We start from the raw sequence: 114,164 nt of genomic DNA, 5'->3' as shown, positions 1-114,164 counted from the left end.
TCGCAGATGTCCGGTGGCCAACAGCAGCGCGTGGCGATTGCCCGGGCGCTGGTGTACGAGCCACGCATCCTGCTGATGGACGAACCGCTCGGTGCGCTGGACAAGAAGCTGCGTGAAGACCTGCAGGACGAACTGCGCCAGCTGCATCGCCGGCTGGGCATCACCATCGTCTACGTGACCCATGACCAGGAAGAGGCGATGCGCCTGTCCCAGCGCATCGCCATCTTCAGCCATGGCAAGATCGTCGGCCTGGGTACCGGTTATGACCTTTATCAGAACCCGCCGAATGCCTTTGTCGCCTCGTTCCTGGGCAATTCCAACTTCCTGCGCATCAAGGCCAGCAGCAACGGTGCGGGCAGTTTCGAAGGCCAGCCGGTGGCGATCCGCCTGACCCCGGGCCTCAGCGCGCAGCAGGATGCATTGATCATGGTGCGGCCGGAGAAGGCCTTGGCCCTGACCGCCGAGCAGGCCGCCCGCGAGCCACTGCCTGCGGGCTGGAACGAGGTCAGTGCCAAGGTCGGTGAGGTGCTGTTCCTGGGTGAGAGCCAGACCTGCCATGTGCTGACCGCGGGCGGCACCGAACTGACGGTGAAGGCACTGTCTGCCGCCGGGATGCCGATGCAGCCGGGCGACACGGTAAACGTGCGCTGGGCGGTGGCGGATGCCTGTATCTATACCGAGTGGGCCGAGAGCGACCTGAGCAAGTCGGCCGGGGCGCATTGATCGGGCTGGCGGCCTGACCGTCACATTTTGGTCACGCCTCTGTCGTAATCTGCCGGGCAACGCTATGCCACAAGGTCGCCCGGCATGCTCCGCCTGCTGCTCCTGCTGCTTCCCCTGCTCCCGCTGACGGCCCTGGCCGAAGCGGGCCATCTGCGTGTGCAAGGTTCCAATACCATTGGCGCGGCACTGTTGCCTGCGCTGGTACAGGGGCAACTGTGGGCGCAACAGGCGACGCAGATACAGCAGTCGCCGGGCGCGGTGCCGAACGAGACCGTGATCACCGCACGCGATGCCCAGGGCCAGGCGCTGCGTATCGACATTGCTGCACATGGCTCCAGCACCGGCTTTGCCGCATTGGGCCAGGGCAATGCCGACCTGGCCGCGGCCTCGCGCCCCATCAGCGACGCCGAAGTGCGCCAACTCAAGGCCCTGGGCGATCTGCGCTCGGCCAGCGCCGAGCAGGTCATCGGCCTGGATGGCGTGGCCGTCATCGTCCACCCCGACAACCCGCTGCCGCAGCTGACCACCCAGCAACTGGCGCAGATCTTCTCCGGCAAGATCCAGCGCTGGGAGCAACTGGGCGTGGCCGGCGGCGCCATCCACCTGTATGCGCGGGATGATCGCTCCGGGACCTTTGAGACCTTCAAGGCGCTGGTCCTGGAGCCGCACCAGAGCGAACTGGGTCACCAGGCGCAGCGGTTCGAGTCCAGCGAAGCACTGGCCGAGCGGGTCGGTGCTGACCGCCAGGCCATCGGCTTCAGCAGCCTGGCAGCCGTGCACGGGGCCAAGGTACTGGCGGTGGCCGAGGGCGATGCCCCAGCCATGTTGCCCGAGCGCCAGCTGGTGGCCAGTGAAGACTACCCGTTGTCGCGCCGCCTGTTCTTTTACTTGCCAGCCAATGCCAAACCCCAGGCCCGAGCGCTGGCAGATTTCGCCCAGAGCCCGGCCGGCCAGGCCATCGTCGCCGAACAGGGCTTCGTCTCGCAGCAGGTCATCGCCCAGCCGGTAGCCGTGCAGGCCGGCATGCCGCCGCGCTACCGCAGCCTGGCCCAGCAAGCGCAGCGCTTGAGCGTCAACTTCCGCTTCCAGGAAGGCAGCGCCAGCCTCGACAACAAGGCCCTGCGCGATGTGCAGCGGGTCACCGACTACCTGCGCCAGGCCGGCAAGCTGCAAAGCAAGGCGGTGCTGGTGGGGTTCGGCGACCCCAAGGAAACGCCCGGCCGTGCCGCCCTGCTGTCACGCCTGCGCGCCCAGGCGGTACGCCGCGAACTGGCACGGGGTGGCGTCGAGGTGCTGGAGGTGACCGGCATGGGCGATGAGCTGCCGATCGCCGGTAACGACATGGAGCAAGGCCGCTTGCGTAACCGGCGGGTGGAAGTCTGGGTCTACTGACAGGCAAAGAAATGTAACAGCTCGCCATTCGGCTTCGCCGGGAAACGGGTCTAGGCTCAAACCCAAGTGATACCGGGCCCCTCTGACGGCTGCCGAGCCGTGATGTCGGATCACTGTTGCGATCTTCATCTGGCAACGTCGGCATTCAAGGAGGGGCTCATGACAGCTCTGCAAACATTCCTCAACTCCCCGTTTCTGGGTACCAGCACCTGGTTATGGCTGGTGTTCATGGCCATCGTCATCGCTTTGCTGGTGCTCGACCTGGGCGTGCTGCACCGCCAGGACCGCGAGATCGAAATGCGCGAGAGCCTGCTGTTGTATTCGGGCTATTTCAGCGTCGGTGTGCTGTTCGGGCTGTGGGTCTGGCATGAGCTGGGCGCGCAGTCGGCGCTGGAGTTCTACACCGGTTTCCTGGTCGAACAGTCGCTGTCGATGGACAACGTGTTCGTCATGGCGATGATCTTCGGCTTCTTCGCCATCCCCCGCCGTTACCAGCACCGGGTGCTGTTCTGGGGCATTCTCGGGGTGGTGTTGCTGCGGGCGATCATGATCGGCGTGGGCGCGGCGCTGGTGCAGAATTTTGCCTGGGTGCTCTACATCTTCGGCGCCTTCCTGCTGTTCACCGGGGTGAAGATGGCCCTGTCGAATGAGGACAGCCACCCGGACCTGGCCAACAATCCGATCCTGAGGTTCGTTCGGCGGCACATGCGGGTGACCGACCAGATTCATGGTTCGCACTTCTTCGTGCGCCTGACGCCGCCCGGCGAAAGCCAGGCCCTGCGTTACGCCACGCCGCTGTTCCTGGCCTTGGTGCTGATCGAGTTGGCCGACCTGGTATTTGCCGTCGACAGCGTGCCGGCGATCTTCGCCATCACCCAGGACCCGTTCATCGTCTACACCTCGAACATCTTCGCCATCCTCGGCTTGCGCTCGCTGTACTTCGCCCTGTCGGCGCTGATGCACCGGTTCGTCTACCTCAAGTATGCGCTGGCGCTGGTGCTGATCTTCATTGGCTGCAAGATCTTCTACCACGGCCTGGTCGGCAAGGTGCCGGCCTTGCTGTCGCTGGGGGTGACGTTCGGGTTGCTGCTGGGTGGGGTGGTGGTTTCGTTGGTCAAGACGCGGGCGCAGGCCCAGGCCCCGAGCGCCAGCGAACCTGAGGCGGCCAGCAAACAGGAGGAGAGCCACGGTTGAAAGTGCGAGGATTACCTGTACCGGCCCTTTCACGGCGGTTCGACGCCGCGAAGAGGCCGGTACAGGGTTACATCACCTTCCGCCGCGCAGCATCTCCACCGGCACATACTTGCCGATTTCGTACTTGCCAATCGCCGCCCGATGTACCTCATCCGGCCCGTCAGCCAGGCGCAGCGTCCGCTGCATGGCATACATGTAGGCCAGCGGGAAATCACCACTCACTCCGGCCCCGCCATGCATCTGGATCGCCCGGTCGATCACCTTCAACGCCACGTTAGGCGCCACCACCTTGATCTGCGCGATCTCGCTGCGTGCGACCTTGTTGCCGACGGTGTCCATCATGTACGCCGCCTTCAGCGTCAGCAGCCGCGCCATGTCGATCTCCATGCGCGAGTCAGCGATCTTGTCGACGTTGCCGCCCAGGCGCGCCAACGGCCGGCCAAAGGCCGTGCGCTCGACCGCGCGCTTGCACATCAGCTCCAGCGCGCGCTCGGCCATGCCGATCGAGCGCATGCAATGGTGAATGCGGCCGGGGCCGAGGCGGCCCTGGGCGATCTCGAAACCGCGCCCCTCGCCAAGGACCACGTTTTCATAAGGCACCCGCACATTCTCGAACAGCACTTCGGCATGGCCATGCGGTGCATCGTCATAGCCGAACACCGGCAACGGGCGGACGATCTTCACCCCCGGGGCATCGGTCGGCACCAGCACCATCGAATGCTGCTGGTGGCGCGGCCCATCAGGGTTGGACAAGCCCATGAAGATCATCACCTTGCAGCGCGGGTCGCAGGCCCCGGAGGTCCACCACTTGCGACCGTTGATCACCCACTCGTCGCCCTCACGCACTGCGGTAGCGGCCATGTTGGTCGCGTCCGAAGACGCCACGTCCGGTTCGGTCATGGCGAATGCCGAGCGAATCTCGCCGCGCAACAGCGGCTCCAGCCACTGGCGCTTCTGTGCCTCGCTGCCGTAGCGCACCAGTACCTCCATGTTGCCGGTGTCGGGTGCCGAGCAGTTGAACGGTTCCGGGCCCAGCAGCGAACGGCCCATGATCTCGGCCAGCGGTGCGTACTCCAGGTTGCTCAGCCCGGCGCCATATTCCGACTCCGGCAGGAACAGGTTCCACAAACCCTCGGCCCGGGCCCTGGCCTTGAGTTCTTCCATGATCGCGGTGGGTTGCCAGCGGTCGCCCTCGGCGACCTGGCGCTCGAACACCGGCTCGGCGGGATAGACATAAGCCTCCATGAAGGCGCTGACGCGCTCACGCAGTGCCTGGACCTTGGGCGAATAGGCGAAATCCATCGGGGTTACCTTCACGGTTCGAAAGACATGGGCAGAGCCTAGAGCAGCGGGCCTCGATCTACCTAGTCTATTTTCCGCGTGTATAAACATTCATAACCGATATATGATCAGCCCATAATTCCAACAAAGGGCGGCGCCATGAACCTCAGCAAGGTCGACCTCAACCTGTTCATCGTCTTCGACGCGATCTACACCGAAGCCAACCTGACCCGTGCCGGGCAAATCGTCGGCATCACCCAGCCGGCGGTGTCCAATGCCCTGTCACGGCTGCGTGAAACCTTCAACGATCCGCTGTTCGTGCGTACCGCCCAAGGCATGGTGCCAACGCCCATGGCGCAGAACATCATCGGCCCGGTGCGCAATGCCCTGGCGCTGCTGCGCACCTCGGTGCAGGAAAGCCGCATCTTCAACCCGCAGCAGGCGAACAAGACGTTCCGCATCAGCATGACCGACCTGACCGAGGCCGTGATCCTGCCGCCGCTGTTCCAGCGTCTGCGACGCCTGGCCCCGGCGGTGCTGATCGAAAGCTTCCTGTGCAAACGCCGCGAAACCACCAAGGAACTGGCCGCCGGTCGCCTGGACTTCGCGGTCGACGCGCCGCTGAACACCGACCCACAGGTGCGCCACGTCAAGCTGATGCAGGACCGTTATGTCTGCGCGCTGCGCCAGGGCCACCCGCTGGCCGATGCAAAGCTGACGCTCGACCACTACCTGGGCATGACCCATATCCATATCTCCAGCCGCCGCAACGGCCTGGGCTACGTCGACCTGGCACTGGGCAAGATGGGCGTGCAACGCAAGGTCGCGCTGCGCTCGCAGCATTACCTGATGGCTTCGCAGGTGCTGCAGCAGACCGACATGGTCATGACCGTGCCCGAGCGCTTTGCCCGCCGCCACCAGCTGCGTTTCCAGCCGCTGCCTGTGGAGGTACCACCGCTGGAGACCCACTTGTACTGGCACGAAAGTACTGACCAGGACCCGGCCAACCGCTGGATGCGTGAGCAGATCATCGAATTGTGCGAACGCGTGGTGGCCGAAGAAGAGCGTGCTCTGGAGCCTGCCTGAAGCGCTCCTGCCCGTACGGGCGCGATGGGCCCGCAGGCGAAAATGATTTCCCGATGATCTATGCATAGAGAAAAATATTCTCTGGATAGCGGCAGATTGGGCATGAAAGGCAAATTCATTTTCACTCCAGCGGGTAGGCTTGATGCAACGATTGCCGACACCACGGCAACACTGCACGGACCCGCACCATGCCTAGCACCCCGCTCTATTTCGACTACGCCGCCACCACTCCGGTCGATGACCGGGTCATCGAAACCATGCTCACCTGCCTCGGTCGCCAGGTTAACTTCGGCAACCCTGCATCGAGTGGCCACGTCTACGGCCAGGCCGCACGCGAAGTGGTCGAGCAGGCCCGTCGGCAAGTGGCCGAAAGGGTCGGCGCCCGGGCCGAAGACATCGTCTGGACATCAGGCGCCACCGAGTCCAACAACCTGGCGCTCAAGGGCATCGCCCAGGGCATGGCCCAGCCGGGCCATCTGATCACCAGCCTGCTGGAACACAAGGCCGTGCTGGATACGGTCAAGGAATTGGAACGCCAGGGCTGGGCTGTTACGCGCCTGGCGCCGGACGCCAACGGCCTGATCCAGCCCTACGCCGTGCAGGCGGCCCTGCGTGCCGACACCCGCCTGGTGTCGCTGATGGCCGTGAACAATGAACTGGGTACCGTCACCGATTTTGCGGCCATTGGCGAACGGGTGCGCGCCCATGGCGCCCTGCTGCATGTGGATGCGGCCCAGGCTGTCGGCAAGCTGGCCATCGACCTGCAGGCGATGGCGGTGGACCTGATGTCGTTCTCGGCGCACAAGGTGTATGGGCCAAAAGGCATCGGCGCACTCTATGTCGGGCCACGCGCCCGAGCGTCGATGCGTGCGCAGATCCATGGTGGCGGCCATGAACGGGGGCTGCGCTCGGGTACCTTGCCGACGCACCAGATTGTCGGCATGGGCAGTGCCTTCGCCCTGGCCGGTGAGCCGGGTGACAATGAGCACCAGCGTATCGAGCAGTTGGGCAGGCGCCTGCGTGAAGGGTTGCTGGCCTTGCCGGGAGTGAGCCTCAATGGCTGCGCCCAGCAGCGGATTGCGCATACCCTCAATCTGTGCATCGAGGCCAACGGCTTCAACAGCATGGCCCTGGCCAGCGAGCTGGCGCTGTCGACCACCTCGGCATGCAACTCGGCAAGCAACGCGGCTTCGCATGTGCTGTTGGCGCTGGGGCTGGATGAAACGCGGGCACGCCAGAGTGTGCGGGTGAGTATCGGGCGGTTTACCAGCGAAGCCGAGGTGGACACGGCGATCGCGGTGTTCGGGCGGGTTTTGACGGCCGCTTCTGCGGCATTGTGGTAGGGCTTGGGGCATGCCTCAAGTTTTTCAGCGCCTGCGAGATCGAGTGCCGCGCGGGCGGCGCTCGATCTCGCAGGCGCTACAGAGATCACGGCGAACGCCCCAACGCCCCACCTCAAAGGAAGGTGAACACCGTCGAGGCGGGCAGGCGCGACTTGTTCAACCCGGCATTGAAGTCGGTTTCGCTGCGATACCCGAGGCTCAAGATCACCACGCTGCTATAACCCTGCTCTCGCAGCCCCAGCTCGGCATCCAGCACCTTGCTGTCGAACCCTTCGATCGGCGTGGCATCCAGGCCATGGGCCGCCGCACCAAGCAGCGCGGTGCCCAAAGCCAGATAGGTCTGCTTCTCCATCCAGTGCTGCAGGTCTTTCTGATCGAACCGGTGCAGGTCCACATAGCCACGACGGCTCTGGTTCTGCCCCGCCCGAGCCTGTTCGTCACGGAAGCGGCCATCGGCCTGCTCCTGCTCAAGCACGGCATTCAGGTGCGCCTCGGTCATGTCGGTGCGGGTGCAGAACACGATCACATGCGAAGCATCGAGAATCTTCGGCGAGTTGTAGGCAAACCGGCCGTCGGTGGCCTTGGCCAGGCGGGCTTTGCCTTCGGCGCTGTCGGCAACGATGAAATGCCAAGGCTGCGAGTTGACCGAGGACGGGCTGTGACGCAGCTGTTCAAGCAAGGCATCGACCGTGGCCTGGGGAATCTTGCGAGCCGCATCGTAGGCCTTGGTGGTGTAACGGCGCTTGGCCAGGGAGACGGTATCCATGCTGCAACTCCAGTTAATGAAAAAGGATTTGTCGCGCATCTTATCTTTCCTGCAAACCAGAAAAAGCGGCAGAATGCAGCAACACTTTCCCTTTTGGAGTGAAAATGCTCCGTTTCACCGACCTCGAACTGTTCGTGCGCAGCAGCGCCCTGGGCAGCTTCACCGCCGCCGCCCATGAGGCGGACCTGCTGCCTGGGCAAGTGGCTGCCGCGATCAAGCGCCTGGAGCGCGACCTCGACGTGCGCCTGTTCGCCCGCACCACCCGCAGCCTGCGGCTGACCGCCGAGGGCGAACTCTACCTGCCCACCGCCCAGCGCGTGCTCGACACCCTGCGCCAGGGCCATGAACAGCTGCACGGCAGCCACAGCACCTTGCGCGGGGTATTGCAGGTGTCCGCGCCTTCGGACATCGGCCGCAACCTGCTGCTGCCCTGGCTCAGTGCGTTTCGCCGCGAGCACCCGGCGTTGAGCCTGCGCTTCTTCCTTTCCGACCAGATGGCCGATTTCAGCCGTGACCCGGTGGACATCGCCATCCGCTATGGCCTCAACCAGGACGCCAACTACATCGCCCTGCCGCTGGCGCCCTGGAACCGTCGCGTGGTGGTGGCTTCCCCCGCCTACCTGGCCCGCCACGGCCGCCCCCGCACAGCCGAGGAGCTGCAGCAACATGACTGCCTGCTGTACCTGCAGCACAACCGCGTATACGACAAATGGCAGCTGGGCAACCGCACCGTGCAGGTGCGCGGGCCGTTGGTCAGCGACGATGCCGACGTGGTACGGCGCTGGGCGCTGGAAGGTGAAGGCATCGTCTACAAGTCGTGGCTGGACGTCAGTGCCAACATCGCCGCCGGCGAACTGGAACTCCTGTTGCCAGACCACCAGGGCGAAGCCACGCCCGTGACGCTGGTGTGCCCGCACCGTAAACAATTGTCGCCCGCGGTGACCCAACTGCACCTGTGGCTGCGCGAGCGCTTTGCCGCACTGCAGCCTGCACAATTGTTCTAAACCGCCGGGCGCACCTGCGCTAAGGTGAACTGCCCTCCCCGTCAGCAGCGCAGCGCCATGAGCAACTGGATCGACCTCAAGCAGGACGCCGACACCGGCATCGAGTCGGTCCGCGCGCATTTTGTCGGCCATGCCTACGACCCGCACTGGCACGACAGCTTTCTGGTCGGCTTCACCGAGCAGGGTGTGCAGCAGTTCAACTGCCGTCGGGTTCGCCACCAGAGCACTGCAGGCCAAGTCTTCCTGCTCGAACCCGGCGACCTCCACGACGGCCACGCCCCGACTGCCGAAGGTTTCACCTACTCGACCCTGTACCTTGAACCGAGTTGGCTGGACACCGAGCTGCGGGCGTTGTTCGAACAGGCCCCCGGCGACAGCCTGCCGCGTTTCGCCGACACCTTGTGCCACGACGAGCGCCTGGCCCACGCCACCGCCCTGGCGTTCCAGGCGGTGCATGGCCAGGAGTTGCGCATCGTGCGCCAGACGGCCATGGACACCCTGCTGGCCACCCTGACCAGCCACCTGCACTGGCGCAAGCGCCTCAACCCCGACCCGCGCTTGCCACTGACCGCACAGCGGGCGCGTGACTTCCTGCATGCCCATTTCGACCAGGACATCGGCCTGGAGCAGGTTGCCCAGGCCTGTGGGGTCGACCGTTTCCGCCTGACCCGCGCCTTCAAGGCCGCTTTCGGCCTGGCGCCCCATGCCTACCTGGTCCAGCTGCGGCTGGCCCGTGCCCGGCGCCTGCTTGCCCGCGGCCAGACACCTGCCGAGGTGGCCATGGCCCTGGGCTTTGCCGACCAGAGCCACCTGGGTCGCTGGTTCCGTCGTGCCTATCGGCTGACACCGGCCGACTACCGACGCCGCTGCTCAAACCTTCCAGACTGACAAGCCGTCAAGGGCGACCATGGGGCCCTGAGCATTCGGAGCCGTTCCCATGTCGCAATCGTTGTTACCTTTCATGCTTTTCGCGCTGGTCTCGAGCATCAGCCCGGGGCCGACCAACCTGCTGATCCTCGCCCACGGCGCCCGGCAAGGCCTGCGCGCAAGCCTGGCACCGATCCTGGCGGCCTGCGGTGCGGCGGCAACAATCGTGTTGCTGGTCGGCCTGGGGCTGGGTGAGGCGCTGGTGCGCCATCCAACAGCCCAGCAGGCGATGAGCTGGGCCGGGGTGCTGTGGTTGAGCTGGCTGGCCTGGCGCATGCTGCGCAGTGCCGGCGAGCCGCTGGATACGGCAGGCGGCAAGCCGTTCGGCGCAGTCAGCGCGGCATCGTTGCAGGTGATCAACCCGAAGGTGTGGATGATGGCGGTGGCCGTGATTGGCGTGTTTGCGGCGCCGACGCTGCCGGTGTGGCAATTGGCCCTGGTGTTTCTGTTGATAGCCGTGCCGTGCATGGCGGTGTGGGCCGTGTTGGGGGTGGGCAGTGCGCGCTGGTTGCAGGCCCCGGGGCGGTTGCTGTGGTTCAACCGCGGGTTGGCGGGGTTGCTGCTGGTTTGCGCCTGGGCTGCGGTGCTTGACTGAATGGAGTATTGCCTGTGCTGGCCCCTTCGCGGGTTTACCCGCGAAGGGGCCGGAGCAGGTTGTCAGTGGCTCAGGGCCTGACGGAATCGCCGGGTACTGGCCACCGCCAGCAGCAACCCGACCACCGCCACACTGCCGCCAACCATGCCGATGTCGGCCACGCCCATCTGGCTGCTGACGATACTGCCCAGCAACGCTCCGCCACCGATGCCGATGTTGTAGATGCCGGAGAACAGCGCCATGGCCACGTCGGTGGCATCGGACGCCAGCTTCAGGGTCTTGGATTGCAGCGCCAGGCTGAAGCTGAGAATCGCCACGCCCCAGAACATGCTCAACGCCGCGAACACATAGAAGTTGCCCGACAGCGGCAGCAGCAACAGCAGGCAAGCCGCCAGCACCCCGATCGAACCCACCAGGAAGCCATGCGGGTAACGGTCGCTGTAGCGGCTGAACAACAGCGAACCGAACACGCCAGCGCCACCGAACAACAGCAGCAACAGCGTGGTGCGCTCGCCACCGATCTGCGCCACATGCAAGGCAAAGGGCTCGATGTAGCTATAGGCGGTGAACTGCGCGGTGATCACCAGCGTCACCAGCAGGTAGGTAATCACCAGCGCCGGGCGCCTGAACAGGATCGGCAGGCTGCGCAGCGAACCGGAGTTCTGGCTCGGCAGCAATGGCAGCGACTTCATCAGGCACAGCATGGTCGCCAGCGCTACGCCGGCAATGCTGAGGAAGGTGATGCGCCAGCCCAGCGCCTCGCCCACCACGCGCCCCAACGGGATGCCCAGCACCATCGCCAGGGTCGTGCCTGTCGCCAGCAACCCCAGGGCCTTGGCCTGCTGGCCCGGCGGCGCCACGCGCACGGCCAGCGAGGCGGTGATGGCCCAGAACACGGCGTGGGCCAGGGCGATACCGATGCGGCTGACCAGCAGCATGGCAAAGCTCTGCGACAACCACGACAGCAGGTGGCTGATGATGAATACCAGGAACACCATCAGCAGCAGGCGCCGGCGCTCGATGTTGCGGGTAAGCAGCATCATCGGCAGCGAAGCCAGTGCCACCACCCAGGCATAGATGGTCAGCATCAGGCCGACCTGCGCGGTGGTCATGTCGAAGCTGCGGCCAATGTCGCTGAGCAGCGCTACCGGGACGAACTCGGTGGTATTGAAGATGAAGGCCGCCAGGGCCAGGGCAATCACGCTCAGCCAGCTGCCAGCACCCGCGGTCGGTGGCAGGTTGGTGGGGATGGGTCCGTTCATGGGCTGGAATCTGTTCTCCGCAGGCAAGGCGAAAGGACGCGCGTCAGGGGCCAAGTATCGGCCGCGCTGAGGCACGGGTTTGTTATTGGAAGGAATGCCCGCATGGTACGCGTCACGCCGGGGCCTCACAACCTTGGCAGCCGGGGGAGCCCCCTGGCGGCCGAGGCGCAAGGCCCTGCCCGTACCGGCGCAGGTGGCCGGCACAGGCCACCATCAGCCCTGCAGGGTGGCCATGTCGATGACGAAGCGGTACTTCACATCACCGGCGATCATGCGCTCATAGGCCTGGTTGATGTTGCGAATGTCGAGCATCTCGATATCGCAACGAATGTCGTGGGCGGCACAGAAATCCAGCACTTCCTGGGTTTCGGCGATACCGCCAATCAGCGAACCGGCCAGCACCCTGCGCTTCATCACAAGGTTGGCGGCATGCACGGCCGGGGCGATCGGTTCGATCAGGCCGACCAGGATGTGCACGCCATCGAACTTCAGGGTCTCCAGGTACGGATTGAGGTCGTGCTGCACGGGAATGGTGTCGAGCAGGAAGTCGAAACGGCCCGCCGCCGCGTGCATCTGTTCGGCATCGGTGGACACGATCACATGGTCGGCACCTTGGCGGCGGGCCTCCTCGGCCTTGGCCTGGGAGCGGGTGAACAGTGTCACTTCGGCGCCGAGGGCCTTGGCCAGCTTGATGCCCATATGGCCCAGGCCACCCATGCCGAGGATGCCGATCTTGTGGCCAGGACCGACGCCATGGTGCTTGAGCGGCGAGTAGGTGGTGATGCCTGCGCAGAGGATCGGCGCCGCGCTGGGCAGGTCCATGCCGGCCGGGATGCGCACCACGAAGTGCTCGCTGACCACGATGCTGCTGGAGTAGCCGCCCAGGGTGTTGCTGCCGTCGACCCGGTCCGGGGTGGCGTAGGTCATGGTCGGGCCTTCGAGGCAGTATTGCTCCAGGTCCTTGGCGCAGGCCTCGCAGTGGCGGCAGGAGTCGACCATGCAACCGACGCCGACCAGGTCGCCGACCTTGTGCGAAGTGACCTGATCACCCACCGCGGTGACCCGGCCAATGATCTCGTGGCCAGGCATCAGCGGGTACACGGCGATGCCCCATTCGTTGCGCGCCTGGTGGATGTCGGAATGGCAAACGCCACAGTAGAGGATCTCGATGGCGACGTCGTCCGGGCGCGGGGCGCGGCGCTCGAAGGTCATGGGGGCCAAGGGGCTGGTCGGGGTTTGGGCGGCGTAACCGACGGCGGTGTACATGCGGGACCTCACAGGGAAGTGAAACGATTCAGGCTGCGTATTCTGCTCGCCCTCGCCCTGCCCCGCACACGGCTGATCCTCCGGCATCCATGCCTGATTCTCCGAACCTGCCAGCGACCATCTGGCGCTGGCCTGCCGATCTGCGATGATGCCACTGTCTGATCCTCTGCCCTGGTTCCTCATGCAACTGACCCGCCACGTCGACGCCAACGCCCCGCTGTGCTCGCTGATCCGCAGCCTGGCCACCCGCCCGGGGTTCGTGCCCACGCACCTGCCCCAAGTACAGGTGCTGAGCTGGGACCACTATGTGGCCAGCAGCCCGCAGATCTACGAGCCGAGCCTGATGATCCTGGCCCAGGGCAGCAAGCTGGCGCGCCTCGGCCCGCGCACCCTGGAATACGGCGCCGGCCATTACCTGGTACAGGCGCTGTCGGTACCGTTCATGTGCGAAACCTTTGCCACCACCGACGAGCCGCTGCTGGGTGTGGCGGTGGACATCGACCGCGCTGTGCTGGGTGAACTGGTGCAGAGCATGGCCCTGGCACCTGACCCTGCAGTGCAGGCGCAAACCCCACAGTCGATGACCTCGGCGGCGCTCGATGCACCGATGCGTGAGTCGGTGGAGCGCCTGCTGCAATGCCTGCAGGACCCCGTGGACGCCAAGGTGCTGGGCCCGGCGAGAGTCCGCGAGGTGTTGTACACCGCGCTACGCGGCCCCCAGGCCGGGGTGCTGCGCGCACTGGTGGAGCAGCAGGGGCACTTCGCCCGGATCGGCGCAGCGCTCACGCACCTGCGCGAACATTACACCGAGCCGCTGAGTGTCGAGGCACTGGCCGCCTGCGCCAACATGAGCGTGTCGACCTTCCATGAGCACTTCAAACGCTGCACCGACATGGCGCCGATGCAGTACCTCAAGCGCCTGCGCCTGCTCAAGGCGCAGCAGATGCTGATCGGTGAGGGGCTCGGGGTGGCGCAGACGGCGCACCGCGTGGGGTACCAGAGCACCTCGCAGTTCAGCCGCGAGTACAAGCGCCAGTTTGCCCGCAGCCCTGGGGAGGAAATGCCTTACCAGAGCCTGCCGGTCTGACACCGGCGCGAATCACTGGCGCTCGACCATGGCAACGATGGCCGCCGCCAACTCGGCCTTGGCGTGCACCGCCTCAAGCTCCCCTGCCGCAGCCGCCTGCGACAAGGCCTCGGCCGCTCCCACCAGCAGGCGCATGCCCGCCGCAGCGATCGCACCACTGGGTGCAAACTCGGCCAGTGCCGCGCGGCACTTATCGAGAAACGGCTGTTCATAGGCGCGTTTCAAGGCTTCCAGTTCCGGCGACCCTGCAAGTGCTGCCGACACACCGGGCATTTCGCGCCCCTGGCTGATTACGCAATCCACATACGCAGCCGCAATCACCCCGGCACGCCCGGCCAAGGTCGCCTCGCCTCCTTCCAGCGCCTGCGCAAGCATCATCGACTGGCGCGCATCGTAATCCTGGAACAACGCCGCCAGCAGCCCGGTGCGGGTCTCGAAATGGTCATACACCACCGGCTTGGTGACCCCCGACTGCTCGGCCAGACGGCCAAGGCTGAGGGCTTCAGTGCCTTCCTCGCGTACCAGCTGCCAAGCCACATCGAGCAGTTGGCGCCGCCGCTCATCGCGGGAAAGGCGCTTGCGTGGCTGTGCCTTGTCATCGCTTGACATTGCTTACCTACCAAAAGTAACTTACCAATCGTAACTTACCTTGAGTATATAGCGCTCAAGGCAGCCGCGCACTTTCCCACTGGAGGCACCACCATGCAAGCGTTGATCGTTATTGGCCATCACGACCCGGACTCACTCACCCACGCCCTCGCCCGGCAAGTTGCCGAAGGCCTGGCCAGCGCCGGTCACAGCAGTGAAATCGCCGACCTGGCCAGCGAGGGCTTCGACCCACGCTTTGGTCCCGCTGACCACGCCGTGCATCGCGGCCTGGCAGAACCGCCGGCCGACGTGCTGCTGGAACAGGCCCGCATCGACCGCGCCGATGCCCTGGTGCTGGTCTACCCGATTTACTGGTGGTCGCTGCCAGCCCTGCTCAAAGGCTGGGTCGAGCGGGTGTTCAGCAATGGCTGGGCATTCGACTACCAGTCTGGAGCGTTGATCAAGAAGCTGCGTGGCATGAAGGTACACCTGATCGGCGTTGCCGGTGGAGATACCGCCCTGTTCGAGCGACATGGTTACGACGAGGCCATGCGCGTGCAGATAGAGCACGGCATCTTCGACTATTGCGGCGCCACGGTGCTTGGCTCGAGCTTGCTGGAAAACAGCGAAGGCCCGGATGCCGCACTGCACCTGCGTACCGCCCGCGCTCTGGGCGAGCAGCTGTTCATGCCCGCTCGCAGCCAGATCGCCTGACCGGCGCTAATCCGCCAGAGGCCACTGCGCCAGCGGCCAGTAACGGCCCTTGCGAGACTCGTACAAGGTGAAGTGCCGGGCGCTGAGATGAAACTCAGGCGCCACGGCCGCCTCCGGGGCCTGGCCGCGAAAGTCCCGGGACAGGGTCAGGTGCGGGCGGTAATCACGGGCCTGCTCTTCGAAGCCCATCGGCAACAACGCCTGCTGCAGGGCATAGGCCAGCTGGCGCAAGGCGATGGGTGTTTCCTGCGGCTCCAGCACCAGCACGTTGGCGCGCTGCCAGGTTGTCAGCTGGTTCAGCAGCAAGCGCAAGGGCGCGCCCGGCAGCGCCAGGCTGTCCACCGCCGCGCAGATGGCCGGCACCTGGGCCACAGCCACATCGCCAAGAAACAGCAAGGTCAGGTGAAAGTTTTCGCTGGGCACCGGCTTGCCGCTGCGCAGGTTCAGGCCGCGCCGCCACTGGCTGATCGCACGGCGTTGGGCGTCGCTGACGGGCAAGGCGAAGAACAACCGTTTGAAGGGGGTGCCACTCGGGCGAAGGTCCGGGACCATGTGCTCTCCATCACGTGAAACGTTTTTGCGCACTTCAGGCGCCTTACACCAATGTCGGGCCGCATCAACGTAACAATAAGTACAAACTACCCCCATGATTGTTTATGCTGGCGAGCTTATGCCATGGCGCATGGCCATTTTTCGACAAGTAACCGTCCATGAAAATTGCACTCGTACTGATCTTCGTTCTCTCGATCGCCTATGTTCACCTGCGCGGTCGGGTACGCCACAAGCTGACCCGTCAGTTGGGCGACCACTCCAGCTTCCTGGCGCCGGTCAACAGCTTCCTGTACCTGTTCTCCAAGCATCCGGCCAAGCCTTACCTGCCGGTCGAGGCGTTCCCCGAACTGCAGCCGCTCAAGGACCACTGGCAGGAAATCCGCGCCGAAGCCCAGCAACTGCTGCACGTGGGCGAGATCAAGAAGTCCGATAACTATGACGACGTCGGTTTCAATTCGTTCTTCAAGACCGGCTGGAAGCGCTTCTACCTGAAGTGGTACGGCGAAAGCCACCCTTCGGCGATGACCCTGTGCCCGCGCACCACCGAGCTGCTGCAAGGCATCGGCACGGTCAAGGCGGCAATGTTCGCCACCCTGCCACCGGGTGCCAAGCTGGTCCGTCACCGTGACCCGTATGCCGGCTCGTACCGCTTCCACCTCGGCCTGGACACGCCGAACGATGACGGTTGCTACATCGATGTGGACGGCGAGAAATACTCCTGGCGCGATGGCGAGGGCGTGGTTTTCGACGAAACGTACATCCACTACGCCGCCAATACCACCGAGCACAACCGCATCATCCTGTTCTGCGACATCGAGCGCCCGCTGAAATACCGCTGGGCCACCGCGTTCAACCGCTGGTTCAGCCGCAACGTCATGGCCGCCGCCGCTGCGCCCAACGACGCCGGCGACAAGACCGGTGGCATCAACCGCCTGTTCACCCGCATCTACAAGATCCGCGAGCGTGGCAAGGCGCTGAAGAAGCGCAACCGCATGCGCTACTACCTGGAGAAGTGGCTGGTGGTCGCGGCCCTGGTGCTGGTGTTCGTCTATATCTGACCGGCACGTTGGCCATTGCAGAAGCGGCCTTGTCTGGCCGCTTCAATCCTGGCCAGCACTAAAGTACAAGTCTCGCTTCCCAGGCTTCGACTAGCATGAAAGCTCCACTCGCAACCTTACCAAGGTGAAGACGATGAGCATGATGGACTGGGACGCCTACCGTAAGCAGTTGATGGCCGGCATCGGCGATCTCAAGCAATTGTCCCCCGACACCGTGGCCGGCTACATGACCGCCAGCGGCGCGGGCGCCAAGACCAACCACCTGGACGCCAAGACCCGCGAACTGATCTCCCTGGCCGTGGCCGTCACCACCCGCTGCGACGGCTGCATCGCCGTGCACTCGCAACAGGCCGTCAAGCACGGCGCCACCCGTGAGGAGATCGCCGAGGCGCTGGGTGTGGCCGTGGCGATGAACGCCGGGGCCGCGCTGGTCTACTCGGCCCGCGCCCTGGATGCGCTGGGCAAGGCCAACGGCTGAAGCCAAACGGCGTCGCCGCCCTTGCGCGACGGCGCCGCGCCACCCAGACTTGGCGGCCTAGCCATTGCAGGAACCGCCATGATCCACATTCGCCCCATGACGCCCGACGATTTCGAGCGTTTCTGGCCGACCTTCCAGGCCATCGTCCAGGCCCGCGAAACCTACGCCTTCGACCCCGAGCTGAACGTCGAGCAGGCCCGCCAGCTGTGGCTGCAACTGCCGCTGCACACGCTGGTGGCCGAAGAGGATGGCGAGCTGCTCGGTTCCTACTACCTCAAGGCCAACGCCGCCGGCCCCGGCGCCCATGTCGGCAACTGCGGCTACATGGTCTGCGACGCTGCACGTGGCCGTGGTGTGGCCCGGCTGATGTGCGAGCACTCGCAGAAGCTGGCACGCCAGGAGGGCTTCCTGGCGTTGCAGTTCAATTCGGTGGTGGCGAGCAACGAGGTGGCGGTGGCGCTGTGGACCCGGCTGGGCTTCGAGACCGTGGGCCGCCTGCCCAAGGCCTATCGCCACGCCCGCCTGGGGTTGGTCGACTGCCTGGTGATGTACAAGTGGCTGGCCGATGAGCCAGTGGTGGAGAAGCCTCCCCTGCTCATCGGGCGCAAGAACATCGAGGCACGGGTGTCACGCCGCCGCGGGCGCTGACACGCGCATTTGACGCGCTGACCATTCGATGGTCAGATGCGCGCCAGTTTCAGGTGTCCTGCGCCGCCGTGCGCAGGGTGAAACGGGAAGCCGGTGCGTCGTGGTTCACGACAAGTCCGGCGCTGCCCCCGCAACGGTAAGCGAGCGATGCCTTCGACACACCACTGTGCGCCAGCATGGGAAGGTGAAGGCCTCACGACCCTCGCAAGCCCGGAGACCGGCCTGAAGCTTCACTTGGCAACCCGCGGTGGGCGGGCGCAGGCCGGTATCCGCGTGCGCCTGCGTACGGGGTGCGCCTTTGCGTGTTTTCCACCGGGATCCATTCATTCCTGCAGCAGTGGAACGACATGTCCCGATTCTTCAAGCTTCACCCCCTGGCGGCCTGCCTGGCCGTTACCCTGCCGGCCCTGGCCGACGAACCTGTGCTGAGCCTCCCCTCCACGGCCATCACCGATACCCGTGACCCAAAGCACGTCGACCTGGCCACGCCGACCGAGGCCGGTTCACGGCTGCACCTCAGTGCCCTGGAAACGCCAGCCAGCACCAGCAGCATCACGGCCGAACAGATCGAGCAACGCAACAACCTCACCGTGCAGGACGCCGTGACCCGCTCCCCCGGCATCACCTTCATCGGCAACCCCGGCGATGGCGGCACCGGCCTGTCGGCGCGCGGCTTCACCGGCCATGGCTCGGTGATGACCCTGTTCGACGGTGCGCGCCTGTATACCGGGGCCGGCACCCAGACCTTCCCGGTAGACCCGTGGATGGTCGAGCAGGTCGACGTGATCCGCGGCCCGGCTTCGGTGCTGTATGGCGAAGGCGCGACCGGCGCGGTGATCAACGTGATCCCGAAAAAGCCGTTCACCGGCGACATCCACAACCGCCTGCGCCTGGGCTACGGCTCATGGGACCGCCAGCAGCTTGGCCTGGACACCGGCGGCAGCCTCAGCGAACGCCTGAGCTACCGCCTGACCCTGAACCAGCAGGCCGGCAACGGCTGGGTCGACCGCACCGATTCGCGCAGCCTGGCCCTCAGTGCCGCGCTGCGCTTCGATGCCAACGACGACCTGAGCTTCACCCTCGCCCACGAGCGTGGCGACGCCCAGCCGGCCAACTACTACGGCACGCCACTGATCGACGGCCATTACCGCAGCAGCCTGCGCAAGAAGAACTACAACGTCCAGAACGATGTGCAGCGCTACCACGACGAGTGGACCCGTTTCACCACCGACTGGGCGATCAACGACCAGCTCAGCGCCAGCAACCAGCTCTACTACATCAAGAGCCGCCGCCACTGGCGCAATGCCGAGAACTACCGCTGGGACACCGACCGCGAGCAGCTGGAGCGCCAGAGCTTCCTGCAGATCAGGCACAACCAGGAGCAGATAGGCGACCGCCAGACCTTCACCTTCGATCACAGCCTGTTCGGCCTGGCCAGCAAGACGCTGGTCGGTGTCGAGTACAACAAGGTGCGCTTCAACGTCGACAGCAACCGGCCGTACAACGACGTGGGCGGCGACTACATCGACCCGTGGCAGCCGACCCCGGGCGGGTTCCACAGCGACTCGCCAACCCGCCCGCAGACGCTGTCCACCACCCACACCTTCGCCCTGTTCGCCGAGAACCGTCTGCAGCTGACCGAGCGCCTGTCGCTGGTGACCGGCGTGCGCCGCGACCAGAACCACATTGATCGCGACAACCTGGTCGATGGCAGCCGTAGCGACCGCAGCCTGCAAGGCGGCAACTGGCGGGCCGGGCTGGTGTTTGCGCTCACCGACGAGCTGTCGCTTTATGGCCAGTTCTCCACCAGCGAGGATGGCGTGGATAACCTGGTCAGCCTCAGCCCGACGCAGATGGATTACGACCTGACCGAAGCGAAGCAGACTGAGTTGGGGCTCAAGCAACGCTTCTGGGAAGGCCGTGGCGAGTGGACGCTAGCCGCGTTCCACATCGTCAAGAAAAAGCTGCTGGTGGACGACCCGATCTCCCACGAGGCGCAGCAGGCCGGGCAGCAGACTTCCGATGGCCTGGAGGCATCGCTGGAGCTGGCCCTGGGGCAGCAGTGGCAGGTGTCGGCCAATGCCTCACTGGTTAGGGCGAAATACGATGATCTCGACGAGGTAGTCGATGGCCTGGCCCAGGACCGCGCCGGCAATCGTCCGGCCAATGTGCCGCGGCGTACCGCCAACCTGTGGTTGAGCAAGGGCTTTGGCCGGCGAGTGGAAGCCGGGATTGGCGCGCGATATGTGGATGAGCGTTATGCCGATTCGGCCAATAGCCAGAGTGCGCCGGGGTACACCGTGGTCGATGCCAACATCAGCTGGCAGGTGCTGCCCGATGTGCGCCTGGGGTTGCAGGTGAACAACTTGTTCGACCGTGAATATGTGGCGTCGGTGTTCAGTGGCGAGCAGTGGGTGATGGGGGCGCCGCGATCATATTTCGCTACCGTGGATTACACCTTCTGAGCTGATGGCCTCTTCGCGGGTGAACCCGCGAAGAGGCCGGTACAGGTAATACAAAAACCGCTTTCAGAAGCAAATAAAAAAGTTATAAGATAACGTTTCATTTGACATTCATTCCTGACTGCGACCCCTTTCCATGACCAGCGCCTCAGCCACCCCCACCCTGCTCACCCAGCGCCTGCAGAGCATCGATGCCCTGCGCGGCCTGGTGATCCTGTTCATGCTCCTCGACCACGTGCGTGAAACCTTTTTCCTGCACCGCCAGGTCATCGACCCGATGGCCATCGATGCCACCGACCCGTCGCTGTTCGCCAGCCGCACCCTGGCTCACCTGTGCGCGCCGGTGTTCGTCCTGCTCACCGGCCTGTCGGCCTGGCTGTATGGCGAGAAGTACCAGGGTCGTAGCGACGTCTCGGCGTTCCTGTTCAAGCGTGGGCTGTTCCTGGTGGTGCTGGAATTCACCCTGGTCAACTTCGCCTGGACCTTCCAGCTGCCGCCGAGCGTGGTCTACATGCAGGTGATCTGGGCGATCGGCGTGAGCATGATCGCCCTGTCGCTGCTGGTGTGGCTGCCGCGTCCGGCCCTGCTGGCCGTGGGCGCGCTGATCATCGCCGGCCACAACCTGCTCGATGGCCTGCACTTCGACGCGCAATCGGCCCTGCATGTGCCGTGGGCGATCCTGCATGACCGCGGCTGGCTGGAGGTCTCGGAGAACCTGCGCCTGCGCACCTCCTACCCGGTGCTGCCGTGGATCGGCGTGATCGCGCTGGGCTTCGGCCTCGGCCCGTGGTTCGCCCGTGGCAGCGACGCCGACGAGCGCCAGCACCGTCTGCTGATGGCCGGCGCCATCGCCCTGCTCGGCTTCATGGTGCTGCGCCTCTACAACGGCTACGGCGAGGCGCCGTGGAGCGGCTACCCGACCATCACCCAGACGCTGATGAGCTTCTTCAACATCACCAAATACCCGCCCTCGCTGCTGTTCCTGGCCTTGACCCTGGGTTGCGGCCTACTGTTGCTGCGCGCCTTCGAGCGCGCCGGGCTCGCCCGCTGGATCAGCGCCCTGGCGGTGTTCGGCGCAGCGCCGATGTTCTTCTACCTGCTGCACCTGTACGTGCTCAAGCTGCTGTACCTGGCCTGCGTGGCGCTGTTCGGCCTCAACCAGGGCGACTACTTCGGCTTCGACACCATCGGCGCGGTGTGGCTGGCCTCGCTGCTGCTGGCGGCGGCACTGTACCTGCCGGTGCGCTGGTTTGCCCGGCTCAAGGCGCGCCGGCGCGACATCCACTGGCTGAAGTACTTCTGATTTGGCGTTTCACCTGGCGGCCGGATGGTCTACCATGCCGCCCGCCGGTTTCCACCACGGAATTAATAGGGAATCCCGGGCCCGCCCAACCCGGCGTGCCAATCGGAACTGCCCCCGCAACTGTAGGTGCCGAGCCTGCTCCATCGATGCCACTGGACCTGATCCGGGAAGGCCGGAGCCAGGCGAGGACGCACCAGTCAGGAGACCTGCCGGCATACATTCACCAACCGGCGGGGTGTCCGGGATGGCCATCCGTGTTGCCCCTGCACGTGCAGGGCTGCGGCGATGCCTGTCCGTGCGTTCCTCACCAGAACTGTCCGACAGGAGATCGCCCAGCATGCTGCCCCGTATCGCCACCTTGCTCGCCGGCCTGAGCCTCACCGGCCTGGCTCAGGCCGCGGCCACCCTTTACCCGCTGACCGTCGACAACTGCGGCGCGCCGCAGACCTTCGCCCAGGCGCCTGAGCGTGCGGTCACCATCGGCCAGGCCGGCACCGAGATGTTTTACGCGCTGGGCCTGGGCGACAAGCTGGCCGGCACCTCTTTGTGGTTCAACAATGTGTTGCCCGAATACCAGGCACTGAACGACAAGGTGCCGCGCCTGGCCGACAACGAGCCCAGCTTCGAAGCTGTGGTCGGCAAGCGCCCGCAACTGGTGACGGTGCAGTTCGAGTGGATGGTCGGCGCCCAGGGCGCGGTCGCCACCCGTGAACAGTTCCGCGAACTGAACATCGCCACCTACCTGCTGCCCTCGGACTGTGAAGGCAAGGACAACCTGGTCGGCGCCGACGGCACCCGCCTGCAGGCATTCCAGGTCGACAGCCTCTACAAGAGCATCAGCCAGCTGGCCGAGATCTTCGATGTACAGGACCGCGGTGCCGCGCTCAATGCCGACCTCAAGGCACGCCTGGAGGGTGCCCGGCAGCAACTGGCCGGCAAGGACCTGTCGCAGACTTCGGCGCTGTTCTGGTTCTCCAGCGCCGACCTCGGCATCGACCCTTATGTTGCGGGCCGCCAGGGCGTAGCCGACTTCATGCTGCGCACCCTGGGCGTGCGCAACGTGGTCGAGTCGACCGAGGAATGGCCGACCGTAGGCTGGGAAACCCTGGCCAAGGCCAACCCGACCTGGCTGATCATCGCGCGCATGGACCGCCGCCGCTACCCCGCCGACGATTACCGGAAAAAGCTCGAATTCCTCCGCCACGACCCGGTGACGAAGCAGATGGATGCGGTAAAGAACAACCGCATCATCATCCTCGACGCCGACGCCATGCAGGCCGGCATCCGCCTGTTCCCCGGCCTGCAGACCTTGTCCGCAGCCTTCGCCAGCGGTAAAGCGGCACCATGATGAAAGCTCTGCCCTACAGCGCCCTGGCCCTGCTGGCCTTGCTCGCGGCCGTGCTGGCCGGTACGGCCATCGGCGAAACCAACCTGCCGCCACAGGTGGTCTACCAGGTGCTGGCCAACCACCTGTGGCAGGCCGGCTATCCGGTCGACCCGATCGACGCCGGCATCGTCTGGAACTACCGCCTGACCCGCGCCCTGGTCGCCGCCGCTTGCGGGGCGGGGCTGGCGACCTGTGGGGTGATCCTCCAGGCGCTGCTGCGCAACCCGCTGGCCGAGCCCTACCTGCTCGGGCTGTCGGCCGGCGCATCGACGGGTGCGGTGCTGGTTGGCCTGCTGGGCCTGGGCAGCGTCGCCCTGAGCATGTCCGGCGGCGCCTTCATTGGTGCCCTGGCGGCCTTTTTGCTGGTGCTGGTGCTGGCCCGTGCGGCCGGGCCGAGCAACAACCACACGCAGGTCATCCTCGCCGGTATCGCCGGCTCCCAGCTGTTCACCGCCCTTACCGCTTTGCTCATCACCAAGTCGGCCACCGCCGAACAGGCACGCGGCATCCTGTTCTGGCTGCTGGGCAACCTCAGTGGCGTGCGCTGGCCGTCGGTGTGGCAGGCATTGCCCGTGGCGCTGTTCGGCCTGGCGGTGTGCCTGTGGCACCGCCGGGCGCTGGATGCCTTCACCTTCGGCGCCGACTCGGCAGCTTCGCTGGGCATCGCCGTGCGCCGCACGCAATGGCTGCTGATCAGCTGCGCGGCGCTGGTAACGGCGGTGATGGTGTCGATCGTCGGCGCCATCGGTTTCGTCGGCCTGGTCATCCCCCACGCCCTGCGCCTGCTGCTCGGCCCCGGCCATAGCCACCTGCTGCCGGCCAGCGCGCTGGGCGGCGCGTTGTTCCTGATTGCCGCCGATGTGCTGTCGCGCACGCTGATCGGCGGCCAGGTGATCCCGGTCGGCGTGGTCACCGCATTGATCGGCGCGCCCGTGTTCGCCCTGATCCTGCTCAGCCGCCGGGGGCGCCCATGAACGTCATGAACAGCGCGCACGTCGCGCCACTCGCCTGCCGCGGGCTGGGCCTGCAACTGTCAGGCAACCCCGTGCTGAGCAACATCGACCTCAGCGTGGCGGCCGGTGAAACCCTGGGCATCGTCGGCCCCAACGGTTCAGGCAAATCGTCCCTGCTCAAATTGCTGGCCGGGCTGCGCACGCCGAGCAGCGGCACCGTGCAGCTGCTCGGCGAGCCCCTGGCGCGCCTGCCGCGCCGGCGCGTCGCCCAGGCGTTGGCGCTGGTCGAACAACAGGCCGACACCCTCGACGCGATCAGCGTGTTCGACGCCGTCGCCCTGGGGCGCACGCCCTGGCTGTCGGCGCTGGCACCGTTTTCCCGCGAAGACCGGGCCCTGGTCGAACAGGCCCTGGCCGACCTCGACGCCACGCACCTGCGTGAACGGGCCTGGCGTTCGCTGTCCGGCGGCGAACGCCAGCGCGTGCACATCGCCCGCGCCCTGGCCCAGCGCCCGCAGGTACTGCTGCTCGACGAGCCGACCAACCACCTCGACATCCAGCACCAGTTGAGCCTGCTGCATCAGGTGCAGGCGTTGCCGGTGACCACCCTGGTGGCCCTGCACGACCTCAACCAGGCGCTGACCTGCGACCGTGTGGCAGTGCTCGACCAAGGCCGCCTGGTGGCCCTTGGCAAGCCGCTGCAGGTGCTGACCCCCGAGCGCCTGCTGAGCACCTTTGGCGTGCACGCCCACTACCTCACCGACCCCTTCGACGGCGCACGCATCCTGCGTTTCCGCGCCCCCTGAACCAGGACGTTCCCGCCATGTTGTTGCGCCCCGCCGCTGTGCTTTTGTCCCTGCCACTGGCAGGCTTGGCCCCATTTGCCTTCGCGGACTCGGCGCAGTCCCACAGCAGCGGTTTCGTCGAAGACAGCAGCTGGAGCATCCTCAACCGGACGGTCTACGACCAGCGTGACTACAAGCACGGCGGGCGTAACAGCGGCGCGCGCAATGCCTACAAGCCACGCAGCGAACGTAACGGCCTGGCCGAGGAATGGGCCTACGGCCTGATGGGCACGTACCAGTCCGGTTTCACCCAGGGCCTGATCGGCGTCGGCGTCGATGCCCACGCCTATCAGGGCGTGCAGCTCGACAGCGGTGGCGGCCGTGCCGGCAAGGCACGCCTGCTGAGCCTGGACAACGACGGCCAGCCCAAGAACGCCTACAGCCGGGGCGGCGCGGCGCTGAAGCTGCGGGTATCGAACACCATGCTGTCCTGGGGCGAACAGCGGGTGAAGACGCCGGTGTTCAGCTCCTCCGACAGCCGCCTGCTGCCCGAAACCGCCACGGGCCTGTTCCTGACCAGCAGCGAGATCGACACCCTCAAGCTGGTCGCCGGCCACTTCAACGAAAGCACCGACCGCAACGCCTCCAGCCACGACCAGGGCTTCGTGGTGAACTACTCCGACGGCCGCCAGGGCAACAGCTTCGACCTCGCCGGCCTGGTGTGGAACCCCGGCGCTGCCTTCAGTGGTAGCCTGTACACCTCACGCTATGCAGACACCTGGAACCAGCACTACCTTGGCAGCACCTTCACCCAGGCCCTGGGCGACCGCCGCAGCCTGAGCCTGGACCTCAACCTGTACCGCACCACCGACGCCGGCAAGGCGCTGTCCGGTCGCATCGACAACACCACCTGGAGCCTGGTCTCACGCTACAACCAGGGCCCGCACAGCTACAGCCTCGGCTGGCAGCAAGTGGCTGGCAACACGCCGTTCGACTACGTCACGCGTGGGGCAATCTACATCGCCAATGCCGTGCAGATGTCCGACTTCAACGCACCGAACGAAAAGTCATGGCAGGCGCGCTATGACTTGAACATGGGTGGCTACGGCATGCCGGGGCTGAACCTGACTGCCCTGTATGTACGCGGTTTCGATATCGACGGCAGCCATGTCGACCCCAACGGCGGCTATGCGTACCTGGGTTATGGCAAAGGCGGCAAGCACTGGGAACGTGACCTCGAGGCACGCTATGTGGTGCAGAGCGGCAAGGCCAAGGGCACCACCTTCTCGCTGCGGCACAACGTGCACCGCGGCAACACGGCGCAGGCGGAGCTCGATGGCAATCAGATCCGCCTGGCAGTGGAATGGCCGTTGTCAGGCGGCTTCTGACAGCCACTGCGACACCGCTATAATCCCCCTCTCGGAACACCCGCCCAAGGCCACCCAATGCCCCGCATCCAGAAGTTGCTGCTCCCCCTGCTGCTCACTGCGGCCCTCGCCGCCTGCGACCAGAAGCCCACCCGCGAACAGCAGATCCTGGCCAACCTGCCGTTGCAGGAGGCCTACGACCACAATATCGAGCGCATGGCTGCACTGCTCACGCGCACCCACCCGCAGCTGGATGCGGCCACCATCAGCAACGTCCTGCGCAAACACCTCACCGTCGAGGACCAGCGCCAGGACCTGTACAAGCTGTATAGCGAAAAGAACTTCAGCGACGCTGAGTTCGCGACCATCGTCGCCGCCACCCGCGACCCGGCCAAGGCCAAGGCGCTGGAAGAGACCGAGGAAGGCAAGCGTTTGAGCGACAAGCTCACCGGCCTGATGCGCGAAACGGCGCGGGATGCGAACGTCCAGGCACTGGCTGAGCAGCGCATGCAGCAGGTCGAGGATGAACTGCAAGCGCTGGAAAAATCGGGCTCCTGAACCCGGATTGATACTTCGCCTGTTCCGGCCTCTTCGCCGGTAAACCCGCTCCTGCAGGGACCGCAAAAATCTTCAGAGCAACGCTATCCGTGTGGGAGCGGGTTTACCCGCGAAGAGGCCGGAACAGGCTTGAAGTGATCATTCTCCCAGCCACCGGTCCAACGAACATTCCTCCTCGGGAGACCGACCATGCCCCGCCTGGGCTTCGCCTGCATGTACCGCCACCCGCACCGCAGCCTGTCGGTGAAAGCGCTGGAAGCCATCGAGCGCACCTTCAATCCGCGCACCACCACGCTGCGCTGGCTGACCAGTGCCAGCGAAGAAACGGCCCGCGCCAAACTGCTGGAGCTGGTGCAGCACAACCTCGACGCCCAACTGCGCCTGCTGGCCTACGTCAGCGAATTGCCGCCGATGCTGCGCATGGTGCGCCTGAGTAGCGACCTGCTGCCGCTCTACAGCCACCCCAGCGTCGGGCCGCTCTATCGCGACAGCGAGTTCCAGGCCCTGATGGCCGAAGGCTTCGCCGCCATCGGCAAGCTGGCTCTGGAGCAGGATTTGCGCCTGTCATTTCACCCCGGCCAGTACTGTGTGCTCGGCTCGAACCGCCCCGAGGTGGTGGAAAACAGCCTGGCCGAATTCGAGTACCACGCCGACATGATCCGCCTGATGGGCTTCGGCCAGCGCTTCCAGGACTTCAAGTGCAATGTGCATATCGCCGGGCGCCTCGGCGCGGCCGGTGTGCGCCAGGTATGGCCCAGGTTGTCGCAGGTGGCACGCAACGTGATCACCTTCGAGAACGACGAGAAGACCTATGGCGTCGACGACTGCCTGGCACTGGCCGACCTTGCGCCCGTCGTGCTGGACATCCACCACTGCTGGATCCACGAGGGTGACTACATCGACCCGCACGATCCACGCGTGGCACGGATCATCGACAGTTGGCGCGGTGTGCGGCCGACCATGCACTACTCGCAACCGCCCGAGCACCTGCAAGCACTCGGCTTCGCGGCAGACGGCAAGCTGACCATCCCGCAGCTGCTGGAAAAGGTCAACAAACGCGACCTGTATGTGCACAGTGCGCAGATGTGGAACGACTGGACCAACCGCTACGCCCTGCAGTTCCTCGACCGCTTCGACATCATGTTCGAAGCCAAGGACAAGAACCTGGCGACCCTGGATTTCTACCGGCGCCATGTCGAGCGGGCTTGACCACCAGAACACCGCAGTAGAGCGCTTGCGGTTCGACAAAGATGAACTTAACTGATGTTTCAACACTTGTCATAAATCTGTCGTGTTTCAGTCATAGGATTGACCCCAACCTGACATTTTCACTTCATGGATGAGCGTCTCATGCGTCGTGTGGTTTTCAATCAGAAAGGTGGCGTGGGCAAGTCGAGCATCGCCTGCAACCTCGCCGCGGCCAGCGCCGCCGAGGGCTATCGCACATTGCTGGTCGACCTCGACCCGCAGGCCAACGCCACCTATTACCTCACCGGGCTGACCGACGACGCCATCCCTGCCGGTATCGCCGACTTCTTCCGCCAGACCCTCTCGCCGGCCACCGCCGCTGGCAAGAAGCACCGCGTGGCGATCACCGAAACCCGCTACGACAACCTGCACCTGGTGACCGCCAGCCCCGATCTCAGCGACCTGCAGAGCAAGCTGGAAAGCAAGTTCAAGATCAACAAGCTGCGCAAGCTGCTGGCCGAGCTGGGCGAGGACTACGAGCGGATCTACATCGACACCCCTCCTGCGCTGAACTTCTACACCTTCAGTGCCCTGGTGGCCGCCGAGCGCCTGCTGATCCCGTTCGACTGCGACAGCTTCTCGCGCCAGGCGCTGCTCAGCGTCATGGCCGAGGTCGAAGAGCTGCGTCAGGACCACAACCCGGCGCTGCAGGTGGAGGGCGTGGTGGTCAACCAGTTCGCCGGGCGCACTGCGCTGCACCAGACCCTGGTCGATCAGTTACGCGCCGAAGGCATGCCGGTGCTGCCGGTGTACCTGAGCAGTTCGATCAAGATGCGCGAGTCGCACCAGGTTTCGGTACCGTTGGTGCACATGGCGCCACGCCACAAGCTCGCGCAGGAATTCGTCGAACTGCTGGACGTGCTCGAACGCGCTGCCTGAGCTGCGACAACCTGTCACGGCCAGGCACTACCCCGCCATTCGTCCGGGTGATAGATTCGCCGCCATGAAAATCACCCGGCACACCCGCACCCTGACTGCCTGGACGCTCTATGCCAGCGTCCTGTTCAGCCTGTTGCTGTGTGGCCTGCACCACGGCCAGATGGGCGGCCTGCGCCTGGCCGGCCTGGAAGGCGGGTTCTGCTCGATCAACAGCGAGCACGGCGTGGCCATCGACCTCGACGGCGCCGGTAGCGACCCACACATGGCCCAGCTCGATTGCCCGGTGTGCTCCTCGTTCGGCCTGGCCGTGCCACTCGCCAGCGGTGGCTGGTCGTTCAGCCCGGCACAGGCCAAAGCCACTTCGCCCATCGTCGTGCGCAGCTGGGCGCAACCGCCGCCCCGTTACCAACGCCCTGCCCTCACACCCCGCGCTCCACCCGTCGTCCTCCCCGCAGCCGTTATTCAATTCGCCTGACTTCAGCCGGGCGCGCTTGCCTGCGCGCTCGCCGTCAGCCATGACCTTTGCGTGGACGACCCAACAACATGCTTCGCAATACCTCCCTGGTGCTCCTCATGGGCACCTGCACCTTCGCCTGGGCGGACGATGCCGCCGTCGAACTCAACGCCACCACCATCGACGGCGAGCGCGATGCGCCCTCCGGCGTGCAACTCGACCAGCCGATCAGCACCGGCTCGCGGCTGGGCCTGACGGCGCGGGAAACACCCGCCTCGGTGAGCGTTTCGGACCGGCGCATCATCGAGGAACGCGGCGCCAAGGACAGCCAGGACGTGATCAACGCCATGACCGGCGTCAACGCGTCGGCCAACCCGGGCTACGGCGGTTTCGTCAGCTACCGCGGCTTTACCCAGAACCAGGTGACCCAGCTGTTCAACGGCATCAACCTCGGCTACAGCAGCGCCACCCGGCCAGTGGACGCCTGGGTGCTGGACCGCGTCGAGCTGCTCGGCGGCCCGTCGTCGTTCCTGCATGGCGCAGGCGCAGTGGGCGGCTCGATCAACTACATCACCAAGACCGCCAGCCGTGACCAACAGATCATCGATGGCCGCGTGCGCCATGGCAGTTACGACGACTCGGAAGTGGCTTTCGGTATCAACCAGGCCCTGGCCAGCAACCCGGCCGATGCCCGCCATTTCATGCGCCTGGACTTCAGCCACACCGGCAGCAATGGCTACATCGACCGTAACCCGCGCAAGACCGACAGCCTGGCGGTTTCCCTGCTCAGCGACCTGACGCCCGACCTGACCCACACCCTGGCGCTGGAATATCAGGAGGACCGCGAAGACAGCCCCTACTGGGGCGCGCCGATCCTGCCGGGGCGCAGCACCCTGAAAATCGACAACAGCCGTCGCTTCGAGAACTACAACGTCGGCGATGGACGCTACGAGCAGCGCGTGCGCTGGCTGCGTTCGATGCTCGACTACCAGGTCAACGACAGCACCAGCCTGCACAACACCCTCTACCACTACAGCGCCCAGCGCGATTACCGCAACGTCGAGCGCTACAGTTACACCCGCGACGGCAATGTGCAGCGTGCCAGCCCCTACCTGCAGCGCCATGAACAGAGCGTGCTGGGCGAGCGCATCGAACTGCGCCACGACCACCCGCTGTTCGGCCTGGCCAGCCAGTGGTCGCTGGGGCTGGATTACTCGCACATGCGCCAGACCGTCTACCCGCAATCCGGGAGCTGGACCGATGTGGTCGATCCGGACCACTTCGATCCCGGCAGTTTCTACGATATCCCTGGGGTGAACGCCGGGCTGACCAAGCAGCGCCGGCACGTCACCAGCAACCGCGCCGTGTTCGCCGAGAACCGCCTGCAACTGACCGAGCGCCTGGCCCTGCTCACCGCCCTGCGTTACGACTACCTGGACATGGAAGTGACCAACTACGGCGCGGTGACACCGACCTCGCCAGCGTTCTTCGAACGGCGCTGGGAACCGCTGTCCGGGCGAATCGGCCTGACCTACGAGCTGACGCCGGCGGCCAGCCTCTACGCCCAGTACAGCACCGCCGCCGACCTGCCGGCCGGTTCGCTGGCGGCGGCCACCTACGCCAACGTCGGCACTTTCGACCTGTCCAAGGGTGAGCAATGGGAAGTGGGCAGCAAGTTCGACTTCCTCGAAGGGCGAGGCGCGGCGACCGTGGCCCTGTACCAGATCGTGCGCAAGGACTTTGCCGTGCGCGATTCGAGCAACCCCAACCTGACGGTCCAGGCCGGGCAGCAGACCTCACGCGGCATCGAGTTGTCCGGGCGGCTGCAAGTCACGCCGAAGCTGCTGGCCGAGGGCAATTACGCCTATGTCGACGCGCAGTACGACGCGTTCAACGAAGCGGTCAACGGCGTATCGGTGTCGCGCAAGGGCAATGCCCCGGTCAACGTGCCGGCCAATGTCGCCAACCTGTGGCTGACCTACAGCTTCACCTCGGCCTGGTCGGCGGGGGTGGATGCCCGCTATGTCGGCTCGGTGTACGCCGACAACGCCAACACCCTCAAGGCGCCGGCCTATACCTTGTTCGGCAGCTTTGCCCGCTACCGGCTGGATGAACACACCACCATTACCGGGCGGGTGCGCAACCTGACCGATGAGGTGTATGCCAAGCAGGCCTATGGACTGCAGTACTACATGGGGGCGCCGCGGACCTTCGAGGTGGCGGTGGACATGCGCTTCTGACCCCGGGTATGCGCCGTGGCGGGCGGGCCTAAGCCGACGCCACCGCGCCAATGAAATTGGCCAGTTCGGCCGTCTGCGGTGCGGCGAATACCTCGCGAGCGTTACCCATTTCATGCACCTTGCCGTGGTGCATGAACACCAGCTTGTCGCCCACTTCCCGGGCGAAACGCATTTCGTGGGTCACCATGATCAGGGTCATGCCCTCGCTGGCCAGTTGACGCACCACGCCCAGCACCTCATTGACCAGTTCAGGGTCGAGCGCCGAGGTGATCTCGTCGCACAGCAGCACCTTGGGTGACATTGCCAGTGCCCTGGCAATGGCCACGCGCTGCTGCTGGCCGCCAGAAAGCCGGTCGGGGAAGGCATCGAACTTCTCCGCCAGGCCCACCCGTGCCAGCATCTGTTCGGCCAGTTGGCGTGCTTCGCTGCGGCTGGCCTTCTTCACCACCTGCGGCGCAAGCATCACATTCTCGCCGACGCTCAGGTGCGGAAACAGATTGAACTGCTGGAACACCATGCCCACCTTCTGGCGCAAGGCGCGCAGGTCGGCGCGGCTGGCGTCGAGGTATTCGCCGTCGACTTCGATCACGCCGTCGCTGATCGACTCCAGGCCATTGAGGGTGCGCAGCAAGGTGCTCTTGCCCGAGCCGCTGCGGCCGATGATGGCCACCACCTCGCCCTCCTCGATGCTCAGGTCGACGCCCTTGAGCACGTGGTTGTCGCCATAGTACTTGTGCAGTGCAGACACTCTAAGCAGGGGCATGCAGCCTCCTTTCCAGGTAACGGGCGCTCAGCGAGAGCGGATAGCAGAGAACGAAGTAACCCAGCGCGACCAGGCCGTAGACCATGAACGGCTCGAAGGTGGCGTTGGCCAGCATGCCGCCGGTCTTGGTCAGCTCGGTAAAGCCGATGATCGAGGTCACTGCCGTGCCCTTGACCACCTGCACCGAGAAGCCCACGGTCGGGGCGACGGCAATGCGCAGTGCCTGCGGCAGGATGACGTGACGCAGTTGCTCCAGGCGGCTCAGCGCCAGGCTGCCGGAGGCCTCCCACTGGCCACGCGGGATGGCTTCGACGCAACCGCGCCAGATTTCGGCGAGAAAGGCGCTGGTGAACAGGGTCAAGGCAATGGCCGCTGCCATCCAGGCCGACACATCGAGGCCGAACAGGGCAATGCCGAAGAACACCATGAACAGCTGCATCAACAGCGGCGTGCCCTGGAACAGCTCGATGTAGCCCCGCGCCAGGCCGCGCCACAGCGGCTGCTCGGAGAGCCGCCCGACCAGCACCAACAGCCCGGCCAGGCCACCGCAGACGAAGGCCACCAACGACAGCAGCAAGGTCCACTGCAGGCCGACCAGCAGGTTGCGCAGGATGTCCCAGAAGGTGAAGTCCATCAGCGTCTCCCCATCAGCAGGCGCTGCCCCAGCCAGGCCAGCGACTGGCGCAGGAGAATGGCCATCAGCAGGTACAACGCGGTGGTTAGCAAGTACGTTTCGAACGCGCGGAAGTTGCGCGACTGGATGAAGTTGGCAGCGAACGACAGCTCCTCGGTGGCGATCTGCGAACACACCGCCGAGCCGAGCATGACGATCACGATCTGGCTGGACAGTGCCGGCCAGACCTTGGCCAGCGCTGGTCGCAGCACCACATGGCGGAACGCCTCGAAGCGGTTCATGGCCAAGGCCGCAGCAGCCTCCAGCTGCCCCTTGGGGATGGCCTGGATACCTGCACGGATGATCTCCGTGGAATAGGCGCCCAGGTTGACCACCATGGCCAGCACCGCCGCCTGCCATTCGCTCAGGCGAATGCCCAGCGCGGGCAGGCCGAAGAAGATGAAGAACAGCTGGACGATGAAGGGTGTGTTGCGGATCAGCTCCACATAGAGGCCGAACAGCGTGTCGAACGGCCGCACGTGCCAGGCGCGCACACCGGCACCCAGCACGCCGATGGCCACGCCCAGCAAGGTGCCGACCGCCGTCAGCTGCAGGGTGAACCAGGCGCCCTTGAGCAGCAGGTCGGCCTGGGCCAACACAGGAGCGAAATCGAATTCATAGGCCATGGTGACAGGCTCCAGGCGCCGCTCAGAGGTCAGCCGGCAGCGGCTGTTTCAACCATTTTTCCGCGTTGCGGTTCAGGCTGCCGTCCGCCTTGGCGGCCTCCAGCGTGGCGTTGACCTTGTCCATCAGCGCTGGCTCGTTCTTGGCCATCCCCACGTAGACCGGCGAATCCTTGAGCTTGACCTTGACCACCGGCACCTTGGCCGGGTTTTTCTCGGCGATCGCCGCCATCACCACGCTGCCACTGGCGATCAGCTCGACCTGCCCGGAGAGGTAGGCGGCGATGGTCGAGTTGTTGTCCTCGAAGCGCTTGATCACCGCGCCCTTGGGCGCCACGGCGCTGAGTTCCATGTCTTCGATCGAGCCGCGGGTGACGCTGATGGTTTTGCCGGCGATCGCGTCGATTCCGGCGATGGCCACGTCGGCCGGGCCGAACACGGCCAGGTAGAACGGTGCGTAGGGGCGGGAGAAATCGATGACGGCGGCACGCTCGGGGTTCTTGCCCAGGCTGGAGATCACCAGGTCGACCTTGCCGGTGGTCAGAAACGGAATGCGATTGGTGCTATTGACCGGCGTCAGCGCCAGTTTCACGCCAAGCTTGTCGGCCAGTAGCTGGGCGGTGTCGATGTCCAGGCCACGAGGCTTGAGGTCGGGGCCGACCGAACCGAAAGGCGGGAAGTCTTGCGGCACCGCCACTTTGAGCACGCCACGGGCGCTGATGTCGGCCAGCGCATCGGCCTGCGCGCCTGGCAACGCCAGGGCGCCGCCGCAGAACAGAGTGGCCAGGAACAGGGGGCGGAATATCTTCATCGGATGGCCTCGCAAGCATTCAGGAAGTGGACTGCCGCCAGGGCAGTGCACGGGCCATGCCAGAGTGCGCCCGGGCACATCACGAAGCGGTGGAAAGCGCGCACTGAACGGTCTTACTGGTCTGAACAGTTGCCCGTCGGCCGCCCGCGTCGCCGAGGGCACGCCCCGCTTTCGTGCAGCCGGGCACTACGCTGCGCCAGGGCGGAGCAGCACTTGCCAGCGCAAGGCAATCGCCGTAAAAAGCCAAAGTCATCGCCCTCCGACCGGTCTGAACAGCATGCTCGATACCCTCCCCCGCGCCGTCCCCGAACAGGCCCTGCAAGGCATTCGCAAGCTGATCGACGATGGCACCTATCAACCCGGCGATGCCTTGCCCTCGCAACGTGACCTTGCCGAGCAGCTGGGGGTAAGCCGGGCATCGCTGCGTGAAGCGCTGTCGTCGCTCAGTGCCCTGGGCCTGGTCAGCGTGCAACCGGGCAAGGGTGTGTTCGTGCAAGCGCCGGTGCCTGCAGCCTCGACGTTTGCCTGGCCTTATGCCGAGCAGGTGTCCGCCAGTGACACCTTCCAGTTGCGTTACGCCCTGGAAGGCTTCGCCGCCGGGCAGGCGGCACTGGCCCTGACCGCAGATGACATCGATCGCCTGGAGGAAAATGTCGAGGCGATGCACCAGGAGTTGCGCGCGGGACGCTTCGAAGCCGCGGCCCGGCTGGACTTCGCGTTCCACCAGCGGTTGCTGCAAGCCTGCGGCAACCAGGCGATGCTGCAAGTGATCACGGCGAGCCAGGAGATCTTCCTCGAGAGCCAGAAGCTGCCCTTCATTCGCCCGGAACGCGCCCTGGAAACCTGGCAGGAGCACCGCAAGATTCTCCGCGCCCTGAGCCGCCGCTCGCAGGCCGCCGCGCAGAAGGCGATGCAGGAGCACATCCGCAACGCGGCCTCGCGCACCGGCGTGGTGTTTACGGTGTAGCGCCGGCCCGTTGCGGTCGTAACAGGCATCCCGATGTCGCCCTGAACGATGCGCCCGCCCCCGCTGACCCGGTCTACTGGCCCTTGATAACAACGATGGCGCGCCTGAGCGCGCCACATTCATCCAGGCTGCCTATGGAAACCGGAGAGCTTCCGTATGTCTGCATCGCATGAGGTATCCCCCGCCACCCTGCGCAGGGTCATCGCCGCTTCGGCCATCGGCAACTTCGTCGAGTGGTTCGACTTCGCCGTCTATGGCTTCCTCGCCACGCTGATTGCCGGGCAGTTCTTCGCCAGCGAAGATGCCAGCGTCGCCTTGCTCAAGACCTTCGCCGTGTTTGCCGTGGCCTTCGCCTTGCGCCCGCTGGGCGGTATCGTGTTCGGTGCACTGGGCGACCGCCTGGGGCGCAAGCGCATCCTGTCGCTGACCATCCTGCTGATGGCCGGCTCCACCACCTTGATCGGTCTGCTGCCGACCTATGCCAGCATCGGCCTTGCCGCGCCGGCACTGCTGACCCTGGCGCGCTGCCTGCAAGGCTTCTCGGCCGGCGGCGAATATGCCGGCGCCTGCGCCTACCTGATGGAACATGCGCCACGCAACAGGCGTGCGTTCTACGGCAGCTTCGTGCCTGTGTCGACCTTCTCGGCCTTTGCCTGCGCGGCGGTCATCGCCTATGGCCTGGAGGCGAGCCTGTCGGCCGAAGCCATGACCGCCTGGGGCTGGCGCATCCCGTTCCTGGTGGCCGCGCCCCTGGGCCTGGTGGGCTTGTACCTGCGCTGGCGCATGGAGGAAACCCCGGCGTTTCGCGAGGCCGTCGCCCAAGGCAAGGAACATGAACATTCACCGCTCAAGGAAACCCTGCGCAACCACGGCCGGGCGATCCGCAACCTGGGCATGTTCATTTCGCTGACAGCGCTGTCGTTCTACATGTTCACCACCTACTTCGCCACCTACCTGCAACTGGTGGGCAACCTGACCCGCGCCCAGTCGCTGCTGGTGACCACCGTGGCGCTGCTGTTCGCTGCAGTCGGTTGCCCGCTGGCCGGGGCCTTCTCGGACCGGGTCGGGCGGCGCAAAACCATTGGCTTCACCTGCCTGTGGGTGATGGTCTGCGTATTCCCCGCTTACTGGCTGGCCAGTTCCGGGTCGATGTCGGGGGCACTGCTGGGGGTTATCCTGCTGGCGGTGGGGGCGCTGTGCAGTGGCGTGGTGACCGCGGCCCTGCTGTCGGAGAGCTTCCCGACGCGGACCCGCTACACCGCTTCGGCGATTACCTACAACGTGGCCTACACCGTGTTTGGCGGTACTGCGCCGCTGGTGGCGACCTGGCTGATCGGGCAGACCGGCAGCAGCCTGGCGCCGGCGTTCTACCTGGTGGTGATCGCGCTGGTGGCGCTGGTGGGGGGATTGGCGTTGCCGGAGACTTCGCGGATCTCGCTGCATGATGAAGCAGGGGGCGATGTACGCCCTGCGGCCCGCGCTTCGAGCTGAGGCCTTCGTCGCGAAAGGGCCGCAAAGCGGCCCTGGCGATTTCAATCCTCTTCGCGTCTGTATGCCCATTGATACAAGGCCGGCAACACCAGCAAGGTCAACGCCGTCGACGACAGAATCCCGCCAATCACCACCGTCGCCAGCGGCCGCTGAACCTCGGCGCCGGTCCCGGTAGCCAAGGCCATCGGAATGAACCCCAGCGACGCCACCAAGGCGGTCATCAGCACCGGCCGCAAGCGCGTCAACGCCCCCTCCTCGACCGCCGCCCGCACACCACGCCCTTGCTCGCGCAGGTTGCGGATGAAGGCAATCATCACCAGGCCATTGAGCACCGCCACACCCGACAAGGCAATGAAACCCACCCCGGCAGAAATCGACAGCGGAATCTCGCGAAGCCACAGCGCCAGCACCCCGCCGGTCAAGGCAAACGGAATCCCGGTGAACACCAGCAGGCCGTCCTTGAGGTTGTTGAACATCATCAGCAGCAAAGCCATCACCAGCAACAGCGCTACCGGCACCACCACCCGCAAGCGCTCGGCCGCCGACTGCAGCTGCTCGAACTGGCCGCCCCAGCGGGTCCAGTAACCCGGCGGGATCTGCACCTGCGCAAGCAACGTCTGTTCGGCCTGTTCGACGAACGAACCCAGGTCGCGCCCACGCACGTTGGCGCTGACCACCACCACGCGCTTGCCATCTTCGCGGCTGACCTGATTCGGCCCCAACTGCAGGTTCAACGTGGCCACCTGCGACAGCGTGATGAAGCCGATCCGCGCCGCGCCGGCCGCCGCGCTGGCGGGTACCGGAATCAGCAGGCTGCCCAGGCCATCGACATCGGTCCGCAGGGTTTCGGGCAGGCGCACCACCATGTCGAAGCGGCGATCGCCCTGGTACACCGTGCCCGCCGTGCGCCCGCCGACGGCGATGGCGATGGCGTCCTGCACGTCGCCCACATTCAGGCCATGGCGGGCAGCCTTGTCGCGATCGATATCAATGGTCAGCACCGGCAGGCCGGTGGTCTGCTCGACCTTCACCTCCGAGGCGCCAGGTACCTGTTGCAGGCTGCTGGCGATCTGCGCGGCGGTGCGGTTGAGCACGTCCATGTCATCCCCGAACACCTTCACCGCCACATCGCTGCGCACGCCGGAGATCAGCTCGTTGAAGCGCAACTGGATCGGCTGCGACAGCTCGTAGTTGCTGCCCGGCACGCTGGCAGCAGCGCGCTGCACCTCGGCAATCAGTTCCGCACGGGGCTTGCCGGGGTTCGCCCACTGCTCGCGCGGGCGCAGCATCACGTAGGCATCGGAGATGTTCGGCGGCATCGGGTCGGAGGCGATCTCGGCGGTGCCGGTGCGGGCAAACACCCGCTGCACTTCCGGCACCTGGGCGATGATGGCCCGCTCCAGGCGCTGCTGCATGTCCACCGACTGCGACAGGCTGGTGCCTGGCACACGCAGCGCCTGCAAGGCAAAATCACCTTCGCTGAGGCTGGGGATGAACTCGCTGCCCAGGCGGCTGGCCATGACCCCGGACAGCAGCACCAGCCCGGCGGCGGTGGTGAACGCCAGCTTGCGCCGGCCCAGCACCCAGTTGAGCACCGGTGCATAGCGCAGGCGGGCGGTGCGCATGAGCACGCCCTCTTCCTCCTTGACCTTGCCGGTGACGAACAGCGCGATAGCGGCCGGCACGAAGGTCACCGAAAGGATCATGGCACCCAGCAGCGCCATCACCACGGTGAAGGCCATCGGGTGGAACATCTTGCCCTCGACCCCGGTCAGGGCAAAGATCGGCAGGTACACCACCATGATGATCAACTGCCCGTAGATCAGCGGCCGGCGCGCCTCACGGGCGGCGGCGAACACCTCGTGGAAGCGTTCGCCACGGGTCAGCATGCGGCCATGGCGCTGCTGCGCATGGGCCAGGCGGCGGATGGCGTTTTCAACGATCACCACCGCACCATCGACGATGATGCCGAAGTCCAGGGCGCCGAGGCTCATCAGGTTGGCACTGACCTTGTTGCTGAACATGCCGGTGAAGGTGAACAGCATCGACAGCGGGATGACCATGGCAGTGATCAACGCAGCGCGGATGTTGCCCAGGAACAGGAACAGCACGGCAATCACCAGGATCGCGCCTTCGACCAGGTTCTTCTTCACCGTGGCGATGGCCTTTTCGACCAGGTGGGTGCGGTCATAGACCGGGACCGCGACCACGCCCTTGGGCAGGTTGCGGTTGATCTCGGCGAGCTTGGCCGCCACCGCCTGGGACACCGTGCGGCTGTTCTCGCCGATCAGCATGAACACCGTGCCCAGCACCACTTCGCGGCCGTTTTCGGTGGCCGCGCCGGCGCGCAGCTCCTTGCCCAGGCCGACCTGGGCAACATGGCTGACGCGGATGGGCGTGCCATCGACAGTGGAAATGACGATGTTGGCGATGTCTTCGGCCGAGGCCACCTGCCCCGGCGCACGAATCAGCAGCTGCTCACCGTTGCGCTCGATGTAGCCGGCACCCACGTTGGCGTTGTTTCGCTCCAGCGCCGCGATCAGGTCGTTGAGGGTGAGCGTGTAGGCTGCCAGGCGCTTCGGGTCGGGGGCGATCAGGTACTGCTTGGCGTGGCCGCCGATGCTGTTGACCTCGGCGACGCCGGGCACGTTGCGCAACTGCGGCTTGATGATCCAGTCCTGGATCACCCGCAGGTCAGTCGCCGTGTAAGGCGTGCCGTCGTCCTTGAGCGCACCCTGCTCGGCCTCCACCGTCCACAGGAAGATTTCCCCCAGCCCCGTGGAGATCGGCCCCATGCCGGCCTCGATGCCTTCGGGCAACTGCTCGCGAGCGACCTGCAGGCGCTCGTTGACCAGTTGCCGGGCGAAGAACAGATCGGTGCCATCGTCAAAGATCACCGTTACCTGCGACAACCCCGAGCGCGACAGCGAGCGGGTCTGTTTCAGGCCCGGCAGGCCTGCCATGGCGGTCTCGATGGCGAAGGTGATGCGCTGCTCGGTCTCCAGCGGCGAATAGCCCGGCGCGGCAGTGTTGACCTGCACCTGGACGTTGGTGATATCCGGCACCGCATCGATCGGCAGTTTCTGGTAGCTGTGGATACCCACGGCAGCCATCAGCACCACGGCGAGCATCACCACCAGGCGCTGCTCGATGGCGAATTGGATCAGGCGTTCGAACATGCAAGCATCCCCGCAATCAATGGCTGTGCTCAGCAGAGGCTTTGCCGAGCTCGGACTTGAGGACGAAGCTGCCGGCAGCAGCCACCTGGGTCCCGGCGGCCAGGCCTGAGGTGATCTCTACCTGGCCGGCGTCGCGGCGGCCGGTGGTCACCGGGCGGGCCTGGAAACCTTCGTCGGTGCGGGCGAACACCACGGTCTGCTGCTCCCAGCTCTGCAATGCGCTTTCGGGGACGACGACGGCCGCCTTGAAGCGCTCGACATTGACCCCGATGTTGACCAACAGCCCCGGGCGCCAGGCACCGCTGGGGTTGGCCAGGGTGACGCGCACGGTGGCGGCGCGGTTCTGCTCGCCGAGCAGGCTGCCGACGTAGTTGACCGTGCCTTCGACTTCGGCACCCAGGTCCGGCGCACTGACGGTCACGCTGCGCCCAGTGGTGACCCTCGCCAGTTCGCGGGGGGCAACAGCGAAGGTCGCCCACACGCGGCTGAGGTCGGACAGGGTGAAGGCGTTGCTGGTCTCGTCGACCACTTCGCCTACGGTCAGGTGCTTCTCCACCACCACCGCATCGAACGGGGCACGCAACTCGTAGCGGTTACCGGCTCCGGCCGGGCCGACGGCGGCCACCTTCTGCCGGGCATTGGCCAGGGCAATCTCGGCCTCTTGCAAGGCCTGGCGCGCCTGCAGGTAATCCTGCTCGGCGCTGATGCGCTCCTGCCACAGCTGCTGCTCGCGCTGGAAAGTCAGGCGCGCCAGTTCAAGGCGGCGCTGTGCGGCCTGCTGCTCGCTGCGCAAGTCGGAGATCTGCTGGCTGGCGATCACCGCCAGCACCTGGCCGCGCCTGACCGACTGGCCGAGCTCGGCCTGCACCGCTTCGACCACGCCCGGCACCCGTGGCACCACATGGGCCGTGCGGTCTTCATCGAAACGGATCTCGCCGGGGAAGCTGATGGCGCTACCCAGTTCGCGTGGGCCGGCGGTGGTCAGCTGGATGCCGGCCGACGCGATCTGGGCAGTCGACAGGTGCAGTGCGCCTTCCTTTTCCTGATGCGCTTCACCCGCTTCATCAGCGTGACCGTGGCTGTCTTCACCATGGTCGTCGTGGCGGGGCTCTGCTGGACTGGTTTGGCCTATGCTGGCCTGGCCAAGGTGGCCGGTCCAGGCCAAGCCACCCATGCCGAGAATGGCAATGGCAGCGGCCAGGAGGGCGAATTTGCGGGGGTTAGTCATTGTTGCTCCTGCTGCTCGAAATGTTGCTCAAACCGTCCAGATCGCCGTAGATCCGTTCGACCTGTGCCCGTGCATCGGTTGCCGCGGCCAAGGCCTCGAGGTACAGCCCGCGCGCGTCGATCAAGGTGCGCTGGGCGTCGAGCACGTCGAGGAAAGCGAACTTGCCCATTTCGAAACCACGGGTAGCGGTGTCCACAGCCTGCTGCGCCGACGGCAGGATGGTGTGGTCGTAGGCCTGCACCTCCTGCATCGCCGTGCGCCACTGATCAACGGCGCTGCGGGTTTCGCTGCGCAGGCGCAGTTCGACCGCGTTGCGCAGATCGCGTGCCTGGTCGGCGCGGCGGGCGGCGGCCAGCACGTTGCCCTGGTTACGGTCGAACAACGGCAAGGGCATCGACAGGCCGACCACGTTGACCCGCTCGCGGTCCTCGCGGCTGTACTGGCTGCCGACGCTGACGGTGAGGTTGGGAATGCGCAGGGCCTTTTCCGAGCCCAACGATGCTTCGCCGCGCTCGACCTGGGCCGCGGCCAGGCGCCATTCGGCGGTCCGCTCGAGCTGGCCGAGCAAGGCATCGGCGGAAGGTGCAGCGCCGGGCGACAGGCTGGTCGTCGACAACGTATCGAAAGTCGCCAGCGGGCTGCCGGTCAACCGCGCCAGGGCCTGATATGCCACCGTGCGCTGGGTTTCGGCGCGACGCACCTCGGCCTCGGCCTGGGCCAGTTGAACCTGGGCACGGGTGACCTCCACCGGTGACGACTGGCCGGCCGTGACCCGGCCCTGGACTACCCGCAGGCCACGCTCGGTCAGCGCTTGCGACTGCCGCGCCAGTTCCACCCCGGTCTGCGCACGCAGGGCAGCGTGATACGCCTGGACCACATCGGCGCGCAGGCTATTGCGCTGGCGTTCGAGGTCAAGCTGGGCAATGGCCTGGCCGGCACCGGCCACTGCGACGCGCGCACCGCGCTTGCCGCCCAGTTCCAGTGGCTGGCTGAGCGTGACGGTGCTGGTGCGGGTCGCGCGCCGGGTGTCTTCCATTTCCCAGGCCAGTTCAGGGTTGGGGATCAACCCGGCCTGGCGCCGCTCGCCCTCGGCAATGCCGATTTCGCGACCGGCTGCAGCCAGCTCAGGGTTGTTGGCAAAGGCGGCGCTCAACGCCTCGGGCAGGCTCATGCCTGGCCCGGCCTGGGCGCTGGCAGTGGCCGCCAGCAACAGGCCGAGCAAGGCGATCTTGCGGGGGGTGGGCACTTCGAGAGTCCTCGTCGACAAGCGTTGGCGAAGGACTGTAAGGAGGGCTGGTTATCGAGGCGGTGGCGCGAACATTACAATTCTGTCACCCGCTGGCTGTGCAGACGGTTCGATAATCGCCCACTTTGCCCCTCCTGCGACACCTGAGCGGATTGACGGAATTAACCATCCGGTACAAACATAGCGGCATTCAACAACAACAAAGCGATGCCCGTCATGAAGCCCCTTATCCTCGTGCTCAATGGCCCCAACCTGAACATGCTGGGAACCCGCGAACCTGCCCAGTATGGCCACGAAACCCTGGCCGACCTGGCCCAGGGTTGCGCCGACACTGCCCACGCCCACGGCCTGGAAATCGAATTTCGCCAGACCAACCATGAAGGCGAACTGATCGACTGGATTCACGCCGCCCGCGGCCGCTGTGCCGGTATCGTGATCAACCCCGGCGCCTGGACCCACACTTCGGTGGCGATTCGCGATGCCCTGGTCGCCAGCGAACTCCCGGTCATCGAGGTACACCTGTCCAACGTGCACAAGCGCGAGCCGTTCCGCCACCTGTCGTTCGTCTCGTCGATTGCCGTGGGGGTTATCTGCGGCCTGGGCAGCCATGGCTACCGCATGGCCCTGAGCCACTTTGCCGAGATGTTCCAGGAGCGCCACGCATGAGCCAGCCCGCCATCCTCGCCGGCCTGATCGGCCGCGGCATCCAGCTTTCGCGCACCCCTGCGCTGCACGAACACGAAGGCGACGCCCAGCACCTGCGTTACCTCTATCGCCTGATCGACGCCGACCAGCTCCAGCTGGAAGACAGCGCCCTGGCGCAGCTGCTCGATGCCGCCCAGCACACCGGCTTCACCGGGCTCAACATCACCTACCCGTTCAAGCAGGCCATCCTGCCGCTGCTCGATGAGCTGTCGGACGAGGCACGTGGCATTGGTGCGGTGAACACCGTTGTGCTCAAGGACGGCAAGCGGGTCGGCCACAACACCGACTGCCTGGGCTTCGCCGAAGGCCTGCGCCGTGGCCTGCCGGATGTGTCACGCCGGCGCGTGGTGCAGATGGGCGCTGGTGGCGCCGGTTCGGCGGTGGCCCATGCGCTGCTGAGCGAAGGGGTCGAGCAACTGGTGCTGTTCGAAGTGGATACGGCGCGTGCCCAGGCGTTGGTGGATAACCTCAACGGCCATTTCGGCACGGGTCGCGCGGTGCTTGGCACGGACCTCGCGGTCGAGGTGGCCGGAGCCGATGGCCTGGTCAATACCACGCCAGTGGGCATGGCCAAGTTGCCAGGCACCCCACTCCCGGTGGAGCTGTTGCACCCGCGCCTGTGGGTAGCTGAAATCATCTATTTCCCGTTGGAGACCGAACTGCTGAAAGCCGCACGGGCACTGGGTTGCCGCACGCTCGATGGCAGCAACATGGCGGTGTTCCAGGCGGTCAAGGCGTTCGAGCTGTTCAGTGGCAAACAGGCAGATGCCGAGCGGATGCAGGCGCATTTCGCCAGTTTCTCCTGACACACCATATCAGCCTCTTCGCGGGTAAACCCGCTCCTACAGGTACAGCACCGCCTGTGAAAGGCAGGTGATCCTGTGGGAGCGGGCGCGCCCGCGAAGGGGGCCGCTACCGCTCTACCCTTTCTCATCCAGCAACGCCTTTATCACCTTCTCCTGCCCGGCATAGTCACCCTCGCCAAAGTGCACATGGCGCACCTGACCCTGCCGGTCGACAAAGTAATGCGCTGGCCAGAACTGGTTACCCCAGGCATTCCACACCTGGTAGTCATTGTCCACCGCGACCGGGTAAGCGATACCCAGGCTGGCCACTTTGCTTTGCAGCTGCCTGACATCATGCTCGTAGTCGTACTCCGGCGTATGCACGCCCACCACCACCAGGCCCTGGTCGGCATAGCGCCGTGCCCAGTCGTTGACGTGCGGCAAGCTGCGCTGGCAATTGATGCAGTCCCAGGTCCAGAAGTCCACCAGCACCACCTTGCCCTTGAGCGCCGGGGCGTCCAATGGTGGTGAGTTGAGCCATTGGCTGGCGCCCGCCAGCGATGGCATTGCGCCGTAGTTGTCACGAGCCATCAACTGCCCTCCAGCGAGGCCCAGGCCAACCAGCGCCAAGGCCACGCTCGCCACGTTCAGCAGCCGTCGGCGATCAGTTGTCATGGCAACCGCTCGTGGCGTAGCTGCGGTACTCGACGCTCTGATACTGGCCTTGGGAGTCGAGGTAGTCCATGCGTGTCTTGACCGGGCCGCAGGCATTGCGCTGCTCGTCCTTCAGCGACAGCACTTTCTTTACATCCAGATGATCGCCGTAGCGGTACTGCATGACGCTGGCGTCGTTCATCGCTGTGGAACTGGCATGGGCGGCAACGGCACCGAGGCTGAGGACGGCGAACACGCTGGCGCTGGCGATAGTCTTGAAGTTCATGGCATGGTTCCTTGCAACAGTTTGAAAGGTGGGGATCAGTGCTCCCCGGTCGAGAGCCATTTCACCGCTGCCAGGTATCTCGTATGTGTCGCGTCAGCCTGTGATCTGCTTCCGCCTGTATCTGTAGCCAGGACAGATACACTGCAATACAAAACCCCACAGGCAAGCCCGCGCGCGCTCGGTACACTGCGCCCACTCCCTCTTGAACAGGAACGCTGCGAATGGAACATGTCGATCACATCCTGATCGTCGACGATGACCGTGAGATCCGCGAGCTGGTCGGCAATTACTTGAAAAAGAGTGGTTTGCGCACCAGCATCGTCGCCGATGGCCGGCAGATGCGCGCCTTCCTGGAGGCCAACAGCGTCGACCTGATCGTCCTCGACATCATGATGCCCGGTGACGACGGCCTGCTGCTGTGCCGCGAACTGCGTGCCGGCAAGCACCGCAACACGCCAGTATTGATGCTCACCGCGCGCAACGACGAGACCGACCGCATCATCGGCCTGGAAATGGGCGCCGACGACTACCTGACCAAACCGTTCTCCGCCCGCGAACTGCTGGCGCGCATCAATGCCGTGCTGCGCCGCACGCGCATGCTGCCACCGAACCTGACCATCAGCGAAAGCAGCCGCCTGCTGGCCTTCGGCCAATGGCGCCTGGACACCACCGCCCGCCACCTGCTCGACAGCGAAGGCACAATGGTGGCGCTGAGCGGCGCCGAATACCGCCTGTTGCGGGTGTTCCTCGACCACCCGCAACGGGTGCTCAGCCGCGAGCAGTTGCTGAACCTGACCCAAGGCCGCGAGGCGGACATTTTCGACCGCTCCATCGACCTGCTGGTCAGCCGCCTGCGCCAGCGCCTGGGCGACGACGCCCGGGAGCCAAGCTGCATCAAGACCGTGCGCAGCGAGGGCTATGTGTTCTCGCTGGCTGTGCAACTGCTCGAGTCACCGGCATGAAATGGCCGCGTACCCTCGCCTCGCGCCTGGCACTGATCTTCTTCACCGGGCTGGTGCTCGCCTACGGGCTGTCATTCAGCCTCCAGGCGTACGAGCGCTATATCAGCAGCCGCTCGATGATGCTCAGCAACCTCGAGCAGGATGTGGTCACCTCGGTGGCCATCCTCGACCGCCTGCCCGCCGCTGAGCGCGCAGCCTGGCTGCCGAGGCTGGAGCGACGCACCTATCGCTACCGACTGGATGAAGGCTTGCCGGGCTCAGCGATGCCAAGCACCGATCCCCCCATGGCTGCCGAATCGATCGTCAAGGCCATCGGTGCCCAGTACCCGCTGACTTTCCAAGACATTCCCGGCCCCAACGCCCACTTCCAGGCCCACCTGCGCCTGGCCGATGGGGCGCCACTGACCATCGATGTCACGCCGGCACCCGTCCCGGTAGCGCGCTGGTTGCCGCTGGTACTGTTGATCCAGCTGGCGGTGCTGCTGTTCTGTACCTGGCTCGCCGTGCGCCTGGCCATCGGGCCTCTTACCCGCCTGGTCCAGGCAGTGGACACCCTCGACCCGGACAAGCCTGGCGTGCTGCTGGATGAAAGCGGCCCACGCGAGGTCAAGTACGCCGCCGTGGCGTTCAATGCCCTGCAGGCGCGCATCGCCGCCTACCTCAAAGAGCGCATGCAATTGCTGGCGGCCATTTCCCACGACCTGCAGACACCGATCACGCGCATGAAACTGCGGGTCGAGGTGATGGACGAGGGCGTCGAGAAAGACAAGCTCTGGCATGATCTGGATGCCATGGAGCATCTGGTCCGCGAAGGTGTGGCCTATGCCCGCAGCATGGACATCAACACCGAGGCGCCCTGCCGGATCAACCTCGACGCCTTCCTCGACAGCGTGGTGTTCGACTACCAGGACAGCGGCGCCCAGGTGGAGCGCAACGGCAATACCGGCAGCCTGCTGGAAACCCGCCCGCATGCGTTGCGCCGCGTACTGGTGAACCTGGTGGACAACGCCCTGAAGTTTGCCGGCAAGGCGCAGCTGGAGGTCAGCTGCAATCACGGCAAGACATTGATCCGGGTGCTCGATGACGGCCCGGGGATCCCGCAGGCAGAGCTGGATGAAGTGCTCAAGCCGTTCTACCGCGTGGAAAGCTCGCGCAACCGCAGCACGGGCGGTACCGGCCTGGGGCTGGCCATCGCCCAGCAACTGACCCAGGCCATGGGCGGCAGGCTGACCTTGAGCAACCGAAAAAGCGGCGGGCTATGCGCCCAGATCGAGCTGTAACGACAAACGCGGCGGCCCGCGCCGGCCGTCCTACAGCTCCGGTAACTACAGTCCGATACACAAAGCCGCTTTCACCGACACACTGCAGATACCCATTCCCTACACACTCCCGGTCACACAACGATACTCCGGGAGTCACCCATGAAGCCGCTCACCCTGCCCTCCGGCTGGAAACTGTTCATCGCCCTTGCTGGCCTGACCGTGTTCATGACCGCCGTGATACTGCTCAGCTACCCACCCGGTGCGGATGGCCTGCGCAGTGCCATCCGCGCCACTGCGCGCAGCTCTTTCGCACTGTTCCTGCTGGCCTTCCTGGCCTCGTCAATGGTCATCTTGCTGCCTGGCATTGGCTGCCGCTGGTTGCTCCGCGAGCGGCGCTACGTGGGCCTGGCCTTCGCCTTTTCGCATACCGTGCATGGCCTGCTGATCTACCGCTACGCCCAGCAATTCCCTGAGCTGTTCTGGGCCGGGCGCACGGTCACCTCGAGCCTGCCCGGCAGCATCGGTTACCTGTTCCTGCTGTTGCTCAGCGTGACCTCGTTCAAGGCACCGATGCGCCTGCTCGGCGGCCGAGCCTGGAAAGCCCTGCACAGCACCGGCATGTGGGTATTGGCCGGGGTGGTCTGCCTGTCCTTCTACAAACGCATCCCCATGGGCAGCTGGTACCCGCTGGCTTTCGCCCTGATGTTCAGCGCCATCGCCTTCAAGCTCACCGCCAAGCTGGCCCAGCAGCAACGCCGCACGGCTTCTGCCCTTTCCTGAAACGAGATGATCACCATGACCACACTGAGCCGCACCTTCACCACCTTCGATCGTTTTGGCAGCTGGAGCGCCGACCTGCCGTTGCGACTGTTCCTGGCCTGGGAGTTTTTCGAGTCCGGCTGGGAGAAGTTCAACGGCAGCAACTGGTTCGGCGATCTGCAGGCGAACTTCCCATTCCCGTTCAATGTACTGCCGGCAGAATTCAACTGGCAGTTGTCGATGTGGGCGGAGCTGCTGCTACCCCTGCTGTTGTTGCTTGGCCTTGGCACGCGTCTGGCATCGGCCGGACTGATGGTGGTGACCGTGGTGGCGATCGCTGCAGTGCACTGGCCAGCACACTGGTCGAGCCTGGCAGAACTGGCGCAGGGGTACGCCATCACCGACCAGGGCTTTGGCAACTTCAAGCTGCCACTGATCTATCTGGTCGCGCTGCTGCCGCTGCTGCTCAAAGGCGCTGGGCGCCTGAGCCTGGACCATTGGCTTAGCAAACGTGTGTTGTAGTGGGCCAGCTCCAGCTGCCAGGGGGTGTCAGGTTCGATGCCCTGCAGGTAATCGACGAAAGCGGCGGCGACCTGACTGAACAGCGGCGTATGACAGCGATAATCGGCATAGAACTCATGCACTCGCGCATGCCAGGCCTGATCCCCCAACGTCGCGCGCAGCACCGGGAAGCTTCCCGCCAACAGGCCCTCGATGCCACTGTAGAGCAGTTCCCGGTACAGCCTCAGACGCCGCGCTTCGATACCGGCAGGTGGTGCATGGCGAACCGGGTCACGCAGGTGGCGAGCCAGGCAGAACTGCTGTTCACGCAATGCACCGTGCATATGCGACCTCCTGCTGCACGCTGCGAATCCGGGCCACTTCTGCAAGCAGCTCGGCCATGGGCGGGTAGTTGAAATCGCGCTCGAGCACGGTCGGCAGGATGCCAAAACGCTCGCAGGCGCTGGCGAACAGTGTCCAGACCTGCGGCCTGACCGCCGCTCCATGGGTGTCGACCTTGATATCGCCTGGCTGGTCATGATGCCCGGCCAGGTGCATGGCCTTGACCCGCGGCAACGGAAGCCCCTGGAGAAACGCCTGTGCGTCGTAGCCGTGGTTACAGGCATTGACATAGACATTGTTGACGTCCAGCAGCAGGTCGCAGTCTGCCTCGTCGAGCACTGCCTTTATGAACTCCAGCTCGCTCATCGCCTGGTAGGGTGCCGCGTAATAACTGATGTTCTCGACAGCAATGCGCCGCTGTAACGTATCCTGCACCTGGCGAATACGCGCACTGACCTGCACGACGGCCGCTTCGGTAAAGGGTAGCGGCAGCAGGTCATAAAGGTAGCCGTCATCAGTGCAATAGCTCAGATGCTCGCTGTAGTGACGTACCTGATAGCGATCAAGAAACTGACGGATCTGCCCGAGCAGTTCACGGTCCAGCGGCAAGCTGCCGCCAAGCGAAAGGGAAAGGCCGTGGCAAGCCAGCGGGAAGCGTTCTGCCAGCTGGGCCAACCCCTGCCCCAGGGCACCGCCGACACCGATCCAGTTTTCCGGGGCACACTCCAGAAAGTCCAGCGATCCTTCCTCAAGCACCAGCAATTCGGGCATGAGGCGGCGACGCAGGCCGAGGCCGGCATGCATGAGCGTGGTCTTCATCTTCGAGTCTCCTTAACAAAGCACAACGCCCCGGCTGACGTGCAGACGGGGCGTTGTCGCATTTCTCAATGCATTCGAATCAGGACTGTTTCTTGCCGTGACCGCCATCGCCACCGCACTTCCCTTCACCACACTTGCCTTCGCTCTCGCCGGCCTTTTTACTGCCACCACATTTGCCTTCGCCGCACTTGCCTTCACCGTGGCTCTTGGCCGATGCCACTTGGTAGCCCTGGCTCAGAGGCTCGACGGCGAACGCCTGGCTGCCGATTACCATGCTGCCGACCAGTGCAGCACCGATCAGCCCGAGCTTGTTAGGGGTATGCGTCATGTTGAAGCTCCACTCTGGTTAGGAAGAGGCGCTATTCAACCGTTGCGGCAGCCAGGCGGGTATCGCCTGATTCGGCTGCCGCTGTAGGACCTCACCAAAGGCCCGGCAAGGTGGCACCGCTCAATCGTCCAGCGGCTTGGGTGGAGCGGCAGGCTTGGCAGGCTTGCCAGGTTTGGCGGCCTTGCTGTCCTTGGCCTTGGGCTCGGCTGCAGCCGCCGCCACGGGTTCAGGGGCAACCGCCGCTTTTTCAGCCGATGGAAGCTCATCCACGGCCTTGAAGATCGCCTGCGGATCGATCTTCTCGCCTGACTCATCATCCTTGAGCACATGACGCTCACCGTCCAGGCCCACCAGGATCACCTTGGTGCCCTTGCTGGCACCCAGCTTGAGTTCGCGAATCAGTGCCATCGTGGTCTGTTGTTCAAGGTTCTTGTCCTCACGCTTGCCCATCATCTGGGCAACGCTGAACAGCACCAGGTTGCGTTCCTTGAAACCCGCCTGAGTAGCAGGGTCCTTGAGTGCCTCGTTCAACCCGCGCAGGGTGGGGTCGGCACTGCTCGGAGCGATGACCACCAATGGCCTGGCCTTGCCCAGTTCCTTGGCCAGCGGCGCGTCACTGTCGGCAGCAAACAGCGGACCGGTAACAGCGAGCAAGATGGCGAGGGTCAGTGACCGGACGAGCATGCAAATCTCCTTATTCTCTCTATAAACCAAAGACTACAGATCATGGAGAAAGATCCGACGTGCGAGACTAAACCAACTGCACTGCCAGAGTGTTTACGCAAAGGTAACTTCACGTGTCTCGGCAACGGCGCCTGACACGCCGAAAAAATGCCAGCACCCGAACCTGAGCATAGTCCATCGGGACGCCCTCGCCCGGCGACGGCCAGTGCACGAGGCTCTGGCCGAGACGACGGGATCAGCGAACGTAGATGACCTCCTGTTCGCTGCTCGCATCCAGCGCATCGAGCGTCAGTGCGTGCATCAGGCCGCGCTCGGCGAGGCGCTGCTCGCTGGCAACCGTGTTGATGTGCGCCACGCGCTGCGCCTCTGGCGTGGTGCTGTCTGCCTGCAACACCTCAAGGCGCTCGTGGAACGGCGCATTGAGCGCATCGAAACGTGCCGGGTAGGCATTACGCAAGTAGGTTTGCCAGAACGCCCGCTCGATCAGCGAATCGGCCAGTCGCTCACCGGTTTCATGGCGCAGCACCCTGTTGCGTGCATTCGCAATTCGCCGCGCATCGACACCCGCGATAGCCCGGAACGACATGCCCTGGGTTTGCAAGGGAAGGTCCAACGCCTCGCGCAAAGCAATGCGATAGGCCAGGACCACCTCGATCTGGTCCGGGTCACTGCCACTGAGCTGGCGCTCCTGAATATCCAGCAAGGCAAGCCGGTCAAGCTCTTCAAGCCGCCACAATTGCCGCCCCAACCGCAGCAGTTGCTGCTCCTGGCTACCGGTTGCCGCCTGCGCCTGGGCACGCCAGACCAACAGCCGCAGTTCAAGATCGCTGAAACGCAGCGCCACGCTGTCCTGGCAGGTCAATTGCGCGGCATTGCTGAACAGCTCCTCGCACAGCTCGGCAGAGTGGCTCATGGCACGCATCATTTCCAGCACCCGGCCAGCCAGAAAGCGCGCGCCGGTCGCATGCTGAAAGTCCTCCGTTTCCATCAAGCGCTCGATCAAGGTGAAGAAATCCAGCGCATTCGGCAACGCTTCCAGCGCTCGCCAGTGCCTGTCCAGCTCGCCGCGCAGCTGCGCGCCGCCGGCATCCATCCAGCGTAGTCGGGCAGGCACCAGTGCCGCCTCTTCCTCCTCAGGCACCACAGCCGCTGCCTGCAAAGCATCACGCAGGCGCAAAGACTCTGCCTCGGAAAACGGGTTGCCGCTCAATTGCACCTCGCCTTCGATCCACAAGCGGCTTTGGTAAAAGCCCTCAGGCATGCCTGTGAGCAGGTTGTCACGCAGGTCAACGGTCCTCAACGAAGCACTCTGCATCAACCCATAAGGCAATTCGCTGATGCCAGTGCCGGCCAGGTACAGTTCGCGCAGCCGAGGTAGCCCAGTCAGCGAAAATGCTCGCCCCAGCGGGTTGTACGAAAGGTTTACCTGCGTCAGGTGCGGGCAACTGGCGAGTATCGTCGCCTGGCCAGGGTCCAGACTGATACGGTTTGCCCGCAGGTTCAGTGACTGCAGGTCGGGCATCCCCAGCAGCGCCTGCGGAACACGCGCCAGGCGGTTATAGGGCATTTCAACCGTGCGAACATTGGGGAAGGCGCGCAGGAAACTCTCGGGCAGGTTTTCAATCTGCATGTTGCGCAGCGTCAGCACACGGACGTGATCGAACACGATAGGCTCAGGGAAATCGGGAAGACTGCTCGAGCTGGCAATTTCCCACCGGTAGACCGTGTTGGTACCCTCGGTCTGCATGCCCTCATCAAAAGCACGCTGCCAACAGCCGCGCAGCGCCCGTCTCAGCCTGCGCCGGTCCTCCCTTTCCCGGCCACTGGCCGCCTCATGCACCCACCTGCGCAACTGAGCATTGAGCGCCTCGAACTCTCGTTCGAACTGCTGCAGCGTGCGCTCCAGGCCGATTGCAGTGCCACGCGCCTGCTCGATCCAGGCGAATACCTCCTCATCGGTGAAGGTCGGGTAAAGGTAGCGCACACGCCGCAGGAAAGGCCCGGGCCGGTAGCTGGAGGACGATGAGCCCGGGTTGCGACCGCTCAATGGGTAACCGATCCGTCCATCGTCCAGCCGTGACGGCAGGCGCAGGCCACCTGCGCGCACAGGGCTCAGCAGTTGCTCGACTTCCTGGCGCCGTGCTTGCGCCAGCCGGGTGACCATCACGCGAAGGTTATGTGCAAAGGGCTCACCCACCTGCAGGTCACGCCGTTGCTCGTCGGCATAGGCACCCGCCATGACCTCGAACAGTTCGCCCGCCTCACCGACAGCGTTGCCCTGGGCATCGGTGCGCTGGAAGATACCGTCATGGTGAACCAGCCCGCAGGCATGTGTCCCCTCCTGCGACGTGGCCAGGGCCTGCGTGCCAGCATCACCTTCGAACAGGCTCCAGCGCACGCCCCGCCCAGCGGCGGGAAGGTGCTTGAGCATGCCGAGCGTAACCCGGGCAAGGTCGAGGTTTTGTGGCGTGTCCCATTGCAAGGCCTCGAAAACCCGCGCCATGCGAACGGGCACCAGCATGCGTCGAGCGGCCTCGGCCAGGCCCAGCGGTATCCGGCCGGCAAGCAGGCGGGTGCGCTCGGCACTGCTGGCCTGAGCGAGCAGCGCCCGTGCGGCATGCCCATGCAGGCTGGGAAACTGGCGCTGCAGCGCTTGCACTTCACGGTCGTTGTGAAAAGCCTCGGCGGCATAGAGGCGCTGAAACAGCACCCGCCGCTGTTTCCAGATCAACTCGGCGAGGTCCTGATCATTGAGCCCCTGGCTCCCTTCCAGAGTGCGCGCCTGCTCAAGCGCGGCATCGTCATCCCCTTTCGCCAACCCCGAGCGCAACCGGTTGACCAGCCGGCGAATACGCTGGTCGAGCAATACCCGCTGGACACTGTCGAGCAGCCCAGGCTCAGGGGCCTGCCGCAGAACGTGAATGGCTCGCAAGTGTTCTTCCTCCAGGCGGTGTATCGCCAGCACCTCTGCAATCTGCTCGTCGTCGAGCGTAGCCATCTGGCCGCCCAGCCGCCTGAACAGATAGGCACGGCCTTGCCACTGCATCGGTTGTTCGCTCCACAAGCGCCACGCACCTGCGCCGTTGTGCAACAGCAACGGACCATGACCATCACGCGGCAGTAATTGCCAGCGCCCGTCGGTCGCGCGCTGAACAACCCGATAATGATGCCCGTCCATGGCAACCCAGGCCTGCCCGCCGTAGCGCCAGACCCCTTGTTCATCGCGGGTCGCCGCAACCGGCAGCACGCTGCGAAACGCCGACAGGTCGGCGTTCCACAAGCGTTGCGTACCGTCTTCCAGGCGTGCCTGCGACAGGCCATCGACCAGCGCCGAACGTGTCCACGCACGCTGCGCCGCGCTGCCCGCCGCCGCCGTGGCGGTCACTAGCGCGGCCTCGGTCACCACCTGGGTTACATGCTCCAACGCTTCTCGTGTCTCGCCCTCACGCCAGGACGCTACTGCCTCGAATACCTGTCCCAGCCAGCGCCAGGCGAGCATGGCCAGCAACGTCAAGCCTAATACAGGGACGTACAGGCTGGCTGCACTCAACAGCGTCACGCCCACATCGGCCAGGTACCGCTCATGGGCCGCCTGGACCTCGCGGTCGAGCTTTGCCACAGGTGTGGCCATCAGTGCTGCATCGTCCATGATCTGAGCCGTGCGCAAAGCAGCGAAGTGCTTGAACAGATAGCCGCCGACCGGATGCATGCGTTCCTGCAGATCAATGTTGGCCCAGACCGGCAAGCCTGCGTAGCCGGTAATGACCTGGGAGAAAAACGACTGGCTATCGCGACGGCGCACGAAGCGCGCAAAGAACGTTTGATAGTCGGCATTGCGCAGCCGTTGCCCGAGTACCTTTCGTGCGAACCGGTGCAGATCATCATGCGCGCTCCACGGACCATGCGGATCGCCCGGTATGTACACCAGCACACGTTGGCTCGAGGTGTAGATCGGGGCGAAGGTTTCATCACGCACATCCAGCACGACAATCTGCTGCAATGGGCAGCCCAGGACCTCCAGGCGCTTGCCAACGACACGCGTGTCATTCAGCTGTGGCAACCAGCCTTGGCGCCACAAACCGATCACCAGCTCCAGTTCGGCCTCGCTCAGCACACGGTCGTGACGCGCCCTGAAGGCATCGAGCAGGAAGGCATGGCGCATATTGTCGGCAAGCAGGGCCTGGTTCTCGGGGCTGCCAAGCCGGGCCTGCAAATGCGCCTGATAACCCTCCCCCAGGTCCAGCTCACGCACCAGGGCAGCAAATTGCGTTGCATCGAGCTGTTCAAGGCTGGCGCCTGCATCGTCGAACAGACCGTTGCCAGGGGCTTGTCCACCTGCCTCGCTTTCGTTCTGAGTGAAGTTCCTCAGTGCTGCTTCGAGCAGCGGTATCTGGTAGTAGACTTTTTCACTCAGGGGCACGCGGATCGGGGCATAGGTACTCAGGGGGCGTTCATAGGCCGCGCGAAACCACAGCTGGCCCAGTTCATCCCGGATGTTGCAACGGTCGCGCAGCGCCTTCTGCAGGATCGGCGCTGTGAATTGCTCGACCCCGTCGATGCGCTGCAGCAGTGCAGCGAGGCGGTAACGGCAGTCCAGGCTGCCCTTGAGTGCCTCTCGCAGCACCGCTACGTGCCCGGCACTGACGGCAAGCATCCAGCCTGGCAGGCGCGTGGCGATGATCCGGTCCTGCTCGGCCTGCTCCAGGTGATCGTGTGAGTGCAAGGATATGCCCATGGTAATTAGCCTCAAGTGATCAAATCTCGAGGCTATCGCCGGGGGCAGCCCCGCAGCGCCTATAGAGCTACCACCTCGGCCCGGAGCGGGTACGCCATTTCAATGCCATGGCAAGACCGGAACCAGCAACACGGCGGCGAGATGCCTGTCCACCGCCTCACGGGTGAGCTGCCGGTACACGTTGATCTCACGCTGGCGCACCCGGTCCTGCAGGCGTGCGATTTCAACAGGTGACGCGTTGCTTTCGACCAGCGCATCCAGTTCGTCGTGCAATGTCTGCGGAACTTCGAGCCGACCGGGATACTTGCTCGCCAGGTATTCCCTCCAGAAGCGTGTGGTCGCCAGATAATCCACCAGCACATCCCTGGACTGGACAGCCCTGACAGCACGTACAGCCGCTTGCAGGTCCGGCACCGAGAGGTTGGCGACAGCGGCGTTGATCATCTCGTCATGCTCGATGGGCAGATCGAGCTCATCAACCAGGCTCAAGCGATACGACAGGGCGAATTCCAGCGACTCCTCAGGCCGGCCCACGCGTATGGCATGCCAGCCACCTACCTCGTCGAGCATTTCCAGGCGCCAGCACTGCGCCCCCAGGTGCAACAGCACCCGCTCCTGATCACCGACAAGGTCGTTGCGCAACGCTTTATACTGGCTGACACGCACCTCCAGGTCACTGAATCGCAGCGTGGCATTATCCTGGCAGTGCTCGGTCAGCGCATGTGCGTAGAGCTCGGTTTGCAATGCCGGCCGCTCAGCCATGTAATCCAGCATGCGCAGCACACGCAGGGCGAGGTAGCGGGACAAGAACTCATTCTGGAAATCCGCCGAGGTGGTCAGCCTTTCCAGCAAGTGGAAGAAATCTTTCGAGGCGCTGTCGCCGTGGAGCCGGCCCCAGGTATTGGCCATGCGGTCACGCTGGTCCGTCGCCACCAAATCCAGCCAGCGTTGCTTCACCGGCACCTGGTCATTCATGGCTTCCCCCCAGACATCCTGCGCATCGAGCAACGGGTTACCGCTTAGCCTGACCCGCCCGGAGCGCCACAGCCTCGAACGATAGAATGCAAATGGCAACGTGCGGATACCGTTGTCACCCGCATCAAGCGTATGCAGGGCGCTCGCTTCCATCACGCCTGCCGGCATTTGCGTGAGCTGCGTGTTGCGCAACATCAAGGCATTGAGGTCGGGCATCCCGGTCATGGAAAACGTACGCTGCAACGGGTTATGCGAGAGGTTCAGATAGACCAGCTGCCTGCAACCGGCGAGCAGGTCGATGTCCGCGGTTTGCAGCTGGATCTGGTTGCCAGACACATCGAGCATTTTCAACTGCCCGGCCAGTGCCGGGGTCAACGGCAGGCTGCGCAAGCGACAATTGGTAATGCTCAATGACCTCAGTCCATCGAATGCGCGCAGAAAGCTCTCCGGCGCACGGCGTATCTGCAATGCGCGCAGCGCGATATCCGTTACATGGGAAAAGCTGACGTCCGCCGGAATGGGTGGCAGCTCATCCAGATCGCTGCCGAAACTGCTGAGCAGATAGCCTCTGGCTTCTTCAGTTTCCAAGGCCTGACGAGGTACCAGGTAGCGCCAACAATCGATCAACCCCCGGGCAAACTGGCGGCGGGCGGGCCAACACCAGAGTTTGAGGGTCGCGGTCTGCCAGCTGGCCAGCCGTTTGCGCAATGCCTTGAGTTGCCCCTTGAGGACAAGCAGTTCGACAGCCGGGTCACGCTGAAGTCCACGCAGGTGCGCCAACCATTGCTCGACCTGCTCATCATCGAAGCCGGGATACAGGTCGCGTACCTGCGCATGCAGGTTCCTGCCCCCGCTGCTGCCGCCGGGCGTCCGTTGCCGCCAGCCACTCAGCGGATAGCCGACGCGGCCATTGGCCAAGCGCTGTGGTGCCAGAAAGGCATCACCCGAGCGCACGATACCCAGCAATTCGCCGATCAGTTCCCGCCGCTGAGCGACGCGCCGTGTCATGTATGCTCGCAGCTGCAACGCGAACGGCTGGCCGATACCCAGGGCGCTTTGCTGCGCCGCAGAATATGCGCCAGCCAACTGCTGGAACAACTCGCCCGGTTCGCCAAGGGCATTGCCTTGTTCATCGCTGCACTGGAACCTGCCGGCCTGAAAACGGATGCGCCGTATCGCGCCCATACCGGTACTGCTCGACAACGGCTCGGTGACGTCGCCATCGAACAGTTGCCAACGTGGGCCACTGGCTGCCCCGGGCATTTGTTCAAGCAGCTTCAGCACGACACGGGCCAGGTCGAGATCCTGTGGGGTATCGAACAGTAACGCCTCGTACACCCGAATACAGCGGATGCGCTTGACCATGGACGCTGCGGCGACGTTCAGCCCAGCGCTGTCCACCGTCCGTAGCAGCGCTTCGGCCGCCAGGCGATGAAGGCTGGCGAAGTCTCGCTGCAAGACGTGCGTGGCGGCCGTCGCGGGGTACTGCTCATAGTAGAGCTGCTGGAACAATGAGCGCCGACGACGCCAGACCCGCTCGGCCAACTGCGCGTCCGTCAGCGCCTGCGTACCCGCCCACTGGCGGACCTTGGCGAGTAGTGCCGTATCTTGCGCCGCGTCGCCCGAACGCAACTGCGAGACCAGGCCGAGGATGCGGTTCAGCACCGCGACCCGGCTTACGGTATCGACCAGGCAGGCATCAGGCGCCTGGCCACAGATGTGCACGCCGCGCAAATGGCTGGCATCCAGGCCATGAATGTCCAGCACCTGGTCGATCTGCTCATCCTCGAGAACGCTGAACCCGCTGCCCAGGCGACGGAACAGGACGTGCGCCGCCTCCCACTCGATCGGTTGCTCGCACCAGACTCGCCAGGCGCCGGCACCGTTATGCCTGAGCGCTGGGCCATGCCCTTGCTTCGGCACGAGTTGCCACTGCTCGTCGGGCTGCTGCACCACCTCGTAGAAGTGGCCCTCCATGTTCACCCAGCAGCGCCCCTGCGAACGGTAGATGCCTTCGCCATCGGCCACTGCCTGCACGGGGGGCGCCACACTACGAAAAGGGCTGAGGTCGAACCGCCAGAGCTTCTCGCTGCCGTCTTCCAGGCGCGCGGTCGCCAAGGCATCGACCTGGTGCCATTCACGCGCCACCGCCGCAGCCCCCACTGCGGTGAGACCGACCGTGACCACGGTCTCAGCAACGCTCAGCAGATGCTCCAGCGCCGCATCGATGTCGCCCTGGCGCCACTGCTCCACGGCATGGAAAACCTCCTTGAGCATGTCCCAGACCATCACCCCGCCGAGGATGACAGCGAGGCCCGGCACGAACAGTCCCGCCACGTTGGCGAGGTTCCACGCAGCGGACATCAGGCGATCATGCCTTGCCTGGCGGACCGCGCTGTCGATGTCACTGACCGGCACGGCAATGACTGCCGCGTCATCCTTGATCTGCTCCGCCCGCGCCTGGGCCAGGTGATCGAACAGCGGCAAGCGGTAGGCCGCCATGTGCTGGTCCATGTCCCGGGAGGCCCACACGGCGACATCGGTCAGTTCGCTGGCCACCCTGGCAAAGAACGCGTCGCTGTCACGGCGCCGGATGAAACGGGCGAAGAAGCGCTGATAGGGCTCCTTACCCAGGCGCTTGCCCAACGTTCGTCGAATGAAGGTGTCGAGGTCGGCTGCCGCATTCCAGGCGCTGACCGGGTCACCGGGGATGTACACCAACACGTGCTGACTGGACAGGAAGCCTAACGTGGAAGTGATCTGGTCAAGGACGATCACCTGTTCGACCTTGCAACCATAAATGTTCAGTTGCTTGGCGATCACCGGGTTGCCGCCAAGCATGCCTGGCCTGGCGTCGCGGCACAGGTCGAGGATCAATACCAGCTCTTGCGCCGTCAGGACCCCTTCCGTCCTGGCCTTGCAGGCGTCGAGCAGCATCGAGGCGACGTACAAGGCCTTGCAGGAGGCCTTGAATCCCGAGGCCGCCGTGACCGGGCTGTCCAGGATCGAGGCCAGATGCTCCTGATAACGCCTGCCCAGGTCCAGCTGCCGGCAACGCTTGGCGAACGCCGAGGCCGACAACGCAGTGAACGTGCTGCCGTCGCTTTGCACGAGCCGATTGTCACGCGGCATGCCGCCAACCAGCGACGCCTCCTCAGTGAAATTGGCCAGTGCCGCATCGAGCAACGGGATGTCGTAGCTGCCCTTTTCCTGTTGCGGTGCACGCCCGCTGACCCACTCAGGCTTCGGCGAAACGGCGAAGTAGAAGTGTCGATAGAACAGCGTGTCGAGGTCTGGCGAGACATTCAGCGCTCGCTGCAGAAGGGGCCTGCAATATGTATGGATAGGTTCGATTCGTGCCAGCTCGTGGCGCAGGCGCTGACGGCTGGCATGGCTTGATCTCAATGCCTCGAATACGCTCTTCAGTTGTTCGGCCGTCAGCGTTCGGTCCACGGGCGTCTCGGACAGCCTCAGCTTGCGCAGCCAGGCGGGCAAGCGGCGGGCGATCATGCCATCCTGAAACGCTTGCTCGACGGCCACTTGGGCATTGTGCGTTGGTACCGGGTTTGCGCGGGGTTGCATGAAGCACCTCCTGGGTCGGGAAGTGCGAAGCTAATATCCGCTATCGCGCAGCGAGAGCTAGATAACTACCCCGAGCTCAGAAAAGCAGCAGCTGGCGGTCGGTCAGTGCACTGAAATCATCGCCGACGAAGGGCAGGATGGCATCCGCCACTGGCTGCAGCTGGCGGCTCAGGTAATGCTCGTAATCGACAGGCGCCTGCAGGTTCTCCAGCGGCTCGGGGCCGGCGGTGGTGATCAGGTAGCTGATCCAGCCACCACGCTGGTATTGCCGCGGGCGGCCGACCCGAACGTTGAACTCGTCTGCCAGCCGCGCGGCCCGTACGTGCGGTGGCACATTGCGCTGATAGTCGGCCAGCGGCCGGCGCAGGCGCTTGCGATAGACCAGCAGCTCATCCAGTTCACCGGCGAGGGTCTGGCGCACGTACTCGCGCAGGTAGTCGCGATAAGGCTGGCCACGGAAAATCCGCCCGTACAGTTCCTGCTGAAAACGCCGCGCCAGCGGCGACCAGTCGGTGCGTACCGACTCCAGGCCCTTGTAGACCATCTCTTCACTACCATCGGCCCGCTGCACCAGGCCGGCATAACGCTTTTTGCTGCCTTCGTCGGTGCCGCGGATGGTGGGCATCAGAAAGCGCCGGTAATGCACCTCGAATTGCAACTCCAGCGCGCTTTCAAGGTTCAGGGTGGTGCGCAGGTGCTCGCGCCACCACTGGTTGACCTGGTCGACCAGATCGCGTCCGATGCGCGCAGCAGCATCCTCGGCGTGCGCGCCCTTGAGCCAGACGAAGGTGGAATCGGTATCGCCGTAGATGACTTCGAAGCCTTGAGCTTCGATCAGTGCGCGCGTCTGGCGCATGATCTGGTGGCCGCGCATGGTGATCGACGATGCCAGGCGCGGGTCGAAGAAGCGGCAGCCGCTGGAACCCAGCACGCCGTAGAAGGCGTTCATGATGATCTTGAGTGCCTGCGACAACGGCGCGTTGCCCTCGCGCTTGGCCGCCTCCCTGCCTTGCCACACACGCTCGACGATGGCGGGCAGGCAGTGCTGTGTGCGCGAGAAACGCCCACCGCGAAAGCCCTCCACCGAGTGCTCGTCATCGGGCAGGCGCAAGCCTTCCACCAGGCCGACCGGGTCGATCAGAAAGGTGCGGATAATCGACGGGTACAAGCTCTTGTAATCCAGCACCAGCACCGAGTCGTACAACCCCGGGCGTGAATCCATGACAAAACCACCGGGGCTGGCCTCATCCGGACGGCTGCCAAGGCTCGGCGCGACAAACCCCATACGATGCATGTGCGGGATATACAGGTGACAGAATGCGGCAACCGAGCCGCCACTGCGGTCCACCGCCAAGCCGGTGACCGCCGAACGCTCCAGCAGGAAGTCGAGCAGCCGGGTATGGGCAAAAATGCGCGTGACCAGTTCACAGTCCTTGAGGTTGTAGCGGGCGAGCGCCGGTTTGTCTTCGGCGAAACGGCGGTTGATCTCGTCCATGCGCTGGTAAGGCGTGCCGATGGCCTTGCCCTCGCCGAGCAGGGTCTGCGCGACACTTTCGAGGCTGAACGAAGGGAAGCTCCAGGTCGCCGAGCGCAGCGCCTCGATGCCGTCGATCAGCAGGCGCCCCGGGGCATCGGCAAATACATGGCCGCCGCCGGCATGGCTGCGCAAGGTCATCGGCGCGCCGTGGCGCCCCAGCGCCAGTGGCACTTGCAGCAGCTTGGCGTGCTCATGCAGCAGGCGCAGGTCGAACTGGATCAGGTTCCAACCGATGATCGCGTCCGGGTCATGCTCGGCCATCCACTGGTTGAGGCAACTCAGCAGCTCGGCGCGGTCAGCGCAATAGCGCAAGTCGAAATCCACGCCATCAGCATCACCGTTGGCCGGGCCGAGCATGTACACCTGGCGCTGGCCGCAGCCTTCCAGGGCGATGCTGTACAGCTCGCCGCGCTCGCTGGTCTCGATGTCCAGCGAGGCCAGGCGCAAGGTCGGGCGGTAGCCTGGCAGCGGCTTGAGCTGGGCCTTGCAGTACACGCCCTGCTCGTCCCGCTGGCCAGTGAACTGCACGGGCGCTGTGATGAAGCGCTCCATCAGGTAGCGCTCCGGCGGGCGGATATCGGCCTCGAAGACGTCGATGCCAGCCGTACGCAGGCGTTGCTCCAGCTGCATCAGCTGGCGGTGCTGACGAGTGTAGAGGCCAAGCATCGGACGCTGGTCGAAATCCTTCAGGCGCAACGGCTTGAGCGCTGCGCCCTGCTCCTTGGCCAGCAACACCCGAGCGTGCTCGGCCTGCGCTTGCGGGATGAACGCCACCGAGTCTTGCGGTGCCAGACGCAACAGCCGTGGCCCGGCATCGGTGGCCAGCCAGAATTCCACGCAGGTGCCTTCGGGCGTGTCATGCCAATGCCGGGTCAGGACAAAGCCCTGTTGCAACTCCACCGCGTCGACCTCTGTTCAAAAACACGATTCTACGCGATTGCGGCCGTGCCACGTCGCCACGTTCAGCCGTACAGGTAGTTGATGTCCTTGTAGCCCAGCGGCGGCACCTGGCTAAGCAGGAAGTCGCGCAGCTTGTGCATCTGCCGCGCCTTGGGGCTGCTCTTGAGCCAGGTCATGTAGTAACCGTCACCGGTCGACACCGCATGCTTGAACGGCGTCACCAGGCGCCCGGCGGCGAGGTCGGCACTGGCCAGTACCAGGTCGACCACGGAAATGCCGAGGCCCTGCTGCGCCGCCGAGATGCCCTGGTCGAGGGTATCGAACACCTGGCCCTGGTCGATGCTGATGTCCAGCGCATCCATGCGCGCCAGCCAGCGCCGCCAGTCGCGGCGGTCCGGTGATGGGTGGAGGAACTCACACTGGCGCAGGTCGACCAGCTCCGGTTGCGCTTGCGCCATGTAGTCCGGGTGGCACACCGGGATCAGCCATTCATCGAACAGCTTGACGCTCTCGACATCGGCCGGGAAACGACCGTTGGCCAGGAGAATGGCGCAGTCGTAGGGCTCGGAGTAGAAGTCCACCGAGTCAATGTCCATCCACACGCTCGACAGCTGCACGCTGCAGTTGTCTTCGAGCTTCTTGAACCCGTCCAGCGCCCGCAGCAGCCAGCGCACGGTCAGCGTCGAAGGGGCTTTCAAGCGCAACCCATAACGGTCCTGGCGCAGCAGCGCGCAGGCGTTTTCGATGATCTTGAAGCCCACCTTCAGCTCTTGAGCCAGCAGCCGTCCATGCTCGGTGAGGCTCAACTTGGGGCCGCGGCGCTCGAACAGGTCGCAGCCGAACATGGATTCGAGGGTCTTGATGTGATGGCTGACCGCCCCTTGGGTAAGGGCCAGCTCTTCAGCGGCCCGGGTAAACGAGCCGTAGCGCGAGGCCACCTCGAAAGCACGCAGGGCGTGCAAAGCTTGAATCCGTTCCGACATGATGCCCTCGAATCATGAGTGAGACTAATAGTAGGTCATAGTTCCACGCGTTTTACAACGTGAAGAGCGTCTCAGAAAATGCAGGTAAATAACAAAGATAAGTCTCCAACCTGCCTGCATGTGTGTGGAACTCTCTCTTACTTAAATCTCCTGGGGAAATCATGTTTACGGGTTATGGAAACTGCTATCGCCTGGACGCGCTAGAGCTGGCCGATGAACATGTACGGAACACTCAGCACTGGACGTATCAAACCCTACACCATTTTCGCAGCGTGCTCGCCAACCCCGACTTCCCGTGCCTGTTCGGGCGCAAGGCGGTAGCCGGCGCATCCTGCCACATCCTCTTCGCCCGCGCCGAACAACTGGCCGATGATATCGCCCAGGGCCTGGCCGAATATGTACGCACCATAACCCCTGTGCCGATCAAGCAGCGCATCGGCAGCCCACTGGTGGTGTTTCTGCAAACAGCCGCCGACAGCACCCTGGCCGAGCAACAGGCACTGGCCTGGAAAGTACTGCGCGGAGTCCATGCCCGTGACCCGCACCCGTGGCCGCAAGCGGTTCCCACCGATCCGCACGACAACGCCTGGTCGTTCTGCTACGCCGGTATGCCGCTGTTCATCAACATGAACTTCCCCGGCCACCAACAGATGAAAAGCCGCAACCTCGGCCCGCACATCACCTTCGTCATCAACCCGCGGGAAAACTTCGACGAAGTGGCCAACGCCAGCACCGAAAGCGGGCAACGCATTCGTGCCCGCATCCGTGATCGCGTGCGCCACTACAACGACGGGGTCATGCCCGAAACCCTCGGCTTCTTTGGCCAGGACGACAATTTCGAATGGAAGCAGTACCAACTGCAGGAAGCCGGCTCGCTCAATCCGTCGCGCTGCCCGTTTCATGCCCACGCCCACGCGACACCCGACATTCTGATCGAGAACTGACCGTGAATACCGCACTGACACTGACTTACGCACTCACCGTGCTGCTGCTGATCGCCACCCCCGGCCCGGTGGTGGCGCTGATCGTCAACACCGCCGCAGCCTCTGGCTCGCGCAAGGCCATGTTCACCGCCGTCGGCACCAACTGGGCGTCACTGGTGCTGATCGGCGCCGCTGCCTGGGTCATCCTCACCAGTGCGGCCATCGACAAGGCCTGGCTCAGTGGCATGAGCCTGCTGGGCTGCCTGTTCATTGGCTACATTGCCGTGGGCACCCTGCGCGAGTGCCTGCAGGCGCCTGCCGTCGACGAAACCGAGCTGCAACCGGCCAAAGCCGGGCGCGGCGGTTTGTGGCAAGGCTTCATGGTCGGTATTTCCAACCCGAAGGACATCATCTTCTTCATCGCCTTCTTTCCGCAGTTCATCCAGATCACCGAATCGTTCGGCAAGAGCATGGTGGTGCTGTCGCTGCTGTGGGTGCTGATCGATTTCGCCGTGCTCAGCCTGTACATCTTTGCCATCGGCAAGATCACCTCGCAGCGCAGCAACCGCCTGATTTCTCTGGCCTCGGGGGTCGTTCTGCTGCTGATTGCCCTCGGTGGCCTGGCTTATAACCTCAAGGAACTGGCGGGCTGAACGCCCGCCACCACGCCAGCCGAGAAGGAGCGCCCATGACACCCAGCACGCATGTCCAGGGTCTCGCTTCGCCACTGCATCATGATTACCAGCGCTTTCTGCTGCTGGGTAATCGCCGCGCCCCACACACCCTGCATGTGCACGAGAGCGGCTACCGCTCCTGCACCATCAACACCGATGCCCTTGGCCTGCGCTACAGCCATTGCGCCGGCAAGCGCTTTTCGGTTGCCGAACGCGGTGCCGCCTCGCGCATCAACCTGCTGGTCGGCGGCTCGACCGCCCTGGGCATCGGCGCCAGCTGCGACGAACATACGGTAGCCTCGCACCTGTCGATGCTGACCGGTGAGGTATGGCTGAGCCTGGCCGGCTGCGGGCTCAACGCCAGCCAGGAGCTGCTGCTGTTCCTGACCTACCAGCATCGCTTCGGCGAAGTGGGCCATGTGGTACTGCTCAGCGGCCTGAACACCTTGGCCCATGAAGCCCTCGGCGAGGTCCTGGCCGGCCCGTATGACCCGCAGCAGGCCAAGGCTCACCAGGCTTACCTGAACAGTTTCAACGAGGGCATGCCACCCGCTGGCCCGGCGCGCCATGAGTCGCTGTGGCAGCGCCTGGGCCAGGCACTGGCACCACGGCGCAACGACCCTGCCCCCAACTGGTCGCTGTCCGCCCCGGAAAAGCGCTTGGCACGCGCGGCCGACAGCATCGCCCGCACCTTGCGCCAATGGGAACGGATGCTGGCTGACAGTCACGCCACCCTGACCTTCATCCTCCAGCCCCTGCTGCCCTGGTGCCGGGAAACCCTGCCGGCGGGGGAACTGGCGATGCTGGCCGCTCTCGAGCAACAACCGGGGAATTTCGACCGCCTGCTCGACGGTGCATTCGACAGCAAGCTGCACATGGCTTTCTTCCGTCGCATCAAAAGCCAGGCAGACCCCGTGCCCTGCTACGACATGAACAGCATGCTCAGCAGCTCGCCGGTATTCGGTGCCGATCTGTTCGTCGACCGCCTGCACTTGAACGATCTGGGCAACAATGCCCTGGCCAAGGTGATTACCGCCAAGTTGGGGCTGGCCCAGGAACGACAAGGCCAGCGCAAGGTCACACCGATCAAGCTCGTCTGACTGACGAGTCACGGGGTTTCGGTTTTGACCCTCGCTTCGATAGAATACCCCGTCGTTCCGATTCGCCCGAGGCGTACGCGCAGTTGTGATCACTCATCAAACCGTTTCCCCCTGCCTGGCGGCCAGCCGGCCTCGTTCATTGAACGGGGCACGCCTGTGAACCCCGTCTTTGTGGCGTCGGCACTCTTCATCGTGCTGACACCGATGGCTGCGCACGCGCTCGAAGTACGTATCGACCCACACGCCGACCTGCTTTACCGCCAGGCGCTACCGCTGCTGGAGCAAGCCGACAGCCCGGACGACAACAGCACCCTGCGCACTGCCATCGGCGTCGACCCGGAACTTAACCGCCAGGGCCGGGCGATGGCACAAACCCTGCCAACGGCAGTGGCCCTGCTGAAAAAGTCGGTCGAGCTTGGCCACCCGGTGGCGCAGTATCGCCTGGCGCTGTACTACAGCACCTACCTGCCCGCAGCACAGATCGCCGATGCCGCCTGCCCGCTGCTGCAGGCCAGCCTGAAACAAGGCTTTGCACCACCGGCGGTTGCAATTGCAACCTGGTGCCAACCCTACAATGCCAGCCCGGCCTACCGCGAAGCCCTCGAGGCGATCCCGGGCATGGCGACCCTGTATGCGCCCTACTTCCCGCAACCCACCGCACGCCTGGCCTGCAGCCGCAGCCGACCGCAAGGGTTGCAGATGCAGTGGGGGCGCCAGCGCGACTACCAGGCCGAGGTCTACCGATTGCTGAGTGACCTCGATCCACAGCATCGCCAGGCACTGCTGCAAAAGGCCGTGGACATCAACGGCTGCGTGGCGGCGCAGCAGCGGCTGACCAAGCGGTAATCACCTACCCCCGGCCCTTTGCAGCTAAAATCGCTGCTACAGGTTGACGCTGCCCCTGTAGGAGCGGCTTCAGCCGCGAGGGACCAGCACAGGCGACAAACAAGCAAGATCGTTCAAGCCACCCACCCCACCGCTCTGGCATGCTGCCCTACCTTGCAAAATGTGCCGCAGCCATCATGCCCAGCAGTCCTCCCATTGCCCGCCAAGCTTTCCTGCACGGCGCCATCGCCATCCTGCCGCTGTCCCTGGCCGTCGCCCCCTGGGGCCTGCTCGCCGGCTCCATGGCCATCGAGGCCAACCTCAGTGCCTGGCAAGGCCAAGGGCTGTCGGCGATTGTGTTCGCCGGTGCCGCGCAGCTGGTCGCGATCGGCATGCTCAAGGGCGGCGCCAACCTGCTGTCGATCCTGCTCACCACCCTGCTGCTGACGTCCCAACACCTGCTCTATGGCTTGTCCATGCGCCCAGTGTTGTCAAACCAGCCGTTGCGCTGGCGGCTGGGCCTGGGCTTCCTGCTCACCGACGAATTCTTCGCCCTTACCAGCCACTACGACCAGCAGCAGTTCAACCGCTGGTATGCGCTCGGTGTAGGCCTGACCTTCTACGTCGCCTGGAACCTGTTCACCCTGGCCGGCATCGTGCTGGGCCAGAACATCCCGCACCTCGACCAGCTCGGCCTGGACTTCTCCATCGTCGCCACCTTCGTCGCGCTGATCGCGCCGCTGGTGCGCAACCTCGCCACCGTGGTGTGCGTGGCGGTGTCGCTGTTCTGCTCGGTGCTGTTCAGTTACTGGCATTGGGAGACCGCACTGGTCGCCGCTGGCCTGCTGGGCATGGCCGCCGGTTTCGTCTGTCAGAAATTTTCCGGAGGCCGCCCATGATCTGGCTGCTGATCTTCGCCATGGGCGCCGTGGTGTTCCTCAACCGCTACGCCTTCCTGGAGCCACGCCTGCCGCTGCGCCTGAGCTCCAACGCTCGGCAGTTCCTGGGCTTTGCCGTGCCCGGGATGCTCACCGCGATCTGCGGGCCGATCATTTTCCTGCCCGGCCACCAGCTCGACCTGAGCCCACTCAACCCCTACCTGCTCGGTGCACTGGTGGCCGTTGCGCTGGTGCTGTTGACCCGCAGCGTGTTGCTGAGCATGCTGGCGAGCATGTTGATCTTCTTCCTGCTGCGCGGCTGGCTGGCATGAGCAGGCCCCTGCGCGAACAGACCCACCTCTGGCAGGCGCCGGCCCTCGGCGACGTCGAGATGCTGCATGCGAGTTACTTCCAGCAGCGCTTCGCCCCGCATGTGCATGAGGGCTACGTGTTCACCGTGATCGAGTCGGGCGCGCAGCGCTTCTGGCACCGTGGCAGCGAGCACCTGGCGCCGGTCGGCAGCATGGTGCTGATCAACCCGGACGAACTGCACACCGGCGCCACCGCCCACGAAGCCGGCTGGCGCTACCGGGGCTTCTACCCCGAGCACGAACGGGTGACCGGCGTGCTGGACGAGCTGGAACTGGGCCGGCACGGCATGCCGCGTTTCAAAGACAGCGTGATCCAGGACCCGAGCCTGGCGCGGGCCTTCAGCCAGTTGCACCAGCTGTCGGAAGCCGGTGCCAGCGCCCTGGAACAACAGACAGCCTGGCGCCAGGCGGTGCTGGCGCTGGTGCAACGCCACGGCCATTGCCCGGAGCCCACGGCCCCCGGCAACGAACCGCTGGCGGTGGCCCGTGCGCGGGAACTGCTGGAAACCCAGTTGGCAGACCCGCCATCGCTGGAGGCCCTGGCGGCTGCAGTCAATCTCTCGCCGTTCCATTTCGCCCGGGTGTTCCGCCAGGCCACCGGTTTGCCGCCGCATGCCTGGCTGAAACAACGGCGCCTGGCGCGGGCACGGGAGTTTCTGAAAAGCGGCCTGGCGGCTTCAGAGGTAGCTTTTACCTTGGGCTTTGCCGACCAGAGTCACTTGAGCCGGCAGTTCAAGCAGGCGTTTGGCGTGACGCCAGGCGCCTATCGCAGCGCCTGCCTGCACAGTTAGCGCCCGCGACGCCAGGCCTCAGGCAAGCTGGCCAGCCACTGCTACACTGACAGAGCTGAACGGAGGATCCTGCCATGTCCGAAAGAGAGCTCACCACCCTGATATCGCTGATGAACCAGCGCCAAGCCTGCCTGAGCAGTGCCTGCAAGGAAATTGCCGACTGGATCGACCGCCAGGGCGATGTGCCCGCTGCGGGCAAGATCCGCGCCAGCCTGAAAGCGCTGGAGGCCGACGAGGCACAGGTGCGCAAGACCCTGACCTCGCTCACCCTCGACAGGCCGCTGCCACGCTTCCGTAGCTGAGGCGCGCAGCACAATGAAGAAGGGCCGCTCAAGCGGCCCTTTTGTCTGTCAGTGATTCATGTGCATATGGTCATGCCCACCGCCAGCCTCGGCATTGAGCGGTCGCACTTCTGCCTGCAGCTCGACGGTTTCCTTGGCGCCCTTGGCATCTTCGATGGTCAGGGTCAACGGTACCTTCTCGCCTTCCTTCACCTGCTGGGTCAGGCCCATCAGCATCACGTGGTAGCCATTGGGGTCAAGGCTCACCGGCTTGCCCGCAGGCAGCTCCACGGCCTTGACTTCCTTCATGCCCATAACGTCACCGTTCATGGTCATCTCGTGCACCTGCACAGTCTTGGCCACTGGCGATGCCACACCGACCAGCTTGCTGTCGGTGCTGGCGGTCAGGGTCATGAAGGCGCCCGTGGACGGCTGATGCGGCACGCTGGCGCGTACCCAGGCGTCGCTCACGGTGGTTTGCGCCAGGGCCGGCAGGGCCAGGCCCAGCAGGGCGATGGCGGCCAGGCCGCGCTTGATCGGTTGCAGGGATACTGCCATTAGCAAATCTCCATCAGGGTTGCCAGGTCTTCAGCGCATTCCTTGGCATTCAGCGAATGGCCCAGGCTCAGGCGCAAGGTGCCACGTGTATCGTAGACGTAGCTGGTGGACGAGTGAGAGAGGGTGTAGGTGTCACCGGCCGGGACCTTCTCGTAGAACACCTTGAACTCCTTGGCCACCGCGGCGATTTCTTCCGGGGTGCCGGTCAGGGCGGTGAACGACGGGTCGAAGGCCTTGACGTAGGCATCGAGCACTTCCGGGGTGTCGCGCTCCGGGTCCAGGGTGATGAACACCACCTGGAAGATCTCGCGGTCGCGGCCCCTCAGCAGCTTCTTGATCTGTGCCGCGCGCGCCAAGGTGGTCGGGCAGACAGCCGGGCACTGAGTGAAACCGAAGAATATCATCGGCATGCTGCCGTAGAAGCTCGACAGGGTACGGACATTGCCCTGGGGGTCCTTGAGGCTGAACTTGCGCCCCAGGATCTCGTTGCTCATGTTCTTGCCGTACTTGAACTCGAGCCCCCGGGCCGGGTTGCAGCCTGCCAGCAGGCCGAGCCCGAGAACGCCCATCCCGGCGACAACCGCGCGCCGGGTAAACTGATCATTCATGAAACCATCCTTTAACGGGAAGGTGCCGACCCTCGGGACGGGCCGGCCGAAAAACCGGGGCATTCTGGCATGACACCCAGTGGGCTTCTACCCGACCAAGGCGTTGATGGCCCGCAGCCCTTTAAACACGGGCTGCGGCCTGTTGTCGCAGGGGTTGAAACCGTAACACTTTGTTGCTAGGCCTTGACCTCTAAAGATCAGTAGTAGGCGTTCTCTTTCTGACTGTGGTCAGTCACGTCACGCACGCCCTTGAGCTCCGGAATGCGCTCGAGCAAGGTGCGCTCGATACCTTCCTTGAGGGTCACGTCGGCCTGGCCGCAGCCCTGGCAACCGCCGCCGAACTGCAGCACGGCGATGCCGTCGTCGACCACGTCCACCAGGCTCACCTGGCCGCCGTGGCTGGCCAGGCCGGGGTTGATCTCGGTCTGCAGGTAGTAGTTGATGCGCTCGTTGATCGGGCTGTCTTCGTTGACCATCGGCACCTTGGCGTTCGGCGCCTTGATGGTCAACTGGCCGCCCATGCGATCGGTAGCGTAGTCGACCAGCGCGTCTTCCAGGAACGGCACGCTGACCGCGTCGAGGTAGGCAGTAAAGCTCTTCAGGCCCACCGGCTCGTCGTCGGGTTTCTCTTCGCCCGGCTTGCAGTAGGCGATGCAGGTCTCGGCGTACTGGGTGCCCGGCTGGGTGATGAAAATACGGATGCCAATGCCAGGCGTGTTCTGCTTGGAAAGCAGATCGGCCAGGTAATCATGGGCGGCGTCAGTAATGGTTATAGCGCTCATGGAAGTTCCTCACAGACTTGCGCCCAAGTGTACGCCAACCTGGCCTTTGAACAAAGTCCTAGTATTTGACTCGGGAAAGCACAAATGCCGGGCTTTGCTCCCGTGGAGCGGCCAGCCACGCCTGCATCCGCCGGTACAGGCCGCGCTCCAGCCACAGATAGCTGAACCACGACATTAGTCCAATGGACGGCACGCACAAGGCGAACACCAGGTACGGGTTCAGGCGCAGGCGCTGGCAGGCGAACCAGCCGGCGTACAGCACCAGCACGTGGATCAGGTACACCGAGTAGGAGCAGTCACCCAGCGCCTTGAGCAGGCGGTTGCCCTTGAAGTACGGCTCCAGGGCGATGAACGCCAGCACGATCATCGCGCTTGGCACGCCCCAGTGCAGCAGGCGCTGCGCAGCGTCCAGGTGATAGATCGCATAACCCGCCACGCCCAGCACCGCCAGCGGCAACCACAGCCCTTCGCGGATCAGGCCGCGACGATGGATCACGCCCAGGCCGATGCCCAGCAGGAATTCATAGATGATGTCGTTGTTGTAGAACCGGCTGAGCACGCCCACGCGTCCGAGTACTTCACTGACCAGCAGCAGGGCAGCGGTCACCAGCACCAGGTGATGACGCTGGCGCACCAGGAAGGACAGGCCGAACAACAGGTAGAAGAACATCTCGAAATTCAGCGTCCAGCCTACGTTCAGGGTCGGGTACAAACCGTAGCCGCCGGGGTTTTCCGCCGGGATGAACAGCAGCGATAGCAGCAGGTGATGCCAGTCGAAGGCCTGGTGCGGCATCCATTGGCTGAAGGCCAGCAACAGTAACGCCATCAGCGCGGTGTAGAACCAGTAGGCCGGGACAATGCGCAAGGCCCGGTTGAGCAGGAACTGGCGAGGTTCGATGGGTTTGTCGCGGGTCGACAGGTAGATCACCAGCCCGCTGATGACGAAGAAAATGTCGACGCCTACCGCGCCACGGTCGGTGAGCAATTGGCCGATGGGGCCGGTGGCATGGAAGTCGAAGAAGATTTGCATGAAGTGGTGGCAGACCACCACCCAGGCGGCGAACGCCCGCAGTGCCTGAAGCGAATACAGCATGGAATACCTGCGATTGCCGGTGCATTGAGGCCCGCATCGAGTGCCGAGGCGAGCGCTGCGCACTCGTTCGTTCGCGGGTAAACCCGCTCCTACAAGGACAGTGCTGACTTCAAGACCAGCGCAGTACCTGCAGGAGCGGGTTTTCCCGCGAAGGGCTGCAAAGCAGCCCCCTGCAATCGATCAGGACCACCCAAGCAGTCCGACCGCAGCGTATTCGGAAAGGTCAGCCCAACCGATCAGAGGTTCTCGTAGCGGTTCATGTCCAGCACACCGGCCTCCACCGGCTGGGTTTCCTTGATATAGGTATTGAGGTCATGGAAGTAGCGCCAGAACTCCGGATGGCTGCGGCGCACCCCCCAACGCATGACGATGCGCTCGAACTTCGCCGGGTCATCCTTGGCGTACTCCATGTCCTCGACGAACTCCGGCACATCCCTGGCCGGAATGTTGAAGATGAAGTTCGGGTAACTGCTGAGCACGCCCGGGTACAGGGTCAGGGTGTCCAGCCCGGGTACGTAGCGGTAAGCCTCACCGAGCAGGAACGCCACGTTGCTGTGCGCGCGGTTGCGCAGCAGGCTGTAGACCTGGCGCTGGCCGCCCTCGCCTTCGATGCGCAGCATGGTCGCTTCAGGCAGTTGGCCGATCACCTTCAGGCCGGCGGCCGGGCGTGACACCAAGCGGCTGAGCGACTGCTCGACGTTGCGGAACTCCTCGCTCATCTGCGGCCGCGAGCAGTAGGCGCCGGTGCAGCGGTTGATCGGGTCGGGGGCAGCGTTGAGGCTGGCGGTACGTTGCAGCAGCTTCAGGCCGAAGTCGCGCTTGGGGTCGCGCGGGTCGAGCTTGATGCCGCTCGGCGTGTCGGTGTCGATGTCCTCGTAGTCCAGCCACATCTTCACCTTGCCGCTGTTCTGGTACCAACTGCCAAGGATGTCGCTGCGCTGGTCGGCCGGCATCAGGCGCAGGAAGTTGACCTCGGCGCCGTTGCGGATCAGGTCGAAATACAGGCGTGTCTGCAGCTGGTGCGAGACGTTGCCGAACACATCGAAGTTGACCGCCAGCTGGTAGTAGGTGCGCTCGAACAGCGGGTAGTCGAACAACCAGACGGTCAACGGCACGTCGCCGATCAGGCCCTTGGTCACCGAAGCGCTGTCGAAGTGGCGGAAGATGCTCAACAGCGCATTGTCGTTGCCGGCCCACAGGGTTGCCCAGCCCGGAGCCGGCATTTCGGCATAGGCCTCACGCCGCAATTTCTCGTAATCGTTGCGTTTGTCGCGGTAGGCATGCCACAGGTTCAGCACGCTGCCAACATCGTCGATCTGCCCCGGCATGGCCAGCAGCGGCGTGGCTTCGCCGCGGTACTTGGCATCGGTGATGTAACGGTCGTGGGCCGGCTCCTGGAACAACGCCCAGAAGTTGTCGCGAATCACGTCGGTGGCGATCTGCCCGCGGCACACCGGGCCACGGATGAAGGTGCGCACGAAATACTCGGCGTTATCCAGCATGAACTGGTAACGCGCCACGGCCGGGATCGCCTCGAAGGTTTCGAACGGGTTGGCCCGGTGGCGTGGGCCATAGCCCGGTAGCGCGGTGGCATGCCAGTCGCCGGCGTAGAACAGCTGCTTGACGCGCTTGAGCTTCTGCGGCCCCATCGGGTAGGTGATGTGGGTCTTGTGCACGATCACGCCCTGTACCGGGATCAGCCGGTAATAGAAGTCGGTGCCCGGCGGGTCATTGGGGCGGCGCGTGGCAATGATGTCGACCGGTTTGCCGCTTGGCGTGCGCGAACGCACCCACTGGAAGAAGTGGCCCTGCTCGCCGCCGACGAAGTAGATATGCGCCAGGAACAGGTGCTCGTACAGCCAGCGGCCGACCAGCGCCTCGGTGGAGCCCGGGCGGTTGAGCAACTCCTCCCAGTCGGCGATCTGCCTGGCCTCGGCCGCGCTTGGCTGGATCGGCTGGTACTCGACCGGCGCGCCGGCCGCCAGCCAGCGTTGCAGGGTCTGGTATTGCTTGTCGGTCAGGCCGGTGACCGCCAGCGGCATGCCCTCCTTGGGGTGGGCGCCGGCATAGCCATCGAACTCTTCCGGCAGCGGGCACATGTTGTTGCGGTTGAGCCCCAGGACGATCTCGTCAGGCAGCTTGGCATTGGGCGTGAGCGGGGTCTTGTGCCCCAGCTCGAGCATGCGTGCCATCAGCGCCGCCTGGCTACCCTGGTTGTCGAGTACCGAATAGAAGCCCTTCTTGCGCCATTCATCTTCACTGTGGGCGTCGTAGAACAACCGCGTGGGGGCCACCGCCTTGCTGCGTTCGCCTTGGTACACCGGCACCTTGGTGGCACCACGCACCGCACCTTCGGGGCTTTCCAGCTTGAGCTGGCAGGCAGCGTCGTTGCAGGCGTGGCAGGCCACGCATTTTTCGGTGAAGATCGGCTGGATGTCCCGGGTGTAGGAAATCACCGGGCTCGACTGGGGAGCTTGCCCTGACGCCACGCCGCTGATGAGCAGCGCGAAGACGCTGGCAAGGATACGATGCACCATGTGCGAAAAGTCCTGGGTAGTGAAGCCATCACGATTGTCTGGTCGTCCTTGGGTGCCTTGATGTCACTCAACATGAACAAAATTCATGCAAAAGGGCGATGCGCCTAAAAACCGCGCAGCTTTGTTATGATTCGGCACCTTCTGATATTTGCCCGACCAGGTAGTTCCTATGTCCGACCGCAGCGCTCGTCTCCAAGCACTCCAGCACGCACTCAAAGAGCGCATTCTGATCCTCGACGGCGGCATGGGTACTATGATCCAAAGCTATCGCCTCGAGGAACACGACTATCGTGGCACGCGCTTCGCCGATTGGCCAAGCGACGTGAAAGGCAACAACGACCTGTTGCTGCTCAGCCGCCCGGATGTGATCGCGGCGATCGAGAAAGCCTACCTGGATGCCGGCGCCGATATCCTCGAAACCAACACCTTCAACGCCACCCAGATTTCCCAGGCCGACTACGGCATGGAATCGCTGGTGTACGAGCTGAACGTCGAGGGCGCGCGCATCGCCCGCCAGGTCGCCGATGCCAAGACCCTGGAAACCCCCGACAAACCGCGCTTCGTCGCCGGCGTGCTCGGCCCGACCAGCCGGACCTGCTCGATCTCCCCGGACGTCAACGACCCCGGCTACCGCAACGTCACCTTCGACGAGCTGGTGGAAAACTACATCGAGGCCACCCGTGGCCTGATCGAGGGCGGCGCCGACCTGATCCTGATCGAGACCATCTTCGACACGCTCAATGCCAAGGCGGCGATCTTCGCCGTGCAACAGGTGTTCGAGGACGATGGCATCGAACTGCCGATCATGATCTCCGGCACCATCACCGATGCCTCCGGCCGCACCCTGTCGGGCCAGACCACCGAAGCCTTCTGGAACTCGGTGCGCCACGCCAAGCCGATTTCCGTGGGCCTCAACTGCGCCCTCGGCGCCAAGGACCTGCGCCCGTACCTGGAAGAGCTGGCGACCAAGGCCGACACCCATGTGTCTGCCCACCCCAACGCCGGCCTGCCGAACGCCTTCGGTGAATATGACGAAACCCCGGCAGAGATGGCGGCGGTGGTCGAAGAGTTCGCCGCCAGCGGCTTCCTCAACATCATCGGTGGCTGCTGCGGCACCACCCCGGGCCATATCCAGGCGATCGCCGAGGCCGTGGCCAAGTACAAGCCACGCGAAATCCCGGAAATCGCCAAGGCCTGCCGCCTGTCGGGCCTGGAACCGTTCACCATCGACCGCCAGTCGCTGTTCGTCAACGTCGGCGAGCGCACCAACATCACCGGCTCTGCCAAGTTCGCCCGGCTGATCCGCGAAGAGAACTACACCGAAGCCCTGGAAGTCGCCCTGCAGCAGGTCGAAGCCGGCGCCCAGGTGATCGACATCAACATGGACGAAGGGATGCTCGACTCCCAGGCCGCCATGGTCCGCTTCCTCAACCTGATCGCCGGTGAGCCGGACATCTCCCGCGTGCCGATCATGATCGACTCGTCCAAGTGGGAAGTGATCGAAGCGGGCCTGAAGTGCATCCAGGGCAAGGGCATCGTCAACTCGATCTCCATGAAAGAAGGCGTCGAGCAGTTCAAGCACCATGCCCGCCTGTGCAAGCGCTACGGCGCGGCCGTGGTGGTGATGGCCTTCGACGAGGTCGGCCAGGCCGACACCGCCGCGCGCAAGAAGGAAATCTGCCAGCGCAGCTACGACATCCTGGTCAACGAAGTCGGCTTCCCGCCGGAAGACATCATCTTCGACCCGAACATCTTCGCCGTCGCCACCGGCATCGAAGAGCACAACAACTACGCCGTCGACTTCATCGAGGCCTGCGCCTACATCCGTGATCACCTGCCCCACGCGCTGAGTTCGGGTGGCGTGTCCAACGTGTCGTTCTCGTTCCGCGGCAACAACCCGGTGCGTGAGGCGATCCACTCGGTATTCCTCTACCACGCGATCCAGAACGGCCTGACCATGGGTATCGTCAACGCCGGCCAGCTGGAGATCTACGACGAGATCCCGGCTGCGCTGCGCGAAAAGGTCGAGGACGTGGTGCTCAACCGCACGCCGCACGGCACCGACGCCCTGCTGGCGATTGCCGACGACTACAAGGGCGGCGGCGCGACCAAGGAAGTGGAAAACGAAGAGTGGCGTTCGCTGCCCGTCGAGAAGCGCCTGGAGCACGCGCTGGTCAAAGGCATCACCGCCTTCATCGTCGAAGATACCGAGGAGTGCCGGCAGCAGTGTGCACGCCCGATCGAGGTCATCGAAGGCCCGCTGATGAGTGGCATGAACGTGGTCGGTGACCTGTTCGGCGCCGGCAAGATGTTCCTGCCGCAGGTGGTCAAGTCGGCCCGTGTCATGAAGCAGGCCGTGGCGCACCTGATCCCGTTCATCGAAGCCGAGAAAGGCGACAAGCCGGAAGCCAAGGGCAAGATCCTCATGGCCACCGTCAAGGGCGACGTGCACGACATCGGCAAGAACATTGTCGGCGTGGTGCTGGGCTGCAACGGCTACGACATCGTCGACCTCGGGGTCATGGTGCCGGCCGAGAAGATCCTGCAGACCGCCCGCGAACAGAAGTGCGACATCATCGGCCTGTCCGGCCTGATCACCCCGTCGCTGGACGAGATGGTCCACGTCGCCCGCGAAATGCAGCGCCAGGGCTTCCACCTGCCGCTGATGATCGGCGGCGCCACCACGTCGAAGGCCCACACTGCGGTCAAGATCGAACCCAAGTACAGCAACGACGCCGTGGTCTACGTCACCGACGCCTCGCGTGCGGTGGGTGTGGCCACCCAGCTGCTGTCCAGGGAACTCAAGCCCGCCTTCGTCGAGAAGACCCGCCAGGAATACGTGGAAGTGCGCGAGCGCACCGCCAACCGCAGCGCCCGCACCGAGCGCCTGAGCTACGCCCAGGCCATCGCCGCCAAGCCGCAGTACGACTGGGCCGGCTACCAGCCAGCAGTGCCCTCCTTCACCGGCGTCAAGGTGCTGGAAGACATCGACCTGCGGACCCTGGCCGAGTACATCGACTGGACGCCGTTCTTCATTTCCTGGGACCTGGCCGGCAAGTTCCCGCGCATCCTCACCGACGAAGTGGTCGGCGAAGCCGCCACCGCGCTGTACAAGGATGCCCGCGAGATGCTCGACAAGCTGATCGACGAGAAGCTGATCAGCGCCCGCGCGGTGTTCGGCTTCTGGCCGGCCAACCAGGTTGCCGATGACGACATCGAAGTCTACGGCGCAGACGGCCAGGCCCTGGCCACCCTGCACCACCTGCGCCAGCAGACCATCAAGCCCGATGGCAAGCCGAACCTGTCCCTGGCCGACTTCGTCGCGCCGAAGGCCAGCGGCGTCACCGACTACGTCGGCGGCTTCATCACCACCGCCGGCATCGGCGCCGAGGAAGTGGCCAAGGCGTACCAGGACAAGGGCGACGACTACAGCTCGATCATGGTCAAGGCCCTGGCCGACCGCCTGGCCGAGGCCTGTGCCGAGTGGCTGCACGAGCAGGTACGTAAAGAGCACTGGGGCTATGCCCGCGACGAGCAGCTGGACAACGAGGCGCTGATCAAGGAGCAATACAGCGGTATCCGCCCTGCCCCGGGCTACCCGGCGTGCCCGGACCACACCGAGAAGGCAACCCTGTTCCGCCTGCTCGATGGCACCGCCATCGGCGAAACCGGCCCGAGCGGCGTGTTCCTCACCGAGCACTTCGCGATGTTCCCGGCGGCGGCGGTCAGCGGCTGGTATTTCGCCCACCCGCAGGCGCAGTACTTTGCCGTGGGCAAGGTCGACAAGGACCAGATCGAGCGTTACAGCGCGCGCAAAGGCCAGGAGGTGAGCGTGAGCGAGCGCTGGCTGGCGCCTAACCTCGGCTACGACAGCTGAAATCGCATCGGTTCTTTCGCGGGTAAGCCCGCGAAAGAACCGATGGGGACACTGGATTCAGACCTCGCTGACCGGGATATCCCCCGCCCGCCTGCCATCGCGTCGTTCGCCCATCCACTCATTGACCTTCTGCCCGAATTCGGTCGGCGCCTTGCGTCCAAAGCGCCGCGCCAGGTCGAGGATGGTCTGCTGCGCCAACGCCTCTTCCATGCGCTTCTGCGCCCCCAGCATCACCGCATGAATCGCGCAGGTGCCCTCGGTCGCCCAACCCGGCGCTGCACCTTCGAACAAGCTGCAACGCTCGCGGATCTCGCGGCAATCAAAGATCTTCTTCGGCCCGTCGATGGCATTGACGATATCCAGCACGGTGATTTCGTCCGACGGCCGCGCCAGGCGAAAACCGCCACGCACACCTTCCGTTGCCACCACCAGCCTGGCCCGGGCGAGCTTGGTGAAGACCTTGGCCAGGTATTCCTGCGGCACGCCCTGCAGTTCCGCCAGGTCGCGCACGCTGCATTCACGGGTATCACCCCGCTCATCCACCAGAAACAGCAGGCAATGGATACCGTATTCGACGCCAGCGCTGTAGAGCGACATATCAATCTCCGACCAATCTTGTCGCAAATAGTACGCTGATCACTGGGTCAGCGCAAAGGTTCCCTGCACCCGTCGTCGCCATTCCAAGCCCATGGTTAGCCCTTATAAGCTAGATATAGAGCCATTCTCCCGATTTTTACCACGGGTCGGCTGCGAGCCGCTTACAAAAAACACTTGCCGATTTTAACTACGATCAATAGAGTCGTAGTTATTCGAACAGCACAGGCAGTGCGCTCGAAGCCTTTTTCACTCTTGCGGAGCACTTCCATGAAATCGAACATCCTGATCATCGGTGCCGGCTTTGCCGGTGTCTGGAGCGCCCTGAGCGCCGCCCGCCTGCTCGACCAGGCCCAGCGCGACGACCTGAGCATCAGCGTGCTCGCCCCGCAACCTGAACTGCACATCCGCCCGCGCTTTTACGAGGCCGATGTGCACAGCCTCAAGGCACCGGTAGGTGATCTGTTCGATGCGGTCGGCGTGCGCTTCATTGCTGGTATAGCCAACGCCATCGATACCCTGGACCGCAGCGTCAGCTACACCGACGCCAACGGCGAGTGCCGGCAGATCGGCTACGACCGCCTGGTCCTCGCCGCTGGCAGCCAGGTGGCACGGCCGGCGGTCCCAGGCCTGGCCGAACATGCCTTCGATGTCGACCAGATGGCGTCGGCCATGCACCTTGAGCAGCATCTGCTGGGGCTGCCCGCCCTGCCCGCGTCGCCGGCGCGCAACACCGTGGTGGTCTGTGGCGGTGGGTTCACCGGTATCGAAACGGCTACCGAAATGCCGGCTCGCCTGCACACCATTCTCGGTAGCGAGGCCGCGGTGCGGGTGCTGTTGGTCGACCGTGGCGCCAGTGTCGGTGCAGCATTGGGCGCGGGCATCACGCCGTCGATCGTCGCAGCGTCCGAGCAGGCCGGCGTGCAATGGCTGACAGGTACCTCGGTGGTGGCCGTCGATGCTGGTGGCGTGACCCTGGACAATGGCGAGTACATCGCCAGCAAGACCGTGATCTGGACCGTTGGCGTCAAGGCCAGCCCGCTGACCGCCCAGGTCGCCGGCGAACGCGACAACTTCGGCCGGCTCAAGGTCGACGACCACCTCAAGGTGGTTGGCCAGGCGCATATCTACGCAACCGGCGACACCGCCTGGGCCGCCGTCGACAACCTTGGCAACCATGCCCTGATGACCTGTCAGCACGCGATCCCCATGGGCCGACACTCCGGCAACAACGCCATGGCCGACCTGCTTGGGGTGGCACCCGTGGTCTACCGGCAGCCCAAGTACGTCACCTGCCTGGACCTCGGCGAGTGGGGCGCGGCGTTCAGTGAAGGCTGGGAGCGCGAGCTGAAGCTGCAGGGTCAGGAAGGCAAGGACATGAAGCGCCAGATCAACACGGTGTGGATCTACCCACCGGCTGCTGATCGCGCCTTGGCGCTGGCCGCAGCCGACCCGCACATCGCGATCGTTTAACGGCAGATTCCTGACAGATCCATCAAAAAATGACGGATCTGTCAGAAGATGTCGTTACATTGAATGACTGGTCAATATTGATGGCCATATGGCATCATTGAAATCAAAAAGCATTGCAAAGGGTGAGGCACACACTTAAATCGCAGCGCATCGAGAGCCTGGCACCATCCCGGTGAGCCGGCCATCCGACCATGCTCTTGACGCCTGCACGCCAACGTCAAGGAGCATTCCATGCAGTTACGGAATATGAAGATCGGCACTCGCGCTAGCAGCGTTTTCGCCCTGTTGGGCGCATTGGTCCTGGTCATGGGCCTCATCGCAATCCATGAAACCCGGCAGATGGACTCCGCCACGGACGAAATCCGTGTCACCTGGATGCCCGCCGTGGTTGCCCTCGGTGAAATCAGCACCAACCTCGGCCGCGCCCGCGCCGTCACCTTGCGCGCCGCGCTGGACGACAACCCCGGCGAGCGTGCGCGCAACATCGACATGCTCAAGGGCGTCAACGAACAGCTCAGCAGTGGCCTCAAGGACTACCAGGACACCATCATCGCCGCGGATGATCGCGCCCTGTTCAATGCCTTCAATGCGGCCTACACGCAATACCTCGACCTGCAGACGCGGGTAGTGCAGGACATCGCTGCCGGTCGCATGGACCAGGCCAAGCAGCAGATCAGCGGCCCGCTGACCCAGTACGCCGATACCATGATGAAGGCCATGGCCGCGCTCATTGCCTATAACGGCAAAGGTGCCGAGGATGCCTCGCAGCGCAGCAGCGATGTAGCCGACGAGGCCTTCACCGCGATCATCGCCTCACTCGTGGCCATCATGCTTGCACTGGCCGCCATTGCCACGCTGCTCACGCGCAGCATCGTGGTGCCGCTGGCCGATGCAGTGGCGGTGGCCGAGCGCGTGGCCACCGGCGACCTGACCCAGGACATCCGTGTCATCGGCCGTGACGAACCGGCTCTGCTGCTGCGCGCCTTGAGCCGCATGCAGAACAGCCTGCGCGACACCCTCCGCAAGATCGCCGCCTCCTCCGACCAGCTGGCCTCGGCCTCGGAAGAGCTGCACACCGTCACCGAAGACACCAGCCGCGGCCTGCACCAGCAGAGCGCGGAAATCGACCAGGCCGCCACCGCCGTCAACCAGATGACCGCAGCAGTGGAAGAAGTGGCGAACAACGCGGTGAGCACGGCCGATGCCTCCAAAGGTGCCGACCAGACCACTCGCGATGGTCGTGAGCAGGTCAACCAGGCGCTGGCCTCGATCCAGCACCTGGTCAACGACGTGGCGGGCACCTCCACCGAGATCGAACAACTGGCCAGCAATGCCAACGAGATCAGCCGCGTGCTGGATGTGATCGGCGCGATTGCCGGCCAGACCAACCTGCTGGCACTCAACGCCGCCATCGAAGCCGCACGCGCAGGTGAAGCAGGCCGCGGCTTTGCCGTCGTGGCCGATGAGGTGCGCGCCCTCGCCCATCGGACCCAGCAGTCGACGGCAGAGATCGAGCAGATGATCGCCGGGATCCAGAACGGTACCGAGCGTGCGGTGGCGGCGATGCACAGCAGCCGCGGCCGGGCGAACGGCACGCTGGAGGTGGCGCAAGGTGCCGGTGAGGCGCTGGAAGTGATTGCCGAGGCGATCGCCTCGATCAACCAGCGCAACCTGGTGATTGCCAGCGCTTCCGAGGAGCAGGCACAGGTGGCACGGGAGGTGGACCGCAACCTGGTGAACATTCGGGATCTGGCCATGCAGACGTCGGCGGGGGCCAACCAGACCAGCGCGGCGGCGCAGGACCTGTCGCGCCTTGCGGTGGACTTGAATGGCATGGTCGCGCAGTTCAAGGTCTGATCTGAAACAGCGGGGGCCGCTTTGCGGCCCCTTTACATCAGCAACGGCCTGTCAATCGTTGACGCTGACAACCCGCCCCGCCTGTTCCGCGGCCTTGCCACGGGTTGCCAGGCAGTAGTACAGCGGCACCGTCACCAGCAGGCCGAACAGCCACGACAGGTCAGCCCCCTCGACAATGTTCGAATACGGCCCCACATACAGCGACGTGTTGGCAAACGGCAGCTGCACCAGGATGCCGCAGGCATAGGCAATGATCGCGTGGTGATTGAAGCGGCCATAGATGCCGCCATCGGCACGGAAGATCGAAGCGATGTCGTACCGGCCCTTCTTGATCAGGTAGAAGTCGATCAGGTTGATCGATGCCCACGGCACCAGCACCAGCAGCAGCGCCAGGATCAGGCCGATGAACTGGCCGATGAAACCCGCCGACGCGTTCAGCGCCACCATCGCGCAGCCCACCAGGATCACCGCGGCCAGGATCACTCGCACCTTGATGCTCGGCGTCCATTCGGCAATGAAGGTCTGGATCGCTGTAACGATCGACAGCACTGCGCCGTACAGGTTGAGGGCGTTGTGGCTGATGATGTTGAGCAGGAACAGCACCATCAGGATCGGGCCCAGCCAGCCGGTGGCCTGCTTGACCGCATCCATCGCGTCGGTGCCTTCGGGCACGCACAGCACGGCGATCGTCCCGAAGCTGAAGCACAGGATGGTGCCCAAGGTCGCGCCGAAATAGGTCGCCCAGAACGGCTTGGCGATGCCCACTTCACGCGGCAGGTAGCGCGAGTAGTCGGAGGTGTACGGCGAGAAACTGATCTGCCAGATGATGCCCAGCGACACAGTGGCGATGAAGCCCGACAGGTTGAATGCGCCGCGGCTGAAGAAGTCCGCCGGCAGTTGCTGGACGAACATCATGATGAAACCGGCCAGCAGTGCCGAGCCCATCACCCAGGTACCGATGCGGTTGAGGACATGGATGAAACGATAGCCGATCACGCCGATGGCCGTCGCGCTCAAGGCGCCGATCATGATCGCGCCTGGCATCGGCACGCTTGGGGCGATGCCGTGGATGGTCTTGCCCGCCAGGACGATGTTGGAAATGAAGAAGCCGACATAGATCAGCGCGGTGAAGAACACGATCAGCAGCGCGCCATAACGGCCGAACTGGCCGCGGCTCTGGACCATCTGTGGAATGCCCAGCTGCGGTCCCTGCGCAGAGGCCAGGGCGATGAACACGCCCCCGATCAGGTGACCCAGCACGATTGCGATCAGCCCCCACAGCAGGTTCAGGTGAAACACCTGGACCACCATGGCACCGGTGACGATTGGCAGTGGCGCGATGTTGGTACTGAACCAGAGGGTGAACAGGTCGCGCGCCTTCCCGTGGCGCTCGGCAGGTGGAACGTAATCGACCGTGTGATTCTCGACAAACTGGTGCTGCGACGACGGTTGGGACATAGGATTCAGCTCGAAAGGTCGTTTTTATCGTTGTAAGGAAACCGCATCTAGGCGGCCTCTCAGCTGCGGACCATATTATGGTATTCCAAACTTTTGACAACACTGATCCGCAGGAAAAAACGCCCACTGATCTACTCGCACACCCCCTGCGACAAACCGCCTCACGGCTCAATCCCACGGTTTACGTGGGCTTGAGCCATTCATCGTGAAAAAACAGTGCTGAAAATTCCGCTTGCAAAATAGGTATTACGGTATACCATCAGACACATCAACGATAAAAACCGCGGACCACCGCAGCCGTATAGAGGTACACCCGATGATCGATGCAACCCTCTACAAGAACGTCCTGGGCTCCTTCCCGTCCGGCGTTACCGTCATCACCACCCTGGACGACGACGGCTCGGTCGTCGGCCTGACTGCCAGCGCCTTCTCCTCGCTGTCGATGGACCCACCGCTGGTGCTGTTCTGCCCTAACTATACCTCCGACTCCTACCCTGTCCTGATCAAGAACAAGCGCTTTGCCATTCACCTGCTCTCCGGTGAACAGCAAGCCGAAGCCTACGCGTTCGCCAAGAAGGGCAAGGACAAGGCCGCTGGCATCGAATGGACCCTGAGCGAGCTGGGCAACCCGATCCTGGCCGGTGCCACCGCCGTCATCGAGTGCGAACTGTGGCGCGAATATGAAGGTGGCGACCACGCCATCATGGTCGGCAAGGTGCACAACCTGATCGTCCCCGAGCAAGCCCCTCGGCCGATGGTCTACTGCCGCGGCAAGATGGCCAGCCTGCCGGCCTTTGCCTGAAGCCTGTTCTGAATCGAGACACCTGGCGCCTCCCCTGCCCGGCGCCAGACACTTTCAAGCGTTGAGGAAAGCCCCATGAAATTTTCGTTGTTCGTGCACATGGAACGTTGGGATGAACAGGTCAGCCACCGGCAGTTGTTCGAAGACCTGACCGAACTGACCCTGATGGCCGAGCGCGGCGGTTTCAGCACCGTGTGGATCGGCGAACACCACGCCATGGAATACACCATCTCGCCAAGCCCGATGCCGCTGCTGGCCTACCTGGCCGCGCGTACCGAGAAGATCCGCCTGGGTGCCGGCACCATCATCGCGCCGTTCTGGAACCCGATCCGCGTGGCTGGCGAATGCGCCCTGCTCGACGTGATCAGTAACGGCCGCATGGAAGTGGGCCTGGCCCGTGGTGCCTACCAGTTCGAGTTCGACCGCATGGCAGGTGGCATGCCGGCCACCGACGGCGGCAAGGCCCTGCGCGAAATGGTCCCGGTGGTGCGCAAGCTGTGGGAAGGCGACTACGCCCATGATGGCGAAGTGTACAAGTTCCCCACCTCCACCAGCGTGCCAAAGCCGTTCAACGCCACCCCGCCGATGTGGATCGCCGCCCGCGACCCGGACTCGCACAACTTCGCCGTTGCCAACGGCTGCAACGTCATGGTCACCCCGCTGATGAAGGGCGACGAAGAAGTGCTGGACCTGAAGAACAAGTTCCAGGCCGCCCTCGACAACAACCCGGACGTACCGCGCCCGCAACTGATGGTGCTGCGCCACACCCATGTGCATAGCCCGTCCGAGCCCGAAGGCTGGAAAATCGGCGCCCAGGCCATCTCGCGCTTCTACCGCACCTTCGATGCCTGGTTCGGCAACAAGACCACCCCGGTCAACGGCTTCCTCGAGCCGAGCCCTGAGTCGAAGTTTGCCGAAGTGCCGGCGTTCCAACTGGAGAACATCCGCAAGAACACCATGATCGGCACCCCCGAAGAGATCATCGCCCGCATCAAGTACTACCAGGAGCTCGGTGTCGACGAGTTCAGCTTCTGGTGCGACAACAGCCTGCCCCACGCCGAGAAGAAGAAGTCGCTCGAGCTGTTCATCAAGGAAGTGGTGCCGGCGTTCGCCTGAATTCCCATTGCCTGAGCCATTGCGGGACGCGCCCGCTCCCGTGGGCCCCCGAAGCCCGCGTGAGCGGGTTTTTTTTAACGCCTGTACTGGCCTCTTCGCGGGCTCATCCGCGAAGAGGCCAGTACAGGCAGCACAGAAATCAAGGCATCAGGCCACCTTTCGTCCCCAGGTAAGAGAAATTTCAAGCCACCTCTTGCGCAACAAATATTATGGTATACCATCAGACAACAAGAGCTGATAACCCTCACCAGGAGCCACCCATGAGTTTCGAAATCCGCAAGATCGTCACCTACTCCGAAGAGACCCGCATCGAAGGCGGCAAGGCCACCGACAAGCCGGTGACCATGGTCGGCCTGGCCGTCGTGATCAAGAACCCATGGGCCGGTCGCGGTTTCGTTGAAGATCTGAAGCCGGAAATCCGCGCCAACTGCTCGGACCTGGGTGCCCTGATGGTCGAGCGCCTGACCGCTGCCATCGGCGGTGCCGACAAGATCGAAGCCTACGGCAAGGCCGCAGTGGTCGGCGCCGATGGTGAGATCGAGCACGCCTCGGCGGTGATCCACACGCTGCGCTTCGGCAACCACTACCGCGAAGCGGTACAGGCCAAGAGCTACCTGAGCTTCACCAACAAGCGCGGCGGCCCAGGCACCTCGATCCAGATCCCAATGATGCAGAAGGACGACGAAGGCCTGCGTTCGCACTACATCACCCTGGAAATGCAGATCGAAGACGCGCCGCGCGCCGATGAAATCGTCGTGGTCCTGGGCGCCGCCGACGGTGGCCGCCTGCACCCGCGCATCGGCAACCGCTACATCGACCTGGAAGAACTGGCTGCCGAAAAAGCCAACGCTCAATAACAACAACCAAGACGGGCCGGGGCGTGGCGTGCTTACCCGCCGCGCCCGACCTTCAAGGAGCGCCCTCCATGATTCAGCCTGTCGCTGAACGTACACCCGCCGGCACCAGCTACCTGTCCGTCGGCCAGGGCCAACCTGTGGTACTGATCCACGGCGTGGGCCTGAACAAGGAAATGTGGGGCGGGCAGATCGTTGGCCTGGCCAATGATTACCGCGTCATCACCTACGACATGCTCGGCCACGGCCAGAGCGCGCTGCCGGCCGCCGACATCGGCCTGGAAGGCTATGCCGCCCAGCTGGCCGAACTGCTCGACCACCTGCAGATTCAACAAGCCACCGTGATCGGCTTCTCCATGGGTGGCCTGGTCGCCCGTGCATTCGCCCTCCACTACCCGCAGCGCCTGGCTGCGCTGGTAGTGCTCAACAGCGTGTTCAACCGCACCCCTGAACAGAGTGCCGGCGTTATCGCCCGCGCCGCCCAGGCTGCGGAGCTCGGCCCCGACGCCAACGTCGACGCTGCGCTCGACCGCTGGTTCAGCCGTGAATACAAGGCTGCCAACCCGGCGCAGGTCGCGGCCATTCGCCAAGTGCTGGCGAACAACGACCCGCAGGGTTACCACACCACTTATTCGCTGTTCGCCACCCAGGACATGTACCGCGCCGGCGACCTGGGCAGCATTCAGGTACCGACCTTGATCGCCACCGGCGAACTCGACTCGGGCTCCACTCCGGCCATGACCCGCCAGCTCGCCGCCAGCATTCCTGGCGCACAAAGCGTGGTCCTCGCCGAGCAACGGCATATGATGCCAGTGGAAGCACCCCGGGAAGTCAACAAGATGCTGCTGGACTTCCTCGCCCAAGCCCGCACCCTCACCGAATCCGCCAAGGGGATTGTTGCATGACCCTCGTTCGTTTCCAGATGTGCATCGACGGCCAATGGCTCGATGCCCAGAGCGGCAAGACCTTCGACAGCCTCAACCCGGCCACTGCCCAGGCCTGGGCGCAACTGCCCGACGCCGACGAAGCCGATGTCGAGCTGGCCGTCCAGGCCGCCCAGCGTGCCTTCGACAGCCAGCAATGGCGCAGCATCACCGCCACTGCGCGCGGCAAGCTGCTGCGTCGCCTGGGCGACCTGATCGCCGAGAACAAGGAGCACCTGGCCCAGCTGGAAAGCCGTGACAACGGCAAGCTGATCCGCGAAACCCGTGGCCAGGTCGGTTATCTGCCAGAGTTCTTCCATTACACCGCCGGCCTGGCCGACAAGCTCGAAGGCGGCACCCTGCCGCTGGACAAGCCGGACCTGTTCGCCTACACCGTGCATGAGCCGATCGGCGTGGTGGCCGGGATCATCCCGTGGAACAGCCCGTTGTACCTGACCGCGATCAAGCTGGCACCGGCCCTGGCCGCCGGCAACACCATCGTGCTCAAGCCGTCCGAGCACGCCTCGGCGACCATCCTCGAACTGGCTCGTCTGGCCCTCGAAGCCGGCTTCCCGGCCGGCGTGGTCAACGTGGTCACCGGCTACGGCCCAAGCACCGGCGCAGCCCTGACCCGTCACCCGCTGGTGCGCAAGATCGCCTTCACCGGCGGCGCCGCCACTGCTCGCCATGTGGTGCGCAGCAGCGCCGAGAACTTTGCCAAGTTGTCGCTGGAACTGGGCGGCAAGTCGCCCAACATCATCTTCGCCGACGCTGACCTGGACAGCGCCATCAACGGCGCCGTGGCCGGCATCTATGCGGCCTCCGGCCAGAGCTGCGTGGCCGGTTCGCGCCTGCTGGTACAGGACGAGATCTTCGACGAATTCGTCGAGCGCCTGATTGCCCGCGCCAAGCGCATCCGCATCGGCAACCCGCAGGACGACGCCAGCGAAATGGGCCCGATGGCCACCGCACAGCAGCTGGCCGTGGTCGAAGGCCTGGTCGCCGCGGCCAAGGCCGAAGGCGCCAAGCTGCACATGGGCGGCAAACGGGCCGAGGTCGAGGGTGACGGCTGGTTCTACGAGCCGACCCTGTTCGAGTGCGACAGCAACTCGATGACCATCATGCAGGAAGAGGTGTTCGGCCCGGTCGCTGCGGTGATCCGCTTCAAGACCGAAGAAGAGGCGCTGGCCATCGCCAACGACTCGCAGTTCGGCCTCGCTGCCGGCATCTGGACCCGCGACCTGGGGCGTGCCCACCGTCTGGCCCGCGATGTGCGTTCGGGGATCATCTGGGTCAACACCTACCGCGCCGTGTCGGCCATGGCGCCGATCGGCGGGTTCAAGAACAGCGGCTACGGCCGCGAGAGCGGCATCGATTCGGTGCTGGCCTATACCGAGCTGAAGACCGTGTGGATCAACCTGTCCACCGCGCCGATGCCCGACCCGTTCGTGATGCGCTAGGAGAAACACGAGATGATCGAACCAGGCATCTACAAAGACGTGATGGGCTCGTTCCCGTCCGGCGTCACCGTGGTCACCACCCTGGACGCCGACGGCGGCATCGTCGGCATCACCGCCAGCGCGTTCAGCGCGTTGTCGATCGAGCCGGCGCTGGTGCTGTTCTGCCCCAATTACGCTTCGGACACCTACCCGATCCTGCGTGACAGCAAGCAGTTCGCCATTCACCTGCTGTCCGCCGACCAGACCGCCGAGGCCTACGCCTTCGCCGGCAAGGGCAAGGACAAGGCCAAAGGCATCGAGTGGCAGCTGAGCGAACTGGGCAACCCGCTGCTGACCAGGGCCACCGCGATCATCGAGTGCGAACTGTGGCGCGAATACGACGGCGGCGACCACGCGATCATCGTCGGCGCGGTGAAGAACCTGGTGCTGCCGGCCGAGCCGGTGACGCCGATGGTCTACCACAAAGGCAAGCTGGGCGCCCTGCCGCCGCTGGGCTGATTGACCAGCACCGATGACCCTGTTTTTCAGGGGCCGCGCCAATCGTCTCACCCTCGGTTGCGGCCCCTGTTTTAATCCGGAGTACTGCGCATGAGTAACGAAAAGTACGAGAAAGGCCTGCAGATCCGCACCCAGGTGCTGGGCGAAGAGTACGTCAACCGCTCGATCAAGAATGCCGATGAGTTCACCCAGCCGTTGCAGGAGCTGGTCACCGAGTATTGCTGGGGCCATGTCTGGGGCCGCGAAGGCCTCTCGCTGAAAGAGCGCAGCATGATAAACTTGGCCATGATTTCCGCGCTCAACCGGCCCCACGAGCTCAAGCTGCATATTCGCGGCGCATTGCGTAATGGCCTGAGCCGTGAACAGATTCGCGAGATCCTGCTCCAGGTCGGCATTTATTGCGGCGTGCCCGCGGCGGTGGACAGCTTCCGCCTGGCCCGCGAAGCGTTCGCAGAAGCCGATGCGGAGTCAACCCGTTAACCGCGGGCTGTTCGAACCCACGCAAGGAGCACCGATGGTTCGGGGTGCTATTGCGGTTGCGGACGTGCAGCCTCATTCAGAGCGCACTTGATGAAACGCCAGCCCCTCGACGACAGCTTCAAGGTCAATCGCAACCCCGTTACCCTGCGCGAAATCGTGCTCGACAAGCTGCGCGGCGCGATCATGAACTTCCACCTGCTGCCGGGCGACCGCCTGGTCGAGCGCGACCTCTGCGACCGCCTCGGCGTCAGCCGCACCTCGGTGCGCGAAGCGCTGCGCCACCTGGAGTCCGAAGGCCTGGTGGAATTCGCCGATGCCAAGGGCCCGCGCGTGGCCATCATTACCCTGGAAGACGCCCGCGACATCTACGAGCTGCGCTGCGTGCTCGAAGGCCTGATCGTGCAGCTATTTACCCTCAACGCCAAGGCCAAGGACATCCGTGCCCTGGAGCGCGCGCTCGAAGTCAACCGCGAAGCCCTGGAAGAAGGCGAGCTGCAGCAGGTGCTGGACTCGGTACAAGGCTTCTACGACGTGCTGCTGGAAGGCTCCGGCAACCAGGTTGCAGCGCAGCAGCTGCGCCAGCTGCAGGCACGCATCAGCTACCTGCGGGCTACCTCGGTGTCGCAGGAGAACCGCCGCGGTGCCAGTAACCGTGAAATGGAAAAGATCGTCGAGGCGATCAAGAGCGGCGACCCGCTGGTGGCCCACCAGGCCTCGGTCGATCACGTGCGCGCCGCCGCCAAAGTGGCCCTGGAATACCTGCGCCAGAAGCAGGACGACAACCCCAAGGTGCGCGACATGGTCGAGCCCCTGGCCCTGAAGGATCCACGTATATAAGCCCCGCACAGGCCGCTGACCATGCCCAACGCCCCGCGCTACTGCCCACACTGCACCACGGAGCTGGCCCGGGGCGTTCCCGCCGGCGACAGCCACGAACGCCTGCACTGCAACCGCTGCGGCTATATCCATTACATCAACCCGAAGATCATCGCCGGCTGCATTATCGAGCGTGACGGCAAGTACCTGCTGTGCCAGCGCGCCATCCCGCCGCGCCCGGGCACCTGGACCTTGCCGGCCGGGTTCATGGAAGCCGGCGAGACCACCGAGCAGGCAGCCTTGCGCGAGGTCTGGGAAGAAAGCGGCGTGCGCGCCGATATCGTCTCGCCCTACTCGATCTTCAGCGTGCCGAAGATCAGCGAGGTGTACATCATCTTCCGCGCCATCGCCACCGAGGAGACCGGGCAGTATGGGCCGGAGACGCTGGCGTACCAGTTCTTCGCCCCTGACGAGATTCCCTGGGACGACATCTATTACCCGGCGATCCGACAGATTCTCGAGCGCTACATCCTCGAGCGCCAGGCCGGGGTGTACGGCATCTACATGGGCAATGACGACACCGGCAAGGTGCATTTCATGCGCTGAGGCGTGCCGGCCTCAGCGCCGGCACCGCCCGTTAACGCGGGTTGGCCAGCAAACGCGCGACACTCTGCGCCAGTTCCGCCTGCCGGTAAGGCTTGCGCAGCACTTCGAAACCCTTGAGTTCACGCGGCGTGAGGTTGGCATAACCGGTGATGATCAGCACCGGTAGATCCACCCGCCGCTCGCGCATCTGTTGGGCAAAACGCACACCGGTCATGTCGGCCATGACATGGTCGGTGACCAGCCCGTCCGGTAGCCAGCCCCGCTCCAGCAGATGCAGTGCCGCCGCCGCATTGCCAGCCTCGGTCACGTCATAACCCAGGTCGCGCAACTGCGCGGCGGTGGCATGGCGCACGATTTCCTCATCATCCACCAGCAGTACACGGTAGGGCCGGTCAGCCTGCGGCGCCTCGGGCATTTCGCTGTCCTTGCAAGGCGCCGCCACATCGCTGAGCGGCAACCACAACGTGGCCGTCGTGCCCTGCCCCACCTGCGAATCGATGGCGAAGCCCCCACCCGACTGCAGCGCCAGGCCCTGAACCATCGGCAGCCCCAGGCCGGTTCCCTTACCCACGCCCTTGGTCGAGTAGAACGGCTCGATGCAACGGCGCAACTGCTCTTCATCCATGCCGCAACCGTTGTCACGCACCTGCAACCAGAGGAGGCGCGACGCAGCCAGGCCCGATGGCCGGGGCGGGCCGTCGGCATCCAGGCCGGCCCTGATCTGCAGCGCTCCGCCGTCGGGCATGGCGTCCCGGGCATTGACCACCAGGTTGAGCAAAGCCAGTTCCAATTGGTGGGGGTCGGCCACCACCGAGGGCAGTGCCGGGTCTATCTGCACCTGAACGGCGATGGTCGGCCCTAGCGAGCGGGCCATCAGCTCGCGCATGTCCACCACCAGGTCCGCCAGCGACACCGGCCGCGGCTTGAGCGTCTGGCGCCGGGCGAAACTGAGCAGGCGCCCCACCAGGTTGCGCGCCCGCTCGGCCGCCTGCAGGCCGCCTTCGATCAGGCGCGGGGCACGTTCGGATTGCGGGTGCCGGCGCAGCAGTTCGAACGAGGCGATGATCGGCGTGAGCATGTTGTTGAGGTCGTGGGCGATGCCACCGGTCAACTGCCCGATCATTTCCAGCTTATGAGCCTCGTGCAACTGCAACATGGCCGCCTCGCGCTCGGCCAGCACCGCCGCGACGCGGTCCTCCAGGCTTTCGTTGAGCAGGTGCAGCGCCCGCTCGGCACGGGCGTGGGTGATGGCGGCCCAGGTCTGCTTGGCCGCTTCCTCGACCAACTGACAATCGTCTTCAAAACACTGGCGCGGGGTATGGAAGTGCACGCCCAGCATCGCCTCCAGGCGCCCGGCGCGCAGCACGGGGACATGCAGCGTGGCGCACAAGCCGTCGCGGTGTGCCTGGTAGACCTGCTGCACCGCCTGGCCCGCCGCCAACTGCTCTCGCAGCGTCGCGCCAAAGGTGGCGTAGTCATGCTGACCGACCATGGAGGGCAAGCCGTCGGCCCAGTCGTGGGCCACCCGGAAACCACGGCCGTCGCCCTGATCCTCACCGAAGCACACCCGTGCAGCACCCAGCTCCTGTGCCAGGCGCTTGACCGCATAGGCCTCGATGCGCTCGGCCTCGCCCAGCCCTGGCAAGGTCCGGCCCAATTCCAGCAAGAATGCCTGGCGCTGCTGGAAGCGCACCCGCTCGGTGGTGTCGGCGACCAGGCACAATACGCCGCCGACGCTGCCATCGGCTTCGCGCACAGCCGAATAGGACACGTCGAAATAGACGGTTTCGCCAAGGCCCCGGCGTTCTATATAGAACGGGCGATCCTTGGCCCAGAAGGTCTGACCGGTTTCACGCACGCCGCGCAACAGCGGCTCGAGGTCGTCCCACAGTTCGCTCCAGTACTCGTGCGCTGGCCGCCCGAGCGCATCAGGGTGCTTGGTGCCGATCGTCGGGGCGTAGGCATCGTTGTACAGGGCCACATAGGCCTCGCCCCAGAACAGGACGAACTGTGCTTGCGCCGGTAGCAGCATGGCCATCACCGCCTGCAGGTGCGGCGACCAGGTATGTGGCGGGCCCAGCGGCGAGCTACTCCAGTCCATTGTCTGCAGCAAGTTGCCAATGCTGCCGCCGTTGAGCAAGAAATTCGTCGGCGGTATCAGGGTGTCCGTGTTGTGTTGCTGAAGCGATCTCATGTCTGGGAGGTCCCGGGCACATTGCCATCCATCTGTGGATAGGAGACCTGCAACCAGCCGTTCGTTCCGCTGAATTTTACCGGGCGATCAGCGGTGCGCCGTTCAGCGCAGCTGGCCGGCAATCAACCCCAGCGCCACCGCCACCATCGCCATGCCTGACACGCGCCCCACCCACCTGGCTGCGCCGGGTCGGCTGCTCAACACCGCCTTGGCGCCGTAACCCACCAGCGAATAGATGACCAGCGAACTGCACAGGTGCACCAGCCCCAGCAGCAGGATCTGCAATGGCACCGGCCAGCTGGAGTGCGGGTCGGTGAACTGCGGCAACAAGGCCAGGAACAACAGAAACACCTTCGGGTTGAGCCCGCTCACGCAAAAGCCCTTGAACGCCCAGCGCGATCCCGACTCGCCCACGCTGGCCTGCGCGGCTTCTGGCGCAGCCGGGCTCAGCAGCAGGTTGCCGCCCAACCACAACAGGTAGGCGCAGCCAGCCAGGGTCAGCAGGGTCATCGCCAGCGGGTGGCCAGCCAGCAGGCTGCCCACCCCTGCCGCCACCACCAGGGTGGCGAGCAAATGCCCTGACAACATGCCCGCCACCGCAGGCATTACCCAGCGCCCGCGCATCCCGGCGGAGATGGCATAGGCCCAGTCGGCACCGGGGGTAATCACGAACAACAACGACACGGCCCAGAACGCGGTCAGCAAGCTGATTGCCACTTGAGTCTTCCTTTCACACAGTTTTCGGGTGAAGAAAGCCTACGGATTCCGCCAGGGGATTTTCTTTCGTATATTTCCCCTCTAGTCATTTTTTCTGGAAGATTCTTCCCAGTGGACCGAACAGACCGAAAGATCCTTGCTGAACTGCAAAAAGACGGTCGCCTCTCGGTGACTGAGCTGGCCGACCGTGTCGGCCTCAGCCTGTCCCCTTGCCATCGGCGATTGAAGGCGCTGGAGGAGTCTGGCGCCATCCTCGGCTACCACGCGCGCCTGGCGCCCAGCGCATTGGGGCTGAACTTTGCCGCGCTGGTGTTCGTCACCCTGCGCGAGGTAACCCGCCAGCCGGTGGCGGATTTCGAGGCGGCGCTGGCGGAGATTCCGCAGATCGTCGAGGCCCAGCGGCTGTTCGGCGACCCGGATTACCTGCTGCATGTAGTGGCCAAGGACTTGCCGGCTTTCCAGAAGCTGTATGACGAGCAGTTGACCAGCATTCCCAATGTGAAACGCCTGAGTTCGACCTTGGTGATGAAAGAGGTCATTCAGGATCGGCTGCTGCCGATGTAGCGTCTCAAGCTGCACTGTTAACGCGCACAACGCACCCGTGCAGTTCACGCGCCCTATCCCCTGCAAGCAGCAAGCCCCTCTAGCCCAAGTCCTCCAGCCAACTGGCACCCTGCTTGCTAGCGTCCTGCGCTTAACCTTTTGTCAGCCTTAGGTTTTTTAAGGTTTATGGGCACATATTTACTAATTTCTCGTTATCCCCGCGCCCCGCATCATCGCTCCAACAAGAACGCGTCGCCCTTCGCCGGCACGCATCCGGGCAGCACCCGATGCCCCACCTTGCCTTGGAGTCAGTCATGACCAGTGCAGCCAATTCGGCACCCCTCATTGAAAAACACACGATCGGCTATGTACCGCCGCAAGACCGCCATGGAAAGGTAAGGGATCTGTTCACACTGTGGTTCGGCGGCAACATCGCGCCGCTGCCCATCGTCACCGGCGCGCTGGGCGTGCAGCTGTTTCACCTGAACCTGGTCTGGGGCATCGTCGCCATCCTGGTCGGCCACCTGGTCGGCGGCGTGCTGATGGCGTTGCACTCGGCCCAGGGCCCGCAGATGGGTATCCCGCAGATGATCCAGAGCCGCGCCCAGTTCGGCACCCTCGGCGCCTTGCTGGTGGTGGTGATCGCCGGGGTGATGTACATCGGCTTCTTCGCCTCCAACATCGTTTTGGCTGGCAAGTCGCTGCATGGGGTGGTCGAGGCCGTACCGGTGCCGGTGGGCATCGTCATCGGTGCGTTGGGGTCGGGCATCATCGGCATCATCGGCTACCGCTTCATCCACGTGCTCAACCGCATCGGCACCTGGGTGCTGGGCATCGGCATCGTGGTCGGCTTCGGCTACATTTTCAGCCATGTGCAAAGTGACGACTTCCTCACCCGTGGCGGCTTCAACCTGGCCGGCTGGCTGGCGACCGTGTCGCTGGCAGCGCTGTGGCAGATCGCCTTCGCCCCTTACGTGTCGGACTACTCGCGCTACCTGCCGGCAGACGTGAAAGTCAGCTCGACCTTCTGGACCACCTACCTGGGTTCGGCGCTGGGTTCGAGCCTGTCGTTCATCTTCGGCGCCGTGGCGGTGCTGGCGATCCCGGCAGGTGTGGACACCATGGATGCAGTCAAGCTCGCCACCGGCACCCTGGGCCCGGTGATGCTGGTGCTGTTCCTGCTCAGCGTGATCAGCCACAACGCCCTCAACCTGTATGGCGCGGTGCTGTCGATCATCACCCTGGTGCAGACCTTCGCCTACCGCTGGATCCCCACCGCCAAGAGCCGTGCGGTGCTGTCGCTGATCGTGCTGGCCGCCTGCTGCGTGGTCGCGGTGTTCGCCTCGGCCGACTTCATTGGCCACTTCGTCGACATGGTGCTGGTGCTGTTGGTGGTGCTGGTGCCGTGGACGGCGATCAACCTGATCGACTTCTATGCGATCCACAAGGGCGAGTACGACATCCAGTCGATCTTCAAAGTCGATGGCGGCATTTACGGCCGTTACAATCCCCAGGCGCTGATTGCCTATGTGGTGGGTATCGTGGTGCAGATTCCGTTCATGAACACGCCGCTGTACGTCGGGCCGATCTCCGAGCACATCAACGGGGCTGACCTGTCGTGGCTGGTGGGCCTGGCAGTGACCTCGCCGCTGTACGGGTGGCTGGCCAGTCGTGACAGTGCCTACCGTCGTCGGCAGGCCAGTGCCAAGCTCGCCATGGGGCACTGATTGAACCTGTGCTGGCCTCTCGCGGATAAATCCGCTCCTACAGGGACAGGCGATCCCCTGTAGGAGCGGATTTATCCGCGAGAGGCCAGCACAGGCGAAACACAGGTTATAAGCCCGCTCACTGTGCTCAGCCAGGTCCAGCCCCTGCTCTTCCTCTTCAAACGCCGGCGCGGCAAACACACCGGTCAGCAACCAGCTGACGATCCCGGCACAGTCCACGCCCACCAGGGTGAAACCGAGGTTGAACACCGCCTGCGCGCAGGCCTGCGGTGTCGGGGGGATCAGTACGGGGCCTGGCCCGGCACCCAGGCGGTGCCGGCCAGCGGCACCCGGGCCATGGCGGCGGCTTCGACGGTGAGCGCCACCAGGTCTTCGGGGTCGAGGTTGTGCAGGTGCGACTTGCCGCAGGCGCGAGCCATGGTCTGCGCTTCCAGCACCAGCACCCTCAGGTAGTTGGCCAGGCGCCGGCCGGCCTCCTCCGGGTCGAGGCGCTTGGCCAGGTCCGGGTCCTGGGTGGTGATGCCGGCCGGGTCGCGGCCGTTCTGCCAGTCATCATAGAACCCGGCGGCCGAGCCGATCTTCTTCAGCTCAGCGTCCAGCCGCGGGTGGTTGTCGCCCAAGGCGATCAGCGCCGCCGTACCGATGGCCACGGCATCGGCACCCAACGCCATCGCCTTGGCCACGTCGGCACCGTTACGGATGCCACCGGAGACGATCAGCTGCACCTTGCGGTGCATGCCCATCTCCTGCAGCGCCTGCACCGCCTGTGGAATGGCCGGCAGGATCGGGATGCCGACATGCTCGATGAACACTTCCTGGGTCGCCGCAGTGCCGCCCTGCATGCCGTCGAGCACAATCACGTCGGCGCCGGCCTTCACCGCCAGCTTGACGTCGTAGTACGGGCGGCTGGCGCCGATCTTGACGTAGATCGGTTTTTCCCAGTCGGTGATTTCACGGATCTCGGCAATCTTGATCGCCAGGTCGTCCGGGCCGGTCCAGTCCGGGTGGCGGCAGGCGCTGCGCTGGTCGACGCCGATCGGCAAGGTGCGCATGCCGGCCACGCGCTCGGTCACCTTCATGCCCAGCAGCATGCCGCCACCGCCCGGCTTGGCGCCCTGGCCGAGGACGATCTCGATGGCATCGGCCTTGCGCAGGTCGTCGGGGTTCATGCCATAGCGTGAAGGCAGGTACTGATAGACCAGGTGCTGCGACTGACCACGCTCTTCCGGGGTCATGCCGCCGTCGCCGGTGGTGGTGCTGGTACCGGCGAGGGTCGCGCCACGGCCCAAGGCCTCCTTGGCGTTGGCCGACAGCGCACCGAAGCTCATGCCGGCGATGGTCACCGGGATCTTCAGGTGGATCGGCTTCTTGGCGAAGCGGTTGCCCAGCACCACGTCGGTGCCGCATTTTTCGCGATAGCCTTCCAACGGGTAGCGCGACACGCTGGCGCCGAGCAGCAGCAGGTCGTCGAAGTGCGGCACGCGGCGCTTGGTGCCACCGCCGCGAATGTCGTAGATGCCGGTTTCGGCGGCACGCTGGATTTCCTGGATGGTCAGGCGATCGAAAGTGGCCGACTCACGCAGTACCGGGGGGAATTGCTCGCTCATGGGAATGCTCCTGGATCAGTACGCGCTGGCGTTGTCGACTTTGAAGTTGTACAGCTGGCGGGCCGAGCCGTAGCGTTTGAAATCGGCGGCCTTGTGCGCAAGGCCCGCCTTGTTCAGCAGTTCCTGCAGCTCCTGCAGGTGCTCGGCGCGCATCTCTTTCTCGATGCAATCCGAGCCCAGCGATTGCACCGAGCCCTTGACGTAGATGCGCACCTCATAGAGCGAATCGCCCAGGGCATCGCCGGCATCGCCACAGACGACCAAACGCCCGGCCTGGCCCATGAAGCAGCTCATGTGGCCGATGCTGCCGCCGACCACGATGTCCACGCCTTTCATGGAAATGCCGCAACGCGCGCCGGCATCGCCCTCGATCACCAGCAACCCACCATGGGCGGTGGCGCCGGCGGCCTGGGAGGCGCTGCCCTTGACCCGCACCGAGCCGGACATCATGTTCTCGGCCACGCCGACGCCAACGTTGCCGTGCACGGTGACGCTGGCCTGCTGGTTCATGCCTGCGCAGTAGTAGCCGGCATGGCCTTCGATATCCACTGAAACGGCCGCGTTGATGCCCACCGCCAGGTTGTGCTTGCCGTCGGGGTGGGTCACTCGCCATTCGCGGTCCTGCACCTGGCCATGCAGGGACTGGTTGAGTACGCGCACCGAGGCGCTGGAAAGGTCGATCGTCTTCATGAATGTCTCCAGTAGTTCGAGGGTCAGGCGCTCTCGCGCTCCCAGACGTAGAGGGTGGCGGGCGCGGGCTCCCAGACCTTGGCCTTGTCGATGCCCGGCAGGCTGGCCAGGGCCTGGTACTCGGAGGCCATGGCCACGTAGTCGTCGGTCTCGGCCAGCACGGCCGGCTTGCAGGCGATCGGGTCGCGGATCACGGCAAAGCCATTGCGGGTGCCGATGGCGAAGGTGAAGAAGCCATCCAGGTCTGCCAGCGCGCCATCCAGGGCCTGGGCCAGGGTGTCGCCCTGTTGCAGGCGCCAGGTCAGGTAGCCGGCCGCCACCTCGCTGTCGTTGTCGGTCTCGAAGCTGATGCCTTCGCGCTTGAGTGCCTGGCGCAGGCGGAAGTGGTTGGACAGCGAGCCGTTGTGCACCAGGCACAGGTCGGCGCCGGTGGAGAACGGGTGGCTGCCCTCCATGGTCACGGCGCTTTCGGTGGCCATGCGGGTATGGCCGATGATGTGGCTGCCCTGCATGCCGGCCAGGCCGAAGCGGCTGGAGATGTCCGCTGGCAGGCCCATGCCCTTGAGGATCTCGATGCTCTGCCCGGCGCTCATGATGCGCACGTCCGGGGCCAATTCGCCCAGGGCCTGGCGGGCGGCGGTTTCGCTGGTGTGTACCTTGAGCACTGCCGCGCTGGCGTTCTGCAACCAGTCCAGCGAGCACCCCAGGCGCCCTTCCAGCTGGCCCATCAGGGCCGCCCACGGGTAGTGGATGTCCGTCGCCTGCAGGGTCAGCTTGACCCAGCCATCGGCCACTTCGTCACCGTAGATGGCGAAGCCGGCGCTGTCGGGGCCACGGTCGGTCATGGCTTCGAGCATGGGCTCGAAGAGCTTGCCGAGCTGGGCTTCCAGCTCCGGTCGTTTCAGGTACAGACCTACGATTCCACACATGGTGATACTCCTTCTAGGCAGTGGGTAGCCGCTGCTGTTGCCGCTACCCAGGGACAGGGTTGGCGGTCAGAAGAACTCGGTGTAACGCTGGATTTCCCAGTCGGAGACGTGGCGGCTGTACTCCACCCACTCCATGCGCTTGAGCCGGATGAACTCGTCGACGATCTCGGCACCGAGCACCTCGCGAAACAGCGGGTCGGCCTCCAGCGCATCGGCGGCCTCCTTGAGCGACTGCGGCAACGTCTTGATGCCACGTGCAGCGATCTCTTCCAGGCTCAGGGTGTAGAGGTTCTCGTTGCACATCTCGCCCGGTTCCAGCTGGCGATCGATGCCGTCGAGGCCGGCGGCGATGATCGCCGCGGTGACCAGGTAGGGGTTGCAACCGGCGTCTGGCAGGCGGAACTCCAGGCGGCCATAGGGGATGCGCACCATCGCCGAACGGTTGTTGGCGCCGTAGGCAACGAAGGCCGGGGCCCAGGTGGCACCGGACAGCGAACGGCCGACGACAAGACGCTTGTACGAGTTGACCGTGGGTGCGGCGAAGGCGCACAGCGCCGGGCCGTGGGCCAGCAGGCCGGCGGCGAAGTGGTAGGCCAGTTTCGACAGGCCCATGCCGCTGCTGTCAGACGGGTCGTGGAACAGGTTGTTGTTGCTGCTGCTGGCCAGCGACAGGTGGAAGTGCATGCCATTGCCGGCGCGCTTGGGGTCTGGCTTGGGCATGAACGAGCAGATCATGCCCAGGTCATTGGCGATCTCGCCGGCGGCCATGCGGAAGAAGGTGAAGCGGTCGGCCGACTCCAGGGCGTCGCTGTAGGTGTAGTTGATCTCGAACTGGCCGTTGGCGTCTTCGTGGTCGATCTGGTAGATGTCGAAGCCGACCGGCTGCAGGGCCTCGGTGAGGCGTTCGAGGAACAGCCGCGAACGCGACAAGCCCTTGTAGTCGTAGCAAGGCTTGTCGAGGTTGTCGGAGGCGTCCACCAGTTGCAGCTTGCCGCCTTCGTCACGGCGGAACAGGCTGAACTCGGGTTCAAGGCCGGTGTTCAGGGTCCAGCCCTTGTCGGCCAGGCGCTGTACCTGCTGCTGTAATACGTGGCGGCTGTCGTAGGGCCAGGGCTGGCCGTTGACGTGGCCCACGCACACCACCCGCCCATAGCCAGGCTGCCACGGCACAGGAATCAGCGTGGACAAGTCGCCACGGGCCATGAAATCCGGGCCATGGGGCTCCATGCCCATGCCGCAGATGGCGAACCCGGCAAAGCCGGCACCCTCTTCAGCCACCATCTTGAGGCCCGATACCGGCACCGACTTGGTCTTTGCCGCACCGTGGATATCGACGAACTGCGCCAACACATACTTGATGCCGTACTGGTCGAGGGTGCGCTGGGTTTCTGCTGGCAACATGGGTTGATCACTCCTGGGTGAGGGGCACTAATTCCGCATGAGAAACTTAATTTCTTTACAGGAATGCAATGTGCTTGCCAGCTCTGTTCAACGTGAGAGTCTTGTGTAGCTTGAGCCGCGATGAGGCCGGACCAGACAGCACAAAACCTTGCAGGTTTTTATGCGCTACTTATGGGAAACTTGTTTTCACCCGAGGAAAGATGCCGCCAACGCAGCTACCTTTCGCACTTTCTCAGTGCGAAATATTTATTCTTGAACTGAAAACGTGCAGGACATTCGATGCCAACCGAAACCGAACCCCGCCTTCGCCTCGAGCAGTACCTGGGCCTGCAGATCAAGCGCCAGCGCCAGGCCCAGTCACTCAAGCTCGCCGATGTGGCGCGCATCGCCGGCATCAGCCAGGGCATGCTGAGCAAGATCGAGAACGCCCAGGTGTCCACCAGCCTCGATACCCTGAGCCGCCTGTGCGATGTGCTGGGCATGCCGATGGCCAAGCTGTTCAGCCAATATGACCAGCCCGATGGCAATGCCTTGCTGGTCAAGGCCGGTGAAGGGCTGGAGGTGGTGCGCCGCGGCACCGAGAAGGGCCATACCTACCATTTGCTCAATCACGCCAGGGGGCCGAAGAAGCACTTCGAGGCGTACATGGTGACCATGGACGACGCCAGCGAGGAATTCCCGACCTTCGCCCACCCCGGTACCGAGTTCCTGCATTTGCTGGAGGGGGAACTGGTCTACCGCCACGGCAACCAGCTCTACCGCATGCAAGCCGGCGACAGCCTGACCTTCGATGGCGAAACCCCGCATGGCCCGGAGCAACTGGTGCAGGTGCCGATCCGCCTGCTGTCGATCATGAATTACGGCGAAGAATGAGAACAGCGCATCCTGCGCCGCTCAGGCGCCTTCCGGCAACAGGCTGCGATCGAACATGAACACCCCATCGCCCTGCGGCGTGTACTGATACAACTGCTGCGGCCGGCCCAGCCTGGGCTGGTTCTTCTCCCCGGTATCGCGCACCCAACCCAGCTCACGCAGGCGCTCCAGGCGCTTGCGCAGCGAGGTGTTGTTCACCGCCTGCCCGAGGCATGCCTGCACCGCCCCCAGCGCATCGAGCACGGTGAACTTCTGCGCCAGCAGATACAGCGGCAAACTGCTGTACACCGTCTTGGAAGCCAACCGCTCGCGCGCGCGCTCGACCAGCAGGTTGTGGTCGAACGGCAGCAACACCTTGCGGTCAATCACGCTGTCCAGGTCGAAAAACGCCAATTGGTCACCCTCGACCTGCTGATGCGTGTCGAGCAAGGCCAGGTAGTAGGTACTCAACGACCAGCCCCGCGGGTCGCGGAAAGCATTGCCTTCGGTACCCACCTGTTCCAGGTGGCGCGGCAGCACCTGGGCTTTCTCCCGCAAGGCGCGTTCGGCAGCGCCCTCCAGGCTGGTGTCCGGGATGCGACCATTGACGATCACGCCAGGCAACGCCCACTGGCCGACATGGGGCTCGCGCTCCCGTCGGTGCAATAACACTTGCAGATGCTGGGCATCTGGGGCCAGGCGCAGGGCGACGATATCGACACTGGCCAGGACTTCGACTGTACTCACCGGGGGCTCCTTGTTCATCCGCGCAATAATCCACCAGAGCTTCTAAGTATGGCAACCCTAAAGCCCGAATGAATTGTCACTTGACACACTTATTACACCAGGTGAATTATATAGCCATTCCAGCGAGGAGACCCGCCATGAAGATCGCCAGTTTCGATGTCGACGCGCAGAACGGCTTCACCGCCAACGCCCCTCAGGAGCTGCCGGTACCGGAAGGCAACGAGATCGCCCCGGACCTCAACGCCATGGCGTTGCGCGCCGACCTGCGCCTGGGCAGCAAGGACGCCCACCCGGCCAACGCCGCCTGGGTGGTGGCCGAACCCGGCCAGATGCTGCAACCGCTTGCCCTGGCCAATGCCGACCTGACCTGGGTCAGCCACTGCGTTCCCGGCACCCCCGGCTTCGAGCTGCTGCCGGGCCTGCCCGCCCCGATCGATTACGACTACTTTGTCTGGAAAGGCGTCGAACCCGACCTGCACCCCTACGGCGCCTGCTACCACGACCTCGCCGAGCGCCGCTCCACCGGGGTCATCGAATACCTCAAGGTGCAGCAGGTCGGCGCGGTGATCGTCGGCGGCCTGGCCCTGGACTACTGCGTCAAGACCACTGCCCGGCAATTGCGCCAGGCTGGCTTCCAGGTGCTGCTGTACCTGCCGGCCTGTCGCGCCTTGACCCAGGAAGGCGCCATCACTGCCTGCGGTGCACTGGCCGCCGAGGGCGTTATCCTCTGCGGCGATGAAGCCGCGCTCGACTACCAGCTCTCACTGATCAAGGAAGACCGCCCATGAGCGAAAGCGTTTTCGGCCCACGGATCATCCAGAACCTGCTGGACACCGACTTCTACAAGATCACCATGATGCAGGCGGTGCTGCACAATTACCCCAACGCCGAGGTGGAATGGGAGTTCCGCTGCCGCAACAACGAAGACCTCTCCCCATACCTGGCAGAAATCCGTTACCAGATAGAGTTGCTGAGCGAAGTCACCGTTACCCACGACCAACTGGCCTATCTGGAAAAGATCCCGTTCCTCAAGCCGGACTTCATCCGCTTCCTCAGCCTGTTCCGCTTCAACCTGCGCTATGTGCAGGTCGGCCTGGATGCAGCCGGGCAATTGGCGATCCGTGTGCGCGGGCCATGGTTGCACGTGATCCTCTACGAAATCCCCTTGCTGGCGATCATCAGCGAAGTACGCAATCGCTACCGCTATCGCGATGTCACGATCGAGCAGGTGGGCGAGCGCCTGTACCAGAAAATGGACTGGCTCAAGGCCGAGGCCAGTGCCGATGAGCTGGCCGGCTTCCAGCTCGCCGACTTCGGGACGCGGCGGCGCTTTTCCTACCGGGTGCAGGAAGAGGTGGTATACCTGCTCAAGCACGACTTCCCCGGCCGCTTCGTCGGCACCAGCAACGTGCACCTGGCTCGCGAGCTCGAACTCAAGCCGCTCGGCACCATGGCCCACGAATGGTTCATGGCCCACCAGCAGCTCGGCCCACGGCTGGTCGACAGCCAGGCCGCCGCACTGGAAGCCTGGGTGCGCGAGTACCGGGGCTTGCTCGGCATCGCCTTGACCGACTGCATCACCATGGACGCCTTCCTGGACGATTTCGACCTGTACTTCGCCAAGCTGTTCGACGGCCTGCGCCACGACTCTGGGGATCCGCTGGTGTGGGCGGAGAAAGCCATCGCCCACTATGAGCGGCTGGGGATCGACCCGAAAGGCAAGACGCTGATCTTTTCCGACGGCCTGGATTTCGCCAAGGCGCTGGGCCTGTACCGGGCGTTGCACACGCGGATCAACGTGAGCTTCGGCATTGGTACCCGGCTGACCTGCGATATCCCCGGGGTAGAGCCGATGAACATCGTGATCAAGATGACCGACTGCAATGGCGCACCAGTGGCGAAGATCTCCGACAGCCCGGGCAAGACCCAGTGCCGGGATGCGAACTTCGTGGCCTACATGAAGCATGTGTTCAAGGTGAATGGATAGCGCCTGGACGAGCGGGTGCGTCATCTTGGTTGCCCCCGCCCCTTCTCGTATCATCTGCACACCGTACCTGGAATGAACGCCGTGAAACCCTCAGCTGCAAGTGCCCTGCCGACCCCTGTCAACGCCACCGGGCCCAAATGGGATGCAGGTGAGGCGGTCAGCCAGCTGTCCTGGGACGACCTGCGAATCATCAAGACCTTGAGTGACTGCGGCAATCGCTCCGCCACGGCCAAGAAACTTGGCATCAACGTTTCCACGGTATCGCGCCGGGTCTCCCAGATCGAAAAAGCCCTCGGGGTGGCGCTGTTCGATCACCGTAAAGCCGGGTACTTGCTGACGGCCGAAGGTGCGGAATTGCGTGCCCTGGCCGAGCGCGTCGAACTCGACATCGTGAGCGTGACGCGGCGTGTCTCCCGAGCCGGCCAAGGCCCCCTCGGCAAACTGCGGATCACCACGAGCGACTCATTGCTGCTGTACTTCCTCACCCCGATCATCGCGGACTTCAAAGCGCTCAATGAAGGCATAACCATTGAAGTGCTGGTCGGCAACGAGACGCTGAGCCTTGCCCGCGATGAGTCCGATATCGCCGTCCGTGCGACCCGCAAGCCAGCGGAAAGCCTGGTCGGCCGAAAGTTGGCCAACATCGCCTGGGCCCCCTATGCCAGCATCAAGCAGCCTCTACCTGCCAACCCCTTTGCCGAAGGCCACGGATGGGTTTCCTATTCCGCGGCGCTGTGCGGTTTGAAAGCGACAAGCTATGTCGAATCCAGGGTTGCGCCCGAGTCCATTGCCTATCGCACCGACTCAGTGGCCGCAGCCAGCGCAGCCATTGCGGCGGGCCTGGGTTACGGGTTCCTGCCCTGCATGCTGGGCGACATTACGCCAGGCCTGGTTCGCGTCGGCCCGGTAGTGCCGCAACTGCAGGACGAACTGTGGTTGCTGACCCACCAGGACATACGCAAGTCCTGGCGGGTCAAAGCCTTCATGACCTTCTGCGCGGCTGCCGTTGCCGACCTGAAACCGCTGGTCGAAGGGCAGCAGACGGTCCCGGCCTGACAGGCTGATGGCGGGAACGCAGGTCAGCGGGTTCTGGCGCCAATCACCGCCCGGCAGGCGATTTCGATCAGCTGAGGGCGTTGGGCGAGCCTCGACACACCAATGATGTTGCTCGCCGCCTGCGGGCGTTCCGAACCATAGGCCGCCTTGCGTACCTTGCCGACCACGGCGAAGGCTGCGTCCATGTCCAGCACGTAAAGGGTTTCTTCGACGACATCATCAAGGCTGGCGCCGTAGAGGGCGAGCAACGATGAGACGTTGTCATAGGCCACACGCATCTGTTCCCCCATCGATGAGAAATCGCTCGGTCTGCCGTCGGCATCCAGAGGCGCCGGAGCAACCAGATTGCCGTCCTGGTCATGGTTGAACTGGCCCGATACGAAAATCTCGTTACCTACCCGCCGGGCTTGCGGATAGCCGTAGCTTGCTTCCCAGGGGACGCCCCAGTAGGCGGTGTCGTCGTTGAAAGGTCGTGATGCAGCCACTGCATTCTCCAGGTGAATGACGGATCGTAGTGATCCGGGTAGCGCAGAGGCTAGCACCGTACCCAGCGCAACCGGTGGCGCATTAATGCGCCTTTAGCGACGCAAAAGTGCGCCACCGCATCGCTGATGGTTTGGTTATCGTTTGCTGGCACTCGGCGACAACCGCTGAGCAAACCGTCACCACAAACCAGCACAGGGAATAGCAATGAGCACGCCAAACACTGAAGTCCTGACCCCGTTCAACAGCCAGCTGATCTTCATCGATCACCAACCGCAGATGGCTTTCGGCGTCCAGAGCATTGATCGACAAACGCTGAAGAACAACACCGTTGGCCTGGCCAAGGCGGCCAGGATCTTCAACGTGCCGACCCTCTTCACCACGGTCGAGACCGAGAGCTTCTCCGGGCATACCTACCCCGAGCTGCTAGCGGTATTCCCTGAGGCGCCGCTGCTGGAACGGACTTCGATGAACTCCTGGGACGATCAGAAGGTTCGTGATGCCCTGAAGAAAAACGGCCGCAACAAGATCATCGTTTCCGGCCTGTGGACCGAGGTCTGCAACACCACATTCGCGCTGTCCGCCATGCACGATGCCGGCTACGAAATCTACATGGTTGCCGATGCCTCCGGCGGCACGACCAAGGAGGCCCACGACTACGCCATGCAGCGCATGATCCAGGCAGGCGTCGTGCCGGTGACCTGGCAACAGGTGCTCCTGGAGTGGCAGCGCGACTGGAACAACCGCGCAACCTACGACGCCGTGATGGAGCTGGTCAAAGAGCACTCCGGCGCGTACGGCATGGGCGTTGACTACGCCTACACCATGGTCCACAAGGCGCCTGAGCGCGTTAAGCATGGCCCCACCTTGGCGCCGGTTGCCGCGCCTCTCTGATCCTGCATCAGCCTCCCTCAGCGGGCACAGCTGCCCGCTGAGCGTTCTTCCCTCGCGAACAGGAATGGACCTTCATGAACAGTGGCGATTGCACTGTGCTGGCGACGCTCGCCTTGAAATCGACCAGGCAGCTCAAACCTTGGCAATTGCGAACCGCCAAGCAGATGATGCTGGCGCATCTGGACGTGGGCATATCGGTGACCGAGCTCGCCGAGGCATGCGCCCTGTCGCGCAGCCACTTCAGCAGAATGTTCAAAGAAAGCACCCGGGTGCCGCCACAGCAATGGATGCGCGAGCAACGGATCAGGAAAAGCAAGCAACTGCTGCTCGACGCGACGATGCTGCTGGCAGACATTGCGCTCGACTGTGGGTTCTACGATCAAGCGCACTTTTGCCGAGCCTTCATGAGGGCTGAAGGGCTGACACCTTTGGCCTGGCAAAGGCTGGCCCATCATCGCGCGGCATCATCGAGCCGCCCCACGCACAATTCCATGAACCGCGCCGCCGCCCGCGAAGGCGTGGCAGCATGGGGCAACAGAATGGAAAAGCGCCTGACCAGAGGCGCTGGCGCAATCCGCACCTGCCGCAGTGCCCCGTCCTCATGGCGGATCGACATGGCAGAGACGAACCCAACGCCCATCCCGGCCCGCACCGCCTCCTTCACGCCCTCCACCCCGGCAATTTCCAACGCCACGCGCATCGCTACGCCATAGCGGGCAAACGCCCGCTCGACAATCTGCCTGACCCCCGAGCCGCTTTCGCGCAGTACCAGCGGGTAGGCGCCGAGTGACGCCAAGGTATGCTCCTTGGCCTGGGCAAGCGGATGATCACTCGGCACGATGGCCACGATCTCGTCCTCGCGCCACGCCGTCACCTGCGTGCCCAACGGCAGATCCTGCCCGGGCGGCCCCTCGATCAAGGCGATATCGACACTGTCCAACGCCGCGACGATCTCCGCAGTATTGCCGTGGGAGGTGCTGACCAGCACGTCGGGGTAGCGCTTGTGAAAATCGGCAATCAGGTACGGCAGCAGGTAGCTGGCCGGCGTGGTGCTGGCGCCGACGCGCAAGCTGCCGCGCTCCAGCCCGCGCATGGCCTCGCACAAGGCCTGGGCCTGGCGGAAGGTGTCACGCAGGCGCTGGGCATGGGCCAGCAGTTGCTCGCCGGCAGCGGTCAGGCGCACACCGCGGCCGGCGCGCTGGTACAGGGGTTCGCCAAAGTCTTCCTGCAGCAACTTGAGCTGACCGGACACCGCCGGTTGCGACAGATGCAAGGCCAGGGCCGCATGGCTGATGTTGCCGTGCTCGGCTACGGTAGCGAAGGTTATCAGCTGTTCTGGGGTCATCTGGTAAAAATATCAGCTAAGCGGATATTTGCCATCCTAAATTACGATTTTTTATAAGCTTATAACCAGATTAACGTAGGCCATGTCGAAACACTTTCCGGAGGACTCACATGGCCACGGCAACTTCCAACCCCGCGTTGGCGCCTACCCTCACCACCCGAGGGCGGCTCAACGGCATCCTGTTCGTCGCGCTGTTCGCGCTCGCCGTCACCCAGTTGGCAGCCCTGCCGGCCATCGCCGGCCTGGGCATCAGCCCGCTGATCGTCGGCATCGTCGCCGGCGCCCTCTATGGCAATGCCCTGCGCGATGGCGTGCCGGCCAGCTGGGCAGCCGGTATCAACTTCTCGGCCCGTGGGTTGCTGCGCATCGCCGTGGCCTTCTTCGGCCTGCGCGTGAGCCTGCAGGAGATCGCCGAAGTCGGCTGGTCCGGCTTGACGGTATCGTTGCTGGTCGTGGCCAGCACCTTGCTGATCGGCCTGTGGTGCGGCACCCGACTGTTCAAGCTGGACCGCGATACCGCCCTGCTCACCGCAGCAGGCAGTGCGATCTGTGGTGCTGCCGCCGTGCTGGCGTTCGAATCGGCGCTGCGCAGCGCCCCGCACAAGAGCGCCATGGCGGTTGGCAGCGTGGTGCTGTTCGGTACCCTGTCGATGTTCCTCTATCCACTAGCGATCAACGCCGGCTGGCTGCACCTGGACACCCTGGGCGCCGGCCTGTTCCTCGGCGGGACCATTCACGAAGTGGCGCAGGTGGTGGGCGCGGCCAGCAACATCAGCCCCGAAGCCACGCACATTGCCACCATCGTCAAGATGACCCGGGTGATGCTGCTGGTGCCGGTGCTGCTGGTGGTCGGCCTGTGGATCAGCCGTTCGCGCCAGCCCGGCCAGGCACAAGGCAACGGCCGCATCGCCATGCCCTGGTTCGCCTTCGGCTTCCTCGCCCTGGTGCTGGTGAACTCGCTGAACCTGCTGCCGGGCAGCCTCACCCAGGTGGTCAACAGCCTGGACACCTTCGCCCTGACCATGGCCATGACCGCGCTGGGCATGGAAACCCGCTGGAGCCAGATCCGCCAGGCCGGGCCCAAGGCACTGATCACCGGGGCAGTCCTCAACCTGTGGCTGGTGGCGGGCGGCCTGGCAATCACCCTCGGTGTGCAACGCCTTTTAGGTTGACGTGCCTTGATCGGTATGGTGTTGTCTTGCAAGGATGTTTTTACCTGCACAGGAACGACTTAGATGCCTCAACGCCATGTCATCAATGCATCCGTCAGCCCCAAAGGCAGCCTGGAGACGCTGTCGCAACGTGAAGTCCAGCAACTCAGTGAAGTCGGTACCGGCAGCCTCTACACTTTGTTCCGCCAGTGCGCCCTGGCCATTCTCAACACCGGCGCCCATGTCGACAACGCCAAGACCATTCTCGAGGCGTACAAGGACTTCGAAGTCCGCATCCACCAGCAAGACCGCGGCGTGCGCCTGGAGCTGCTGAACGCTCCGGCGGACGCCTTCGTCGATGGTGAAATGATCGCCAGCACCCGCGAAATGCTGTTCAGCGCCCTGCGGGACATCGTCTACACCGAAAGCGAGCTGGCCAGCCAGCGCATCGACCTGGAAAGCTCCCAGGGCATCACCGACTATGTCTTCCACCTGCTGCGCAACGCCCGCACCCTGCGCCCTGGCGTGGAGCCGAAGATGGTGGTGTGCTGGGGTGGCCACTCGATCAGCAGCGAGGAGTACCAGTACACCAAGAAGGTCGGCCACGAACTGGGCCTGCGCAAACTGGACATCTGCACCGGCTGCGGCCCGGGCGTGATGAAGGGCCCGATGAAGGGCGCGACCATTGCCCATGCCAAGCAACGCATGCACGGCAGCCGTTACCTGGGCCTGACCGAGCCGGGCATCATTGCCGCCGAGGCGCCGAACCCGATCGTCAACGAGCTGGTGATCCTGCCGGACATCGAGAAGCGCCTGGAAGCCTTCGTCCGCGTCGGCCACGGCATCATCATCTTCCCCGGCGGCGCCGGCACTGCCGAGGAGTTCCTCTACCTGCTCGGCATCCTCATGCACCCCGACAACCAGGCCCTGCCCTTCCCGGTGGTGCTCACCGGGCCGCGCAGTGCCGAACCCTTCCTGCAGCAGCTGCATGCCTTCGTCGGTGCCACCCTCGGCGAGGCCGCGCAACGCCACTACCAGATCATCATCGATGACCCGGCCGAAGTGGCCCGGCGCATGGTCGAGGGGCTCAAGGAGGTCAAGCAGTTCCGCCGCGAGCGCAATGACGCCTTCCACTTCAACTGGCTGCTGAGGATCGACGGTGGCTTCCAGCACCCGTTCGACCCGACCCACGCCAACATGGCCGAACTGGCCCTGCGCCGTGACCTGCCAGCCCACGAGCTGGCGGCCAATCTGCGCCGGGCGTTTTCCGGGATCGTCGCGGGCAACGTGAAAGACAAGGGGATCCGGCTGATCGAGGAGCACGGGCCGTATCAGATCCGCGGTGATGCGGCGGTGCTGGAACCGTTGGGGCGCCTGTTGCAGGCGTTTGTCGACCAGCACCGGATGAAGCTGCCAGGCGGCGCCGCCTATGTACCGTGCTACCAGGTAGTGACCTGAGGTCGCCGGGGGCCGCTGCGCTGTCCCCGGCTACTTGATGGAACTGACCAAGGTCCGGTCAACCAGGCGGATGCTGTCACGCCCGCCCCGCTTGGACTGGTACAACGCCACATCCCCCTGCTCGATCAACGCCGCCAGGCTGGCCGGCGGCTGGTCGAACAGGTTGGCGCCGATACTCAAGGTCACCGCCTGCGGGGTCGGCATCGCCTCCCTGGCAAACTGCTGGAACTGGTCGCGCAGCTGGCTGCCCAGTGCCACTACCTGCTCGCTGCTGGCATCATTGAGCAGGATGACGAACTCATCGCCGCCCAATCGTGCGGCCAACGAACGCTCCGGCAACACCGCACGAATCATCTCGCTCAAGGCAATCAGCAGGCGGTCACCCGCCGCATGGCCATGCAGGTCATTGACCAGCTTGAAGTTGTCGATGTCGATCAGCAGCAACGCCCCCGGCTGAGCCGGGCTGACCGCCTTGAACAGGTGCGTCGCCCGCACTTCCAGGGCCCGACGGTTGTACAACGCCGTCAGCGGATCGCGGGCAGCCAGCCGGGCGATGCGTTCTTCACGGCGATAGCGCTCGGTGCCGGTCATCGACAGCGCGATCAGCATGATCGCCATCGCCCCTTCGACCAGCGAAACCTGGATGATCAGGCCGCCAAAGGTCGCCAGGTCGATCAACGTGCCCGGTATCACCGCGACGGCCGCCTTGGCTGCGTAGAACAGGCCATGGATCAACAGCACGTAACGCAGCTGCACCGCCCCCACGCTCAGCGACTTGCCATGCGGGCGTAGCAGGTAGCTGGCCTTGAGCGTGAGCAACGCCACCAGCAGCGAATTGACCATCAGCATCAGTTTCGACCACTGCGGCCCCACGGGCAGGAGCAACAAGCCGAACCAGATCAACACGATCAGCAGCCATGCCCGCGACAGCCGGGCCTGGGTGAAACGCACCACGCCCAGCAGAAAGAACGCGTGGGCAACCACCAACAAGCCATTGGCGAACCAGATACCGATCAGCAGCAGGCCGATCCCGCGCAACAATGCCAGGGTCGAACCGACGGTGATCGTGGCGAAACCGGCGCTCCAGAACAGCAACGACGATTCGCGGACACTGCGCCACTCGATCGCCAGGTACAGCGCAGCCGCAGCGGCCAGGGCGATGGTGATCGTCAGCATCGTGGGTGGATCAAGCGCCATATACGGTTTGGCCTGTCTGGTTAATGTGGAAAAGGCCGATTGTATGCGCTTGGCATGACTTTTCAGAGGGGCGAACGGTCACGCTCCATGCAAATGAGTGTAGCCGTTCAAGGTACGACACGTCCGGTGGCGATCCCGGCCTCCATCAAACGCACCAACGCCTGGTTTTCCACCGGTTTGCTGAGCAAGAAACCCTGCACCTCGTGGCATTGGTCATCGCTGAGCAGCGCCAGTTGTTGTGGGGTCTCGACCCCCTCGGCAGTGACGGTCATGCCCATGGCATTGCCCAGGTTGATGATGGCCTGAACCACGCTGCGGTCACTGTCGCTCTTGCCCAGCGACTGCACGAAACGCTTGTCGATCTTGATGCTGTCGAACGGGTAGGTACGCAGGTAGCCGAGCGACGAATAGCCAGTGCCAAAATCGTCCATGTTCAGGCGCACGCCCAGTTCCTTGAGCGCATTCATGGTATGTAGCGCGCCCTCGACATCGTTGAGCATGACGTTCTCGGTGATTTCCAGCTCCAGGCGATGCGCCGGCAGGCCGGTGTGCCTGAGCGCCTCAGCCACGTCACGCACCACATCGCTGCGGCGAAACTGCGCTGGCGACATGTTCACCGAGACCAGCACCTCAAGCGGCCAGCTGCGCGCACGGCTGCAGGCTTCGTGCAGTACCCAGCTGCCCAGTTGCACGATCAGGTCCGACTCTTCGGCCAACGGGATGAAACGGTCCGGGTGCAGCAGCCCCAGGCGCGGGTGATGCCAGCGCACCAGCGCCTCGACGGAAGCCACCGTGTTGCCATCGACCTTGAAGCGTGGCTGATAATGCAACAGCAACTCGCCACGCGGGATGCCCGCGCGCAGCTCGCCTTCGAGCGTGCGTTTTTCCAGCAGCGCCGCGTTCATCTGCGTCGAAAAATAGCGCCAGGTGTTTTTGCCGGACTGCTTGGCGCTATAGAGGGCAACGTCGGCATAGCGGATCAGGTCGCCGGGGCCGCCAGGGTACTCGGCCGAAAGCACCACGCCCAGGCTGGCGCCGACCTGCACGGCATGGCCACCCAGCGTGATCGGCTGACGCAAGGTCTCGATCAGCCGCGCACAGAAGCGGTCCATTTCCTCTCGCTGACCAGGCCGGACCAGCACGACGATGAATTCATCCCCACCCAGGCGCGCCACCAGGTCACTGTCGCGGGTCACCTCGCCGAGGCGCCGGGCCACCTCGATCAGCACCGTATCGCCAGCCGGGTGGCCGTGGCTGTCGTTGATCGGCTTGAAATTGTCCAGGTCGAGCATCAGCACCGCCACGGGCACGGGCTGGTCCTGTTCGAGAAAACGGAACAGTTTGTTGCGATTGGGCAGGCCGGTGAGGGCATCATGCAAGGAAAGGTGCTGGATCTGGGCGTGGGCGGCCACTTCGTCGGTAATATCACTGCAGGTACCACGAAAGCCTTTGCAGATGCCCTGCTCGATGATCGCCCGCGCCGCGATGCGGCACTCGCGCTGCTGGCCCAGGCGGTCGCGGTACTGGCAGCGCAGGCTGGCGGTCGATTCGGTGGCTGCCAGGTTGTGCAG

Annotated in this window: 100 protein-coding genes, 3 pseudogenes and 2 riboswitches (2 of these 105 only partly in view); of the genes and pseudogenes, 62 read left to right on the top strand and 41 right to left on the bottom strand. The window is 64.3% G+C overall.

Annotated features, from left to right (window positions below; genetic code table 11):
* From L6D64_RS05175 to L6D64_RS05165, 3 genes are all read left to right on the top strand, one after another.
* A protein-coding gene (locus L6D64_RS05175) for an ABC transporter ATP-binding protein (RefSeq protein WP_176508931.1) crosses the window boundary here: on the top strand, positions 1-723 show its 3' portion. It extends 426 nt beyond the left edge of the window; the window shows 723 of its 1,149 coding nt (coding positions 427-1,149); its start codon lies beyond the left edge, outside the window; the stop codon is at positions 721-723.
* 84 nt (positions 724-807) lie between these two features.
* Positions 808-2,115 (top strand): substrate-binding domain-containing protein, encoded by a 1,308-nt coding sequence (locus L6D64_RS05170; RefSeq protein WP_176508932.1) that lies wholly within the window; start codon positions 808-810, stop codon positions 2,113-2,115.
* A 159-nt stretch (positions 2,116-2,274) separates the two neighbouring features.
* Complete coding sequence (locus L6D64_RS05165) at positions 2,275-3,309, top strand: TerC family protein (RefSeq protein ID WP_176508933.1); 1,035 nt, start codon at positions 2,275-2,277, stop codon at positions 3,307-3,309.
* A gap of 72 nt (positions 3,310-3,381) precedes the next feature.
* Here L6D64_RS05165 and L6D64_RS05160 read toward each other — a convergent pair whose 3' ends face one another.
* Positions 3,382-4,611 carry an acyl-CoA dehydrogenase gene (locus L6D64_RS05160; RefSeq protein ID WP_176508934.1) on the bottom strand — a complete coding sequence of 410 codons (1,230 nt, stop codon included), beginning with the start codon at positions 4,609-4,611 and terminating at the stop codon, positions 3,382-3,384.
* A 138-nt stretch (positions 4,612-4,749) separates the two neighbouring features.
* On the opposite strand from L6D64_RS05160, the gene L6D64_RS05155 reads away from it, so the two are divergent.
* Both L6D64_RS05155 and L6D64_RS05150 read left to right on the top strand, forming a co-directional pair.
* Positions 4,750-5,676, top strand: a complete 927-nt coding sequence (locus tag L6D64_RS05155) for a LysR family transcriptional regulator (RefSeq protein ID WP_176508935.1) — start codon at positions 4,750-4,752, stop codon at positions 5,674-5,676.
* A 188-nt stretch (positions 5,677-5,864) separates the two neighbouring features.
* Positions 5,865-7,019 (top strand): cysteine desulfurase family protein, encoded by a 1,155-nt coding sequence (locus tag L6D64_RS05150; RefSeq protein ID WP_176508936.1) that lies wholly within the window; start codon positions 5,865-5,867, stop codon positions 7,017-7,019.
* Positions 7,020-7,131: 112 nt separating this feature from the next.
* Here L6D64_RS05150 and nfsB read toward each other — a convergent pair whose 3' ends face one another.
* Positions 7,132-7,785 carry an oxygen-insensitive NAD(P)H nitroreductase gene (nfsB, locus tag L6D64_RS05145; RefSeq protein ID WP_176508937.1) on the bottom strand — a complete coding sequence of 218 codons (654 nt, stop codon included), beginning with the start codon at positions 7,783-7,785 and terminating at the stop codon, positions 7,132-7,134.
* 104 nt (positions 7,786-7,889) lie between these two features.
* On the opposite strand from nfsB, the gene L6D64_RS05140 reads away from it, so the two are divergent.
* The 3 genes from L6D64_RS05140 to L6D64_RS05130 are packed head-to-tail and all read left to right on the top strand — an operon-like array spanning position 7,890 to position 10,311.
* Complete coding sequence (locus L6D64_RS05140; RefSeq protein WP_176508938.1) at positions 7,890-8,789, top strand: LysR family transcriptional regulator; 900 nt, start codon at positions 7,890-7,892, stop codon at positions 8,787-8,789.
* 57 nt (positions 8,790-8,846) lie between these two features.
* Positions 8,847-9,677, top strand: coding sequence for an AraC family transcriptional regulator (locus L6D64_RS05135; RefSeq protein WP_176508939.1), 831 nt, complete (start codon positions 8,847-8,849; stop codon positions 9,675-9,677).
* 49 nt (positions 9,678-9,726) lie between these two features.
* Positions 9,727-10,311 carry a LysE family translocator gene (locus L6D64_RS05130; RefSeq protein WP_176508940.1) on the top strand — a complete coding sequence of 195 codons (585 nt, stop codon included), beginning with the start codon at positions 9,727-9,729 and terminating at the stop codon, positions 10,309-10,311.
* Positions 10,312-10,373: 62 nt separating this feature from the next.
* Here the strand turns inward: L6D64_RS05130 and L6D64_RS05125 are convergent, their stop codons facing one another.
* Entirely contained in the window at positions 10,374-11,573 is a 1,200-nt protein-coding gene (locus L6D64_RS05125) for a sugar transporter (RefSeq protein ID WP_176508941.1), read from the bottom strand.
* Between the two features lie 213 nt (positions 11,574-11,786).
* Positions 11,787-12,839, bottom strand: coding sequence for a vanillin reductase (gene calA, locus L6D64_RS05120; RefSeq protein ID WP_176508942.1), 1,053 nt, complete (start codon positions 12,837-12,839; stop codon positions 11,787-11,789).
* 181 nt (positions 12,840-13,020) lie between these two features.
* Between calA and L6D64_RS05115 the strand changes: the two genes are divergently transcribed.
* Positions 13,021-13,926: an AraC family transcriptional regulator gene (locus L6D64_RS05115; RefSeq protein ID WP_176508943.1), complete on the top strand. Its 906-nt coding sequence runs from the start codon at positions 13,021-13,023 to the stop codon at positions 13,924-13,926.
* 12 nt (positions 13,927-13,938) lie between these two features.
* Here the strand turns inward: L6D64_RS05115 and L6D64_RS05110 are convergent, their stop codons facing one another.
* Positions 13,939-14,535 carry a TetR/AcrR family transcriptional regulator gene (locus L6D64_RS05110; protein ID WP_176508944.1) on the bottom strand — a complete coding sequence of 199 codons (597 nt, stop codon included), beginning with the start codon at positions 14,533-14,535 and terminating at the stop codon, positions 13,939-13,941.
* Positions 14,536-14,628: 93 nt separating this feature from the next.
* On the opposite strand from L6D64_RS05110, the gene L6D64_RS05105 reads away from it, so the two are divergent.
* Positions 14,629-15,228: an NAD(P)H-dependent oxidoreductase gene (locus L6D64_RS05105; protein WP_176508945.1), complete on the top strand. Its 600-nt coding sequence runs from the start codon at positions 14,629-14,631 to the stop codon at positions 15,226-15,228.
* Positions 15,229-15,234: 6 nt separating this feature from the next.
* On the opposite strand, the gene thpR is transcribed toward L6D64_RS05105, so the two are convergent.
* The gene (gene thpR, locus L6D64_RS05100) at positions 15,235-15,780 is read right to left on the bottom strand and encodes an RNA 2',3'-cyclic phosphodiesterase (protein WP_176508946.1); all 546 of its coding nucleotides are present in this window, start codon (positions 15,778-15,780) and stop codon (positions 15,235-15,237) included.
* Positions 15,781-15,938: 158 nt separating this feature from the next.
* Here thpR and lpxO point away from each other — a divergent pair, with 158 nt between their 5' ends.
* The 14 genes from lpxO (at position 15,939) to L6D64_RS05030 (ending at position 31,600) form a co-directional block, all read left to right on the top strand.
* Positions 15,939-16,838, top strand: a complete 900-nt coding sequence (gene lpxO / locus L6D64_RS05095; protein ID WP_085674219.1) for a lipid A hydroxylase LpxO — start codon at positions 15,939-15,941, stop codon at positions 16,836-16,838.
* 133 nt (positions 16,839-16,971) lie between these two features.
* Complete coding sequence (locus L6D64_RS05090; RefSeq protein WP_176508947.1) at positions 16,972-17,316, top strand: carboxymuconolactone decarboxylase family protein; 345 nt, start codon at positions 16,972-16,974, stop codon at positions 17,314-17,316.
* Positions 17,317-17,394: 78 nt separating this feature from the next.
* Positions 17,395-17,964 carry a GNAT family N-acetyltransferase gene (locus L6D64_RS05085; protein ID WP_176508948.1) on the top strand — a complete coding sequence of 190 codons (570 nt, stop codon included), beginning with the start codon at positions 17,395-17,397 and terminating at the stop codon, positions 17,962-17,964.
* Positions 17,965-17,998: 34 nt separating this feature from the next.
* Positions 17,999-18,204, top strand: a riboswitch (cobalamin riboswitch).
* Positions 18,205-18,311: 107 nt separating this feature from the next.
* Complete coding sequence (locus tag L6D64_RS05080) at positions 18,312-20,429, top strand: TonB-dependent receptor (protein ID WP_176508949.1); 2,118 nt, start codon at positions 18,312-18,314, stop codon at positions 20,427-20,429.
* 133 nt (positions 20,430-20,562) lie between these two features.
* Positions 20,563-21,729 (top strand): acetyltransferase domain-containing protein, encoded by a 1,167-nt coding sequence (locus tag L6D64_RS05075; RefSeq protein ID WP_176508950.1) that lies wholly within the window; start codon positions 20,563-20,565, stop codon positions 21,727-21,729.
* Between the two features lie 28 nt (positions 21,730-21,757).
* Positions 21,758-21,957: riboswitch (cobalamin riboswitch) on the top strand.
* A 109-nt stretch (positions 21,958-22,066) separates the two neighbouring features.
* The gene (locus tag L6D64_RS05070; protein ID WP_176508951.1) at positions 22,067-23,077 is read left to right on the top strand and encodes an ABC transporter substrate-binding protein; all 1,011 of its coding nucleotides are present in this window, start codon (positions 22,067-22,069) and stop codon (positions 23,075-23,077) included.
* Positions 23,074-24,090, top strand: coding sequence for a FecCD family ABC transporter permease (locus L6D64_RS05065; protein WP_176508952.1), 1,017 nt, complete (start codon positions 23,074-23,076; stop codon positions 24,088-24,090). The genes L6D64_RS05070 and L6D64_RS05065 overlap by 4 nt, the downstream gene beginning before the upstream one ends.
* Positions 24,087-24,875, top strand: a complete 789-nt coding sequence (locus L6D64_RS05060; protein ID WP_176508953.1) for an ABC transporter ATP-binding protein — start codon at positions 24,087-24,089, stop codon at positions 24,873-24,875. Before L6D64_RS05065 ends, L6D64_RS05060 begins: the two co-directional genes overlap by 4 nt.
* Positions 24,876-24,892: 17 nt before the next feature.
* Positions 24,893-26,242, top strand: coding sequence for an OprD family porin (locus L6D64_RS05055; protein WP_176508954.1), 1,350 nt, complete (start codon positions 24,893-24,895; stop codon positions 26,240-26,242).
* 57 nt (positions 26,243-26,299) lie between these two features.
* A complete protein-coding gene (locus L6D64_RS05050; protein ID WP_176508955.1) occupies positions 26,300-26,779 on the top strand; it encodes a hypothetical protein in 480 nt (159 codons plus the stop codon).
* 189 nt (positions 26,780-26,968) lie between these two features.
* Positions 26,969-27,988 carry a UV DNA damage repair endonuclease UvsE gene (uvsE, locus tag L6D64_RS05045; RefSeq protein ID WP_176508956.1) on the top strand — a complete coding sequence of 340 codons (1,020 nt, stop codon included), beginning with the start codon at positions 26,969-26,971 and terminating at the stop codon, positions 27,986-27,988.
* Between the two features lie 141 nt (positions 27,989-28,129).
* A complete protein-coding gene (locus L6D64_RS05040; protein WP_176508957.1) occupies positions 28,130-28,906 on the top strand; it encodes a ParA family protein in 777 nt (258 codons plus the stop codon).
* A 64-nt stretch (positions 28,907-28,970) separates the two neighbouring features.
* Complete coding sequence (locus L6D64_RS05035) at positions 28,971-29,381, top strand: DUF2946 family protein (protein WP_176508958.1); 411 nt, start codon at positions 28,971-28,973, stop codon at positions 29,379-29,381.
* 68 nt (positions 29,382-29,449) lie between these two features.
* Positions 29,450-31,600, top strand: coding sequence for a TonB-dependent receptor (locus L6D64_RS05030; RefSeq protein ID WP_176508959.1), 2,151 nt, complete (start codon positions 29,450-29,452; stop codon positions 31,598-31,600).
* A 28-nt stretch (positions 31,601-31,628) separates the two neighbouring features.
* Here L6D64_RS05030 and L6D64_RS05025 read toward each other — a convergent pair whose 3' ends face one another.
* The 4 genes from L6D64_RS05025 to L6D64_RS05010 are packed head-to-tail and all read right to left on the bottom strand — an operon-like array spanning position 31,629 to position 34,470.
* Positions 31,629-32,363 (bottom strand): amino acid ABC transporter ATP-binding protein, encoded by a 735-nt coding sequence (locus L6D64_RS05025; protein WP_176508960.1) that lies wholly within the window; start codon positions 32,361-32,363, stop codon positions 31,629-31,631.
* Positions 32,350-33,000, bottom strand: a complete 651-nt coding sequence (locus L6D64_RS05020; RefSeq protein WP_176509028.1) for an amino acid ABC transporter permease — start codon at positions 32,998-33,000, stop codon at positions 32,350-32,352. The genes L6D64_RS05025 and L6D64_RS05020 overlap by 14 nt, the downstream gene beginning before the upstream one ends.
* The gene (locus tag L6D64_RS05015) at positions 32,997-33,662 is read right to left on the bottom strand and encodes an amino acid ABC transporter permease (protein WP_054886392.1); all 666 of its coding nucleotides are present in this window, start codon (positions 33,660-33,662) and stop codon (positions 32,997-32,999) included. The genes L6D64_RS05020 and L6D64_RS05015 overlap by 4 nt, the downstream gene beginning before the upstream one ends.
* A 22-nt stretch (positions 33,663-33,684) precedes the next feature.
* Positions 33,685-34,470, bottom strand: coding sequence for a transporter substrate-binding domain-containing protein (locus tag L6D64_RS05010; protein WP_176508961.1), 786 nt, complete (start codon positions 34,468-34,470; stop codon positions 33,685-33,687).
* A 277-nt stretch (positions 34,471-34,747) separates the two neighbouring features.
* Between L6D64_RS05010 and L6D64_RS05005 the strand changes: the two genes are divergently transcribed.
* Positions 34,748-35,437 (top strand): FadR/GntR family transcriptional regulator, encoded by a 690-nt coding sequence (locus L6D64_RS05005; RefSeq protein ID WP_176508962.1) that lies wholly within the window; start codon positions 34,748-34,750, stop codon positions 35,435-35,437.
* Between the two features lie 156 nt (positions 35,438-35,593).
* Complete coding sequence (locus L6D64_RS05000; RefSeq protein WP_176508963.1) at positions 35,594-36,928, top strand: MFS transporter; 1,335 nt, start codon at positions 35,594-35,596, stop codon at positions 36,926-36,928.
* A 41-nt stretch (positions 36,929-36,969) separates the two neighbouring features.
* Here L6D64_RS05000 and L6D64_RS04995 read toward each other — a convergent pair whose 3' ends face one another.
* From L6D64_RS04995 to L6D64_RS04985, 3 genes are read right to left on the bottom strand one after another with little or no spacing between them, the layout of a single operon-like run.
* A complete protein-coding gene (locus L6D64_RS04995; RefSeq protein WP_176508964.1) occupies positions 36,970-40,107 on the bottom strand; it encodes an efflux RND transporter permease subunit in 3,138 nt (1,045 codons plus the stop codon).
* A 16-nt stretch (positions 40,108-40,123) separates the two neighbouring features.
* Positions 40,124-41,335, bottom strand: coding sequence for an efflux RND transporter periplasmic adaptor subunit (locus L6D64_RS04990; protein ID WP_176508965.1), 1,212 nt, complete (start codon positions 41,333-41,335; stop codon positions 40,124-40,126).
* Positions 41,328-42,581, bottom strand: coding sequence for a TolC family protein (locus L6D64_RS04985; RefSeq protein WP_176508966.1), 1,254 nt, complete (start codon positions 42,579-42,581; stop codon positions 41,328-41,330). Before L6D64_RS04985 ends, L6D64_RS04990 begins: the two co-directional genes overlap by 8 nt.
* A 216-nt stretch (positions 42,582-42,797) precedes the next feature.
* On the opposite strand from L6D64_RS04985, the gene aroQ reads away from it, so the two are divergent.
* Both aroQ and L6D64_RS04975 read left to right on the top strand, forming a co-directional pair.
* Positions 42,798-43,247 carry a type II 3-dehydroquinate dehydratase gene (aroQ, locus tag L6D64_RS04980; protein ID WP_176508967.1) on the top strand — a complete coding sequence of 150 codons (450 nt, stop codon included), beginning with the start codon at positions 42,798-42,800 and terminating at the stop codon, positions 43,245-43,247.
* A complete protein-coding gene (locus L6D64_RS04975) occupies positions 43,244-44,092 on the top strand; it encodes a shikimate dehydrogenase (RefSeq protein ID WP_176508968.1) in 849 nt (282 codons plus the stop codon). The genes aroQ and L6D64_RS04975 overlap by 4 nt, the downstream gene beginning before the upstream one ends.
* 114 nt (positions 44,093-44,206) lie before the next feature.
* Here the strand turns inward: L6D64_RS04975 and L6D64_RS04970 are convergent, their stop codons facing one another.
* Positions 44,207-44,746: a thioredoxin family protein gene (locus L6D64_RS04970; RefSeq protein WP_176508969.1), complete on the bottom strand. Its 540-nt coding sequence runs from the start codon at positions 44,744-44,746 to the stop codon at positions 44,207-44,209.
* Positions 44,736-45,011, bottom strand: a complete 276-nt coding sequence (locus L6D64_RS04965; protein ID WP_176508970.1) for a DUF2790 domain-containing protein — start codon at positions 45,009-45,011, stop codon at positions 44,736-44,738. Before L6D64_RS04965 ends, L6D64_RS04970 begins: the two co-directional genes overlap by 11 nt.
* A gap of 221 nt (positions 45,012-45,232) precedes the next feature.
* Here L6D64_RS04965 and L6D64_RS04960 point away from each other — a divergent pair, with 221 nt between their 5' ends.
* The 4 genes from L6D64_RS04960 (at position 45,233) to L6D64_RS04945 (ending at position 48,516) form a co-directional block, all read left to right on the top strand.
* Positions 45,233-45,973, top strand: coding sequence for a response regulator (locus tag L6D64_RS04960; RefSeq protein WP_176508971.1), 741 nt, complete (start codon positions 45,233-45,235; stop codon positions 45,971-45,973).
* Positions 45,970-47,253 (top strand): sensor histidine kinase, encoded by a 1,284-nt coding sequence (locus L6D64_RS04955; RefSeq protein WP_176508972.1) that lies wholly within the window; start codon positions 45,970-45,972, stop codon positions 47,251-47,253. Before L6D64_RS04960 ends, L6D64_RS04955 begins: the two co-directional genes overlap by 4 nt.
* 141 nt (positions 47,254-47,394) lie before the next feature.
* The gene (locus tag L6D64_RS04950) at positions 47,395-48,015 is read left to right on the top strand and encodes a ferric reductase-like transmembrane domain-containing protein (RefSeq protein ID WP_176508973.1); all 621 of its coding nucleotides are present in this window, start codon (positions 47,395-47,397) and stop codon (positions 48,013-48,015) included.
* A gap of 15 nt (positions 48,016-48,030) precedes the next feature.
* A complete protein-coding gene (locus tag L6D64_RS04945; protein ID WP_176508974.1) occupies positions 48,031-48,516 on the top strand; it encodes an HvfX family Cu-binding RiPP maturation protein in 486 nt (161 codons plus the stop codon).
* Here L6D64_RS04945 and L6D64_RS04940 read toward each other — a convergent pair.
* The 8 genes and pseudogenes from L6D64_RS04940 to L6D64_RS04905 form a co-directional block, all read right to left on the bottom strand.
* Positions 48,513-48,839 (bottom strand): annotated as a pseudogene (locus L6D64_RS04940) (HvfC/BufC family peptide modification chaperone); the annotation flags it as partial. The gene L6D64_RS04945 and the pseudogene L6D64_RS04940 overlap by 4 nt on opposite strands.
* The gene (locus L6D64_RS04935; RefSeq protein WP_176508976.1) at positions 48,820-49,656 is read right to left on the bottom strand and encodes an HvfB family MNIO-type RiPP peptide maturase; all 837 of its coding nucleotides are present in this window, start codon (positions 49,654-49,656) and stop codon (positions 48,820-48,822) included. The pseudogene L6D64_RS04940 and the gene L6D64_RS04935, both read right to left, overlap by 20 nt.
* Before the next feature lie 91 nt (positions 49,657-49,747).
* Positions 49,748-49,984: pseudogene (locus L6D64_RS04930) on the bottom strand (HvfA family oxazolone/thioamide-modified RiPP metallophore); the annotation flags it as partial.
* Between the two features lie 120 nt (positions 49,985-50,104).
* Positions 50,105-50,668 (bottom strand): DUF4174 domain-containing protein, encoded by a 564-nt coding sequence (locus L6D64_RS04925; protein WP_176508977.1) that lies wholly within the window; start codon positions 50,666-50,668, stop codon positions 50,105-50,107.
* A 235-nt stretch (positions 50,669-50,903) separates the two neighbouring features.
* Complete coding sequence (locus tag L6D64_RS04920; RefSeq protein ID WP_176508978.1) at positions 50,904-55,403, bottom strand: NEL-type E3 ubiquitin ligase domain-containing protein; 4,500 nt, start codon at positions 55,401-55,403, stop codon at positions 50,904-50,906.
* A 99-nt stretch (positions 55,404-55,502) separates the two neighbouring features.
* Positions 55,503-59,960 carry an NEL-type E3 ubiquitin ligase domain-containing protein gene (locus tag L6D64_RS04915; protein WP_176508979.1) on the bottom strand — a complete coding sequence of 1,486 codons (4,458 nt, stop codon included), beginning with the start codon at positions 59,958-59,960 and terminating at the stop codon, positions 55,503-55,505.
* A 76-nt stretch (positions 59,961-60,036) separates the two neighbouring features.
* Positions 60,037-62,397 carry a DNA polymerase II gene (locus L6D64_RS04910; RefSeq protein WP_176508980.1) on the bottom strand — a complete coding sequence of 787 codons (2,361 nt, stop codon included), beginning with the start codon at positions 62,395-62,397 and terminating at the stop codon, positions 60,037-60,039.
* Positions 62,398-62,459: 62 nt separating this feature from the next.
* On the bottom strand, positions 62,460-63,380 hold the full coding sequence (locus tag L6D64_RS04905; protein ID WP_176508981.1) for a LysR substrate-binding domain-containing protein: 921 nt from the start codon (positions 63,378-63,380) through the stop codon (positions 62,460-62,462).
* 161 nt (positions 63,381-63,541) lie between these two features.
* On the opposite strand from L6D64_RS04905, the gene L6D64_RS04900 reads away from it, so the two are divergent.
* From L6D64_RS04900 to L6D64_RS04865, 8 genes are all read left to right on the top strand, one after another.
* Positions 63,542-64,324, top strand: coding sequence for a YqcI/YcgG family protein (locus L6D64_RS04900; protein WP_176508982.1), 783 nt, complete (start codon positions 63,542-63,544; stop codon positions 64,322-64,324).
* A gap of 2 nt (positions 64,325-64,326) precedes the next feature.
* Positions 64,327-64,956, top strand: a complete 630-nt coding sequence (locus tag L6D64_RS04895) for a LysE family translocator (protein ID WP_176508983.1) — start codon at positions 64,327-64,329, stop codon at positions 64,954-64,956.
* 35 nt (positions 64,957-64,991) lie between these two features.
* Positions 64,992-66,077, top strand: a complete 1,086-nt coding sequence (locus L6D64_RS04890) for a hypothetical protein (protein WP_176508984.1) — start codon at positions 64,992-64,994, stop codon at positions 66,075-66,077.
* A 204-nt stretch (positions 66,078-66,281) separates the two neighbouring features.
* Positions 66,282-66,923 carry a sel1 repeat family protein gene (locus tag L6D64_RS04885; RefSeq protein ID WP_176509029.1) on the top strand — a complete coding sequence of 214 codons (642 nt, stop codon included), beginning with the start codon at positions 66,282-66,284 and terminating at the stop codon, positions 66,921-66,923.
* A gap of 176 nt (positions 66,924-67,099) precedes the next feature.
* Entirely contained in the window at positions 67,100-67,801 is a 702-nt protein-coding gene (locus tag L6D64_RS04880; RefSeq protein ID WP_176508985.1) for an AzlC family ABC transporter permease, read from the top strand.
* Positions 67,798-68,112, top strand: a complete 315-nt coding sequence (locus L6D64_RS04875) for an AzlD domain-containing protein (protein ID WP_176508986.1) — start codon at positions 67,798-67,800, stop codon at positions 68,110-68,112. Before L6D64_RS04880 ends, L6D64_RS04875 begins: the two co-directional genes overlap by 4 nt.
* The gene (locus L6D64_RS04870; protein WP_176508987.1) at positions 68,109-68,942 is read left to right on the top strand and encodes an AraC family transcriptional regulator; all 834 of its coding nucleotides are present in this window, start codon (positions 68,109-68,111) and stop codon (positions 68,940-68,942) included. The genes L6D64_RS04875 and L6D64_RS04870 overlap by 4 nt, the downstream gene beginning before the upstream one ends.
* Positions 68,943-69,016: 74 nt before the next feature.
* Positions 69,017-69,244, top strand: a complete 228-nt coding sequence (locus L6D64_RS04865) for a hypothetical protein (RefSeq protein ID WP_027593874.1) — start codon at positions 69,017-69,019, stop codon at positions 69,242-69,244.
* 48 nt (positions 69,245-69,292) lie between these two features.
* Here L6D64_RS04865 and L6D64_RS04860 read toward each other — a convergent pair whose 3' ends face one another.
* From L6D64_RS04860 to L6D64_RS04840, 5 genes are all read right to left on the bottom strand, one after another.
* Positions 69,293-69,781, bottom strand: a complete 489-nt coding sequence (locus L6D64_RS04860; RefSeq protein ID WP_176508988.1) for a copper chaperone PCu(A)C — start codon at positions 69,779-69,781, stop codon at positions 69,293-69,295.
* Positions 69,781-70,389, bottom strand: a complete 609-nt coding sequence (locus L6D64_RS04855) for an SCO family protein (RefSeq protein ID WP_027919856.1) — start codon at positions 70,387-70,389, stop codon at positions 69,781-69,783. Before L6D64_RS04855 ends, L6D64_RS04860 begins: the two co-directional genes overlap by 1 nt.
* A gap of 197 nt (positions 70,390-70,586) precedes the next feature.
* On the bottom strand, positions 70,587-71,171 hold the full coding sequence (gene nfuA / locus L6D64_RS04850) for a Fe-S biogenesis protein NfuA (RefSeq protein WP_016393607.1): 585 nt from the start codon (positions 71,169-71,171) through the stop codon (positions 70,587-70,589).
* Positions 71,172-71,229: 58 nt separating this feature from the next.
* Positions 71,230-72,264, bottom strand: a complete 1,035-nt coding sequence (locus L6D64_RS04845; protein ID WP_176508989.1) for an acyltransferase family protein — start codon at positions 72,262-72,264, stop codon at positions 71,230-71,232.
* Positions 72,265-72,500: 236 nt separating this feature from the next.
* Positions 72,501-74,801, bottom strand: coding sequence for a fatty acid cis/trans isomerase (locus L6D64_RS04840; protein ID WP_176508990.1), 2,301 nt, complete (start codon positions 74,799-74,801; stop codon positions 72,501-72,503).
* Between the two features lie 169 nt (positions 74,802-74,970).
* On the opposite strand from L6D64_RS04840, the gene metH reads away from it, so the two are divergent.
* A complete protein-coding gene (metH, locus tag L6D64_RS04835) occupies positions 74,971-78,678 on the top strand; it encodes a methionine synthase (protein ID WP_176508991.1) in 3,708 nt (1,235 codons plus the stop codon).
* Positions 78,679-78,735: 57 nt separating this feature from the next.
* Here the strand turns inward: metH and L6D64_RS04830 are convergent, their stop codons facing one another.
* Positions 78,736-79,275, bottom strand: a complete 540-nt coding sequence (locus L6D64_RS04830; protein WP_176508992.1) for an RrF2 family transcriptional regulator — start codon at positions 79,273-79,275, stop codon at positions 78,736-78,738.
* 267 nt (positions 79,276-79,542) lie between these two features.
* Here L6D64_RS04830 and L6D64_RS04825 point away from each other — a divergent pair, with 267 nt between their 5' ends.
* Positions 79,543-80,745, top strand: a complete 1,203-nt coding sequence (locus L6D64_RS04825; RefSeq protein ID WP_176508993.1) for an NAD(P)/FAD-dependent oxidoreductase — start codon at positions 79,543-79,545, stop codon at positions 80,743-80,745.
* Between the two features lie 231 nt (positions 80,746-80,976).
* Entirely contained in the window at positions 80,977-82,602 is a 1,626-nt protein-coding gene (locus L6D64_RS04820; RefSeq protein WP_176508994.1) for a methyl-accepting chemotaxis protein, read from the top strand.
* A gap of 51 nt (positions 82,603-82,653) precedes the next feature.
* Here L6D64_RS04820 and L6D64_RS04815 read toward each other — a convergent pair whose 3' ends face one another.
* A complete protein-coding gene (locus L6D64_RS04815) occupies positions 82,654-84,060 on the bottom strand; it encodes a purine-cytosine permease family protein (protein WP_176508995.1) in 1,407 nt (468 codons plus the stop codon).
* 316 nt (positions 84,061-84,376) lie between these two features.
* Between L6D64_RS04815 and L6D64_RS04810 the strand changes: the two genes are divergently transcribed.
* From L6D64_RS04810 to L6D64_RS04770, 9 genes are all read left to right on the top strand, one after another.
* Complete coding sequence (locus L6D64_RS04810; protein ID WP_176508996.1) at positions 84,377-84,862, top strand: flavin reductase family protein; 486 nt, start codon at positions 84,377-84,379, stop codon at positions 84,860-84,862.
* Between the two features lie 75 nt (positions 84,863-84,937).
* Complete coding sequence (locus L6D64_RS04805) at positions 84,938-85,978, top strand: LLM class flavin-dependent oxidoreductase (RefSeq protein ID WP_054885123.1); 1,041 nt, start codon at positions 84,938-84,940, stop codon at positions 85,976-85,978.
* 260 nt (positions 85,979-86,238) lie between these two features.
* Positions 86,239-86,835, top strand: coding sequence for an amino acid synthesis family protein (locus L6D64_RS04800; RefSeq protein WP_016715710.1), 597 nt, complete (start codon positions 86,239-86,241; stop codon positions 86,833-86,835).
* 68 nt (positions 86,836-86,903) lie between these two features.
* Positions 86,904-87,737: an alpha/beta fold hydrolase gene (locus L6D64_RS04795; RefSeq protein WP_176508997.1), complete on the top strand. Its 834-nt coding sequence runs from the start codon at positions 86,904-86,906 to the stop codon at positions 87,735-87,737.
* Entirely contained in the window at positions 87,734-89,215 is a 1,482-nt protein-coding gene (locus L6D64_RS04790) for an aldehyde dehydrogenase (RefSeq protein WP_176508998.1), read from the top strand. The genes L6D64_RS04795 and L6D64_RS04790 overlap by 4 nt, the downstream gene beginning before the upstream one ends.
* Positions 89,216-89,227: 12 nt before the next feature.
* Positions 89,228-89,713 (top strand): flavin reductase family protein, encoded by a 486-nt coding sequence (locus L6D64_RS04785; protein ID WP_176508999.1) that lies wholly within the window; start codon positions 89,228-89,230, stop codon positions 89,711-89,713.
* Positions 89,714-89,803: 90 nt separating this feature from the next.
* Positions 89,804-90,193: a carboxymuconolactone decarboxylase family protein gene (locus L6D64_RS04780; protein ID WP_176509000.1), complete on the top strand. Its 390-nt coding sequence runs from the start codon at positions 89,804-89,806 to the stop codon at positions 90,191-90,193.
* Between the two features lie 90 nt (positions 90,194-90,283).
* Positions 90,284-91,030 (top strand): GntR family transcriptional regulator, encoded by a 747-nt coding sequence (locus L6D64_RS04775; RefSeq protein WP_054885128.1) that lies wholly within the window; start codon positions 90,284-90,286, stop codon positions 91,028-91,030.
* Positions 91,031-91,051: 21 nt separating this feature from the next.
* Entirely contained in the window at positions 91,052-91,615 is a 564-nt protein-coding gene (locus tag L6D64_RS04770; protein ID WP_176509001.1) for an NUDIX hydrolase, read from the top strand.
* A gap of 31 nt (positions 91,616-91,646) precedes the next feature.
* Here L6D64_RS04770 and L6D64_RS04765 read toward each other — a convergent pair whose 3' ends face one another.
* Together L6D64_RS04765 and L6D64_RS04760 are read right to left on the bottom strand one after the other, a co-directional pair.
* The gene (locus tag L6D64_RS04765; protein WP_176509002.1) at positions 91,647-93,809 is read right to left on the bottom strand and encodes a hybrid sensor histidine kinase/response regulator; all 2,163 of its coding nucleotides are present in this window, start codon (positions 93,807-93,809) and stop codon (positions 91,647-91,649) included.
* A 102-nt stretch (positions 93,810-93,911) separates the two neighbouring features.
* On the bottom strand, positions 93,912-94,526 hold the full coding sequence (locus L6D64_RS04760) for a LysE family translocator (protein WP_176509003.1): 615 nt from the start codon (positions 94,524-94,526) through the stop codon (positions 93,912-93,914).
* Between the two features lie 111 nt (positions 94,527-94,637).
* On the opposite strand from L6D64_RS04760, the gene L6D64_RS04755 reads away from it, so the two are divergent.
* Positions 94,638-95,090 (top strand): Lrp/AsnC family transcriptional regulator, encoded by a 453-nt coding sequence (locus L6D64_RS04755; protein WP_015270735.1) that lies wholly within the window; start codon positions 94,638-94,640, stop codon positions 95,088-95,090.
* A 293-nt stretch (positions 95,091-95,383) separates the two neighbouring features.
* Positions 95,384-96,796 carry a purine-cytosine permease family protein gene (locus tag L6D64_RS04750; RefSeq protein WP_176509004.1) on the top strand — a complete coding sequence of 471 codons (1,413 nt, stop codon included), beginning with the start codon at positions 95,384-95,386 and terminating at the stop codon, positions 96,794-96,796.
* A gap of 281 nt (positions 96,797-97,077) precedes the next feature.
* Here the strand turns inward: L6D64_RS04750 and L6D64_RS04745 are convergent, their stop codons facing one another.
* The 4 genes from L6D64_RS04745 to glnT all read right to left on the bottom strand — a co-directional run bounded on the left by L6D64_RS04745 (position 97,078) and on the right by glnT (position 101,423).
* Positions 97,078-98,403, bottom strand: a complete 1,326-nt coding sequence (locus L6D64_RS04745) for an FMN-binding glutamate synthase family protein (RefSeq protein WP_176509005.1) — start codon at positions 98,401-98,403, stop codon at positions 97,078-97,080.
* Between the two features lie 15 nt (positions 98,404-98,418).
* Entirely contained in the window at positions 98,419-99,093 is a 675-nt protein-coding gene (locus L6D64_RS04740) for a GltB/FmdC/FwdC-like GXGXG domain-containing protein (RefSeq protein ID WP_176509006.1), read from the bottom strand.
* 23 nt (positions 99,094-99,116) lie between these two features.
* On the bottom strand, positions 99,117-100,022 hold the full coding sequence (locus tag L6D64_RS04735; protein ID WP_176509007.1) for a class II glutamine amidotransferase: 906 nt from the start codon (positions 100,020-100,022) through the stop codon (positions 99,117-99,119).
* A 66-nt stretch (positions 100,023-100,088) separates the two neighbouring features.
* Complete coding sequence (glnT, locus tag L6D64_RS04730; protein ID WP_176509008.1) at positions 100,089-101,423, bottom strand: type III glutamate--ammonia ligase; 1,335 nt, start codon at positions 101,421-101,423, stop codon at positions 100,089-100,091.
* Between the two features lie 279 nt (positions 101,424-101,702).
* Here glnT and L6D64_RS04725 point away from each other — a divergent pair, with 279 nt between their 5' ends.
* Positions 101,703-102,296, top strand: coding sequence for a helix-turn-helix domain-containing protein (locus L6D64_RS04725; RefSeq protein ID WP_176509009.1), 594 nt, complete (start codon positions 101,703-101,705; stop codon positions 102,294-102,296).
* 21 nt (positions 102,297-102,317) lie between these two features.
* Here L6D64_RS04725 and L6D64_RS04720 read toward each other — a convergent pair whose 3' ends face one another.
* A complete protein-coding gene (locus L6D64_RS04720) occupies positions 102,318-103,022 on the bottom strand; it encodes an NUDIX hydrolase (RefSeq protein WP_176509010.1) in 705 nt (234 codons plus the stop codon).
* Positions 103,023-103,159: 137 nt separating this feature from the next.
* On the opposite strand from L6D64_RS04720, the gene L6D64_RS04715 reads away from it, so the two are divergent.
* The 3 genes from L6D64_RS04715 to L6D64_RS04705 all read left to right on the top strand — a co-directional run bounded on the left by L6D64_RS04715 (position 103,160) and on the right by L6D64_RS04705 (position 106,065).
* Positions 103,160-103,810 (top strand): nicotinamidase, encoded by a 651-nt coding sequence (locus L6D64_RS04715; RefSeq protein WP_176509011.1) that lies wholly within the window; start codon positions 103,160-103,162, stop codon positions 103,808-103,810.
* Positions 103,807-105,009, top strand: coding sequence for a nicotinate phosphoribosyltransferase (gene pncB, locus L6D64_RS04710; protein WP_176509012.1), 1,203 nt, complete (start codon positions 103,807-103,809; stop codon positions 105,007-105,009). The genes L6D64_RS04715 and pncB overlap by 4 nt, the downstream gene beginning before the upstream one ends.
* A gap of 72 nt (positions 105,010-105,081) precedes the next feature.
* A complete protein-coding gene (locus tag L6D64_RS04705; RefSeq protein WP_176509013.1) occupies positions 105,082-106,065 on the top strand; it encodes a LysR family transcriptional regulator in 984 nt (327 codons plus the stop codon).
* A 23-nt stretch (positions 106,066-106,088) separates the two neighbouring features.
* On the opposite strand, the gene L6D64_RS04700 is transcribed toward L6D64_RS04705, so the two are convergent.
* Positions 106,089-106,550, bottom strand: a complete 462-nt coding sequence (locus L6D64_RS04700) for a RidA family protein (RefSeq protein WP_176509014.1) — start codon at positions 106,548-106,550, stop codon at positions 106,089-106,091.
* A gap of 205 nt (positions 106,551-106,755) precedes the next feature.
* Between L6D64_RS04700 and L6D64_RS04695 the strand changes: the two genes are divergently transcribed.
* On the top strand, positions 106,756-107,442 hold the full coding sequence (locus L6D64_RS04695) for a hydrolase (RefSeq protein ID WP_176509015.1): 687 nt from the start codon (positions 106,756-106,758) through the stop codon (positions 107,440-107,442).
* Between the two features lie 74 nt (positions 107,443-107,516).
* Positions 107,517-107,891 (top strand): annotated as a pseudogene (locus L6D64_RS04690) (helix-turn-helix transcriptional regulator); the annotation flags it as partial.
* Positions 107,892-107,893: 2 nt separating this feature from the next.
* Here L6D64_RS04690 and L6D64_RS04685 read toward each other — a convergent pair.
* Positions 107,894-108,787 carry a LysR family transcriptional regulator gene (locus L6D64_RS04685; protein ID WP_176509016.1) on the bottom strand — a complete coding sequence of 298 codons (894 nt, stop codon included), beginning with the start codon at positions 108,785-108,787 and terminating at the stop codon, positions 107,894-107,896.
* 110 nt (positions 108,788-108,897) lie between these two features.
* On the opposite strand from L6D64_RS04685, the gene L6D64_RS04680 reads away from it, so the two are divergent.
* The gene (locus tag L6D64_RS04680) at positions 108,898-109,959 is read left to right on the top strand and encodes a YeiH family protein (protein WP_176509017.1); all 1,062 of its coding nucleotides are present in this window, start codon (positions 108,898-108,900) and stop codon (positions 109,957-109,959) included.
* 63 nt (positions 109,960-110,022) lie between these two features.
* The gene (ppnN, locus tag L6D64_RS04675; protein ID WP_176509018.1) at positions 110,023-111,396 is read left to right on the top strand and encodes a nucleotide 5'-monophosphate nucleosidase PpnN; all 1,374 of its coding nucleotides are present in this window, start codon (positions 110,023-110,025) and stop codon (positions 111,394-111,396) included.
* A 30-nt stretch (positions 111,397-111,426) separates the two neighbouring features.
* Here the strand turns inward: ppnN and L6D64_RS04670 are convergent, their stop codons facing one another.
* Positions 111,427-112,593: a GGDEF domain-containing protein gene (locus L6D64_RS04670; protein ID WP_176509019.1), complete on the bottom strand. Its 1,167-nt coding sequence runs from the start codon at positions 112,591-112,593 to the stop codon at positions 111,427-111,429.
* Between the two features lie 107 nt (positions 112,594-112,700).
* Positions 112,701-114,164, bottom strand: partial view of a bifunctional diguanylate cyclase/phosphodiesterase gene (locus tag L6D64_RS04665; RefSeq protein WP_176509020.1) — the 3' portion only. It continues 1,083 nt past the right edge of the window; 1,464 of the gene's 2,547 nt are visible here — the last part of the coding sequence; its start codon lies off the right edge, out of view; it ends in the stop codon at positions 112,701-112,703.

Origin of the sequence: Pseudomonas urethralis (assembly GCF_021602465.1) — a bacterium.
GTDB lineage: Bacteria > Pseudomonadota > Gammaproteobacteria > Pseudomonadales > Pseudomonadaceae > Aquipseudomonas > Aquipseudomonas vlassakiae.
This window is presented reverse-complemented; position numbering and strand designations above follow the sequence as displayed.

Excerpts from the sequence above, each read along its gene's own strand:
- L6D64_RS04955 (WP_176508972.1), top strand. The coding sequence starts at position 45,970 with ATGAAATGGCCGCGTACCCTCGCCTCGCGCCTGGCACTGATCTTCTTC.
- L6D64_RS04745 (WP_176509005.1), bottom strand. The coding sequence starts at position 98,403 with ATGAGCGAGCAATTCCCCCCGGTACTGCGTGAGTCGGCCACTTTCGAT.
- L6D64_RS04735 (WP_176509007.1), bottom strand. The coding sequence starts at position 100,022 with ATGTGTGGAATCGTAGGTCTGTACCTGAAACGACCGGAGCTGGAAGCC.
- L6D64_RS05070 (WP_176508951.1), top strand. The coding sequence starts at position 22,067 with ATGCTGCCCCGTATCGCCACCTTGCTCGCCGGCCTGAGCCTCACCGGC.
- L6D64_RS05075 (WP_176508950.1), top strand. The coding sequence starts at position 20,563 with ATGACCAGCGCCTCAGCCACCCCCACCCTGCTCACCCAGCGCCTGCAG.
- L6D64_RS04785 (WP_176508999.1), top strand. The coding sequence starts at position 89,228 with ATGATCGAACCAGGCATCTACAAAGACGTGATGGGCTCGTTCCCGTCC.
- L6D64_RS04965 (WP_176508970.1), bottom strand. The coding sequence starts at position 45,011 with ATGAACTTCAAGACTATCGCCAGCGCCAGCGTGTTCGCCGTCCTCAGC.
- L6D64_RS05000 (WP_176508963.1), top strand. The coding sequence starts at position 35,594 with ATGTCTGCATCGCATGAGGTATCCCCCGCCACCCTGCGCAGGGTCATC.
- nfuA (WP_016393607.1), bottom strand. The coding sequence starts at position 71,171 with ATGAGCGCTATAACCATTACTGACGCCGCCCATGATTACCTGGCCGAT.
- L6D64_RS05040 (WP_176508957.1), top strand. The coding sequence starts at position 28,130 with ATGCGTCGTGTGGTTTTCAATCAGAAAGGTGGCGTGGGCAAGTCGAGC.
- thpR (WP_176508946.1), bottom strand. The coding sequence starts at position 15,780 with ATGGTCCCGGACCTTCGCCCGAGTGGCACCCCCTTCAAACGGTTGTTC.
- L6D64_RS05135 (WP_176508939.1), top strand. The coding sequence starts at position 8,847 with ATGAGCAACTGGATCGACCTCAAGCAGGACGCCGACACCGGCATCGAG.
- L6D64_RS05115 (WP_176508943.1), top strand. The coding sequence starts at position 13,021 with ATGCAACTGACCCGCCACGTCGACGCCAACGCCCCGCTGTGCTCGCTG.
- L6D64_RS04715 (WP_176509011.1), top strand. The coding sequence starts at position 103,160 with ATGAAGATCGCCAGTTTCGATGTCGACGCGCAGAACGGCTTCACCGCC.
- L6D64_RS04820 (WP_176508994.1), top strand. The coding sequence starts at position 80,977 with ATGCAGTTACGGAATATGAAGATCGGCACTCGCGCTAGCAGCGTTTTC.
- L6D64_RS05155 (WP_176508935.1), top strand. The coding sequence starts at position 4,750 with ATGAACCTCAGCAAGGTCGACCTCAACCTGTTCATCGTCTTCGACGCG.
- L6D64_RS04885 (WP_176509029.1), top strand. The coding sequence starts at position 66,282 with ATGGCTGCGCACGCGCTCGAAGTACGTATCGACCCACACGCCGACCTG.
- L6D64_RS04810 (WP_176508996.1), top strand. The coding sequence starts at position 84,377 with ATGATCGATGCAACCCTCTACAAGAACGTCCTGGGCTCCTTCCCGTCC.
- L6D64_RS04770 (WP_176509001.1), top strand. The coding sequence starts at position 91,052 with ATGCCCAACGCCCCGCGCTACTGCCCACACTGCACCACGGAGCTGGCC.
- L6D64_RS05170 (WP_176508932.1), top strand. The coding sequence starts at position 808 with ATGCTCCGCCTGCTGCTCCTGCTGCTTCCCCTGCTCCCGCTGACGGCC.
- L6D64_RS04875 (WP_176508986.1), top strand. The coding sequence starts at position 67,798 with ATGATCTGGCTGCTGATCTTCGCCATGGGCGCCGTGGTGTTCCTCAAC.
- L6D64_RS04990 (WP_176508965.1), bottom strand. The coding sequence starts at position 41,335 with ATGACTAACCCCCGCAAATTCGCCCTCCTGGCCGCTGCCATTGCCATT.
- L6D64_RS05130 (WP_176508940.1), top strand. The coding sequence starts at position 9,727 with ATGTCGCAATCGTTGTTACCTTTCATGCTTTTCGCGCTGGTCTCGAGC.
- L6D64_RS05005 (WP_176508962.1), top strand. The coding sequence starts at position 34,748 with ATGCTCGATACCCTCCCCCGCGCCGTCCCCGAACAGGCCCTGCAAGGC.
- lpxO (WP_085674219.1), top strand. The coding sequence starts at position 15,939 with ATGAAAATTGCACTCGTACTGATCTTCGTTCTCTCGATCGCCTATGTT.
- L6D64_RS04945 (WP_176508974.1), top strand. The coding sequence starts at position 48,031 with ATGACCACACTGAGCCGCACCTTCACCACCTTCGATCGTTTTGGCAGC.
- L6D64_RS04925 (WP_176508977.1), bottom strand. The coding sequence starts at position 50,668 with ATGCTCGTCCGGTCACTGACCCTCGCCATCTTGCTCGCTGTTACCGGT.
- L6D64_RS04860 (WP_176508988.1), bottom strand. The coding sequence starts at position 69,781 with ATGGCAGTATCCCTGCAACCGATCAAGCGCGGCCTGGCCGCCATCGCC.
- L6D64_RS04790 (WP_176508998.1), top strand. The coding sequence starts at position 87,734 with ATGACCCTCGTTCGTTTCCAGATGTGCATCGACGGCCAATGGCTCGAT.
- L6D64_RS04950 (WP_176508973.1), top strand. The coding sequence starts at position 47,395 with ATGAAGCCGCTCACCCTGCCCTCCGGCTGGAAACTGTTCATCGCCCTT.
- L6D64_RS05160 (WP_176508934.1), bottom strand. The coding sequence starts at position 4,611 with ATGGATTTCGCCTATTCGCCCAAGGTCCAGGCACTGCGTGAGCGCGTC.
- L6D64_RS04845 (WP_176508989.1), bottom strand. The coding sequence starts at position 72,264 with ATGCTGTATTCGCTTCAGGCACTGCGGGCGTTCGCCGCCTGGGTGGTG.
- L6D64_RS04935 (WP_176508976.1), bottom strand. The coding sequence starts at position 49,656 with ATGAAGACCACGCTCATGCATGCCGGCCTCGGCCTGCGTCGCCGCCTC.
- glnT (WP_176509008.1), bottom strand. The coding sequence starts at position 101,423 with ATGTTGCCAGCAGAAACCCAGCGCACCCTCGACCAGTACGGCATCAAG.
- L6D64_RS04880 (WP_176508985.1), top strand. The coding sequence starts at position 67,100 with ATGCCCAGCAGTCCTCCCATTGCCCGCCAAGCTTTCCTGCACGGCGCC.
- L6D64_RS04825 (WP_176508993.1), top strand. The coding sequence starts at position 79,543 with ATGAAATCGAACATCCTGATCATCGGTGCCGGCTTTGCCGGTGTCTGG.
- metH (WP_176508991.1), top strand. The coding sequence starts at position 74,971 with ATGTCCGACCGCAGCGCTCGTCTCCAAGCACTCCAGCACGCACTCAAA.
- L6D64_RS04775 (WP_054885128.1), top strand. The coding sequence starts at position 90,284 with ATGAAACGCCAGCCCCTCGACGACAGCTTCAAGGTCAATCGCAACCCC.
- L6D64_RS04995 (WP_176508964.1), bottom strand. The coding sequence starts at position 40,107 with ATGTTCGAACGCCTGATCCAATTCGCCATCGAGCAGCGCCTGGTGGTG.
- L6D64_RS04800 (WP_016715710.1), top strand. The coding sequence starts at position 86,239 with ATGAGTTTCGAAATCCGCAAGATCGTCACCTACTCCGAAGAGACCCGC.
- L6D64_RS05105 (WP_176508945.1), top strand. The coding sequence starts at position 14,629 with ATGCAAGCGTTGATCGTTATTGGCCATCACGACCCGGACTCACTCACC.
- L6D64_RS05055 (WP_176508954.1), top strand. The coding sequence starts at position 24,893 with ATGTTGTTGCGCCCCGCCGCTGTGCTTTTGTCCCTGCCACTGGCAGGC.
- L6D64_RS04830 (WP_176508992.1), bottom strand. The coding sequence starts at position 79,275 with ATGTCGCTCTACAGCGCTGGCGTCGAATACGGTATCCATTGCCTGCTG.
- L6D64_RS05015 (WP_054886392.1), bottom strand. The coding sequence starts at position 33,662 with ATGGCCTATGAATTCGATTTCGCTCCTGTGTTGGCCCAGGCCGACCTG.
- L6D64_RS04805 (WP_054885123.1), top strand. The coding sequence starts at position 84,938 with ATGAAATTTTCGTTGTTCGTGCACATGGAACGTTGGGATGAACAGGTC.
- L6D64_RS04975 (WP_176508968.1), top strand. The coding sequence starts at position 43,244 with ATGAGCCAGCCCGCCATCCTCGCCGGCCTGATCGGCCGCGGCATCCAG.
- pncB (WP_176509012.1), top strand. The coding sequence starts at position 103,807 with ATGAGCGAAAGCGTTTTCGGCCCACGGATCATCCAGAACCTGCTGGAC.
- L6D64_RS05050 (WP_176508955.1), top strand. The coding sequence starts at position 26,300 with ATGCCCCGCATCCAGAAGTTGCTGCTCCCCCTGCTGCTCACTGCGGCC.
- L6D64_RS05150 (WP_176508936.1), top strand. The coding sequence starts at position 5,865 with ATGCCTAGCACCCCGCTCTATTTCGACTACGCCGCCACCACTCCGGTC.
- L6D64_RS05110 (WP_176508944.1), bottom strand. The coding sequence starts at position 14,535 with ATGTCAAGCGATGACAAGGCACAGCCACGCAAGCGCCTTTCCCGCGAT.
- L6D64_RS05140 (WP_176508938.1), top strand. The coding sequence starts at position 7,890 with ATGCTCCGTTTCACCGACCTCGAACTGTTCGTGCGCAGCAGCGCCCTG.
- L6D64_RS05125 (WP_176508941.1), bottom strand. The coding sequence starts at position 11,573 with ATGAACGGACCCATCCCCACCAACCTGCCACCGACCGCGGGTGCTGGC.
- L6D64_RS04900 (WP_176508982.1), top strand. The coding sequence starts at position 63,542 with ATGTTTACGGGTTATGGAAACTGCTATCGCCTGGACGCGCTAGAGCTG.
- L6D64_RS04920 (WP_176508978.1), bottom strand. The coding sequence starts at position 55,403 with ATGGGCATATCCTTGCACTCACACGATCACCTGGAGCAGGCCGAGCAG.
- L6D64_RS04905 (WP_176508981.1), bottom strand. The coding sequence starts at position 63,380 with ATGTCGGAACGGATTCAAGCTTTGCACGCCCTGCGTGCTTTCGAGGTG.
- L6D64_RS04960 (WP_176508971.1), top strand. The coding sequence starts at position 45,233 with ATGGAACATGTCGATCACATCCTGATCGTCGACGATGACCGTGAGATC.
- L6D64_RS04685 (WP_176509016.1), bottom strand. The coding sequence starts at position 108,787 with ATGACCCCAGAACAGCTGATAACCTTCGCTACCGTAGCCGAGCACGGC.
- calA (WP_176508942.1), bottom strand. The coding sequence starts at position 12,839 with ATGTACACCGCCGTCGGTTACGCCGCCCAAACCCCGACCAGCCCCTTG.
- L6D64_RS05065 (WP_176508952.1), top strand. The coding sequence starts at position 23,074 with ATGATGAAAGCTCTGCCCTACAGCGCCCTGGCCCTGCTGGCCTTGCTC.
- L6D64_RS04750 (WP_176509004.1), top strand. The coding sequence starts at position 95,384 with ATGACCAGTGCAGCCAATTCGGCACCCCTCATTGAAAAACACACGATC.
- L6D64_RS05165 (WP_176508933.1), top strand. The coding sequence starts at position 2,275 with ATGACAGCTCTGCAAACATTCCTCAACTCCCCGTTTCTGGGTACCAGC.
- L6D64_RS04870 (WP_176508987.1), top strand. The coding sequence starts at position 68,109 with ATGAGCAGGCCCCTGCGCGAACAGACCCACCTCTGGCAGGCGCCGGCC.
- aroQ (WP_176508967.1), top strand. The coding sequence starts at position 42,798 with ATGAAGCCCCTTATCCTCGTGCTCAATGGCCCCAACCTGAACATGCTG.
- L6D64_RS04780 (WP_176509000.1), top strand. The coding sequence starts at position 89,804 with ATGAGTAACGAAAAGTACGAGAAAGGCCTGCAGATCCGCACCCAGGTG.
- L6D64_RS05035 (WP_176508958.1), top strand. The coding sequence starts at position 28,971 with ATGAAAATCACCCGGCACACCCGCACCCTGACTGCCTGGACGCTCTAT.
- L6D64_RS05080 (WP_176508949.1), top strand. The coding sequence starts at position 18,312 with ATGTCCCGATTCTTCAAGCTTCACCCCCTGGCGGCCTGCCTGGCCGTT.
- uvsE (WP_176508956.1), top strand. The coding sequence starts at position 26,969 with ATGCCCCGCCTGGGCTTCGCCTGCATGTACCGCCACCCGCACCGCAGC.
- L6D64_RS04705 (WP_176509013.1), top strand. The coding sequence starts at position 105,082 with ATGAACGCCGTGAAACCCTCAGCTGCAAGTGCCCTGCCGACCCCTGTC.
- ppnN (WP_176509018.1), top strand. The coding sequence starts at position 110,023 with ATGCCTCAACGCCATGTCATCAATGCATCCGTCAGCCCCAAAGGCAGC.
- L6D64_RS04865 (WP_027593874.1), top strand. The coding sequence starts at position 69,017 with ATGTCCGAAAGAGAGCTCACCACCCTGATATCGCTGATGAACCAGCGC.
- L6D64_RS04840 (WP_176508990.1), bottom strand. The coding sequence starts at position 74,801 with ATGGTGCATCGTATCCTTGCCAGCGTCTTCGCGCTGCTCATCAGCGGC.
- L6D64_RS05010 (WP_176508961.1), bottom strand. The coding sequence starts at position 34,470 with ATGAAGATATTCCGCCCCCTGTTCCTGGCCACTCTGTTCTGCGGCGGC.
- L6D64_RS04740 (WP_176509006.1), bottom strand. The coding sequence starts at position 99,093 with ATGAAGACGATCGACCTTTCCAGCGCCTCGGTGCGCGTACTCAACCAG.
- L6D64_RS04855 (WP_027919856.1), bottom strand. The coding sequence starts at position 70,389 with ATGAATGATCAGTTTACCCGGCGCGCGGTTGTCGCCGGGATGGGCGTT.
- L6D64_RS04890 (WP_176508984.1), top strand. The coding sequence starts at position 64,992 with ATGACACCCAGCACGCATGTCCAGGGTCTCGCTTCGCCACTGCATCAT.
- L6D64_RS04970 (WP_176508969.1), bottom strand. The coding sequence starts at position 44,746 with ATGACAACTGATCGCCGACGGCTGCTGAACGTGGCGAGCGTGGCCTTG.
- L6D64_RS04725 (WP_176509009.1), top strand. The coding sequence starts at position 101,703 with ATGCCAACCGAAACCGAACCCCGCCTTCGCCTCGAGCAGTACCTGGGC.
- L6D64_RS04795 (WP_176508997.1), top strand. The coding sequence starts at position 86,904 with ATGATTCAGCCTGTCGCTGAACGTACACCCGCCGGCACCAGCTACCTG.
- nfsB (WP_176508937.1), bottom strand. The coding sequence starts at position 7,785 with ATGGATACCGTCTCCCTGGCCAAGCGCCGTTACACCACCAAGGCCTAC.
- L6D64_RS04815 (WP_176508995.1), bottom strand. The coding sequence starts at position 84,060 with ATGTCCCAACCGTCGTCGCAGCACCAGTTTGTCGAGAATCACACGGTC.
- L6D64_RS05085 (WP_176508948.1), top strand. The coding sequence starts at position 17,395 with ATGATCCACATTCGCCCCATGACGCCCGACGATTTCGAGCGTTTCTGG.
- L6D64_RS04670 (WP_176509019.1), bottom strand. The coding sequence starts at position 112,593 with ATGGCGCTTGATCCACCCACGATGCTGACGATCACCATCGCCCTGGCC.
- L6D64_RS05025 (WP_176508960.1), bottom strand. The coding sequence starts at position 32,363 with ATGCCCCTGCTTAGAGTGTCTGCACTGCACAAGTACTATGGCGACAAC.
- L6D64_RS04915 (WP_176508979.1), bottom strand. The coding sequence starts at position 59,960 with ATGCAACCCCGCGCAAACCCGGTACCAACGCACAATGCCCAAGTGGCC.
- L6D64_RS04695 (WP_176509015.1), top strand. The coding sequence starts at position 106,756 with ATGAGCACGCCAAACACTGAAGTCCTGACCCCGTTCAACAGCCAGCTG.
- L6D64_RS04765 (WP_176509002.1), bottom strand. The coding sequence starts at position 93,809 with ATGAGATCGCTTCAGCAACACAACACGGACACCCTGATACCGCCGACG.
- L6D64_RS05060 (WP_176508953.1), top strand. The coding sequence starts at position 24,087 with ATGAACGTCATGAACAGCGCGCACGTCGCGCCACTCGCCTGCCGCGGG.
- L6D64_RS04680 (WP_176509017.1), top strand. The coding sequence starts at position 108,898 with ATGGCCACGGCAACTTCCAACCCCGCGTTGGCGCCTACCCTCACCACC.
- L6D64_RS05030 (WP_176508959.1), top strand. The coding sequence starts at position 29,450 with ATGCTTCGCAATACCTCCCTGGTGCTCCTCATGGGCACCTGCACCTTC.
- L6D64_RS05090 (WP_176508947.1), top strand. The coding sequence starts at position 16,972 with ATGAGCATGATGGACTGGGACGCCTACCGTAAGCAGTTGATGGCCGGC.